Here is a 115343-nt window from a genome sequence, read left to right as displayed (position 1 = left end):
ATAATCCGTACACGAACTGTTCCGGGTCGAACGCCTGTAAATCATCAACTTTCTCACCGAGGCCGACATATTTGACCGGGATATCGAGCTCGTTTCGAATCGCAAGCACGATCCCTCCTTTAGCCGTCCCGTCGAGCTTCGTGAGGACGATCCCGCTCACGTTCGTCGCTTCTTTGAACGCTTTCGCTTGAACCATCGCGTTTTGTCCCGTTGTGGCATCTAACGCGAGCAATACCTCGTGCGGCCCGTTCGGTACTTCACGTTCGATGACGCGCTTCACTTTCTCGAGCTCTTTCATCAAGTTGACCTTGTTTTGCAAACGTCCGGCCGTGTCACAGATCAATACGTCGACGCCGCGTGATTTCGCTGCCTGCACAGCGTCGAACACGACCGCAGCCGGGTCCGACCCTTCGGCTTGACGGATGACCGGGACTCCGACCCGTTCACCCCAGACTTGGAGCTGATCGATGGCACCGGCCCGGAACGTGTCGCCTGCCGCGAGCATGACCGAACGTCCTTCCGACTTCAATTGATGGGCGAGTTTGCCGATCGTCGTCGTTTTGCCGACACCATTGACGCCGACGAACAAGATGACCGTCAATCCGTCCTGCATGTTCAACTCACGATCCGCCTCGTCTTCTTGGAGACGGTTCGCCACGACTTCGACGAGGGCGTCACGGACAGCGACCGGGTCTTTCAAATTGCGACGTTTCACCTCCTCTTTCAAATCTTCGACGAGGTCCATCGTCGTCGTCACGCCGACATCCGCCTGGATGAGCAAATCCTCGAGTTCATCGAAGAAATCCTCATCGACTTCGCGGAACCGATAGACGAGGTCGTTGACGGCACTGGCAAATCCGTCTCGTGTCTTCGTCAATCCGTCGGTAAACTTTTGCGACACCTCTTGTGTCGAGGTCGTCAATTTATCTTTTAACTTCTTAAAAAAACTCAACTTAATTCCTCCATCTCTTGTTCCGTCTCGACGACGCGCTTCGCTTCGGATAGTTCGACCGAAAGCACCTCGGAGACACCGTTTTGTTGCATCGTCACGCCGTAGAGCGTGTCCGCCGCCTCCATCGTCCCTTTACGGTGGGTGATGATGACGAATTGTGTATCGATTGAGAGCGTCCGGATATATTCCCCGAACCGATGGACGTTCGCCTCGTCGAGAGCCGCCTCGACTTCATCGAGCACACAGAACGGGACGGGTCTCGTTTTCAGGATGGCGAACAGAAGCGCGATCGCCGTCAAGGCCCGCTCTCCGCCGGATAACAGACTGAGCGTCTGCAACTTCTTCCCGGGCGGTTTGGCGACGATCTCGATGCCCGTGTTGAGCAGGTCGGACTCGTCGACGAGTTTCAAATCGGCCTCCCCCCCGCCAAACAGCTCGTTGAACGTCTGTTTAAAGTGACCACGAACGAGCGTGTACGTCTCTTTGAACAAGCGCGTCACTTCACGGTCCATCTCGGTGATGATGTCGTATAAATCCTCTTTGGCGCTGACGAGGTCGTCCCGTTGCTCGGACAAGAACATGAAGCGTTCATTGACGAGGTCGAACTCCTCGATCGCGTTCAAGTTGACCGGCCCGATTTCTTCGATTTGACGAACGAGCAGTTTGAACTCTTCTTTCGCCTCATCGAGCGGAATCGTGAGGGTCGGAAGCAAATCGAGGACGAGCCCTCGTTCCTCGAGTGCGTCGAGTTTCCACTTCCGCTTCAACTCGAGCTCGTTCGCCTCGGTCTCGAGCTTGCGGACATCCGCCTCGACCCGACGACGCACGTCCGACGCCTGTTGTTCACGCTGTCTGAGGATGCGATACGACTCTTCTTCGGCGTGAAGCTGTTTCGTATGCAACGCCATCCGCTCTTTCAATCCGTCCATCTGTTTGACCGCCTCGACGTGCTCGAGCTCGAGCTCGGCAGACGAGACGACCCGGCCGCTTGCCACATGTTCGAGCTCACGCTCGATCTGACCGAGACGGGACGTCTGTTTAGCGACCTCGGTCTCGAGCCGCTCGACTTCTGCGCGGACGCGGTCGAGGTCGAGCATATTGCGTTGACGATCGAGTTCATTTTGACGAATGGCTGCCTGAAGTTGCCCCGTCGTCTCGGCGCCTTTGGCTTGCTCGCCGCGGAGCGCCTCGAGTTCGGTCCGAATCGAGGCTTGCAATGCATCCGTCGCCTCAAGTTCTTCGGCGAGCCTTGTCAACTCATTCGTGGCGGATGTGATTGTTTGGGCGTAACGCTCCATCTCATGGTCGAACAGTTCGAGTTGCGCTTTGGCGTCTTGCGACACCCGTTCCAAGTTTCTAAACGCCTGTTCCGTCGAACGGAGCGTCTCTTCGGCCTCGCGCTTCTTGAGCCTGAGCGTCTGGAGCGACGCACGCAGTCGGGACATCTCATCGGTGTACGTCGACACCCGCAACTGTTGCTCGTGAAGCATGGCCAACCCTTGCGTCAATCCTTGCTTTAAATCATCGAGTTCACGGGACTGGGTGAACAAGGCGACACCTTGCTTCCGACTACCCCCGGTCATCGAACCGCCAACGTTGACGATATCCCCTTCGAGCGTGACGATGCGATAGCGATACCCCGTCGTCTTGGCGATCCGGTTGGCCACCTCGAGGGAATTGGCCACGATCACGGCGCCGAGGAGCGACCGTTTCAACTTCTCGTAGGCCGGGTCCGTCTCGACGAGGTCGGCGGCGATGCCGACGAATCCGTCGACTGATTCGAGACGGTGTGCGACTTCACCCGGGACGTAACGTTCCTTCACGCTCGTCATCGGTACGAACGTGGCTCGTCCGGCACTTGCTTTCCGCAATCGTTCAATCTCTCGGCGTCCGACTTCTTCCGTCTCGACGACGATATGTTGTTGCGTCTGACCGAGCGCCGTCTCGATGGCGGCCTCATACGACGGGAGAACGCGAATCAATTCTGCGACGGCACCGAGCACGCCCGGTCCCCGTTCTTTCAAGACAAATTTGACCGCATGGAAATAGCCTTCGTACGACTGTTTCATCCGTTCGAGCAACTCGATCCGGTCCTCGGTCTTCTGACGCCGGCGGTCAAGGTCGTGGTACGACTGCTCGGCCCGCGACAATTTGTCTCGAAGCGTCGCTTCCCGTTCGGTCAAATCAGCTTCTTCCGCCATGAGCGTCTCCCACGTGTCCCGAGCCTCGTCGAGACGAGCTTGTTCGGCCTCGAGTGATGCCGTCTGTTCGGTCCGCACGTCAAGGCGATCCTTGTTTTCGCGAAGCAGACGAGCTTTCGCTTCTTCCGCTTGTTCGATATCGCGCCGTTCCCGCTTCTGTTGGTTGCTCAGCGTGGCCCGTGTCGTCGCCAACTCGAACGCCTCTCCTTGAAGCTGTTCGATTTCTGCGTTAAAGTCACGCGTCGCCGCCGTCAATTGCGCGTCAAGTTCGGCGCGTGCCGCTTCCACGGTATGTAACGCCTCAGCTTTTGACGCCATATCCGCGTTTGCCACGTTCAACTTCTGCGTCAACTGTTCGGTCTCTTCGGCCAATTCGACCCGTTGGCGCTCGAGGCGTTCTTTCGTCTCCGCCCCGTGCTCTTCACGGGCTTTCGCGAGCTTGATCTCACCTGTCAACCGTTCCAGCTCGGTCGCTCGAGACCGTTCTTCTTGATGGAGCGTGTCGAGCGATTCTCGATCTTTGGCGAGCGTCGCCTCAAGCGTCGTCCGCTCTTCTGAAATCGCGGTCAACGCGCCATCTTGCTCGGCGAGATTCGTCTCGGCCGTCCGCAGTTGCTCAGACACACGAGCGATGCCCGTACCAAGTTCTGTGATCTCGGCGCCGAGAATACCCGTCTCGAGCTCATCGTGGCGCGCTTTGGCGACTTGATACTCGCGTGCGAGCGCGGCCTGCTCTCGGAGCGGCTCGACCCGATCGGCGAGTTCATACAAGATGTCATCGACCCGAGACAAGTTCAACTCGGTGTCTTGGAGCTTCCGTTCGGCTTGTTTTTTACGCTGCCGGTACTTCAACACCCCGGCCGCTTCTTCGATGACAGCCCGACGATCTTCCGGTTTTCCGGAGATGACTTGCTCGACCCGTCCTTGCCCGATGATGGCGAACGCATCGCGTGATAGGCCCGTATCCATGAACAGGTCGATCACATCTTTAAGCCGGCACGGCTTCTTGTTCATGAAGTAGTCGCTGTCGCCGCTCCGCGTGACACGGCGCGTCACACTGACTTCTTCATACGGCAACCGCAAATGGGCGTCCGTGTTGTCTAGGACGAGCGTCACTTCGGCGACGTTGCGATGGTTCTCACCTTCACTGCCGGCAAAGATGACGTCTTCCATTTTCGCTCCGCGGAGCGATTTGGCCGACTGCTCACCGAGTACCCAGCGAACAGCGTCCGATATATTTGATTTCCCGCTTCCGTTCGGCCCAACCACGGCTGTGACGCCGGGACGAAAATCCAGTTCAATCCGCTTGGCAAACGATTTAAAGCCAGCGAGTTCGATTCGTTTTAAGTGCATCGTGACCATCCTATCCTCAGTAAGCATTCATTTGTTTATTTTACCACAGTTGCCAGTTCGTCAAAATGCTAGAATCATGCTATTCTAAAAAGAACTGTAGAAAGGGGTACGACCGATGACTAACGAACAAATGATTGAGGAAATTCTCGACAAAATGAACATCATCAACCGCGGCGCTATCAAAGCGGAAGAATATAACCGTGCCGACGCCTCGGCCGTCAAAGAGATTTACGACTACGTGATGAACCGCTCATCGCTGTCGATCTCTGAAGTGGATGGGATTGTCGAAGAACTCGGACAATTGACGTGATGAGATGACAGAAAAGGAGTGGACCCATTGAGGTCCACTCCTTTTTTTATAGGCCGGCGTACTGCCGGTTGAATTCAATCAACGCTTCCTTCGCCGCGAGTTGCTCGGCTTCTTTCTTCGATCGGCCGATGCCTTCGCCGACGATATCGTCTGACAGACGGGCATGGGCGACGAACTCCCGGCTATGGGCCGGACCACGCTCTTCGATAATCGTGTACGAGACAGGCCCGAGACCTTCTCGCTGGACGCTTTCTTGGAGCTGACTCTTATAATCGGTCTGTTCTTCAAACACACCGGCCAAGACTTTCGGAAAAACCGCTTCGGCGAGGAACTGTTCGACTGGTTCAATCCCTTGGTCCAGATAGAGCGCGCCGATGTATGACTCGAACACGTCCGCGAGTAGCGCCGGACGCTTGCGTCCGCCGGTCAACTCTTCGCCTTTCCCAAGCAAGATAAAATCAGAGAAAGCATAGGCTTCCGCAAAGTTAACGAGTGATGGCTCACAGACGATGGCCGCCCGCAACTTCGTTAATTCCCCCTCGGAGCGCTCCGGATACGTCTCATACAAAAACCGAGACACCGTCAACTCGAGCACCGCGTCGCCTAAAAACTCTAAGCGCTCATTGTCTTTTTTCAGACCGCGTTGTTCGTTGACGTATGAGGAGTGGGTGAACGCTTGCATCAATAGGTCTTGGTTCGTGAATCGAACCGACAGCCGTTCTTCAAGTACTTTAAACTGCTCGAGAATCCGTGACCGCTCGAGCTCATTTCGCCGACGCCGTTGCGCCGACCCTTGACGGTCAAACCGTCGCTTGTCCTTTGTCATAATTCCCTCCGTGTATAAGCACAAGCCCACCGCTCATGACGAGCGGTGGGAGGCTTGATTACAATTTAGTTTCGATGTAAGCGACGACGTCGCCAACAGTCGCGAGCTTCTCAGCATCTTCGTCTTCGATTGTGATATCGAACTTGTCTTCAAGGTCCATGACCATTTCCATTACTTCGAGCGAATCCGCACCGAGGTCATCCTTGAATGATTTGTCGGCTGTGATCTCAGATACATCTTTCCCGAGTTTCTCTGCCACTGCTGCTTGTACGTCTACTAAGATTTGTTCTGTTGTCATGATAAAATCCCTCCAAATTAAAGTATATAAAATGTGTTTCGATTGGTAAAGTTCTGATTTTAAGCCATCGTCATGCCGCCATCAACGGCGATCGTCTGACCCGTCACGTAAGCCGCTTGGTGAGAGGCGAGGAATGAGACGAGGTTCGCCACATCTTCGACCTGACCGAAGCGATTGAACGGGATTTGACCGAGCGTCGCCTCGCGTTGCGCATCTGTCAACGCGTCGGTCATGTCCGTCTGGATGAAACCAGGACAGACGGCGTTCACCGTCACGTGACGTCCGGCGAGTTCACGCGCGACCGACTTCGTCAGCCCGATGAGCCCCGCTTTCGCCGCCGCGTAGTTCGCCTGACCGGCATTCCCCGTGATCCCGACGACCGAAGCGATATTGATGATGCGGCCCGCCTTCGATTTCAAGAGCGTCCGCGTCGCGGCTTGCGACGTCAAGAACGCACCTTTCAAGTTTGTCGACAGGACATCGTCAAAGTCAGCTTCCTTCATGCGCATAAGCAGACCGTCCCGCGTGATGCCTGCATTGTTGACGAGACAATCGATGCGGCCGTACGTGTCGACCGCCGTCTTGATGAGTGTTTTCACATCATCACTGCTCGAGACGTCGGCTTTGACGGCGATGGCCTCGCCACCGTTCGCTTCGATCTCGCTGACGACGGCGTTCGCTTTCTCAACACTACCCGAGTAATTCACGACGACCCGAAAGCCGTCCTCCCCTAAACGCTTCGCGATGGCGGCCCCGATTCCTCGAGATGCGCCTGTCACGATTGCTACTTGGTCATGCACGTACTTCTCCTCCTAACGCGGCCACCTCTTCGAGCGTCGTCGCCTGTTTGATCGTCACTTTCGAATCGATCCGTTTGATAAGACCTGACAGCGGTGACGTCGGACCGAACTCGATGAACGTGTCGACACCAGCGTCGATCGCTTTACGAACACACGCTTCGAATCGGACCGAGGCGTACAATTGCTCAGTGAGAAGTGCTTTCAATTTTTCCGGGTCGGTATGGACATCCGCATCGACGTTGGAAATGATCCCAATCGCCGCCGGTTTGAACGGCGAAGAAGCGAGCACATCTTTGAACCGCGTCGCGGCCGGCATCATGTAGGAGCTGTGGAACGCCCCTGAGACGTTCAGCGGCAAGACGCGTTTCGCACCCGCTTCTTTCAAGTCTGTTTCGGCCTGTTTGACCGCATCGACATGCCCCGAGATGACGAACTGACCCGGACAGTTGTAGTTGGCGATTTGTACAAGGTTCCCGCTAGCACTGATTTTCTCCGTCACATGGAACGCTTCGTCGACATCGGTCATACCGATGACGGCTGCCATCGTCCCATCCTTCACTTCTGACATGAGCTTGCCGCGTTCGTGGACGAGCACGCTCGCTTCTTCCAAGTCGATGACGCCGGCGACGACGAGTGCCGCATATTCTCCAACGCTGTGACCGATCACCAAGTCTGGAGTGGCCCCCGTTTTGGCGTGAGCTTGTGCGAGTGATGCCGCATGCGCCACGATGGCCGGTTGGGCCACTTCTGTCCGTTGAAGCTCTTCTTTTGATCCTGCCGCCATGGCGTCGAGTAAATCAAATCCGAGGCGACGGTTGATCGCTTGCAGTTGTTCAGGATTGTCGAGGAACGTTTGGCCCATGCCGACGGCTTGTGACCCTTGTCCCGGAAATACCCATGCTGTTTTCCCCATGTACTCACCTTCTTTGAATTAGTTTGTAGCTTTTGCTTGTTTGATTTTCGCGACGACGTCGTGATCGACCATGATTTTCGCCTGTTTGAGCGCGCTCATGATGGCGAGCGCGTCGCTCGAACCGTGTGCTTTAATGACCGGGGCGTTGATTCCGAACAAGCCGGCCCCACCGTGTTCCCGATAATCTAATGTTTGTTTCAATCGCTTCAACTTCGGTTTTAAGACGAGAGCGGCGAGCTTCGAGACGAGATCGCTCGTGAACTGCTCTTTCATCATCTTCATGAGCATCGACGACGAACCTTCGACACCTTTGAGCAAGATGTTTCCGGCGAACCCTTCCGTGACGATGACATCGACATCACCGGACATCGCCTCGCGCGCTTCCACGTTGCCGACAAAGTGGACCGGGGCTTGTTCAAGGAGGGGGTACGCCTCTTTCGTGAGGGCGTTTCCTTTCCCAGCCTCGGTCCCGATGTTCAGTAGCGCGACCCGCGGACGTTTGACGCCGCGAACGTGCTCGGCATAGAGCGAGCCCATGATCGCATAGTCGACCAAGTGCTCGGCCTTCGCGTCCGGGTTGGCCCCGACGTCTAAAATGACGACACCGCTACCCGTATATGTAGGGAACGTAGGTGACAACGCGGGGCGCTCGATTCCTGGGATCCGTCCGATGACGAATAGTGACGCCGCCATGAGAGCACCGGTATTCCCAGCCGAGACGAGTGCGTCGGCCTCTCCGTCTTTGACGAGTTTGGCCGCCACGACGAGTGAGCTGTCCTTTTTGCGACGGACGGCTCGGACCGGTTCGTCGTCCCCGGTGATGACTTCGCTCGCTGAAACGATTTTGATTCGCGGGTCGGTCAACCCGTACGAAGCGAGTTTGACCTCATCTCCGACTAAAAACAGTTCCATCGATTCGTTCGGGAATGCGTCGGCAAACTGCTTGACGCCTTCCACGATCGCTTTCGGGGCGTGATCCCCGCCCATTGCATCAATTGCTAATTTCATGCCTGTTCCTCCTCACCGCGACGATAAATCGTGAAGTCTCCGCTAAAGACACACTCTTCGCCGACATAACTATCCACTGTGACGTCCGTTCTTCCGTCCCGACGCAGTTTGATCACACGAGCCTTGGCAACGACTCGCTCTCCAAGATGGACCTGGCGACTGAAGCGGATGTCCGCTTTAGTGGTCAACGCCAATTCATCATTGATGAGCGCCACCGCTAACGAGTTGGCCTGGGCGAACAATACGTGTCCCCGGGCGATCTCGTTGCGGCTAAAGACGTGTTCTCTCTCAATGTCGAGAACCGAGATGGCCGATTCATCGAGCTTCAAGTCAATCATATCACCGATGACCTCGCTCATGGCGAGCGACTTCACTTCATCGAGGTGTTCTGAGGCTACATGCTTAATCCGTTCTCTCACTTCCGGAATTTTCAACTCCATCCGATCGAGACGAATCGTTTGAATACTGACGGCGAACTGCTTCGACAGCTCTTCGTCTTTGATGAACGGGTTACGATCAATCGTTTCTTGCAATAAGCGTTGCCGCTCTTTCTTAGGTACCCGCATTCAGTTCCCTCCTAAACTCTATGCTAAAGAACTTAATACCTGGTACTAATAGCAGTATATATTCTTTAGATTGTATTTTCAAGTGTTGTTTCTCATTCCAAGCGGCTACCGACGAGTAAGTCGAGTCGCTTCAAGTATTGACGGAGCGGCGCATACGTCGCTTCATTCCAAAACGCCTCGCTGCCGAGCAGACGAACCGCGTCTTGCATCGCTACCTCCATCACTTTTAAATCAAGTACGGGATCGGCGACGCGGAAGCTCGGAAGACCGCTTTGGGCCGTCCCAAAGAAATCACCGGCCCCGCGCAATTCCAAGTCTTTCTCGGCCAAGACGAATCCATCGTTCGTCTCCGTCATCGTCTTCAAACGAAGTTTGCCGACATCGGACTTCGGGTCTCCTACCAATATACAATAAGATTGGGCGGCGCCTCGACCGACGCGTCCGCGCAACTGGTGTAGTTGCGCCAAGCCGAACCGCTCCGCATCATGGATGATGATCAGCGAGGCGTTCGGGACGTTCACGCCGACCTCGACAACCGTCGTCGAGACGAGGATTTGAAGGGCATTGCTGGCGAACGCCTTCATCACGTCATCTTTCTCGGTGCTCGACAGTTTTCCGTGCATGAGACCGACCGCGTAATTTGGGAAGCGTTCTCGCAACACTTCGTAGAGTGCGGTCGCACTCTCGACCTCGAGCGTGTCCGATTCCTCGATGAGCGGCGCGATGACGTACGCTTGGCGTCCAAGCGTCAGTTCACGGTCGACCATCGCGTGGACCCGGTCTATTTGGTCGGTCTTGGCCCAATACGTCTCGATCGGTTTCCGGCCGGCCGGCATCTCATCGATCGTCGAAACGTCCATCTCGCCGAAAGCACTGATGGCGAGCGTCCGTGGAATCGGTGTCGCCGTCATATAGAGCACGTCGGCGAGCTCCGCCTTGTCACGGAGCATCTTGCGCTGTTCGACTCCGAACCGGTGTTGCTCGTCGGTGATGGCTAAATGTAGGCGCGAGAACTCGACCGGCCCTTGGATCAAGGCGTGCGTCCCGACGATGATATCGACGTCCCCCGCTTTGATGGCCTGAAGCAACTCAGTACGGGCCTTGCCTTTGACCGAACTCGTCAATAAACCGACTCGAATCCCGTACGGCTCAAACAGCGCTTGAAGCGAGGCGAGATGCTGTTCAGCCAAAATTTCGGTCGGGACCATAAGCGCCCCTTGATAGCCGGCGCTCACCGTCGCATACAAGGCGATCGCGGCAACGACTGTCTTTCCGCTCCCGACATCCCCTTGTAGCAACCGATTCATTCGTTCTGGCACTTCTAAATCCCCGACGATTTCCCGGATGACACGCGTCTGCGCCCCGGTCAACGGAAACGCAAGTTGTTTGACGAATTCGTTCAATTGAGGCTTATCGAGCGTGAGGGCACGGCCTTTACCCGACCGTTCCATCTTCCGGAACGCCTGAAGCTTCAATTGATAGAGCAGACATTCTTCATAGACGTAACTGCGGCGTGCCTGTTTGTACGTCTCGACCGAATCAGGGAAATGCATCCCTTTTAACATCGCCTCCCGATCCTCGAGACGATAGCGTTGCCGAATCAATTCCGGCAGGCGGTCCTCGAACGAGGTCGTCTGTTCAAACGCAAGCTTGACGATCCGGCTGAAGTTCTTCTGGGTCAACCCGGCCCGAAGCGAATAAATCGGTTGCAGCCCGTCCGACAGTTCACCGAACTCGAGGTCGGTCGCGCTGATTGTCATCCGGTTCATGTCCCATTTCCCTTTGACCGTCACGGTGGCGCCGAGCGTGAGCTTGTCTTTATAGAACGCCCGGTTGAACATCGTCACGTGGACGACGTAGCGTTCCTCGAGCAATAGCCGAAATTGGAGCCGGTTCTTGCCTTTACTGTAATAACGGACGAGCGGTTCCGCTTGGACGGTACCGCTCCATTTGACGAGGTCGCCGTGGATGGCCGTCGTTACCGTGCCGCTATTATAATTTTCATAACGAAACGGAACGTGCTCCAGCACGTCCTCGATTCGTTCGAGACCCATCGTCTCTAATTTTTTGGCCATCTCTGGCCCGACCCCTTTGAGCGTCGTCAGCGCCTCACTTCTCGACATTTTCTTTCTCTCCAAAGATGTTTCGTTCGAGACGGCGGGCCGTCGGCGTATTGGCAAGTCCACCGCGGGCTGTCTCTTTCAAAGCGGTCGGCATCATCTGGCCGATCTCATGCATCGCCGAGATGACCTCGTCACAAGGGATGCGAGACGTGATACCAGCGAGGGCCATATCGGCCGCGACAATCGCGTTCGCTCCACCCATGGCGTTCCGTTTGACACACGGCACTTCGACGAGACCCGCCACCGGGTCACAGACGAGACCGAGCATGTTTTTCAAGGCGATCGCAAACGCCGTCGCCGATTGTTCCGGCGTCCCACCGGCTGCTTCGACGATGGCCGCCGCGGCCATTCCGGTCGCCGAACCGACTTCCGCCTGACAACCACCGGCCGCCCCTGAAATCGAGGCGTTGTTGGCTACGACGAACCCGAACGCACCAGACGTGAACAAGTAGCGGACCATCGCGTCACGGTCCATTTCCAGACGCTCTTTGACCGCAAACAACGTACCCGGTACGACACCGGCGCTGCCGGCCGTCGGGGTCGCACAGATGCGTCCCATCGCCGCGTTGACTTCATTCGTCCCGATCGCTTTGGCGACCGCGTCTAAAATCAAATCCCCAGCGAGCGACTTGCCCGAGCGGATATAGTCGGTCATGAGCACGGCGTCATTCCCCGTCAACCCCGTCACAGACGTCACGCCTTCGAGTGCCCGCGCAACCGCTTCTTCCATCACCTCGAGGTTGCGTTCCATCATGCCGACGACGTCTTCACGCGTCGAGCGTCTGACGTGCACTTCTTGCTCAATCATCACTTCTGAGATCGGAATCCCTCGTTCCGTTGCCGTTCTGACTAATTCTTCTACTGATTTAAACATATTGGTGTCTCCTTATTCCCCAAAGATGGCTACCCGCTCGATTTGAGGTAACCGCTCGATTTCCGCTAACACGTCTTTTGACAAATGATCATCAATCTCGATCGCCATGAGCGCTTGCTTGCCTTTCTCATGACGGCTCACTTCCATGTGCCCAATATTCAACTCATGCCGGGCCAAAATACCCGTCACGGCCGCGATCGCCCCGAAGCGATCGTGGTGCAAGACGACGAGTGCCGGCCCGCCGCCCGACAATTTGAGCGGGAATCCGTTCAACTCGGTGATCTCGATCGTCCCGCCGCCGATTGAAATCCCGACGATTTCAAACGTACCGTCCTCGTCTTCTAGCCGGACGCGGGCCGTGTTCGGATGGTCCGTCAGCGCATCGCTCGTCTCAAAGACGACCTCGATGCCGCGCTCTTTCGCGATATCGAGCGCTTGCGGGATTCGCAAATCAAACGTATCGAAGCCCATGATCCCACCGACGATGGCCACATCGGTACCGTGCCCCCGATACGTATCGGCGAACGACCCATAAAACGTGATGTGTGCGAGTCGTGGCGTTCGCCCGAACAACTTCCCAGCCATGAGGCCGATGCGCGCGGCTCCGGCCGTATGCGAACTCGATGGACCGACCATGACCGGTCCGATGATATCAAACACACTGCGATATTTCATCGCATTTCCCCCTTTCAAAAAAACCCTACCTTCATTATACAGAAGGTAGGGCTGAGTTACAGCTTATTCCACACTAAAAATGTAGGAGTAGAGCGGTTGTTTCCCGTCATGAACCTCGATTTCAATCTCGTCGTTCTTCGACTCGATGTACGCCGAGAGTGCCTCCACGTCTTCTGCTGACGAACCTTCGCCCGTCAAGATCGTGATGATCTCATCGTCGGCATCCACGAGGGCGTCGACTAATTTCTTCGCCGCTTCGAGGCTCGAGGCCGATGAGGCGACGATTTTCTTCTCGGCGATCGCCATGTGGTCGTCTTTACGAATCTCGACGCCGTCGATACTCGTATCACGAACCGCATACGTCACTTGACCAGACTTGACGGTACTAGCCGCCGTCTTCATGACGCTTTCGTTCGTCTCGACATCGGCTTCCGGGTTGAACGCGATCGCTGCCGCAAGTCCTTGTGGCACCGTCTTCGTCGGAATGACCGAGACGCCGCAAGGTGCGACCGAAGCCGCTTGTTCGGCAGCCATGATGATGTTCGAGTTGTTCGGGAAGATGAAGACATGATCCGCGTTGGCCGCTTCAATCGCCTTGACGATATCTTCCGTCGACGGGTTCATCGTCTGACCGCCTTCGATGACGTGAGCCGCACCGAGTGAACGGAACAAGTCGCTGACACCTTCACCCATCGCGACCGTGACAATCGCATATGGCGCTTTCGCCTTCGGAGCCGTCGGTTGGACGCCATGTTGGTTCGCGCCGTGTTCTTCTTCTAAAATGGTCGAGTGCTGTTGACGCATGTTCTCGATTTTGACAGCGACGAGTTCACCGTAACGCTGTCCTTTCGTGATGACGTCGCCTGGCGTCTCGACGTGAACGTGAACTTTAAGCAACTCTTCATCTGCGACGACGAGGAGTGAGTCCCCGAGTTCAGACAGTTCGTTGCGGAACGCATCCTCGTTGAACGGGGCATCCTTCAACTTCGCGTCTTGGAAACGAACCATGATTTCCGTGCAATAACCAAACTCGATGTCTTCGGTCGACATGAATCCTTGCGCGGCGTGGGCATGATGTTCGGCTTCGATGAGCGCATCCATGACCGGTGCATGTGGCTTCTCGAGCTCTTTTCCTTCAAGGCTCGCAAGGAACCCTTCATAAATAACGAGCAAGCCTTGGCCGCCCGAATCGACGACGCCAACTTCTTTCAAGACCGGCAATAAGTCCGGCGTCCGCTCGAGTGAAGCTTTCGCTTCCACGATCACACGTTCCATGAACTCGTTGAAGTCGCTCGTCGACTCTGAAGCACGGAGCGCTTCGTCGGCCGCTTCACGAGCAACCGTCAAAATCGTTCCTTCAACCGGTTTCATAACCGCCTTGTATGCCGTGTCGACACCACGTTTCAATGCCTCAGCGAAATCGACTGTCGACACTTCGGTCTTTCCTTCGATTGCTTTACCGAAGCCACGGAACAATTGGCTTAAAATAACACCGGAGTTCCCGCGTGCCCCCATCAAGAGACCACGTGCAAACTTCGATGAGACGTCAGCGATATTTGCCGTGTTGAGTGCGGCCACTTCCTTCGCACCCGATGTCATCGTCAAATTCATGTTCGTCCCCGTGTCGCCATCCGGCACCGGGAAGACGTTAAGCGAATCTACATAATCCGCATTCTGGCTCAAGTTGGCTGCACCGTTCGCGACCATGTTCGCGAACACCAATCCATCTAAACGTTTTAAACCCACACCAAATCCTCCTTCGTTCTCGTCAGTCATTCGTCAGACGAACGCCTTGTACGAATATGTTTACCGACGAAACGTTTAATCCTAAAGTTTCACCGAGCGTGTATTTTACACGGCTTTGCACGTTGTATGCGACTTCCGACACTTTCGTCCCGTAGCTCACAATGATGTGCATGTCGATATGTACGTCTTCTCCATCTTGACGTACGACCACGCCTCGGGCGTAGTTTTCACGCTTCAATAGTTCTGCAATCCCGTCTTTCAATTGAGCTTGAGACGCCATTCCCACAACGCCGAAACATTCCATCGCCGCACCGCCTGCGAGTGTTGCGACCACGTCGTTCGTGATGTCAATATTGCCATATGTTGTCTTCATTTCAATTGCCATATGGAGTAGCCTCCTTCATTCGGAATGATTCCTTCACTACATTCTACAATAAGTACCTAGTTATTAAAAGAACCTGCTCCATAAACTCGGTCAATTGTAGCCGTAACCCTCATTCATTATTAAAATCCTTTCCAGTAATGTCAAGTTTTTTTCTTGTCATCCTATGATTTTCTAGTTGCATCGTGAAAAAACCCGTGCTAATATAAACGAGTGTCTATTAGGACGAACCCACATAAAAAAGGAGGGGAAACGCATGGCACGTAAATGCTACGTAACAGGTAAATCACCTAAATCAGGTAACAACCGTTCGCACGCACTCAACAAGACAAAACGCACTTGGGGTGTAAACGTACAAAAAGTTCGTATTCTCGTTGACGGTAAACCTAAACGAGTTTGGGTTTCAGCTCGCGCTCTTAAATCAGGTCTCGTTGAACGCGTATAATTTTTATACACGAACGAAATAAATCCCAGCGGCATTCGCCGATGGGATTTTTTTGTGTTCATTTTTTGATATACAGCACGAGCACCGTGCCTTCATGCACAATCAAATCCGCTGATTCGCCGGCCCACTCGTTCGAGATCGTGAGCGCCTCATGGCTGACGACATCGTGGTGGTCGAGCGGATATTTGACGCCACGGATTGACACGTTCGCCCGTTTCCACGGGACGAGCGACAAATAGTGATCGTCTTGACGTGGGAGCTCGTGACGCCCGGTTCCGACAAGACGAACGGTTTGCCCGGCCGTGAACAAACACATCTCTGGATACGCCTCGAGCAGCCCAATATTACCGAGCGTCATGTCGAGGCGTCCACCGAGAGCGCCGTACACGAGCATCTCCGTCGCCCCGTGTCCACGGGCCGCCTCGAGCGCGATCTCAAGGTCGGTCACATCTTTTTCAGATGGGTAACGGACGGCGTCGATCGGCACTTCGCCCGTGAAAGAGTCGAAATCGCCGACGACGAGATCCGGGTTCAGCCCTTGGTTCAACAGTGTCTCGTACCCCCCGTCGACGCCGATGATGTAATCGACGTCACGAGGGAGTCCCGAGATTGGTTCCGGGCTGGCCGCCACGATCAGCACCCGCATTAGCGGACGTCCCGGGTCGCGAGCGTGGCGAAACGTGGTGCCGAGACGAACAAGAGAACGAGGACGACGGCCGACACGAGGAAGGACGGCAACATATACGTCATGTTATAAGCAAACGAATAGGCAACGACCGGCCCTTCCGCATACTCGGCGAAGAAAACGATCCCTGATAAAACGTGGGCGCCGTAGCGAAGCAAAGAACCGAGGAGCGCCCCGAGCACCAAGTAGACGACGAGCGTCTTTTTCGCCTCGTCCTTGGCGGCTCGTTTCACTTGTCCGGCGAACAGTCCGGCCATACCGACGACACCATAAGCGAACGTGTAGTCGAGCAGGAACTGGACCGGCGTGAAGATGTAAGCCCCGAACAGCAGTTGCAACGTTCCGACGAGCGCTCCTGTCGCCAGTCCTCCTTTTAATCCATGGCGGTACGCCATCACGAAGATTGGCAACATCGCCAGGCTGATCGATCCACCCTGCGGCATCCGGAACGGGATGAGCAAATCAAAGATCAAGCCGAGTGCGGCGAACAATGAGATTTCAATGAGCGCCTGTAGTTTTAAACGTTGTTTCATCTTATTCCCTCCTAATTATATGAGCGAACGACAAAAAGCAGCATGACGTAAACGCCATGCTGCTATCGAGTAGCAACGTGCATTTTCGCCACATCCCTACGTCCGTGTGAACGGAACAGGTTCAAAGGGTTAGCAAATGCCTCTCAGCCACAGAATGTGACACCCCTTGCGACAATATTTGTTGTTCTATTGACGATTATACACGAGATGCGTGACGAATGCTATCGATTGCGTCTTTATAGCTCGGCTCGTTATAGATGGCTGAGCCAGCCACGAGCACATCAGCTCCAGCGTCGATGCATAATTTCGCCGTCTCTGCGTTGACACCGCCGTCGATCTCGATTTCAAAGTCGAGACGACGCGCTTGGCGCATCTCGCTCAGCGCTGCAATTTTCGGGACGACCGATTCGATGAATGCCTGGCCCCCAAAGCCAGGGTTTACCGTCATAAGGAGCACCATGTCGACGTCACCGAGCACATGTTCAATCGACGACAGCGGCGTATGCGGATTCAAGACGACACCACACTTGGCGCCAGCCGCTTTGATTTGTTGCAACACGCGATGCAAATGATTCGTCGCTTCAACGTGGACGGTGACGATGTCTGCCCCGGCCTTGATAAAATCTTCGACGAACCGTTCGGGCTGGTCGATCATCAAATGGACGTCTAACACCATGTCCGACTTCTTCCGTAAGCTCGCTAACACCGGTAGGCCGATTGAGATGTTCGGGACGAATTGACCGTCCATGACGTCAAAATGGATGTAATCCGCTCCAGCCTCTTGGACCGCCTTCACTTCTGCCTCTAAATTGGCGAAGTCCGCCGCTAAAATCGATGGTGCAATTTTAATCATGTCAGTACCTCCGTTGTCTATCGTTTAACTCTGCCATAAACGTAACATAATTCTCATAGCGGGTGGAAGCGATTTCTCCAGCTTCGACGGCCGCTTTGACGGCACAACCTGGTTCGTTCAAATGGGCACAACCGCGGAATTTACAGTCATCGTGCCGCTCGACGAACTCAGGGAAACACCAGCGCATCTCTTCGACTTCGAGTTCTTCTGGGAACTCGAGGCTCGAGAAACCAGGCGTATCGGCCACGAGCCCGTCGGCAAGCGTGATCAGCGTGACGTGACGCGTCGTATGCTTACCGCGCCCGAGTGATTTCGAGATTTTCCCGGTCGCAAGTTCAAGCTCAGGTGCGACCGCGTTCAAGAGCGAGCTCTTGCCGACCCCGGTCTGTCCGGCGAATACGCTCGTCTTCTCCTTAAACGACCCACGAATTTGTTCGATTCCCGATCCGTCCTCGGTCGAAGTCTCGATGACCTCATAGCCGATCGAACGGTATAAGGCCGCTGCTTCATGAATCTTCTCCCGTTCCGACTCCGTCAACAAGTCCATTTTCGTCAAAACGATAATCGGATGGACTTGCTTCGATTCAATCAAGACGAGGAAACGGTCGAGCAGATGGAACGAGAACGCCGGCTCTTTTACCGAGAATAACAAGAACGCTTGATCGATATTGGCGATTGGCGGACGGACGAGATGGTTCGACCGCTCGTCAACAGCCAATATATAACCGGTACCATCCCCTTGGTCTTGGATGTCGACATCGTCGCCGACGACAGGTGAGATGTTCCGGTTTCGGAAATTGCCGCGGGCGCGACAACGGATCTCTTGTTTCTCTTCCGTCATGACGTCATAAAACCCGCCTTGTAATCGAATAATCGTACCTTTCATTCCATTACCTCCTTAGAAAAAGAGGCGACGCGCACGCCACCTCTTCATTGTGATTCTTTTGCTTGTGCGTAAGTCACCGTATCCGTGCGAACAACTTCGCCATCGACTTCAATCGTCGCGGTTCCGACTTCGTCCGGTGCGATGACGAGCGTATACGAGTAAGTCGTCGTCTCCGTTATCTTATCACGCAACACCTCGACTTCGCCACGGGCATCGACCGTCCGAATGACGACTTCGAGCGCTTCAGCCTCTTCCCCTTCGGGCGGCGGCTCGATTTCGACGTTGACTTCCCGTTCGATTGAGACGTCGGTCGGTTCGACCCCTTGTGACACGATGACGGTCAGTTCCGTCCCCGGGTCGACTGCCGTTCCTGCCGTCGGGAGTTGGCGGATGATTTGATTTGCAGGAACACTCGTTGAATACTCATCACGTTTGACGATTTTCAAGCTATTCTGTTCCGCATACGTCGTCGCTTCCTCGAACGTATAGCCCGCCAAGTTGGCGAGTTCGATTTTATTACTGCCGGTCGAGACGACAAGCGTCACCGTCTCTTCAGATGGGACGACCTCGTTGCCTGGGGCGATCGATTGGGAGATGACATCCCCGCTATCGACCGTCTCGGATGCCTCCGACTGAATCTCGATATCCGTGAACTCAAGATCTTTGAGCGTCCGTTCGGCCGACGACTGGGACAGTCCTTCAACATCCGGCATCTCGACCGTCTCTTTTCCGGCCGAGACGACGATTGTCACGGTCGTCCCACGTTTCGGCTTCCGTCCGGCTTGCGGTGTCTGCGAGATGACGTCGCCAGCGGCAATGTTGTCACTTGCCCGTTCAGTTGCCTCGACGACAAAACCGGCCGTTTCGAGCTCGGTCGTCGCCTCGTCGCTCGTCATGCCGACGACGTCCGGGACGACGGCACGGGACATCTCGTCAGCAATGACGTAAGCCCCGATCCCGCCACCAATCAACAGGAGCGCAAGCAAGAGCCAAAGCCACCACTTCTTCTTCCGTTTCGGTTTGTCTTTCACAGGTTCACTTACTGCGACCGGTTGCTCGGGCGCCTCTTTGACGTTTGGCTCATCCGGTACGACTGGCGCCATGACGAGCGTCTGATCAAACGCATCTTGCTCAGCGTTCGACCGCTTCGGTTCATTCGCACGTTCTGAATCAAGTGACGTCATGCAATCTTTTTTGAACGCGGCGACCGAGGCATGACGTGCGCCCGGTGACTTCGCGAGCGCCTGCATAATACAGTTCTCGAGCGCTTGCGGGATGTTCGGGTTCAAATCCATCGGTCGAATTGGGTCGTCTTGCAGATGCTGCAGCGCGACGGCGACCGGCGTCTCGCCGATGAACGGCACCCGGCCGGTCACGAGTTCATAGAGCACGGCGCCGAGCGAATAAATATCTGACTTCTCATCGGCGAACTTTCCGCGCGCTTGCTCCGGGGAAAAGTAGTGGACCGACCCCAGGACCGACATCGTATGGGTCAGCGTCGCGTTCGACATGGCCACCGCAATCCCAAAGTCCGTCACTTTGACGTTGCCGCTCTGATTGATCATCATGTTTTGCGGTTTGATGTCCCGATGAATGATTCGATTCGCATGGGCATGGTCAATCGCATCACAAATCTGTCCCATGATGCGAAGCGCCTCGTCGACAGATATGTACTCTTCTTGCAAATATTGTTTCAGCGTCATCCCGTCGACATGTTCCATGACGATGTAATAGATGTCGCGTTCGTCTCCGACGTCGTAAATGGCGACGATATTCGGATGGTTCAGACTCGTCGCCGCATGGGCTTCTCGTTCAAACCGGCGTATAAATTGTTCATTATGCGAGAATTCAGATCGCAACACCTTGATGGCGACGGTTCGGTTTAAAATCTCATCGTGAGCCCGGTAGACATTTGCCATGCCGCCGCTGCCGATTTGCTGTTCGATCCGATAACGATCGTTGATTCGTTCTCCACTTCGCATCGGATTCATCCTCTCTTTCTATCTGTGAACTGGACGAGGGCAACAGTGATGTTGTCACTCCCACCCAAACGGTTGGCTCGATCGATCAATTGATCCGCCTTGACGTCCGCCGAGACGGGACGTTCCAAGACTTGCTTGATCTCGTCATCGGTCAAATGCGTCGTCAAGCCGTCCGTACAGATTAAAATCGTGTCAAACTCGGGTTCGGCAAACACTTGCAGATCAGGTTCGACATGCTCTTTCGAGCCGATCGCACGGGTGATGATATTACGTTTCGGGTGGACGCGCATTTCTTCCTCGGTCAACTCCCCGAGTTGCTTCAACACGTTCACGTAGGAATGGTCTTCTGTCAACTGCTGAAGTTTATCGTCACGCAAGGCATAGACACGACTATCCCCGACGTGGACGATGACGATCGTCTCGTCGTGCCAGCAAACACCGGCAATCGTCGTCCCCATCATGAGCAGGTTCGCTTGTTTCGAGAAGTCGAGCACTTGCTCATTGGCCAGTTCCACGTTGTGGCGAAACCAATTCTCCATCTCCATCGGTGAGGCCGGAAGCGTCGGGAAGGCACGACGAAACTGCTCGATGACGAGCTGACTCGCGACCTCCCCGGCTTCATGCCCTCCCATACCGTCGGCCACGAGTGCGATCCCGGCGTGCTCGTCCCCTAAAATCAAGACGGCATCCTCGTTTTGCGCTCTCACTTGCCCCCGGTCGGTTCGGTATGCTAATTCCATCTTCCTGATTACCTCGTTTCTTGTTCGCGCTCCTTCGCTCGAAGCTGCCCACAAGCCGCATCGATATCCGAACCTTGTTCGCGACGAATCGTCACGTTCACTTTTCGGTCTTTGAGCACTTTTTCAAAGGCAAAAATTTGTTTACGTGGTGTGCGGACGTAGTCGCGCTCGAGCACGTGGTTGACTGGAATCAAGTTGACGTGACATTTGACGCCTTTCAACAAGTCCGCCAACTGATGGGCGTGTTCTTCCGTGTCGTTGACACCACCGAATAAACCGTATTCGAACGTGATACGGCGACCACTCTTCTCTGTATAGTAGTTGACGGCTTCCATCAACTTATCCAAGTTGTAGGCACGGTTGATCGGCATGAGACGAGTCCGAATCTCTGTCGTCGGCGCGTGAAGCGAAATGGCGAAGTTGATGCGCATCCCTTCATCGGCGAACTTGTAAATCTTCGGTACGATCCCACTTGTCGACACCGTAATATGGCGTGAACCGATGTTCAAGCCGTCATCGTGGTTGACCGTGCGCAAGAAGCGCATCAATTCGTCGTAGTTATCGAACGGTTCGCCGATACCCATGACGACGATTGAGTCGACTCGCTCTCCACTTGCGTCGAGTGCGCGTTGGACGTCGAGGACTTGCGCCGTGATTTCACCGGCTTCTAAGTTACGTTTCAAACCGCCGAGTGTCGAGGCACAGAACGTACAGCCAATCCGGCAGCCGACTTGTGTCGTGACACAGACCGAGTTGCCGTACTCGTGACGCATGAGCACCGTCTCGATCGAATAACCGTCTTGAAGCTCGAACAAGAACTTGATCGTGCCGTCCTGTGATTCTTGACGGACGAGTTCTTTCAACGTCGTCAATTGGAACGCCGCGTCTAATTTCTCGCGGAGCGGTTTAGAGACGTTCGTCATATCGTCGAACGATGTCACACGCTTGACGTACATCCAGTCATATAACTGTTTCGCGCGGAACGATTTTTCTCCTGCTTCGATGAGCCACTGTTCGAGTTCTGAATACGTGAGGGAATAGAGTGACGGCTTGGCACCGACCAATGGATTTTTTTCAACTGCTTTTGGATTCATGTTTATACCTCTTTCTTGAATGCGGCGATATAGAAACCGTCCGTCCCGAACGTCGTCGGGAGTAATTTGAGTTCAGCGCGGTCCGATGACACCATCGGGCGCAATACTTGTGGAAGACGGTCCTGGAGTGTCTCATCCCACGTCAATCCGTTCGACAAAATGTAATCGGCCTGTTGCTCATTCTCAGACGGGTCGATCGTACATGTCGAGTACACTAGCGTACCACCTCGTTTGAGGAGTGGCAAGACGGCGTCGATGATTTCACGCTGGACTTTCGGCAGTCCGGCGAGAGCAGATTTGTCTTTTGTCCATTTGATATCGGGCTTGCGGCGGATGACGCCGAGTCCTGAACATGGGACATCGAGCAAAATCCGATCGAAGCTCTCCGGTTCAAACTTGTCACCGGCCTGACGGGCATCGAGGGCAAGTGCGGTCACTCCATCGATATGCAGACGCTTCGCTTGTCGTTCAATCAACTTCGCTTTATGCGGATGCAAGTCGAGCGCGACGAGCGTTCCGCCGTCCATGCGTTCGGCCGTATGCATCGCTTTCCCGCCCGGGGCGGCACAAGCATCGAGCACGCGTTCTGTCTTCGCGGCTTGAAGCGCATCGGCGACAATCATCGAGCTCTCATCTTGAATCGACAACAAGCCCATGTCGATGAACGCCGTCGCGTGAACGTTTCCGGACTCGATGACGAGCCCGTCCGCGGATAGTTCCGACCGTGTGGCGACGACATCGACTTCAGCGAGCCGTTCAATCATCTCGTCAACGGTGACACGTTGGCGGTTGACCCGGACTGTGACCGGCGCCGGTTCGTTATTCAATTTGCACATCGCCTCGGTCGCTTCGACACCATACGTCTCCACCCATTCGGCGACGAGCCAATCAGGATGGCTATGTTCGATGGCAATCCGTTCAGCGTCTGGCAGCGTGCTCAAATCCGGGAACCCATCCCGGACGACGTTGCGCAAAACGCCATTGACGAACTTGCCGGTTCCCGAATGGCCCCGTTTTTTCGCGATTTCAACCGCTTCATGCAACACGGCCCGATCCGGGATCTTGTCGAGATAAAACAGTTGATAGACGCTCATCCGCAAGAGCGGCAAGACAAATTTGTCCAATTTTTTCGGGTTTTGGACCCGCTTCTCTAAAATATAATCGAGCGTCCGTTTCCGACCGAGCGTCCCGTAGACGAGCTCCGTGTAGAGGCCGACGTCTTTCGTCGCTAATTTTTTTTGTTTCAATAGGTCGTTGACCGCAATCGTCGAATAGGCGCCGCCTTGTTCGATTTTGATTAGCGTATCAAGCGCTGCAACTCGTACGTTCATATTATCCTCCTAGTCGATCGCCGACTTGTAACTTTTGGCCGGCCCCACGCATAAATGTGGCCCCGTCCATTCGTTTTTTACCAGATGGTTGCAAATCGATCACTTTAATAGCGACCGCGTCACCTGTCGCGACGACAAACCCATCCTCTTCAAGCCGTACAATCGTTCCCGGTTCACCCGTCCCTGACGTCTTCGACCCGAAGAACAGTTTGACCCGTTCACCCGCAATTGTCGTATACGCCGTCGGGAACGGATTCATCCCTCTGATATGGTTATAAATGTCTGTGCCGGAACGGGTCCAGTCAATCTGTTCCCGCTCCCGGCTGATGTTCGGTGCGAACGTGACGTCACGCTCGTCCTGCGGCACGGCTTCAATCCAACCAGCAAGGAAAGCAGGAAGCGTCTTGATTAACAAGTCAGACCCTGCGACCGCGAGCTTGTCGAACAACGTACCGACCGTGTCCAATTCTTCGATTGGTACGACCGTGTTGGCAATCATATCGCCGGCATCGAGCTTATCGACCATGTACATGATCGTGACGCCCGTCTCTTTGTCTCCGTCGAGGATGGCTTGATGGATTGGAGCACCACCCCGATGTTTCGGCAAGAGCGAGGCATGGACGTTGATGGCTCCATGTTTCGGCGCTTCTAACAGTTCGGTCGGAACAATTTGACCGTACGCCGCCGTCACGATCAAATCCGGTTCAAGTGCCAAGATGTCCGCATAATCGGTGCGCACCTTTTCAGGCTGTAACACCGGGATGTTGTGGCGCAGGGCACACTCTTTCACCGGCGTCGGTTTCAGTTCGCGTTTTCGTCCGACCGGCTTGTCCGGTTGCGAGACGACACCTACGACATTGTATCCTTCTTCGAGCAAGCGCTCAAGTACGGATACGGCAAACGTCGGAGTGCCCATGAAGACGATGCGTTGATCCGTCCCTTTTTCCGGCACGGCGAGTTTGTCCGTGAACAACACCCCGTCGAGATGATCGATCTCATGTTGAATCGCCCGGGCGAAGAAACCGCTCGCCTTCACTTGTTGGGTGCGGCCCTTCAAATCTTGCGTCTTGACGACGATCGTCTCATGCCGTTCGACGAATCCGAACTCTCCCGGGATGCTCAAGCACCCTTCAAGGCCGACCTCGCTTCCCGACGTCTCGATGATCTCTGGATTGATCAACACGAGCGGTCCCGTCTCATCATCCGTATGGACGACGGCGAGCCGTTGATTCAAGTTGACCTGCGGGGCGGCAACGCCGACGCCGTCATATTCGTACATCGTGTCGAACAGTCGATCGACCGTCTGACGCAACTTTTTATCAAATTTCGTCACCGGATCACACGTGACCCGTAAAATCTCATTTGGAATCTCTACTACTTTATACATCTGGTTCCACCTCACATGAATACGTATGGGTTTACGTCGATACTCAATTGATACTCTTTTTTACTGATCGCCTTCGCGCGTGCCTGTTGCAACGCGGCGAGGACCGGATATAGCGCCTCAGGATGTTTCGTTTTGATGAACAACTGATAGCGGAACAAGTTCTTTAGTTTAGACAACGGTGCCGGCATCGGTCCATTCAGCCGTGACTGGGCCACATGCGCCTCGACGAAATCAGAGGCGAACAGCTCGGCCTCGGCTTGGGCGACGAGCGGACTTTCGGCCGCGAACGTGACGAGCGTGACGTACCAATACGGTGGATGGTTGCCGACTTGGCGCAACTGCATCTCACGAGCGAAAAAGGATTCATAGTCGTGCTCGCTCGCCGTCTCGATGACGTAATGGTCGGGATTGTACGTCTGCACGTATGCCTCACCTGGTAGACTTCCTCGACCGGCCCGGCCCGCGACTTGGGTGACGAGCTGGAACGTGCGCTCGGTCGCCCGGAAATCGGGCATGCCGAGTGTCGCATCCGCCGCGAGCACCCCGACGAGCGTGACGTTCGGGAAGTCGAGTCCTTTGGCGATCATTTGAGTGCCGAGCAAAATGTCGGCCTCTCCATCCTCGAAGCGTTTCAACAGTTGCTCGTGCGACCCTTTTCGGGACGTCGTGTCTTGGTCCATCCGGATGATCCGCGCCTCGGGGATGCGGTTCAACAGCTCGGTCTCGATCTTTTGCGTGCCGGTGCCGAACTGTTTGATTTTCTTGCTGTCACATGTCGGACATTTTGATGGCATCCCAATCTCATAGCCGCAGTAGTGGCATTTGAGCCGGTCACCATGTTGGTGATACGTCAAGTTGACGGCGCAGTGCGGACAAGTGAGTCCTTCCCCGCAGTCGCGGCACATGACGAACGTCGTGAAGCCACGACGGTTGAGCAAGATGACACACTGTTCTTTTTTGGCGATGCGGTCGTTGATGGCGACAAATAAATCTTCTGAGAACATCGTCGTGTTGCCTTTGGCGAGTTCACGTCGCATGTCGATAATATGGACCGGCGGCATCTCGCCCCCGTATCGCTCACTCAATTGCAGATAGCGATAGACACCTTTTTGAGCGCGGGCGTAAGACTCGAGTGACGGGGTCGCACTACCAAGGACGACCGGGCAACCGTGGTAACGGGCCCGCCAAATCGCAACGTCACGCGCATGATAGCGCGGGTTCTCTTCTTGCTTGTACGTCGTCTCATGCTCTTCATCTAAGATGAGCAGGCCGATGTTCTCAAGCGGGGCGAAGATGGCCGAGCGTGCCCCGACGACAACATCGACTTCACGCCGCTTGATCTTCCGCCATTCATCATATTTTTCCCCTTGCGACAAGGCGCTATGAAGCACAGCGACCCGGTCGCCGAAACGGCGCTTGAACCGTTTCACCATCATCGGCGTGAGCGAAATCTCCGGTACGAGCAAAATCGCCTGTTTGCCTTCATCGACGACTTGACCGATCGCTTCGAGATAGACTTCTGTCTTCCCGCTGCCGGTGACCCCATGCAGGAGCAACGTCTCCCCGGCCTCCGCGTCACGGATGGCATGAACGGCCGTCGCTTGACTCTCGTTCAATTGGACCGTCTCAACGACCTGTTCGATCGTGGCATACGGGTCGCGATTCAGTTCGACCTCGGTCACTTTGACGGCACCGAGCGACTCCATTTTTTGCAGTTGGGCGCGCGATAGCCCGATTTGGCGTAACGACGACCAATACATGCGCGGTACGTCCTTTAGCAACTCAATCGCTTCTTGTTGTTTCTTCGCACGGCCCGGGATGACAGTCGCATCAATCAGTTCGATGACGAGGTCCGTCTTGACCGTCCGTTTCTCTTTTAACACCGGCGCGAGCAAGATGTCCCCTTTTTTGGCGAGCGCCAAGATGATGGACTGCGTCTCTTTCGGATACTCCGAAAGATGGGTACCGGCTCGAACGCCGTCTGGGAGCGTCTCGCCTTTGATTTCTTTGTCGTAACTCACTTTCAGCGCCGCCGGTAGCATCGCGAGAAGCGCCGACGACCGGAAACAGAGCGTCGTCTCTTTCACATGGGTCGATAAGTCGAGCAACTCGTCCGTCAGTGATGATTCTTCATCTAATAGGGCTTCGAGCGGTTTCAAGCCTTCACGCGTCCCTTCTGAGACACCGGTGACGATTCCAAGCAGGCGTCGTGAGCCGAACGGGACCGAGACACGCATGCCCGGTTCGATCAATGTCTCGAACTGGGATGGGACCTCATAATCGAACGGACGGTCGATTGTGATGACGGGCGCATCGACATGGACGTGGGCGATCATCGCAAATCTTCCTTAAAGTGGGTGAGCAACTCGACGGCGAGCTCGCGTTTGCTTTGACGAGGCAAGCGGACATGAGCCCCGTCCGCGCGGAACAACATGACCTCGTTGTCGTCAGAGCGGAAGCCGATATCTGGCTTCGACACATCATTCGCGACGAGGTAGTCGACCCGCTTACGGGCGATTTTATCGCGGGCGTGTTGCTCGAGATTCTCCGTCTCTGCCGCAAAACCGACGAGGAGCTGATGCGTCTTCTTCTCCCCGAGCGTCTTCAAGATATCGGTCGTCTCTTCGAGTTCGATCGTCAACGGGCCGTGCACTTTTTTATGTTTCTCGCTATGGACCGTCTTCGGGCGATAGTCGGCGACGGCGGCCGATTTGATGACGAGGTCTTGGTCATCGAAACGCGCGAGCACCGTCTCGAGCATATCCGTGCCTGATTCGACGGCGATGGCGGTCACGCCGTCCGGTACGGGTACTTGCAGCGGTCCGTGGACGAGCGTGACGTGTGCGCCCATATCGCGGGCAGCCGCGGCGAGCGCGACGCCCATCTTGCCTGATGAGTCATTCGATAAAAAGCGGACCGGGTCGATGCGTTCGACCGTCGGCCCTGCCGTAATCAATACTTGCTTCCCGAGCAGATGTTTCGGGACAAACTGGCTCTCGATAATCCGGACGAGGTCTTCCGGTTCCGGTAGACGTCCCCCCCCAATCCAGCCGCAGGCGAGGTTGCCGACACCGGGCTCGATGATTTGATAACCGAACGTTTTGAGCGTTTCGATATTGCGACGTGTGGCCGGATGTTCAAGCATATTGACGTTCATCGCCGGTGAGACGATGACCGGGCATTTCGCCGCTAAGATTGAGGTCGTGATGAAGTCATCGGCAATACCGGCCGCGAGTTTCGCGATCATGTTCGCCGTGGCAGGTGCGACGACGATCAAGTCACTCGTATCGACAACGTCGATGTGGGCGATTTTGGTCGGGTCATGTTCCTCGAACACGTCGGTGTATACCGGGTTTCGACTGAGCGCCTGAAACGTCGCTTTCCCGACAAATTCTTCGGCTGACGCGGTCATTGCCACCCGAACGTTCGCACCAGCCTGGACAAGTTTCGACGTGAGCGCGCACGCCTTATACGCCGCAATCCCACCGCTCACACAAAGCAAGATATTCCGATCGTTCAACATTCACAATTCTCCCCCTTATAGACAATGAGACCCAAGTCGTATCCGACTTGGGTCACACTTCATCCGTTGTTTTTTTCGTTCGTGATGATTGTCGTGTCACCCGAATACAATTCTTCTAGCGCTTGACCGACCGGCTTATACGATTTTGGCGCGGCGACTTTCGGTGCTTTTCCGTCCTGGATTTGGCGGGCCCGCTTCGCGGCCACCGTCACGATCGTGTATTTCGACGGGATGATACGTTGTAAGGCATCAATCGAAGGGTATAACATTAAATGACCTCCATCATGGCTTTTTTATAGAGAGATGCGACACGTTCACGTTTACAATGTTCGGCCGTCACGATCGCTTTGATACGATCAATCGCTTTGTCCACTTCATCATTCGTAACGACGTAATCGTATGCATCCATCAATTCAATTTCTTCCCGGGCGACGAGCAAGCGTTGCTTGATCACATCTTCCGATTCCGTACCTCGACCGACTAAGCGGTTGCGTAATTCTTGCAAGCTTGGCGGAGCCAAGAATAAAAAGACCGCTTCCGGGAAACGCTCTTTCACTTGGAAAGCACCTTGGACTTCAATCTCAAGGATGACGTCTCTTCCGCTCTCGAGTGTCTCACGAACCCATTCGACCGGTGTCCCATAATAGTTGCCGACAAATTCAGCGTGTTCGAGCAATTGATCGTGCTCGATCATGTCTTCAAATTGTTCTCTCGTCTTAAAGAAGTAATGCACGCCTTCCACTTCCCCTTCACGCGGTTTCCGGGTCGTCGCCGAGACCGAATATTGAAGGTTGTTGTCCTCTTCCTCACGGAGCACGCGGCACACTGTCCCTTTACCGACGCCACTCGGGCCAGACAAGACGATTAATAATCCTCGTTCTTTAAAATTCACTGCAAGACCTCCATCTTCTAACATCACATTTAATTATAATAGCAGTCAATCAATTGTTCCGGCAAGAAGAAGTTCGGATTTCCTACTTCATCGTACCATATTTTCCATGAATCTGATAACGTAGAGACAGAAAAAGAACAAAGGTGATGAGACTAGTGGCATATGATGGATTAATGACATATCGTGTTGTAACAGAATTACAAGCTCTTGTCGGAGGGCGAATCAATCGCGTGCACCAACCGTATTCCCTCGACTTGATGATTCAAGTCCGATCGAACCGCCAAAGCGTCCAATTGCTCGTTTCGGCGAACGCGATGTACGCGCGGCTCCAATTAACGGATAATCCGACCAAGAACCCGCAAGAACCCCCGATGTTTTGCATGATGCTCCGCAAACATATCGAAGGTGGCTTCATCACGGCGGTCGAACAAATCGGACGCGACCGTGTCATCGTCTTGTCGATTCGTTCACGAAACGAGCTCGGCGACGAAGAGAACAAGAAAGTGTATATCGAATTGATGGGACGGCACTCGAACGTCGTGTTAACGAACGAGGACGGCAAAATTTTGGACGCGATCAAGCACTTGCCACCGTCACAGAACACGTACCGGACAATCATGCCGGGCAGCGATTACTTATTGCCGCCGGCCCAAGACAAGTGCGACCCGTTGACAGAACGTGAAGCGGGCTTGAAGCGAATCGATTGGAACGCCGGAAAACTTGATAAACAACTTGTCGCCAGTTTCGCAGGCCTGAGCCCGCAGATTGCACAAGAAATCGTCCATCGGGCCAAACTCCCGAACAGGGCGAGCATCGAAGAGGCGTTCATCGGTGTGATGGCCGACCTCGAAGGACCGTTCGTTTTCCAACAGCTCGCTTCCGGAAAAGAACGTTTCAGTCCGATCGTGCTCACGTCAGGAGAGATTGCCGCCGAAGAACGCTACGAGACGAGCAAAGACGTCCTCGACCGCTTCTTCTATGAAAAAGCGAACCGGGACCGCGTCAAACAACAGGCGCATGATGTCGAACGTTTGCTCAAGTCCGAGCTCGAGAAGAACATCTTGAAGCGGAAGCGTCTGCTCGACGACTTGAAGGCGACGGAACGGTCCGATGAGCTCCAAAAATACGGTGAACTGTTGACGACGTACTTGTTCCAACTCGAGAAAGGTATGACCGTCGCTCACGTCGTCGACTACTACGACGAAGAAGGCGGTATGATCGACATCCCGCTCAATCCGCTCAAGACGCCAAACGAAAACGCACAAGCTTACTATAAGAAATACAACAAGTTGAAAGTCGCCAAAATCGAAGTGCAAAAGCAAATCGAATTGAACGACGCCGAGATTCAGTATTTAGAGACGCTCGTCGCCCAACTCGATGTCGCCTCACCTGCCGATATCGTCGAGATTCGAGAAGAATTGGCTGAAGGCGGCTATATGAAACAACGGAATCAAAAGAAGAAACAGACGAAGAAAATTTCGCTCGAAGCGTATACGTCGTCGACGGGGACAGAGTTCTTCGTCGGGAAGAACAATACGCAAAACGATCATTTGACGTTCAAGTTCGCACGTCGCGACGAGATTTGGCTCCACGTGAAAGATATTCCCGGCTCACACGTCATTATCCGTTCGAGCGAACCCGACGAGACGACGCTGCTCGAAGCCGCGACAGTCGCCGCCTACTTCTCGAAGGCCCGTGCCTCGAGCGGTGTGCCGGTCGATTACACGAAAGCGCGCTATGTGAAAAAGCCGAGCGGCGCCAAGCCTGGATTCGTCATCTATACGGATCAGCAGACGGTGTACGTCACGCCGGATGAGCGGCTCGTCAAATCACTCCAGCAATGAGTTCAGACCACGTCACATGACGTGGTCTTGTTTGTGACTTGCATAGAAATCGATGCTTACTATCGCCTTCGCCGGCACCCTCCGTTCCTGGGGCGATGCGGATGCCTCCACAGTGCGTACCGCACTTTACGGGGTCATCCTTGCATCGCTCTCCCCTAGGAGTTCGGGTGCCGGCCCGGACATAGGTTGGTCCTGCTTCTTTTTGGTTTTCCTCTAATACGTAAAGATGAAAGATTGCTTGTCCGTGGCGCCGGAGACTCCTACAGGATAGCAATCCGACGGAGACCCAGCAGCGACGCTAGTCGCGATGCGGCTCCGGGATTGCCTGTGGAAAGCGAAGGCGCCTAAAGGACGGGCTCTCAATCAATCATAAAGCAAGGCCCCGTCGCTAAAACGGGGCCTTGCTTCATTTCGGATTATGTTTGAACGCTTCGAGCTGTTCATGATAGTCGAGCAAATGCCCGTGTAAGATTTCAGAAACGGATAGATCCTCATGCGGCAACGTGAACAGCGAATACGGTTTGTCACACGTGTAGAGGATGTCGTGATGATGCGCAAGGAGATATAAAAATTCGGATTCGAACGCCCGGCGTTCTTCCTCACCAATCAATAATAGTGCCTCGCGGTGTTCGGCGAGACTCTCGAGCAGCAAGACGAGCTTGTCCTCAAGGTGAATCAATAGACGATACTGTTTGATCGTCAAATGCTTCAATGTCACGTTCGTCACTTTCATGTCTTCTTGGAGCATCATGTGCAGCTCCTGATGCCCGAGGATGCGGGCCCGCGTCTCAAGCAATTCTGATGGGGATCCGACAAGTTCGCGCCAATGGTGGAACATGTAGGCCGATGTCTTTCGAATCTCACTGAGCAACCGATCTTCATAACGAGGCGGCAGGAACGCATAGTTCACTCCGAGTGAGACGAAAACACCGACGGCCGTCAAAAGCGAACGGGTCCACGCATAATGGAAGAAGTCGGTCGTCGGGTTCTCGAGCATGAGCACGATTGCGAACGCCGCGTACGTCGACATGTGTGTCTTATCGAACGTCGTGTTGAGCGTGAGCGCCACGATGACGGCGAGCCCGATCGAGATCGGGTTGACTCCGAACGCGTAGACGATCAAGAGACCGCACATGAGCCCGACAATCGTCCCGAAGATTCGACTGAAGACGATATTTGATGACCGTTTCACGGTCGGTTGCATCGCGACGACGGCCGCGATGGCCCCCATGCCTGAATAGATGCCAAACACGTACCACGACAAGGCGATCGTGATGGCGACGGCAATCCCCGTCTTTAATGTCCGGAGTCCGACTTTAGGGATGTAACGTTTGTTGATCATTTAAGTTCGACCTTTCCTGTCTCGGAAATGAGTTCGATATTCGGTCGGTTCGAGTTCGACAGATGATACACGCCGCCCCCGATTTCCTTGAACCGCTCGGATGCTGTCACGTTGCCGGACGTGGTGACGTTCACTTGTCCGGTCGCATTGCGCGGCTCGTAGGCGAGCGTCCCAGCCTCGGTCTGAACCGTCAAGCTTTGATTGACGACGATGTCACCCACGGTCGCATTCCGATAGGAGCGGATATTTCCCGTGACGACCCGGACGGTCTCTAATGTCGCATCACTCCGCGTCTCGACACGAAGTCGATCACTTTCGAGTTTCTTTACATTGACTGCGTTCGCCTCCAAGACAATCGTCTTAGCGATCAATCCTTGTCCCGTCACTTGCTCGGCCTCGACATCAATCGACGTCATCGAGCTCGGCAAGGCGACGCGAATCTTATAACGGGACGGCTCATCGCTCGCCCGACTGCCGAATTGACTCAGTTGGCCATACCGCTCGACGACCGAGATTGTGTCGCCGACCGATTTGACTTTGATGCGACGCTCTTTCGAGTTCGTCTGCAATACTTCAATCTGAACCTTCTCATTCGTGCTCCGAACAAATTCGACGTTACCATGCGCCGTCTCGAGCCGAAGCCTCTTCATCTGGTATCGGTCCTCGTACGTGTCCCCGAGTGCCAACACATGGCTGAATACGAATAAATTCAAGAAAAAAATGAGGGGCAAGACGGTGAAGACGAGTCCGAACGCGATTTTACGATGTTTCGGGATCGCTTGAAAGCGAGCTTTCAAGGACTTTCCCTTCATTCTAGAATACGCCATACACATCTCCTTTATTAACTACTTTCCCTATTCTAACACGTTCAGTATGCCATGTTACCAATTGAAAAAGAATCCGCCCGGAGGTGGATTCTTAGAAAGGTAAATTACGATGTGACACGAGCGCTCCAACCTGTCGGATCATTTCGCCAGTCACGTAAAGTAGCAGCCTCTTCTTTACTGATGATTCGCTTCTTGACGGCGACGTCGAGCACATCCAACAGTGTAATCAGTGCATGCGCAGTGAAGCCGGAGTCCAATAGATTGATGTGAAGACGGCTCAGACTGTAGGAAAAGATCGCTTGAATCTTGATCACTTCCCCGCCGGCTTTCTGGATCGCTTTGGCGGCCTCGATGCTCGATGAACCGGTCGACAACAAATCTTCAATCACGACGACACGAGCGCCAGGCTCGAACCGACCTTCGATTTGATTCCCTTTCCCATGTCCTTTCGCACTCGAACGGACGTAGACGAGCGGCAAGCCGAGCCGGTCGGCGACAAGCGTCGCATGAGGAATTCCCGCTGTCGCTGTCCCGGCGATGACATCGGCGTTGAGCGGACGGATCGCTTCGACGAGCGCATCGATGATGAGATTGCGGACATCAGGATAGCTGAGCGTCAAACGGTTGTCACAATAAATCGGACTCTTCATCCCGCTCGACCATGTATACGGGTTCTCGGGAGAAAGGGTCACGGCCTCGATCTGTAATAAAGCTTCAGCGATTTGTCTCATACGTTCGACTCCATTCCTGTAAGTAGTATTCATATGCGGCGTTCGGGTCTTCGGCCCGGGTGATCGGCCGGCCGACGACGATGGCCGACACGCCGGCCTCACGCGCCGCTTTTGGTGTGGCGGTCCGGACTTGATCGTCTACTGTCTCGTTCATCCGGATACCCGGCGTCACGGTCAAAAACGATGAGCCGAGCGCTTGGTGAATCGCATGGGCCTCATGCACGGACGCGACGACCCCGTCGAGTCCGGCCCGATCGGCCATGGCTGCCTGGCGAAGGACGGCCTGCTCCAGACCGCCTTTGATGTTTAATTCTTCAGAAAGCATCCGTTCATCGGTCGACGTCAACTGGGTGACCCCAATCAATTTCGTCGTATCGGTCACATCACGTAAGCCGTCTAAGGCGTAGCGCATCATCGTCTCGCCGCCGAGTGTATGGACGTTCGTCAACTCGACGCCGAGGCGGCCGATTTGACGGAGCGTCCGCCGTGCCGTCTCCGGGATGTCGTGGACTTTGATGTCTAAAAAGACGGGGTATCCATTGTCGACGAGTTGCTCGACAAAACGCCCCCCTTCCCGATAGAACAGCTCCATCCCGACTTTGACGGCTGGTTTCTGATTGATTCGTTCCAATAGACGGAACGCGTCGGCGCCCGTCTCGACATCAAGCGCGAGATACAGTCTGTTCATAAGCTTTCCCCCTGATGTCTAAAATGTGATCGATGCCAAGTTCGTCAAGTCGTCCCGGCAACGCTTCGATGATTTCTTGACAGACGTACGGATTCTCAAAATTGGCCGTTCCGACCGCGACCGCTGAGGCACCTGCGTAGATAAACTCTAATACGTCGTCCACCGTCCGCACGCCGCCCATCCCGATAATCGGGATATCGACGGCCTGAGCGACTTCATACACCATCCGAATGGCGACCGGTTTGACGGCAGGGCCAGACAAGCCCCCGATTCGATTGGCGAGAATCGGTTGTCCGGTCGTGACGTCGATGCGCATCCCGACGAGCGTGTTGATCATCGTGATCCCGTCGGCACCGGCCGCTTCGACCGCCTTGGCCATCGCCGTGATCGATGTGACGTTCGGAGACAGTTTGACGTAAACCGGTTTCGTTGACGCCGCTTTGACAAGCCGGGTCAATTCGGCCGCCATCTCAGGATCGGTCCCGAACTGCATCCCGCCGCACTTCACGTTCGGACATGAAATGTTCAGCTCGAGCGCTTTAATGGTCGGGTCGGCACTCATCTGGCGGGCGACGTGAATATACTCTTCTGGCGTCGAGCCGGCCACGTTGGCGATGATCTCGGTATCAAATCCCGACAGGAACGGAAGCTTGTCTTCGATGATGGCGTCGACACCTGGATTTTGAAGGCCGATGGCGTTCAGCATTCCTTGTGCCGTCTCAGCGACACGGGGCGTGCCGTTGCCGAATCGCGACTCGCCTGTCGCCGCCTTAATCATAATACCGCCTAATATCGATAAGTCATAGAGTTTGGCGAACTCTTCACCGAATCCGAAACAGCCTGACGCCGGCATGATCGGATTTTTCAACTGTAAGCCTGGCAAATCGACGTGTAATCTCATAGCGTCACCTCTTCCGCACGAAATACCGGTCCGTCACTGCACACTTTGACGTAACCGCCTGGCGCTTCGCACACGCAAGCGAAACAAGCTCCAATGCCACACCCCATCCGATTCTCGATCGAGATATATCGCTCTTCGATATGTGATGCGGCGACTGCCTTCAACATCGGTTCCGGTCCACAGCTGAACAACACATCGGCCTCGACCCGCGCGAGCGGGCCGGTCACAAATCCCATTTCCCCATACGTTCCGTCGACCGTCGTGATGATCGTCTCCCCCAGTTCACGGAACGCGTCTTCATAAAAAATGCTCGTTTTCGTATCAAACCCGAGAATCGCCACCGTCTCAATCCCGCGTGCGGCGAGCAGACGCCGCGTGTAGTAGAGCGGTGGCACCCCGATGCCCCCACCGACGAGGACGACACGCTTGCCTGTTTGCTCGAGCGGGAAACCGTTGCCGAGCGGTCCGAGGACGTCCAAGACGTCTCCCGTCCGACGAGCGGCCAAATCTGCCGTCCCGCTACCGATGACTTTATACAGGAACGTGACGACGTTGCCTTCGACGTTCGCGACCGAGAGCGGCCGGCGCAACAGCTCTGACGTCTTCACGTGGAAGAACGTGCCCGGCGCGACTTCTTGCGGTGCGATTTCGACTTTCATCTCCATCGTCGCTGTCGCGATCAATCGGTTCGATAAAATGGTCGCGAGTTGTCTCATACGGTCACCCCGAATGTCGTGAACTCCGGCAAACTCGTTGTTTGGAACGACAGGCTCTCGATGACTTGGAGCAGCGCCTTAACCGTATCGAGCGACGTCAGACAGAGCACGCCTTGCTCGGCCGCGGCCCGACGGATGATGAACCCGTCTTTCGTCGCGAGGGCGTCACGCGTCGTCGTGTTCAAGACGATGTCGACTTCTCCTCGTTCGATGACGCTCAGCATCGTCTCACCAGACTCATTGATCTTCCCGACCGGATGGACCGGTAGGCCGTCTGCTGAGAGCGCCTGCGCCGTACCGGACGTGGCCATCAGGCGGAATCCGAGTCGATTGAAACGGCGGGCGATGTCGAGCGCCTCTTCCTTGTCTTGGTCGGCGACCGTCAATAGGACGTTCCCTTTCAAGGCGATCGTCATGCCGGCGGCGACGAGCCCTTTATACAGTGCTTTTTCGAGCGTACGGTCTGTCGCCATGACTTCACCGGTCGATTTCATTTCCGGCCCGAGCGACGGATCGACTTCTTTTAATTTCGCGAAACTGAACACTGGCACTTTGACCGAAATCGCGTCCGCTTCTGGATGCAGGCCGGTCCCTAACCCTAAATCTTTCAGACTCGTCCCGAGAATCGTCTGCGTGGCGATGCGCGCGATCGGCAGGCCCGTCACTTTCGAGATGAATGGGACGGTCCGGCTCGCCCGCGGGTTGACCTCGATGACATATAAGTCGTCCGCGTAGACGAACTGGATATTGAGCAACCCTTTGATTCGGAACGCCTTGGCGAGTTTGATCGTGTAATCGACGACTTTTTCTTTCAATGCCTCACTCAATCGTTGCGGCGGATACACGGCGATCGAGTCACCCGAGTGGACGCCGGCCCGTTCGATATGTTCCATGATGCCCGGGATATAGACGTCGGTCCCGTCACAGATGGCATCGACTTCAATCTCGATGCCCGTCAAGTAGCGGTCGATGAGGACGGGACGGTCTTTCGAGGCGACGACGGCGTGGCGCATATACCGTTCGAGCTCCGAGCGCTCATAGACGATCTCCATCGCCCGACCGCCGAGCACATATGACGGGCGGACGAGTACCGGATAACCGAGCATATCGGCGCAAGCGACGGCCTCTTCGACCGTGACCGCCGTCTTGCCCGGCGGTTGGGCGAGTCGTTCGGCCGAGAGCGTCGCTTCGAACGCTTTCCGGTCTTCGGCGCGGTCGATATCTTCAAGCGACGTCCCTAAAATTTGGACCCCTTCTGCTTCGAGCGAGGCCGCTAAGTTGATTGCCGTCTGACCGCCGAACTGGACGATGACGCCGAGCGGCTGTTCGTTGCGGATGACCTCGAGCACGTCTTCGGTCGTGAGCGGTTCGAAGTAGAGCCGGTCCGAGATCGAGAAGTCGGTCGACACCGTCTCCGGGTTATTGTTGATGATGATCGCTTCGTAGCCTGCGTCACGGATCGTCTGGATCGAGTGGACGGTCGCGTAGTCGAACTCGACACCTTGCCCGATCCGGATCGGTCCCGAACCGAGGACGAGAATCGATGGTTTGTCCGTCTTCACGGCCTCGTTCTCGACTTCGTACGTCCCGTAAAAGTATGGTGTCTCCGAAGCGAACTCGGCCGCACACGTGTCGACCATCTTATACACCGGGCGGATGCCCCAGTCGTTCCGAAGCGATGTCACCGTCTCCACAGTCTCATTCGTGATTCGGGCGATCATCTTATCGCTGAAGCCGAGACGTTTCGTCTCGATGAGGCGTTCTTTCGAAAGCGGCTCATGCTGAAGCGTCTCTTCTTGTTGCCAAATCCGAGCGAGTTTCGATAAGAAGAAACGATCGATTTTTGTCAGCTCATGCAACTGTTCTGTCGAGTAGCCGCGACGGAGCGCTTCATAGAGCATCCACAACCGCTCATCCGTCGGTGTCGTCAGTTCGCGGTCGAGCTCCGCGGTGCTTAGTTGCGCGAGTCGTGGCACGGCCAAGTCTTCTGTCCCGAGTTCGAGCGAACGGACGGCCTTCAAGAGTGCTTCTTCCAAATTACGGCCGATCGCCATCACTTCCCCGGTCGCTTTCATCTGCGTGCCGAGGCGACGATCAGCCGTCTCGAACTTATCGAAGGCGAAGCGCGGGATTTTGGCGACGACATAGTCGAGAGCCGGTTCGAATGAGGCGTAACTCGTCTCCGTCACCGGGTTCTTCAGTTCTGACAACTTGTATCCGACCGCCACTTTCGCAGCCAGCTTGGCGATCGGGTACCCCGTCGCTTTCGAGGCGAGCGCCGAACTGCGCGAGACACGCGGATTGACCTCGATGACGTAATACGTGAAGCTGTCCGGGTCGAGGGCGAATTGGATGTTACATCCGCCTTCGATGCCGAGGGCGCGGATGATGTCGAGTGAGACGCTGCGGAGCATCTGATAGTCGCGGTCAGACAGTGTTTGTGTCGGTGCGAAGACGATCGAGTCGCCCGTATGGACCCCGACCGGATCAAAGTTTTCCATCGCACAGACGATGATCGCTTGGTCGCTCGAATCGCGCATCACTTCATACTCGACTTCTTTCATGCCAGCGATCGATTTTTCGAGTAACACTTGTGTCACCGGGCTCGCTTTCAGTCCCGATTCGACGAACTGCTCAAATTCATTCCGGTCATGGGCGATCCCGCCACCGGTTCCTCCGAGTGTGTACGCCGGACGGATGATGATCGGGTAGCCGATCCGTTCCGCAAAGCCCCAAGCCGACTCGAGTGACTGCACGATCTCGCTTTCCGGGACCCCGTGCCCGAGTTTATACATGAGGTCGCGGAACTGTTCCCGGTCCTCAGCCTGTTCGATGGCCGATAATTTCGTCCCGAGCAATTCGACGCCGCAATCTTCAAGCACGCCGCGGCGATCGAGTTCCATCGCCAAGTTCAGGCCGGTCTGGCCGCCGAGTGTGGCGAGGAGCGCGTCCGGACGTTCTTGACGGATGATCCGCTCGACGAACTCCGGTTCGAGCGGTTCGATGTAGACGCGGTCCGCCGTCGTCGGGTCGGTCATGATCGTGGCCGGGTTCGAGTTGACGAGGATGACCTCGTATCCTTCTTCTTTCAAGGCAAGACACGCCTGGGTACCAGCATAGTCAAATTCTGCCGCCTGTCCGATGACGATCGGGCCGGATCCGATTACAAGGATTTTCTGAATATCTGGTCGTTTTGGCATGTCACATTCCTACTTTCTGTTTGTTTTCTTGGACGATCTGCATGAAGCGGTCAAATAAGTCGTTGGCGTCATATGGACCCGGTGCCGCTTCCGGATGGTATTGGACCGAGAACGTCGGATGATGCAAGTGCTTCACCCCTTCAACCGTGCCATCGTTGACGGCGCGATGCGTGACGACGAGTCCGGTCGTCGCGAGTGATGCCTCATCGACCGCGTAGCCGTGGTTTTGGGATGTGATCGTCACCGCGCCGGTCTCAAGTTCGAGCACCGGATGGTTGGCGCCGCGATGGCCGAACGGGAGTTTGAACGTATTGGCCCCGCTCGCGAGTGCGATCAACTGATGGCCGAGACAAATTCCGAAAATCGGCAACACCGGCATGAGGCGCTCGATGAGCGGCAACGCCGTCGGGACGTCTTTCGGGTCCCCCGGTCCGTTCGACAGCATGACGCCATCCGGTTCATAGCGCATCACTTCGTCGGCCGTCACGTCGTGCGGCAAGACGACGACTTCACAGTCGCGCTTCACGAGTTCACGCATGATGCCGAGTTTCGCACCGAAGTCGATGAGGGCGATACGCGGCCCGCGGCCCGTGCTGACATACGCCCGCTTTGTCGAGACGCGCTCGACTTGATCGGTCGGAAGAAGGACGTCAAAGCGATCCTGGACCGATGCCCACGTCGATTCCCCATCGACCATGACACCGCGCATGACGCCACGTGAGCGGAGATGACGCGTCAACATCCGCGTGTCGACCCCTGCTAGACCTGGGATATTGAAGCGGAGAAGCGTATCACTGAGCGTTGCGGTCGAGCGGAAGTTCGAAGGCAAATCGCACACTTCTTTCACGATGAGTCCTTTCGCCATCGGTACGGTCGTCTCAAAATCTTCCCGGTTGACGCCGTAGTTGCCGATCAACGGGTTTGTCAACACGATGAGCTGGTCGCAGTACGATGGGTCCGACAACATCTCCTGATACCCGGTCATCCCGGTCTGAAAGACGACTTCCCCGATCGTCTCGACGTCTGCGCCGAATGCTGTTCCTACAAATGAAGTGCCGTCCTCAAGCCATAATGTTCGTTTCATCGAATCTCCCCTTATATACGATTTTTCCAGCCGCGATCGTCATCACCGGCCAGCCTACCAGTTTCATCCCCGCGAACGGTGTGTTTTTTCCTTTCGAGCGGAATGTCGTCGGATCGACCACTTGCTCCGTCTCCGTATCGATGAGGGCAAAGTCTGCCGCCCGTCCGACTTCAATCACACCGTACGGTAACCCGAACACGTCGCTCGGACGTTTCGTCATCCAGTTGATGAGCGCCGCTTCTTCCATCTGACCCGTCTTGACGAACGTCGTGTACAAGAGCGGGAACGCTGTCTCGAATCCGGTGATGCCGAACGGGGCCCGTTCCATGCCGGCTGCTTTTTCTTCGGCCGTGTGCGGGGCGTGGTCCGTCGCGATCATATCGATCGTCCCGTCGAACAAGCCTTCAAGGAGCGCCTCACGGTCGTCACGGCTCCGGAGCGGCGGATTCATTTTAAAGTTCGGGTCGAGGCCCGGGATATCGTCTTCACAGAGGACGAGGTGATGCGGTGTCACTTCGGCCGTCACCCGGATGCCGGCTCGTTTGGCGTCGCGGATGACACGTACCGACTGTCGTGACGAGACGTGGCAGACGTGATAGTGACAGCCCGTCTCTTCGGCAATCAAGACGTCACGGGCGATATGGATGCTTTCGGCGAGGCTCGGGATGCCTTGGATGCCGTGTTCTTCACTGAACCGGCCTTCATGGACCGAACCGGCCTTGAGCGTATTGTCCTCGCAGTGGGCGACGACCGCCTTATCGAGACGTTTCGCTTCCCGCATCGCCTCACGCATCATCGCCGCCGATTGGACGCCGACGCCGTCATCGGTGAACGCGAACGCATCTGCGAGCGAAGCCATGTCGACTTGTTCGGTGCCGAGCTGTCGTTTCGTGATGGCGGCGTATGGAAGGACGCGTACGCTTGCGTCTTGCTCGATTTTAGCCAGGAGCTGGTCCATCGTCGCCCGGTCGTCCGGGACGGGACGTGTGTTCGGCATGGCGCAGATTGTGGTGAACCCGCCGGCCGCAGCCGCCTCAGTACCCGTCTTGATCGTCTCTTTCTTCTCCCCGCCCGGCTCGCGCAAATGAACGTGGACATCGACGAGCCCCGGAATGAGGAGCTTCCCTGTCGCATCGATCACTTCATGTCCTTCGGTCGTGCCGTCATAGTCGATCGAGCGGATTTCGCCGTCCTCGATCAATAGATTCGTCGTCCGTTTCGTGTTCCCGTCATACCAAGTTGCGTGTTGAAGTATCATAATTGTCCCCCTAATGCTCGATTTAAAATGGCCATCCGGGCGTAAACGCCGTTCGTCATCTGTGGAAAGATCCTCGACTTCGGATGTTCAATCAAACTGCCGGCGATCTCGACGTCACGGTTGACCGGTGCCGGATGCATGATGATCGCTCGTCCTTTCATTCGGTCGACGCGTTCGGGCGTCAACCCGTAGCGCGCATGATAATCTTCCTTCGAGAAGATGTCGCCCATGATGTGGCGTTCGTGCTGAACGCGGAGCAGCATGACGACGTCACAGTCCGCTAACACATCGTCGAGGTCCCGATGTTCGAGCCCCATCGACTCGTCCCACCAAGAGGCGGGGCTGCAGCCGACGACGTTCGCCCCCAGGCGTTTCAATACGCTTGCGTTCGAACGTGCGACGCGGCTATGGACGAGGTCGCCGCAGATGGCGATGTTCAACCCTTCGAACGTCTTGAACTCTTCAAAGATCGTGACGAGGTCTAACAGTGACTGCGAGGGGTGCTCCCCGCTCCCGTCACCGCCGTTCAACACCGGGATGTTCAACTTTTCAACGAGTTCATGGTAATAGCCCGACTCCGGATGGCGGATGACGAGGGCATCGACCCCGATTGCCTCGAGCGTCTTGCACGTGTCGTACAGCGTCTCGCCTTTCGTCACCGATGACGTCGCCACGTCGAACGGAATCTCTTGTACTTTCAAGTGCCGTTCGGCCATTTGAAACGAATTTTTCGTTCGCGTCGAGTTTTCAAAGAACAAGTTCGCGACCGTCTTGCCGTCGAACAAGGGTGGCATGTCCCCTTGTTTGTAACGTAGCGATTCCTCGATCAATCCCATGATCTCATCGAGCGAGAGCGTATCCAGACTGACAAAATGCTTCGGTTGTTGTTTGATTAAGTTCATGTTCGTCTCCTCCTTTTGTGTGAAGGCAAAGAGAAAAGGCGTCTCTTCACCTACGTGAAGGGACGCCTTCATTTGGGTAGACTACACCCAAATAAACGAGCCTTCACTTTGCCGACCTCACGGGATCGAATTAAAAGTTACTTGCTTGTCGTGTATCTTCAGTTGTTTCGGCAGCAGCTTCGTGGACCGCTTCTTCTTTCGGCAAGAAGGCGTTCAAGAGGATCCCGACGACTGTGGCGAGTGCCATCCCTTGAACCGGGAAGCTTCCGAGTTGGACCATGGCCCCACCAAGTCCGATGACGAGGATGACCGAAGCGATGATGAGATTGCGTTTCTCAGCGAGGTCGACGTTGCTTTCGACCATCGTCCGCAGACCGTTCGAAGCGATGACTCCGAACAAGAGGATCGAGATGCCGCCTTTGACCGGGTTCGGGATCGTCGAGATGAACGCTTCGACGTGACCAAGGAAACCAAAGCTGATAGCCATGAGCGCTGCTCCGGCGATGACGTAGACACTGTACACTTTCGTGATGGCCATGACCCCGTTGTTCTCACCGTAGGTCGTACACGGTGGACCACCGAGCGCCGAGGCGACCGCTTTCCCGACCCCGTCGCCGAGGAGTGTCCGATGGAGACCTGGATCTTTCATCGTTTCGCGTCCGATGATTTTTGACGTGACCATTTGGTCGCCAATATGTTCCGTCATCGTGACGAGCGCGACCGGGACGATGGCGAGCAGTGCTCCGACTTGCCACATCGGCATGTAGTCGACGAACACCATCGTGAAGTCAGGCAGTTGGAACAAGCTCGCTTGACCGAGCGCCGAGTAATCGATGATGCCGAACAGGGCGGCGATGATGTAACCACCGATGATACCGAACAAGATCGGTACGGCGCCCCATACTCCTTTGAACGTCGTCATAGCGAACATCGTGATGCCGAGCGTGAGAAGCGCGACGGTGATGAACGTTCCATTGTAGGCACCGTCTTTGTTCATCGACATGTCGATGGCGACCGGTGCGAGCGATAAGCCGATGACCATGATGACCGGACCGACGACGACTGGCGGCAAGAGGCGCAGCAACCAGTTCACACCTGTCTTATAGATGATGAGCGAGACGACACCGTAAACCGATCCGGCGATGATGCCACCGAACAAGGCGGCTTCGACACCCCATTGCTGGCTGACGGCGATAATCGGGGCGATGTAGGCGAAACTTGACCCGAGATAGGTCGGGACTTTGAAGCGGGTAATCGCTAGGAATGAGAGCGTGGCCACACCGGAGGCGACGAGGGCGACGGACGTGTTTAGGCCCGTCAAAATCGGGACTAAAATCGTCGCTCCGAACATGGCGAAGACGTGCTGCAGGCTGAAGAGCAGCCATTGCGGTAAGTGAGCGGGACGCTCGTGGATGTTGAGGATGGGTTTCATATGTGGTTCTCCTTCCTGGCCTCTCTGGACCACCTTAAAGGTTTTGGATTATTGCTGTTTGATAAACACTTCGTCTGTCGTGTCGACTTCACTGAGTCGGACGACGACTTGTTCTGACTTCGAGGTCGGGACGTTCTTGCCGACGAAGTCTGGGCGAATCGGTAGCTCGCGGTGTCCCCGGTCGATCAAGACAGCGAGCTGGATGTAATCCGGACGACCGTGGTCGACGAGTGCGTCCATGGCGGCTCGCACCGTCCGGCCCGTGTAAAGGACATCGTCAATCAAGACGACCGTCTTGCCGTTGATGTCGTGTGGCAGTTCAGTCGCTTTCACTTCCGGGTCAAGTGACTTCTTAGACAGGTCATCCCGGTACAGCGTGATATCTAAGTTACCGAGCGCGATCGGTTTGCCTTCTATTTCTTCGATGCGGCGGGCGAGTCGGTCGGCAAGCGTCTCGCCTCGGGTTTTAATCCCGACGAGCACGACGTTGTCCGTTCCTTTGTTGCGCTCGATGATCTCGTGAGCGATTCGGGTAAGTGCACGGCGGATGGCCGCTTCATCCAATATGGTAGAACGTTTCAAACGTTTCCCCCCTCTCTCAAATTATACAAAAAGAAGACTTCCTCATCCGGCTGGAAAAGGAAGTCTTCATATATGAGGGCAGACCTCTGCCTCAAATAATCGACGTGTCGTGGCCGCAGCCACAATCCTTTCACAGCCTCTCTGGACTGGGTTTAAAGGTGTTATGCTTCCTAGACTATAAATCGGAATCGGTTGAAAGTCAACGCGTTTTCTCGATTTTGTCCAATTTTGCAAGTTCTTCTTCGAAGTCGGCCGGGAGCGGCGCCTCGAATTCGAGCCATTCGTCCGTGCGTGGATGGAAGAAACCGAGCGTCGCCGCATGGAGAGCTTGTCCGTTCAATTGAATCGTGCGGCGCGGGCCATATTTCGGGTCACCAGCGAGCGGATGGCCGATATAACGCATATGAACACGGATTTGGTGCGTCCGTCCCGTCTCGAGCTTACACTCAACGAGTGTGAAGTCTTTATACCGCTCGAGCAGACGGAAGTGCGTGATCGCTTCTTTCGCGTTCTTGTCCGTCACTGTCATCCGCTGACGGTCGTTCGTGTCACGCCCGATTGGCGCCTCGATCGTCCCGAGCTCATGGGCAACTTCGCCGTGGACGAGAGCGATATATTCACGCTTGATTTTACGATCCTTCAACTGGCTCGCGAGCGATTCGTGGGCCACATCGTTTTTCGCGACCATGAGGAGACCGGTCGTGTCTTTATCGATGCGGTGGACGATGCCTGGTCGTTTGACACCGTTAATGCCTGACAAATCGTCACAGTGATAGAGGAGTGCGTTGACGAGCGTGCCTGATGTATGACCAGCCGCCGGATGGACGACCATGCCGCGTGCCTTGTTGACGACGATGACATCCTCGTCCTCATAAACGACGTCGAGCTCGATATTCTCTGGCAACACCTCGAGTTCGACGGCCTCCGGGACCGTCACGACGATTTCGTCGCCTTCTTGCAGTTTATAGTTCGGCTTGACGACCTGGCCGTTGACGAGGAGGTCCCCCGCCTTGATCCAGTCTTGGATTTGCGAACGTGACCAGTCACTTTGTTCGCTCATCCATTTGTCGATACGTGCCTTTTCTTCGGCGACAAATGTGTAAGTTTCCATTACGATTGTCCCCTTTCTTTGTTTAATTTTTCTTCGAACAAGACGCCGATGATCATGAAGATGACCCCGAACGTGAGCGCCATATCGGCGACGTTAAAGATTGGGAAGTTGTAGCCGAACGGATACGTGTCGACGAAATCGACGACTTCACCACGGAATAGACGGTCGATGAAGTTCCCAATTGCACCGGCGAGCAATAACCCGACGCTATAACCGAGCAGATCGAATCCGTTCACTTCTTTATGCAAGAAATAAATCAAGCCGACGACGACGACCGCGGTGACGATGAAGAAGAACACCATCTGCCCTTCGAGCATGCCCCAGGCCGCGCCTTTATTGCGGTAAGACGTCAAGTAGAGCAATTCAGGGATGAGCTCGATTGACTGCCCGATCGTCATCGTTTGGACGACAATCCATTTCGTTACTTGGTCGAGCAAGATGAGGAAAAGTGCTAATCCGTAATAACGTTTCATCAGATTCTCCTTTCAAGTCATAAGAAACCGGAGTGGACGATCGCCACTCCGGTCCGGCTTATGCGATGACTTCAGTACAACGCGGGCAAAGCTCTGGATGTTCAGCATTTTGACCGAGTTCGGTCGAGTATGTCCAGCAACGGGCACAAGCGGCACCGTCAGCCTTCATGACGCTGATTTCGGCCGTCGTATAATCGACATCGGCCGATTCGACGTAATCGAGTTGCGACACTTGAAGCAACTGACGAACGTTATCGATCGTCTCGAGCAACTGTTTCGTCTCACCTTTTGGCGCGACTTGTAGTTTTGCTTCGAGCGGTTTACCGATCAACTTCTCGCCACGGGCGATCTCGATCGCTTTCAACACGTCGTCACGGAACGTGAGGAACTTCGACCATTTAGCAAGCAATGCCGTCTCATCTTCTGTGAGAGGTGCCACTGCCTCAAGGTCTGTCAAGAAGACGCTATCAGCTGTCTTCGCCGGCACTTCTTGCCACACTTCGTCCGCTGTGTGCGGGAGGATTGGTGCAAGCAATTTCGTGAGCGTGACGACCGTGTCATACATGACCGTTTGAACGGCACGACGACGTGCGTCGTCTTCACGTTCAATATATAGAATATCTTTCGTGAAGTCGAGATAGAACGACGACAACTCGTTGACACAGAAGTTATGGCTCAAGTGATAGACAGCCATGAAATCGAACGTGTCGTACGCTTTGACGACTTTCGTCTGAAGTTGCTTGAGTTTTGTCGCCATGAAGCGGTCCGCTTCCGGCATGTCTTCGAAGGCGACACGCATCGATGGGTCGAACCCGTTCAAGTTACCGAGCAAGAAGCGCAACGTGTTGCGGATCTTCCGGTAGACTTCCGACACTTGTTTGAAGTTATCGTGCGATGCGCGGACATCCGACTGATAGTCGACCGACGATACCCAAAGACGGACGATTTCCGCTCCGTATTGTTTGACGAGATCGTTCGGTGCGATCGTGTTGCCGAGTGACTTCGACATCTTACGGCCGTCGCCGTCGAGGACGAAGCCGTGGCTGAGCACGTTGCGATACGGCGCTTTGCCCGTCGTCGCGACTGCCGTCGAGAGTGACGAGTTGAACCAGCCGCGGTATTGGTCCGAGCCTTCAAGGTACAAGTCGGCCGGACGGCGCAAGTTATCGCGCTGTTCGAGTACGCCCGCATGAGACGAACCTGAGTCAAACCAGACGTCCATAATGTCGAGTTCTTTCCGGAACTCGCCGTTCGGGCTGTTCGGGTGTGTGAAGCCTTCTGGCAACAAGTCTTTCGCTTCACGCTCATACCAGACGTTCGAGCCGTGCTCATGGAACAAGTTGGCGATGTGGTCGATTGTCTCGTTCGTGATGATCTCCGTGCCGTCTTCGGCGTAGAAGATCGGAATCGGAACACCCCATGCCCGTTGACGGCTGATGACCCAGTCCCCACGGTCACGGACCATGTTGTAAAGGCGCGTCATGCCCCACTCCGGTACCCAGTTCACTTCTTCGATTTCACAAAGCATGTCGGCACGGAAATCTTTGATTGACGCGAACCATTGCGGTGTGGCGCGGAAGATAACCGGTTTTTTCGTACGCCAGTCGTGCGGGTACGAGTGCTTGATGAATTTCAAGTTGAGGAGGTAGCCGTTCTCTTCAAGCTTCATGCCGATTTGTTTGTTTGCGTCTTCATAGAACAAACCTTCGAAACCTGGCGCCTCTTCTGTCATATAACCACGGTCGTCGACCGGGCAGAGGACGTCGAGTCCGTAAGCTTGTCCGACACGGTAATCGTCTTCCCCGTGACCTGGTGCCGTATGGACGAGACCTGTCGCGTCAGCCGTGACGTGATCGCCGATCATGACGAGCGATGTCCGGTCATAAAGCGGGTGCTGAGCCGTCATGTGTTCGAACTCGCGCCCGTTCCAAGAACCGCTCACTGTGTAATCCGTCCAGCCGAGTGCCGTCGTCACGTCTTCGACGAGCGTTTCGGCAACGATGTACCCTTTGCCGTCGTGCTCGATGCGCGTGTACGTCAACTCGTCGCTGACCGCGATCCCAAGGTTGGCCGGGATCGTCCATGGTGTCGTCGTCCAGATGACGAAGTGGTCCGTTGTCGCTAAGACGTCTTTGCCGTCGACGACTTGGAACGCCACGTAAATCGCCGGTGACTTCTTGTCATAGTATTCGATTTCTGCCTCGGCGAGGGCCGATTCAGAAGACGGTGACCAGTAGACCGGTTTCTTCCCTTTATAGATGTAACCCTTCTCGGCCATCGTCCCGAACAAGCGGATTTGAGCCGCCTCATATTCCGGCAATAGCGTGATATACGGGTTGTCAAAATCAGCCATCAGTCCGAGACGCTTGAACTGCTCGCGTTGCGAGTTCACTTGTTCCATCGCGTACGCCGCACACTTCTCGCGGAATTCGGCGACGGTCATCTCTTTACGATTGACGCCTGCTTTTTGAAGCGCGTTCTCGATCGGGAGACCGTGTGTGTCCCAGCCCGGGATCATCGGTGACTGGTAGCCGTTCAATGATTTGAAGCGGACGATGATGTCTTTCAATACTTTGTTGAGCGCATGGCCCATATGGATGTCGCCGTTCGCATACGGAGGTCCGTCATGCAGGATGTATTGTGGCTTTCCGGCATTTTTTTCTTGGACGCGGTTATATAGGTCCATCTGTTCCCAAGCCTCGTGCATGGCTGGCTCGCGTTTTGGCAGATTTCCGCGCATCGCGAATTCTGTTTCAGGCATCAATAGTGTGTCTTTGTAGTTCATTGAAACTCCTCCTGCATCTTTTTTTGACAACAAAAAAACCCGCCCCTAATAGGGACGAGTTAGTCGACTCGCGGTACCACCCTACTAATCTCAGGAAAAGCCCCGAGACCGCTCTTGGTAACCGATAACGAGGTCAGGCGGTCGCGCTTACTAACTTCAGCCCGACACTCATAGGGGATACCGATAAAGTCTTTCTCTTAGGCTTGCACCTTCCCTAAGTCGCTTCGTAGGTATGACTTTATCGACGTGTCCTAATCGACGTATTGTGTATTATCCGTGATGTTTGGTTGGTATGACTTCGTCGTCATTATACGCAAGTTCGGTCGTATCGTCAAGAACCGTCTGGACCGGCGGCTCCCCGACAATCGTGTCCCATTCCGTGCTGTTCAACAGCTCCATCTGAGCATCGACGAGGACGCGGAAGCGGGTCCGGTACAACTCGACTTTTTTGAGCATTTGAATGACTTCGCGCTCAGCGAGCTGTTCTTTACGTGACGCTTCTTCCTCACGGGCGAGCGCCTCGCGTTCGGCCTGCTTCAAAATGAGACTCGCTTCTTTCGCCGCGTTCGTCTTCACTTCTTCAGCTGCCTCTTGGGCGACGATAATCGATTTGTTCAATGTGTCTTCCATTGAGGAGAAGTAGTCGATACGGGCTTGCATATCGTTGACGAGTTCTTCGTACCTTCTATTCTCACGAATCAATAGCTCAAACTCTTTGATGATTTGATCTAGAAATTCATTGACCTCATCGATATCGTACCCGCGAAAACGAGTCGAGAACTCTTTATTATGAATATCAATCGGTGTCAACGCCATTCGACTTTCCTCCTAAGTTCAACGTATGATGCCATACTGGATTTTTATTTTCTCACGTTTCGTCGAGCCGAGAATCGCCGTCAATTTGACACGGCCATACCCTCGGATCGAGACCAAATCGTCTGGTTCAAGGATGAAGCTCGCATCGTCAATCGGTTTATGATTCACTTTGCAGTCTCCATGTTTGACGAGCGCCTGCGCTTTTTGCCTTGATAATCCGAGCACTTCGCTGACGACCGTGTCAAACCGGAGCGATGAGACGATTCCGAACTCGTCGCTCCATTTGACTTCGGGCACGACGAGCACGGACTCGGGCGGTACCTCTGAGATGCGAATCCTGGCCTTGCCGACCCGGTCGACGTTCATCTCGATGAACCCGACCGCCTCACGCGTCGTCGCGAATTGGGCGACGCCGTCGTCGAGGACGACATCTCCGAATTTTTGACGCTTCAACCCAGCGTTCAAGAGCGTACCCGTCACTTGACGATGCGTCAATTCGACAAATTTGGTTGGATAGTCGATTTGACGAATCGCGATATCAAAATCGTTCGGGTCGAGCTCGTAATAGTCCGGAGCGAGGATGAGTCGACGCCGTTCCGCGCCTTCAAATCCGCCGTCCTCATAAATCGCGAGCTGCTTCCCGACGAGTTGCCGGACGATTTGTTGCTCGCGTGGATCTAAAAAGTCCGTCACTTTAAACACATAGTTGTCCTCGACTTGTTGAACCCAATCGAGCACTTGCTCGACAAACGGGCGCTCATTCGGACGATAATGATCGAAGACGCTCATTTAAATACCGAAAATCGCTCGCACTCCAAATTGTGCCATCCGTAGCACAAATAAAGCGACGATTGGGGAGATATCGAGCATCCCGCCAATTGGTGGGATGATTCGACGAAACGGGTTTAAAAACGGCTCGCATAGATACGATAAAATTTGACCAAATTTAGATTCGCGCGCATTTGGGAACCACGATAATAAAATATAGGCAATCAAGACCCAACTATAATACCCAAGTAATGTAACGATCGTGTTGCCTAACGCAGGTATAGCATTTTCCATTCAGTTACCACCCTTTACTATTGAGTTCGTCCTCCGAAATCAAATTCGAGATCGATCCCGTCAACTCGATGTTGTTTGGAGTACATAAAATCGTGTTATGTCCAATCGACGTCATCGTCCCTTCTAACGCATAGACGACACCTGACAAGAAGTTGACGACTTGACGAGACTGCTCTTTCGACATCCGTTGGAGGTTGACGATGACGGCCCGGTTCTCTTTCAATTGGTCGCTGATGTCTTGGGCTTCGGCGAATACACGCGGTTCGGCCAAGACGACTTTTGAACGTTCTTTCTTCTTCGTGTTCAACGCGACGATATTGTTTGATGTTTTCGGACGGTCCTCAGTTTTGACGATTGCCTCCGTCATCGGTTGTGTCTTCGTTTCGGCGACAGCATACTCGTCTCCTTCGAACTGGTTGTTCGGATCTTCCTCGAGTCCAAAGAAGTCCTTCATTTTGTTTTTGATTGACATAACGGATTCCTCCTTAAAATATATTATTGCACAAGTACGGTTCCAATACGAACAAACGATGCGCCTTCTTCGATCGCCAACGTGTAGTCGTTCGACATCCCCATTGACAGTTCGGTACACGGTGCATGCGGATAGGCAAGACCTGCGACGTCATCGCGCAATTGTCTCAAGTTTCGGAACGTCTCCCGAATCACCGTCTCATCCTCTGTGAACGGTGCCATCGTCATCAATCCGATGATCCGCACGTGAGGATACTGTTTACAGTTCTCGATGAACGGGATGACTTCCTCTTTTTCGAGACCATGTTTTGATGCTTCGCCCGATATGTTCACTTGCACGAAACAATCGATCACGCCTTGGGCGCGCTTATCGATCTCTTCGGCGAGCGAGAGACGGTCGAGCGAATGGATCGCTGCCACATGGTCGATAATTTGTCTCACTTTACGTGTCTGCAGGCTGCCGATGAAATGAAACTTGGCATCAGGCGGCAACTGCTCGACTTTTTCAAGTAATCCTTCGGGACGATTTTCGCCGAAGTCGCGGATGCCTTCCGCATAAAGGGCGTTCGCCACGTCGGGACCGACCGATTTCGTGACCGCGATGAGCGTCACCGCTTGATCGGTCCGATGCGCGTCGATCGTCTGTCTGACTTGATTCACATTATTCGCTATACTCACGATTTCTTCTCCTTGACGAGGACAGCCGCAAATCGACGTTTGGCATCTCCGTTCCGATATGAGAAAAAGCTTCGATCGGCTACGGTCGACAAGTTCGATTGGGTCACCTCGATATTTCGTTCAGCGGCGAGCGTCTCGTTCACTCGTTGCAGGGATAGATGGGCATGGCCTGCCTGTTCGTCCGAGACTGATGCTTCATAAGCTGCCGGCGAGACAGCTTCGACCGCATCAAGGACACGGCGGTCGACCTCGTAATGGTCGGCCGTGATGGCTGGTCCGACAAACATATCAATATCTTGTTCCGGTACGCCCAATGTTGCAAATGCATCGGTCATCGAGGCCACGATGTTACCGACTGTCCCTTTCCAGCCTGCGTGTGCGACACCGATGACGCCATGGTCTTTGGCGCAAAAGAACAGCGGGACACAATCAGCGAACACGAGGGCGAGCGGTAACGAGTCAACCGTCGTGACGAGACCGTCCGTCGCCGGAATCGTCTCATCGTAACGGTACGCCCCTCTGCCTCGGTCAGCGTCTCCGACGACTTCGACGTTTGTTTGATGCACTTGGTCGGCCCATACCGAATCAGCGAGGTCGAGACCGGCCGCTTCGAAAAATTGCTTCCGATTGGCGACGACTCGATCCGGGTCATCTCCGACGTGGAGTCCGACGTTGCCTTCGTTATGCCCATCGGTCCGGGTCGTGACGTAGGCGCGGTAGCGATCCGTCTCGGTTTCCCATGTATGTAACAGTCGCATATGATTCTCCTTTTTTAGAAAAAAGGGATGCCGAGAACCGGCACCCCCCTGTTGTTTAGTTACGGCGTTGTCTTACGAACGCTGGGATGTTGATCGTCTCGTCTGGGACGTCCCCGCCATAGACCGGTCTATGGAAGTTCCCTTCATCTTGTGGCGCAGCTTCTTGCGTTTTCGGTTGAGCCTCACGGTTCACTTCAGCTTCCGGTTTTTTCTTCGGTTGCTGGAGGAACGGGTTCGTCCCTTGCGCTTCTTCTGCGAATTCAGTTGCGATCACGGTTACGATGATCTCGTCGTTCAAGTTTTCGTTGATGACCGAACCGAAAATCAAGTTCACTTCTTCATCAGCGGCACTTTGTACGATTTGAGCAGCTTCCGTGACTTCGAACAAGCTGAGGCTAAGTCCGCCTGTGATGTTCATCAAGACACCTTTCGCGCCTTCGATTGAAGACTCGAGAAGTGGAGATGAGATGGCTTTCTTCGCTGCCTCGACGGCACGGTTCTCGCCTGTCGCGACACCGACACCCATGAGGGCCGAGCCTTTTTCTGTCATGATCGTCTTCACGTCAGCGAAGTCGAGGTTGATGAGTCCAGGGATGGCGATCAAGTCTGTGATCCCTTGGACACCTTGACGAAGGACATTATCCGCTTCACGGAACGCTTCGATCATCGGCGTATTGCGCTCGACGATTTCAAGCAACTTATCGTTCGGAATAACGATGAGTGTATCCACTTTTTCTTTGAACGCTTGAATCCCGTGTTGGGCGTGTTGCATCCGTTTGCGTCCTTCGAACATGAACGGTTTTGTGACGACACCGACCGTGAGCGCTCCGATTTCTTTCGAAATCTCAGCGATGACAGGTGCAGCCCCAGTCCCGGTTCCTCCGCCCATACCTGCTGTGACGAAGACCATGTCGGCGCCATCAAGCGCTTCAATCAACTGTTCACGGCTCTCTTCTGCCGCTTTTTTCCCGATATCAGGATTTGCGCCGGCACCGAGGCCACGCGTCAATTTCGCGCCAAGTTGAAGCTTCACGTCTGCTTTTGACATGTTGAGTGCTTGCGCGTCTGTGTTGACGGCGATGAACTCGACACCTTGCACTCCGTGCTCGATCATACGGTTGACGGCGTTTGAACCGCCACCACCGACTCCAATTACTTTAATTTTTGCTACGGCGTCAATCGCCTCATCAAAGTACATCATTTCAGGTATCCCCCTACGTAATTTCCAATTGTTAACACAACGTCAAGTTTACACGCCAAATAGTTTTTCCATTAAGCGGCCAAATCCATTTTTCGTTTCGCGATCGTCCCGCTCCACATCCACGTCGTGGTCGTGGTCGTTTGGCATCGTGCCGTCCGGTTTCGTGACGGTCACGCGCTCTTCCGGCTTTTCAAGTCGTGACTTCGAGACGTGATGATCGCTCATAAGCACGTACTTGAGGACGCCGACCGCGGTCGCGTATTTCGGGTGTCTGACGCCAATCGACGAAGGCTGATACAGTCTCGTCGTTTGACCCATAACACGAGTCGCCAATTCTTGGATGCCAGGTAAAGCAGCGGCCCCACCGCAGAGGAGATATCCTCCACTGAGCGTCGGGACGCCTACCTTTTGCACTCTATTCAACACAAGTGTAAACATTTCCTCTATTCTTGCCTCTAAAACATAACTAATTTCTGCTTGCGGTTCGAACGTGACTTCTCCGTTAATGTTCGTGAACGAGAAGCCCTCGGATGCGTCGGCCATTTCTTCAAGGGCGAGTCCGTATTCTTCTTTCGCCACTTTGGCGTCCTGGTATTTACAGTTGAGCTTGTAAACCAAGTCGCGTGTCATATGATCGCCTCCGACAGGAAGGATATATGAGTAGACAAGGTCGCCCCGATAGAAGACAGAGACGGTTGTCTTTTCATGTCCGATATCGATCAATCCGATACCAAGATCGATTTCGTCGACAGATGCCGCGCTCATACCGAGTGCCAAGTTGCCGAGGACGAACCCTTCGAGTTTCAGACCCGCTCGTTCGATGGAGCGACGAATGCTATGTAAAATCGTCTTCGAACCAGTTACCATCTTCCCGTGCATCTCTAAACGATAGCCGAGCATTCCCCGAGGATCGACGACACCTGTCTGTTGATCGACCGTGAATGACGACGGGATCACATCGATGACGCTCATCTCGTCCGGCAAGCGCATGACTTGCGCCGAGTTGATGACTTCGATGACGTCTGTATCCGTGATTTCTTGGTCTTCTCGTTTGACCGACGCGATTCCGTGACATGGGGCGATTTGGATATGTTCCCCTTCGATGGCAACATATACCGACCGAATTTGATCACCGAGTGCCGCTTCGGCATGTTCGACGGCTTGTTTGATGGCTTGAACCGTCTTATCGATGTCGACGACGGCGCCACGTTTTACTCCTGCAGACGGGGCACACCCCTCCGCCAAAATGTTAAGCGTTCCCCCGAGTAATTCACCCACGACGAGCTTAATTTCTGACGTTCCTATATCCAATGCGGCCACATAACCATTCGCTTCCAAAAGGGAAACACCTCCGCGCTTTAATTTCTATACTTGAATTCCGTTAGATTGTTACAGATATCCAAAAATATTGTTAGGTCCGGCAAGATATCTCACGTCTAAGTTTACAACAAATAAGATAGTGAGAAAAGGTAGAATCCTACAAATTAAGCGGTTTTGGGGTGTCAATTCGATTACAATCGATAAAAAAACAGCCCTTATGTGTCTAAGGACTGTAAAATATCAGATTATTCTTTCGGTTTTTCATACGGGACGAAATAATATCCGCCATCCATGACGACAGTTCCTCGTTGTCCTTTTGGAATGTTTTCATAGATTTCACCGTATTTGGACACGGTTTGACTGAGCTTGAACGTCGGCGTTTGAATCGTGTTGCCGTCGTTCATATAAATCTCATATCGGGTCGATTCCCCGTCTTGTTTCGAGAACACGATCTCCGACATCCGGGCCCGCATCGCGTCATCGACTTGTTCAAGCTCAGTCGCGATTTTTTCGAGTTCCGTTTTATCCGTGAATTCACGCAAGAGTGGACCGTCCTTTAACTTCTCAGGGTCGGTGATACCGCCAGTCGGATGAAGCGAGCCATCGGCAAGTACCACGACTTCTTCTTGATCCGTCCGCGAGTACGCGATCATCTTTTCTTCTTCGACATCGATTGTCACGATGTTATACCATGAGCGGTCGACGTCGACATCTTTCACGCCAGGCACGGCGCGGAGTTCTCGTTCAATCTCCTTCGGTGACACTTGAACGATTTTTGTGGACGTATCGATGTCCGTCCCGGCGAGCACGTACGCTTCTGTCAGCCAGGACAGACCGTTCACGTTCACCGCCTTCACGTCAGAGACCGACGTCTGCATATATACGACGAGTGCGATCAGCACCGCGAATAAGATCAAGATGGTCGACAAGCGTCGGTTCGCTTTTTTACGACGCTGATCTTTCATATACGGGATACGGTCTTCTAAACTACGAACGGTGTTCTGACGTGTCTCCATGTCTATTCTCCTTTATCGGCGGACTTCTTCGACGAGGTCGGCGAGTGATTCCGCAGCTTGCGGGAATCCTAGCCGTTTCGATGCTTCTGCCATCTCAGTATGATGTGCCAATACGTGACGGATCGACTTGACGAGTGTCTCGCCCGTCAAGTCTCCTTCTTTGATCAATTCGGCCGCGCCGCTCTCAACGAGGGCTGACGCATTTTTCGTCTGATGATCGGCCGTCACATACGGGCTCGGGATCAAGATGCTCGGTAGACCGAGCGCGGTCAACTCCGAGATCGTCGACGCGCCGGCCCGTGACACGACGAGGCTCGCGCAAGCGAGAAGCTCAGGCATATCGTAGACGTATGGCAAGACATGGACGTTTTCAGCTGTTGGCGCGGTGGCCACGACGTTGTCGTAGTGCACGTTCCCGGTCACGTAGAGGACGTTCACCGGTTCAGCCGCGAGCTCGGGAATAGCTTCGATGACAGCGCGATTGATCGCTTCTGCCCCGCGGCTTCCGCCGTAAATCAAGACGATCGGCCGCTCATCAATCCCGTACTCGGCACGGACGGCCGCCTCATCTACGGTCGTCTTCAACACTTCGCTCCCACGCGGGTTTCCGATGACGCGAACGTTGGCTCCGGGAAACTGCGACTCAGAACCAGCGAACGACAAGGCGACGCGGTCGGCTTTCTTCGAGAGGAACTTGTTCGTCAAGCCCGGGATGCTGTTCTGTTCATGCAAGATGGTCGGAATTCCGAGCTGCTGTGCCGTAAAGACGACCGGTCCTGAGACGAAGCCGCCCGTTCCGATGACGACATCCGGACGAAACGTCTTCATCTCTTTACGTAACGTGAGGACGGATTGAATGAACCAATACGCCGTCTTGATGTTGTCTAGCGATAGAGAACGTTTTAGTCCGGCAATCCGGATCGATTTGAACGGGACGCCCGCCCGTGGAACGAGGTCAGCCTCGAGACCGTTCTCAGTCCCGATATAAAGCACCTCGAGGTTCGGGTGCCTCGCTTTGAGTGTGTCGAGAAGAGCGAGTGCCGGGTAGATATGTCCACCCGTCCCTCCACCAGAAATCATAACTTTCATCGATTGGCCTCCTCATATGAATTCACGAGTCGGACGAAATGTTCGCCGCGCTCTTCGAACGTCTTATATTGATCCCAACTTGCACAAGCCGGCGATAATAAGATCACGTCATCAGTCGCCGACTGTTCGAACGCGAGCGGTACCGCCGCCTCGAGCGTAGCGACCGCGAACGACGGAATCAGCTCGGCCTCACCTAACGACTTGAACCGCTCTGCTGTCTCGCCATAAGCGACAATCGCTTTGACCCGGCCGAGCGCCGGAACGAGAGAAGTGAGGTCGGCGCCACGTTCGAGTCCTCCGCACACCCAGACGATCGGGGCCTCGAAACCGTTCAATGCGGCTTCGGCGGCCACGTTGTTCGTCGCTTTCGAGTCGTTATACACCCGGCGGCCGAGCACTCGCCCGAGGCTCTCTGTACGGTGAGCCACTCCGCCGAACGTCTGAAGGACGCGTTCGATGTGTGCTCGCGGAATGTCGAACGGTTCGACGAGCAACAAGGCTGCCAACACGTTCTCGACGTTATGGGCCCCACCAAGGGCAAGGTCCTCGACGCGGATGACCGGTTCTCCATGAAGCGTGATCCAACCGTCCACTACGTGTGCGTCTCCACTGTCGTAACCGAACATTGAGACGGGAAGACCGGACGGGACACGTTTCATCACTTCCGTGTCGCTGCCTTTGACGACGACACGGTCTGCGGCCGTCATGTTCCGGAACAAGTTTCCTTTGGCATCGGCATACGAGTCAAAGTCGCCGTGGTAATCCAAATGCGCCGGTGACAAGTTCAACAGTGCCGCCGCTTGCGGATGGAACTGTTCGACGCCCATCAGTTGAAAGCTCGACAGCTCGATGACGATGACGTCACCCTGCTTCGCTTTCGATGCCACTTCGATGGCCGGGAAACCGATATTCCCTGCCACATGCACCGGACGACTTCCCCCTTTAAGCAATTCGTGGACGAGCGTCGTCGTCGTCGTCTTCCCGTTCGAACCAGTGATGGCGACGAACGTGGCATCGGTCGCCAAGTAGGCGAGCTCCACTTCTGTATAGATCGGGATGTTCCGCTCAAGCGCTGCTTGAAGGAGCGGGATGTGATACGGGATGCCCGGGTTTTTGACGATCATATCCGTCGTGTCGAGCAATTCGAGCGGATGGGAACCGAAGACGCCGTTGATGCCGAGCGCTTCGATTTTCATCCGTTCTTCCGTTGACGGTTCGCTCCCGGTATTGATGGTCACGTTCGCGCCGACATTTCTTAAGTAAGCGGCAGCGGCGATGCCGCTCCGTGCCGCGCCGAGTACGAGGACTCGTTTATCGTTCCACTGTTGTTGCATGTCTTCCACCATCCATTACATGAGTAGTAACGACAAGACTGCCGTGATCAAACTAATTCCACCGAACGTCAAGACGATGCGCCATTCTGACCAACCGACCATTTCGAAATGGTGATGGATCGGGCTCATCTTAAAGATTCGTTTGCCCGTCGTCTTGAACGAGAGCACTTGCAAAATGACGCTGAGCGTCTCGATGACAAAGATGATACCGACAAAGACGAGCAACAACTCGAGCTTGAGCATAAGGGCGAGACCCGCGACCGCACCACCGAGGGCGAGCGACCCCGTGTCGCCCATGAAGATTTTTGCCGGGTATTTATTGAAGACGAGGAAACCGAGCAAGGCGCCGACGGCACTGAAGGCGAACCAAGCGATTCCGGCTTCATCTTGCCCGAGGGCATAGATGCCGAAGAAGGCGAACGTCGGGATGGCCGAGAACGAGACGAGACCGTCGAGACCGTCCGTCAAGTTGACCGCGTTCGAGAAACCGACAAGCCAGAAGATGACGATGGCCACATAGAACCAACCCGTTTCAAACGCGATCGAGGTGAACGGGATTTGAATCGTCGTGTCGAGCTCCCCACCGAGTGAGAGGAACCAGACGAACAGGACGGAGACGACGATTTGGCCGATCAATTTCTGGAGCGATGTCAAACCGAGGTTACGTTTGTTGACGACTTTGATGTAGTCGTCAAGGAAGCCGATCACACCGAAGGCGAGTGTCACGAACAAGAGCGTCCCGAATCCGGCGACGGCTTCTCCGAAGACGACCGAGACGAGGAATCCGATGATGAGGGCGAGCAAAATGACGATGCCTCCCATCGTCGGAGTGCCTGATTTCTTTTGATGCCAACCCGGACCTTCGTCACGGATTTCTTGGCCAAACTTTAAGTTACGCAGTGCCGGGATGGCCCGCGGCATGACGACCAATACGGTCAATAATGAACTGATTAAGACGATTAAACTGATTAGCATGTTCGTACCTCACTACTCTCTTTATTGAACTAAGCGCTCAAGCGCCAGTCCTCGCGATGCTTTTAACAATATCACAGTCTGGGGGCGTTGATAACTGCCGAGAAGCACTTTCGCTTCCTCGACGGTCGGCACCGTTGTCACGTTCACACGCGGGTCGGTAATGCCGTTCGCAATCCATTTCGCCTTCTCTCCGATGAGCACGCAATCTGTGACCGGGGCCGTGATGACACGGCCGACACTTTCGTGTTGCGTGACTTCATCTGCGCCAAGTTCATACATGTCTCCGAGGACGAGGACACGTCGCGTGAACCCTTCAAGTGTTTTCATCGTCTCGATGGCGGCGATCATCGAAGTCGGGCTGGCGTTATAGGCATCATTGATCAAGTGCGCATCACCGAACATCCGCTTCTCCATCCGCATCGATGTCAACTGGACCCGATCGAGTCCGCGTTGGATCGTATCGTGTCCCAATCCGAACTTGAGTCCGCAAGCGATCGCATAGGCAGCGTTGCGAATTTGGTGGGCGCCGAGCACTTTCAATTCATACAACTCGTTGTTGTATCGGAAAATCGAAGCGTCAAACGTCGCCTCCACGACCTCGAGCTTGCCGTCAGCGGTCGCCTCATAACCGACGCGGTACCCGCCAGCTTCACTGAGGAGCGGCTCGTCGGCATCGACGATCAAGACGCCACCCGGTTTCAGACCGGCTTTGATCTCGAGTTTCGCCTTGGCGATGCCCTCGCGCCCCCCGACTTGTTCTCCGTGCGACTCTCCGATATTCGTGACGAAAGCGATATCCGGTTTAGCGAGCTTCGACAACAATTCAATTTGACCGAATCCGTTCATCCCCATCTCGAGGACGGCGACTTCCGTATCGCGTGGCATCCGTAACACGGTGAGCGGCAAGCCGACATCCGAGTTGAAATTGCCTGCCGTCTTGTGTGTCTTAAACGTCTCGCCGAGCACGACGGCGATCATATCTTTCGTCGAGGTCTTTCCGTTCGATCCGGTGATGGCTACGACTTTTGGATCAATCTCTGCCAAGTAGCGGGCCGCCGCCTCTTGAAGCGCCTGAAGCGGCGATGCGACCGGAATGGCGACAATCCCTTCCGGCAACGGCCGGTCTTGCTCCCAAAACGTCACGATCGCACCTTGTTTGACGGCAGCCTCGATATAATCGTGTCCATCGACACGCGCCCCGATGATTGGGACGAACAAGCCGTCGGCGTTATCGTCTCGCGAGTCGGTTGCGACGTGGCGCACCTCACGCGTATCATCTGTCTTCATGCCGAACCAAGATGCGAGTGTTTGTATCGTCAACTGTTCCATAACCATTTCCTCCTGTGACAAAGGAAAAGAGAGCCGAGGCCCTCTTCATCCCTTTGCGTTAGTTCGACGGTGACTGGAGCTTCACTTTTAACGTTGCCCCGGTCTTGACAGGCTTGCCTTTCCCAATCGACTGGGACGTGACGAAGCCGGTACCGTCTATTTCTAAATTCAATTGGTAAAGTGTCGCCAACCGTTTCACATCACGGAGCGACCAACCTTTCAAGACCGGCATCGTGAACGACTCATCCGTCTTCAATAGCAAGCGCTCGCCGACGACGTACGGTTGACCCTCGACCGGACTTTGCGCGATGACCGTTTCGCCACTGCCGAGTGACACCGGTGTGAATGCCGCCGCCTTGGCCGCCTTCACCGCCTCGTCACGGCCTTGCCCGACGAATGACTCTGTCGTCTTCGTCGACGCATCGATCGTCTTCGCCTGTTTGTCTGGCTCGACACTCCGGTAACGGAGCGCGACGTCCATCACGTCTTTGAACAGCGGTGCCATGATGCGTGGTCCCGTCGTCGACGAGTCGCTGTTCGGACGGTCGACGGCGATATACATGACGAGTTCTGGATCGTCCTCCGGCGCCATGCCGACGAACGAATGGATATATTGTCCACTCAAATACTTCCCGTTCTCCGCGATTTGCGCGGTCCCGGTTTTCCCGATGACGCGGTAGTTGTCAAGGGCGTACAATTGCCCCGTCCCGACGTCACTATTGACGACGCCGTCAAGTGCTTCCCGCGTCTGTTTTGCCGCTTCGGCCGTGATCGGTTGCCCGACGACTTTCGGATTCGTCGTCCGAATCGTCTCGCCCGTCTCACGGTTCACGACTTTTTTAATGACATGAGGTTGCTTCATCGTCCCATCGGTCGCGATGGCCGACGTCGCTTGCAAGATTTGCATTGGCGTGACGGCCGTCGATTGACCCCATGCTGTGATCAAGACGTTGAGCGGGCTCTCGAAATCGAACTGGCTGTTGACCTCGCCCGGTAAATCGACGCCCGTGCGTTGGTCGAACTTGAACGCTTTGAAATAATCCTCGTAGCGACTGAGTCCGAGCCGTTCGTTCGCCAATATCGAAAAGGCGACGTTCGACGAGTGCCAGACGCCTTCTACCATAGGAATCGTACCCCATCCGGTAATGTTGTAATCATTGAATACGGTCTTGCCATACTTATATGAACCCGACTTGTACAGTTCGTTCGGGTTGTAGACACCTTCGTTGATGGCAGCGGCCAACGTGAAGATCTTCATCGTCGACCCCGGCTCGAAGCGGGACGATACCGAGAAGTTGCTGTATGAGCTGATTTCACGCGTGTTCGGATCGAATGATGGGCGGTCCGACAAGGCGATGATTTCGCCGGTCTTCGGGTCCATAATGATCGCCGTCGCATTCTTCGGCTTGTACTCTTTATACAGCTCTTCCATCTTCGTATCGAGCAGCTGTTGAATGCGGTGATCGATCGTCAGTTGGACGTCCGCCCCATCTTCCGGGTCAACCTTCAATTGCTCGTCACTCGAGACGAGTTGACGGCCGGCCAAATCTTTCTCGAACCGATACAGCCCATACGACTCGCTCAAGACGTCATTGAGTGACTTTTCAATCCCGAGTTCTCCAACGAGTTCGATCCGCCCATTCTGGTCAATCTTTTGGGCGTATCCGACGACGCTTGATGCGAACACTTTGTTCGGATAATAGCGTTTCGGTTCTTCGACGAACGTGATCCCGGGAATCTTGAACGTTTCAATCTCTTCTTTTTGTTCGACCGTTAAATCACGACCCGGCACGCCGAACTCGATTTGCCCACGGTCTTTGTTTTGCTCGAGCCGTTTCAAGATGTCACCTTCCGTCATCGGAAGCACGGTCGCAAGTTGCTTCGCGGCCTCAGGAAACGCTTCGGGCATGAGCGTCTTGTTTTCTACCCGCTCGCCGCCGAGCTTCAACACGGCCACGACTCGGTACGACGGGATGTTGATGGCGATTGGTTGTCCAAACCGATCAAAAATCTCGCCCCGCTCCGCTTTTAACGTACTGACCGCTTTCCAGCGTTCTTCCTCGGCGAAGGCGAGCATGTTTTCCCCTTTGTACGTCTGGAAGACGGACAAATAAAGGAACCAACCGACAAAAAATAAAAAGAGTGGTGTGAAGCAAACAATCGCCACCCACGCCACTCTTTTTTTACTCTGTTGTAGAGAATTCATCAGTCAATCACCTTGACGTTGTTCTCATTGAATTGCATTCCGAGCTTTTCAGCAATCGCATAGATTCTCTCAGGTGAGCTTAGTTGGGCGATCTCATACTTCAATTCTTCATTCTCTTTCGCGATCGTGTTCGTCTCTTGTGTGATCAGAGCCGTGTCGCGCATGATGTTGTACGCTTCGTTATGTTTCGATACCGTGATGCCACCGAACAAGACAACTGAACAGATCATGGTCGGGTACAGGATGGATTCGAACAAAGTCAACGTACGTCGTTTTGGAGCTGGTATTGGTCGTTCTTGCGGAATCGGATTGCGATTCGGCGAAACTTGAGGCTGCAAAGCCTTGCGAGCAGCTTCTGGCATCAGGTATCCCTCCTACGTACAGTCTATTTTTGTTTTTCTGCGACCCGAAGCTTGGCTGAACGGGCCCGGCGGTTGTCTTCAAGTTCAACGTCCCCGGCCGTGATCGGCTTGCGCGTGATCAACTTCAACTCGGGTTCAAACTCTTTCGGGATGACCGGCAATCCTGGTGGTAACGGCGGATGCTGGCTTCTCTCTTTGAAGACTTGCTTACAAATCCGATCTTCTAACGAGTGGAACGTGATGACACAAATCCGTCCACCGATGGCGAGTAGATCGATCGCGTCTTGGACGGCGCGGTCGAACACGTTCAATTCATCGTTGACGGCGATGCGGATCGCCTGGAACGTTCGTTTCGCAGGGTGTCCGCCTTTTCGTCGTGCCGGCGCCGGAATCGCGTCTTTAATCAACTCGACGAGTTCAAACGTCGTCTCGATCGGCTTGACGGCACGGGCTTGCTCGATCTTGCGGGCGATCTGTTTCGAGAATTTCTCTTCCCCGTATGTAAAGAAGATGCGGGCAAGGTCCCCGAACGGCCATTCGTTGACGACATGGTAAGCCGATAGCTCACGCGAACGGTCCATGCGCATATCTAACGGCGCGTCGTAATTGTAGCTAAAGCCACGTTCGGCCTCATCGAGCTGCGGCGAAGACACGCCAAGGTCAAACAATACCCCATCGACCTGGGTGATTCCCCGTGCCAGCAGTTCATCTTTCAAATGGACGAAGTTGCTTTTAATGAACGTAACCCGGTCCTCATATGGAGCCAACCGCTCACTCGCGTGCTTGAGCGCGACGTCGTCTTGGTCAAAGGCGTACAGATGGCCTGTCGTCAAACGCTTGACTATCTCTTCGCTGTGACCGGCTCCTCCTAACGTACAATCGACATAAATCCCGTCTGGCTTAATATTCAATCCCTCAATGGACTCCATTTTTAAAACCGTTTCATGCTCAAACATACAAAAACCCTCTCAACCTACATTTTTCAACTATTTTATTACGTTTACTTTATCATAAAAATGTCAAGCGCCGCATAGGTTTTTAGCGAAAAGAGGAAACAAAAAGGTAACAAACAAAAAAGATTCCCTGATTGCTCAGGGAACCATCAAAAACATTGGTATTTATTTTACAGTTTAACGAGACATCGCTCCGATTCAGACTGTTCGTAGGCGGCAAATAGCCGTTTGAACACATCGAGGCCATGACGATTCAAGAGCGGTACCATCGACCAGATCCGTTCTTGCGGCGCATCCATCGGTAAGAGCCTTGTCGACAGATGAATCCGCCGACTGTTCAACCGATATTGGTCACGTTTCGCCTCGGCCCGCATCTCGTCAGCGAGCCGATCAAGTACGTGTCGCGCCTTGGCGTCAAATCGATGGCCCCGCTTCCCGGCTTCGCGACCGAGCGCTTCCGTGAGCGTTCGGTAGGCGTAAAGACTCTGGTCGAACGCCTCGTCATCGAACGTATGGTCCGGCAACGGGTTCGTCAAGTAATCGACGAGCGTCACGCCTTCTTGGGCAAGCTTCTTCTCATCGTTCGTCGAAACGAGGACGGCCCCGAGCCGTGGGATGAGGAGCGGCATGTTCCAACCAAAGAGATGGAACAGCGGGCGCAACTGAAGCCAGTAGGCGATTTCCCCCGGGCCGGCGATATAAGCGAGCGTCGGGAACAAGAAGTCTTGCATGAGCGGACGTGACACGACGTTGTTCGAGAACCGCTCCGGGTGCTCCTCGACTTGTTGCAGCAACTCGGCCTCGGTGAATCGATGGCCTCGTTTCGTCGTGAACACCCCGTCTTGTTTCGTCAACAACTCGCGTGTGCCGTCGTGATAGAACAGATGGGCCGCATCCCGGTTCAAGTCGACGTGTGGCATGCCATCCTCGAACGCCTCTCGTAGCGCCGTGTTCAGACGATCTTGTTCACGAATCAACCGCTTGAATGCATCGCGTTCGAGCGCCCGGACTTCCGGTTGGTGCGGGTCGAACAGGATGAAGTCTTCTCCGACGAACCGGCGCATCATCCGCCCAAAAAATTCGGCGAACGAATGGCTCGCTTGGAGCACGGCGACGAGCTCTTGATAAAGTGTCGTCGTGTATGGCGTCTCCGTCTCTGATAACAGCACACGCTGTAGCATTTGAACGAGCTCAATTTTCAGTCGATCGAATTCTAACTCCCCGATCGATGCCTTGCCGGCGAGCGGGACCGTCGATAGCGCCTCTTTACGCAATTGACGCGACAACGGTTGGCTCACGAACACGTGGTTGATTTCCGCATAGTCGTGATCCTCGGTCGCCATCCAAAAAATCGGGATGACCGGTTTGTTCAGTTTCGCTTCTGCCTGTTTGGCTTTTTTGATCACGGTCAACAGTTTATACACCGCGAACAACGGACCACCGAATACCCCGACTTGCTGTCCGGTCACCATCGTCAACGCCTCGCCACGAGCCAACGCGTCGAGCTTTGATTCGAGCGCGGGAGACATCGGACCGTGGACGGTTTGTTGGTCTCGCAATATAGTTACAAGCGCGGGCAAATGCGTGAACGAACGTCCGGTCAGTTCGTCAGCCCTCGCCTCGAGTTCGTCCATCCCTTTATAGTCCAGCCATTTCGAATAGCCTGTCTCCACCTGCATCATCGGAGACGACGGGGCGTACATGGCATCTAGCGACTCTATCCTCACGTATAACGACTTCCTTTCAAACAATTAATACATCATCTCGCGTGCGATGCCGATCGTGAACAAGACGAAGTGGGCCGGGACGAGCAACAAAAACAATAGGCGCCACCCGTGCACGAACATCTTCGAATAGACGACATCCTCATGGCGAACCCGCTGCCAAATGGCGTTGGCAGGGAAGATGGCGGCACAGACGGCGAGCAGCAGCCAGAACACATCGACCCCGACAATCGCCTCGAGCAAAATCCCACACGCATAGAACCATAGGACCACGCCGGCATCACAGACGAGTTTGAACGTATTAACCGATTTCGGCATAATTTTTCTAAGTATCATATACACCATAAACCAAATGACGAGTGGAAATGAAACGATATACACTAGCACGATACGCTCGCTCCTAAAATTAATTTTTGTAGGACGGGAATGACGGTCAATGTGATGCCTCGCTCGTCGGCCCGTTTCAACAGCGGTGTCAAGATGGCGTCGACCTCGGTCTGGCGCCCTGCTTCGATGTCACGTAACATGGAAGACCGGTTATGGGCCGTTTTTTCAATGATGGTCTCGATATATGTATACGGCACGTGAAGATCAAACAATGTGGACAATTCCGTATAGACGGCATCGGCGATGTCACGGCAAGGCGGCGAAGCGACCGCACCATTTTCGACACGACAGAGCGCTGTGATCGGATTGATGATCGCGTTCGCGAATAGCTTCTCGGTGACGACTTGCTCGATGTCTGCTTCCCAGACGACATCGAGTGGAGATGCGTTGAACGACATCTCTTCGAGCGAGCCGAGGCTGCCAATCCGGATGCGCCCGAGCCCGGTATGCTGGAGCCGGGCGCCGTCGCGGCTCACGCCATGTTCGACCACGCCGAGATGAAACCCTCGTTTCCGTGCGTAGTCGAGATGGGCGATCCCGTTCGAACAGATGAAGACGGGCACATCCCCTGATAATCGTTCCGTCGCCGCCTCGACCTGATGTGCTTTCGTCGTCACAAAAAAAACGTCCTGCTCCGACTCGGCGAGTGACGTCACCGGACAAAGGCTTACATGAGCCTTTCCGTTCGTGACGCCGATTCGTTCGATCGTCACGGTCGTCGCCTCGTTGACACGGCCATAGAGCGTCACCGTATAATCCGGTTCGAACAGCGAAGCCATCAGCATGCCGACGGCGCCGTTCCCGATAATCCCAATTCGTTTAATCGGCTTCATTGCCATCCCTCCACGTCTAGTCTGCACTCAAAAGTTTACCACAATCTATTTCCACGACCCAAAAAGAAAAAAGAAGCGATCTCCGAGGAGACCGCTTCTTTTCGCATTATTTGCTTGTTACTTCTTTACCGTTGTAGTGTCCGCAAGATTTGCATACACGGTGAGAAAGCTTCATTTCGCCACAGTTCGGGCACTCGTTCATACCAGGTACGTTGAGTTTGAAGTGAGTACGACGAAGACGTTTGCGAGTTTTCGACGTTCTACGGAATGGTACTGCCATCGTTGTCCACCTCCTTGAAAAGTTAGCCGTTCTCGTCCTCTTTTTTAGAGAACAAGTCGGCGAGGCCCGCGAGGCGCGGGTCAATTTTTGGTTGGTCGTCCGGCTGCTCGTCAATGACGGACCAGCCTTCCCCTTCAACCTGAGTTTTGTCTGTTTCGTTCCCGAAAACTTGCATCGGGACGTCTAACATGATGAGCTCTCTTACGATTGGTCGCAGATCAATCGTATTTCCTTCTGGCAAATTGACATCATCGAATTGCTCCGTATAACGCCCATTCTCCAAAAAGAAAGGCTCGAGCGATTCAATATCAAATTCATAGATGACATCGTCCAACGTACGCGCATCTGGCAACGTCAGGTCACCTTGAACCTTCAAATTGAATGTAACTTGATTAGATGTGAACGACGCATCCCCGTGCACATGCACCGGGCGAATCGAGCGGATATCCGGATGGAGCTGAGTAAGCTCTGGTAGTTCGACCATCTCGTCGATGGCAAAACTGTCACCCTGGTTTCGTAGCTTAAGTAGCTGTGCAATAGACCACTTCATCCGAATCACCTCAATTGCAACAATATGAATTATAGATAGGCCAACTTGTTTTGTCAATGTTTTTTCTTTACACTAAAATCAGTTGACGACGGCGCTTTGCCAAAGCGTACTTATCCATCTTACACCAATCCAATCGACAATGCAAAGGAGTAATTTTATGCGAAAAACGGCCATCATCGCTGAGTACAACCCGTTCCATAACGGGCATCTCCATCAAGCTGAACGAGCACGGATCGAAACGGGCGCCGATGCCGTCATCGCCGTCATGAGCGCCCAGTTCACCCAACGCGGGGAACCGGCGGCGTTCGACAAATGGAGCCGCGCGAAAACGGCCGTCCAGACGGGCGCGATTGACCTCGTCGTGGAACTGCCGACCCGTTACGGGGTACAACGTGCCGACCGGTTCGCAAGCGCCGCCGTCGCCATCGCCGAACGCATGCAGTGCCAAACGCTGTCGTTCGGAAGCGAGAGCGGAGACATCACAGCCGTGAAACGGGCCGCGACCGCAAACATCGAGGCGACGCCAGCTTATCAGACGGCACTAAAAGAAGCGCTTGACCAAGGACGATCCTCGGCCAAAGCGTCGAGTGAGGCGTTCGGTGCGCTCTATCCCGATTTCGACTTGACGCTCCCGAACAATATCCTCGCCTATCACTACGCGAAAGCGGCGACGACGATCGAGCTCCATACGATTCGTCGCCTCGGTGCGGGATACCATGACCCAAGCGTCTCAGACGTCATGTCGGCCACGGGGGTGCGCGGCCACTACTTGGAGACAGGCATGGTCCGGGCCGTCCCTGACGCCACGAGAGCCCTGTTTGCGGACGTGTCGATGGCACACTGGTCACTCTATTGGCCTGTCTTGCAGTACAAGTTACGGACCACCCCGAAAGACGTGCTCGACCAACTTGTCGGCATCGACAGTTCGTTATCACCGCGTTTGATTCAAGCCGGTCTCGAGCCGACGTTCGAGCAGGCGCTCGCTCGACTGTTGACGAGACGCTACACTCGGACCGCCATTCAACGTGCTCTCGTCTCTGTGCTCGTCCATTGGCGCCGCGATGAGCTGCCAGAGCGTTTCGATGAGGTGCCTTACGTCCGCCCGCTCGCGTTCAACGCGATTGGACGAATCGTGTTGAAAGGCATAAAAAAAGACGTACCGCTCATGAGCAAGTACCATCCTGACCTTGCGTTCGAGGCTCGAGTGACCGAGGCGTATCGCCTTCCTCTCGGAAATCGGTCACTCGTCGAACACGTACAAACCCCTCAATTCATTGACTCCAAATAATCGATGGCCTCATCGACCGTCTTGACCGGAACGACTTTGATGTCACTGTCTAGGCGATCGAGCGATTCCATCGCTTCATCGTAATTTGATCCGTCCGGCACGAAGAAAACCGACGCACCGGCCCGGTCGGCGGCGACGATTTTTTGCCACGCCCCGCCGATTGGTCCCACGGTCCCGGTCTCATCGACCGTGCCGGTACCGGCGATCACAGCCCCGTCCGTCAAATCACCCGGTGTCAACTGATCAAAGATTTCAAGCGTGAACATAAGACCGGCCGAAGGTCCTCCGACGTTCGTCAGTTCGAACGAGACTTCTTGGACTGTGCGCACGTCTTGAATCGGTAACGGTTCATAAATCCCGAGACCGACCCGGTCGCCGGTCCGGTCGAGCGGCTGGATAAGCGTATCGACCTCCAGCTCCCGTTCATCCCGTTCGAGCGTAACGGACACTTCATCGCCGGCTTCGAACGAAGCGACACGTTCGATGAAGTCGAGACGCGACGCGAACGACTGGCCGTCGATGGCGGTGATCACGTCACCCGGTTTCAAGACGTTCGCCGCGAGCGACCCGCTGATCGGGGCGGAGACATACATCCCTTCGAACGAAACCGTCACGTCGGCGTCCGCCAACTCATAGGCGTATTGAATCGCCGCCTGCTGGGACGATGCCATCAACAGTTCTTGTCTTCGCTCGTAGTCTGCTTCCCCTTCTCCCTCATACAAGTATCGACTGGCCGGGCTGGCATCGGTGAACGGCGTGAACCAACTGCCGACGAGCCAAAGCGGAGTCGCCCGACGTTGCGAGATGGTCACCATCTGTAGCTCGCCGGGTTCTTTGTCCCCGCCTTCGACCGTCATGAATTCTTCAATCGTCGTTGCTTCCCCCGGGTAGGTGATGTAATACGGGAGCGGCACAAACAAGAAAATCAAGACGGCCAGGAGCAACCCGAAGCCGATTTTGAGCGACTTCATTGCCCTTGGCTCACTTTATACTTTTGACGCAAGGCGTACTCGACTTGTTCAGGGACGAGTTCAGCGACGGACGCCCCGTATTTGGCGACTTCTTTCACGATTGACGAGCTTAGGAACGAATATTGGCTGTTTGTCATCATAAAGAGCGTCTCCACGTTCTCATTCAACTTTTTATTGATGGATGCGATTTGAAGTTCATATTCAAAATCAGAGACGGCCCGCAGCCCACGGACGATCGTTGCCGCCTCACGCTTCGCTGCATATTCGACGAGCAATCCCCCAAACGCGTCGGCGGTAACGTTCGGCAAATGGGTCGTCACTTCACGGATGAGCGACAAACGCTCTTCTACATTAAACAATGGTGCCTTGCTCGAATTTTCGAGCACGGCGACGATGACTTCGTCGAAGATGGCTGCTGCCCGCTCGATGATATCTAAATGACCGTTCGTAATCGGGTCAAAGCTCCCCGGGCAAATCGCGATACGTTTTGACATGTTCTCACTCCTCGGTCGCCGCATACTCATAGAAGCTGATCGTGATCACGTCCGAGTAGCGCTGCACCTTGATTTTTTCCAACTGCCCGACCTGATCCGGTAACGTCACATCGCTGCCATGTTCGCAGACGACGACCCCGTTGTCCGTCAATAGTCGGTTCGACTCAATGATGTGTAAAAACGGCACATGTTCTTCCGCATGATATGGGGGATCCATGAAAATCAATTTAAACGGCTGTCCTTTTAAAACGAGTTGGTCGAGGACCGACCGGGCGTCTTGTTGCAACACCGTCGCTTTGGACTCATAGTGTGTCGTCTTCAAATTGTCTGTGACCGTCTGGATCGCCTTTCGTTGCTTGTCGACGAACACGGCATGGTCACATCCCCGTGACAACGCCTCAATCCCTAACCCACCGCTCCCGGCGTATAGGTCAAGCGCAGCTCCCCCGGCGAAATAAGGGCCGATGATGTTGAATAATGATTCTTTCACTTTATCTGTCGTCGGTCGTGTCGCCGACCCCGGGACCGCCTTGAGTCGGGTCCCTTTTCGTTCTCCTGAAATCACTCGCATCTCCGTTCTCCTTCACCACAAAAGATGAAGGCGGTGCCGCCTTCATCTTTTGTGTTATTTCTGCTTCGATTCGTACGTCTCCGCGACGAACGGCCGCTCACTGCGGACGACCGCTTCGACGAACGGCAACGCGCTCACTTGTTCGAGAATCGCCTCATGTCCATCGAGGTCGGTATACAAGAAGGCGTACTTCTCCCGCTTTGACACGTAATACAGGTTCGCATAGCGACGCAACGCCTTCACTTGCTTCAATGATTGGACGTAGACGACGAACCCGATTCGACCATTCAACTCAAACGTCTCAGATGGCACATCCACAGCTTCCGCCTCCACAACTTCCTCCGCCTGAACATCCGCCTTCGTCGAAGAACGGGTTTCCGGTCGGGACTTTGATTTTTGGAGAAACCGAGAAGGCCAACAGCTCACTCACTTCCCCGAGCAGTTTATCTAAACTGCGTTCCGCTTTTTTAAATGCGGCCACTTCTGGCTGGACATCGAGACGCCGTTTGACGAGATGCATCTCTTTTTTAATGCGATCGTGGTCCGGATGATGTTTCCCGAACCGCTGTACGTACTCGTAATCTTCTTTCATCCGCAAGAACTCACGTTCCACGAGGCGCGCTTCCTCCGATTGGGCTCGCGCTTGTTTCGTGGCGATATATGTTTGGAACGACTCGCTCGCTTCAATCAAATCGGCTAACGATTCCGTTTGATCGAGCAGGGCGATCGTCTGTTCAGTAATAATCATGGCTTTCACCCTTTCTGCCATGATTTTAACACATTTGATTCCCTCTGTAAGCAATCGGCTTTATAATTGAACGTGACTGTCAAGCGTCCAACCAGAAAGGAAGTGAACAGGTGCATCCGTGCACCTCGCTATGAAAAAAGTCTCATTTAACATGATTCGTTCGGCCGGCATCAAGACCGACTATGCGAAACCTGAATATTATTACGACCAGCTCGATAAAGTAAGAGCAGCCGACCTCGTCTTGTTCCCTGAATATTGGATGGTCAACTCGATCATCTACGGACTGAATAAACCGATTTTCCCGTCGCCGGCCACGTATCACCTCGGGCACGATAAGATTGAGATGACGCGCGCCTTCAAGGCGACGTTCCCGCACCGCATCCCGAAGACGCTCATCTACGGGAAAAACCCTTACACGATTGAGCGTGTCTTGGAAGAGTTCGAGTACCCGTTCGTCGCCAAGACGGCCAAGTCGTCGATGGGACAAGGCGTCTGGCTCATCAAGCATGAACAGGACTGGCTCGAATACGTCGACAAGCACGAGACGTTCTACGTCCAGCAATATATCCCGAATGACCGCGACTTACGGATCATCGTCATCGGTGAAGAAGTCGTCGGTTCGTACTGGCGCGTCAGCGAAGCGTTCTTGAACAACGTCGCCCAAGGTGCCCACTTCTCGTATGACGACATCCCGGAAGACGTCGTCGCGGAAGTGCTCGATATCGCCAAGACGCTTCACATCAATCACGCTGCCTTCGACGTCATCGTCGCAGACGGTGAATTTTACATTTTAGAGTTCAACGTCTTCTTCGGTTCGGAAGGGCTCCTGCCGCTCGGTGTGAGGCTTACAGACAAGATTGCCCACTACCTCGACACCCAGGCTTGAGGCGTTCATCTTTTTTTCACAATTTGAACACACGTTATTCCAAGAACGTTTTCGAATATGATATGATGACATATGAGGTTTATTAGGGAAAAGGGGGATTATGATGAAATTTGAGCAGTTCCACATCGAGGGAAAAGAGATCCGCTTCGGTTTGCTCGAGACGATCATGGATCATCATCATTTCATCCGTGAAGGCGCTTGGGACTATGAGCGTGCAACGTATGACATGAAATACGAGAAACAATCGACAGGCGAGACGTTCTACCTTCGCTTACCGGTATATGCGATTGAAGGACAAATCGAGGACCGTCATGCGGTCGTTAAAATGTTGACACCGATTCTCGGAAAACATTACTACCCGCACGGCGTCGAGTACGACGAAGAGTTCCCAGAAGAAATCGTCCGTGATTGCGAGCGTCGTCTTGCCGCACTCGCTGAGACACTCGAAGTAAAACCCCTTGCATAAGCGAAGGGGTTTTTCTTTTGACCACATATGACAAGCCGACGTCGGCAAAACAAGTTATGCCGACAAGTCTCCAGATTGAATAATGGTGCAGCCTTTGCCCTCATAGTACGCGATCATGTCGTCGATTTTCTTCAAGTCATAGCTCGTGATGCAATCCGACAGGACGCTTACCGCATAGTCTGCTTTCCGCAGATTGTAGCACGTCGACTTCACACAGGCGGTCGCGTCGGCCCCAGTGATATAGAACGTGTCGATGCCATGTTGTTGAATGAACTCCGCGAACGCTTCACTCGTCAAGGCGTTGCCCTTATATTTGGTGAATACGTGATCGGACACGATTTTCAACTCTGGCGCTAATTCCGCTCCGCGTGTTCCCGTTTTGAACGTTCTCGTCCCCGCTGATAAGTTCTCATGCCGGATATAGACGACATGAATCCCCTTCTCGACCGCCCAATCGATTGATGTGTTGATGTTGTCGATGACTGCTTTGTAATGTTTCGTGATGTCATTTTGAATATCAATGACGATCAATGCCTCATGTTGCATCTGATTTCCCCCTCGATGAGTCGCGTACCGTGACTACTCATTCCATCATACCAGATACCCGAGTTCACTTTTAGGAAAAATAAACAAAGACGACATCTTCTTCCATAGAAAAAGGGAGGCCCTCAGCGGGTCCTCCCTTCTCTCATTTAGCGATCACATTAAGCGTCACATCGACCTGTCCGAGCAACAAGTCGAACTGATCACGCACATACCGATACAAGCGTTCAGCCTCGACGAGCGAGACGGGTGCGATGATTTGATAATCGTATTGCTCTTTCGACAGAGACACGACTTTCACTTCACGCAATCCGAATTCGATCGCGCTGCAAGCGATCAAATCCTCGATCGCCCGTTCGGCAATCGTCACATCTCCGTAGGAATAATCATTTCCGATGACAGCCATCGTATCATTCATCTTCTTCACTCCTTTTCTGCCGCGAGTACTAACACGTCCTCCATAATGGTTTCGATGTCGACAGGTTTTTCTCCTGCCGTCGCCATTTGGGCGACCGCGCGCACGTCATGCTTGCGATCGATGATATACATCGTCGTCGCATGCGTGACGAGGCCACTGTTCGCTTTCGAATAGTAGAACTGAAGCTGACGCGTGATACGGTCGATATCGGCTTTGTCTCCGGTCAACATCTTCCAGCCCGTCGGTTCGGCTTGAAACGCCGCCCCGTAGTTCTCTAAGACGGGGACCGTATCGACTTCCGGGTCGACCGTGATGGCGACGAGCTCAACGTCCGTCCCGTATAGATCGTTCGCTTTCAGCTCTTGCTCGAGCTTCATGAAGTCGCGCAACGTGAGCGGACAGATGTCCGGGCAGTTCGTGTAAAAGAACGTGACGATTTTAACTTTACCGTTGTCCGAATTGTACGACTGACCGTCGAGCGCGTTCGTCAACGTGAACGGGGTCGGCTCTTGGATGACGGGCAAGTCCTCTTCTTTAAAGAATAAGAAGTACGAGGCCACGCCGATTGCCACCAAAATGGCGACCGTCAAACCGACCGTCATATAGCTATTCCGTTTCATCCTCTTCCCCCTCTCTCGATTCACCCACCGATAATGGCACGGAAGACGTTCGTCGTCTCACCTGGGTCATAGGCGACGTAGAGGAGGACGTATACCGTCACCCCTGTGATCGCCGTGAAGAACCAGACGACCGAAGCTTTCGGTCCGATTTTCCGGTGTTTCTCGACTTTGTTTTTATAGCCGAGGTAAAGCGTGATCAAGCCGAGGACTCCGCCTGTCGTCGCGAGTAAGATATGGAAGATCATGAACGCCAAATAGTATGGCTTCACTGAATCAGGTCCGCCGAAAGCGGTATTGCCGACAAAAATCGTACGCGAAACGTAAAGAATGAAGAATGTTGTCGCGGCAATCGCGGCAGCCGTCATGACTTTTTTATGTTTGTCGACGTTGCGACGATCACGCGCGATGATCGTCCAGCCGATTGCGACTAAAATAGCACTGATGACAATGAATGTCACACTGATCAAGGCAAGATAATTCATCGTAGTTTCCCCTTTGACTTAGTTCATTTTTTCTCTTTTGGTTCTTGCGGTGTGAACGACATGCCTTCATCGAGCGCAAGCGATTTTGTCCGGCGCACCCAGCCGAAGAACGTCCAGCCGAAGAAGAAACCGTAGACAACTTCTTGACCGAGCTTCATCAATACCCCACCGAAGCGTTGGTCTTCAAGGGCGCTGTTCGTCGCGCCCATGAGCGCGTTCAAATCAAGGCCGGATACGTCCCCGTTCGGCATACAGTAGCCGAGCACGGTCGCAAACGTTTCTGCGTCTGTATAGGCGTCATACAAAATGCCTTGGCTGAAGATGATGAACGCACACGCCGGTGTCAACAACACCCCGTTCGCGATGATGTATACCATCCGCTTCAAATCAGACATGCCTTCCTCTTCTTCCGAGAGGAATGGTGCAATGACCGGATACCACATCGTCAAACTGAAGACGACGAGAGCGCCGTGGAAGATGCGGTGCACACCATAGTTCGTCAACACGTAGTCAAAAATGAATGGCATATGGTAGAACGTGAATAATGCATTGAACAAAACGAGTGCGATCAAAGGTTTTGTCATAAATTTGAGCGTCGGCCCAATCACCTTATAGCTAAATAATTTTTCAAACACCCAATATGGCATCCCGTACACGACGAGCGCCGGTGCGAGCACATAGACGAGCACCATCTGTAACATATGCACCGAGAAGATGATATGCGCGAGCACATCGACCGGGCTACCGAAACCGATGTAATACAATAAAATAGCGGATAACATGCTGAACTTTTGTAGCAACGTGGTCGACTCGTACCCTCGCTTCGCCATGCTCTCTGTGACGACCGCATAGAGGACGTACAACCCTACCATCAACAATCCGAACCATGGACTCCAAAGCGTCGTCCAATCGAACTGTTTGAGTAGCTCTGATGTATTCCAGAGCATCCCTTCACCCCTTTTCTTTCTCTCCCAAACCGATGAAACCGTTCACTTCAAGATTACTATTCCTTTATTTTTGAAGTAAAGCAAAAAGGACTGAATCATCTATGTTTCCACAGATGTTCAATCCTTTGTCACATTTACCAAATGAGCAAGCGAAGGGCCGCGACCGTGATGATGGCGACAAAGATGCCGAGCCACATCATTCCGACGATCCACGTGTTGCCACGGTTGTTCATATGCATGAAGATATAAAGCTGCAAGAACACTTGGATGATGGCGAGGATGATCAAGAAGCCACCTGCCGCCCACACCGGCATGAGTTCAGCGTATACGGCACCGAACGCGACGAATGTGAGCAAAATCATCATCGCGAAGCTAATCAACTGAAGTTGATACTCGCGTCTTGATTCGGCTTTTACTTCAAGCTCTAACTGTTTGTGCGTTTCGTTCATTGGTTGTTTTTCCATATTAGCTCACCATCCCTAAGAGGTAGACGATTGAGAAGATGAAAACCCATACGACGTCGATGAAGTGCCAGTACAGGCTCGACACGTAGAACTTCGGTGCGTTGTACACATCGATTGGACGGTTCCAGTTGCGAATCAACAGCGTCGTGATCCAAAGGAGACCGAACGTGACGTGTGCGCCGTGGAATCCGACGAGCGTATAGAACGCAGATCCGAACGCGCTCGATGTGAACGTGTGACCGATGTGGTAGTAGTGGATGAACTCATAAATCTCTGCTCCAAGGAATCCAGCCCCGAGGAGAAGCGTGACGACCAACCAAAACTTCATGCGGCCTGGATTGTTCGCTTTCATGTTCATCATGGCGAGAACACTTGTGAGCGAACTTGTGAGGAGGAGCATCGTCATTAAGAAGACGAGCCCCATCTCAAAGATATTGTACGAACGAAGTTCCTCTGGCGCACCAGAGTTCAGTAGACCGACGTACGTTCCGAATAGCGAGGCAAAGAGAACAGTCTCTCCACCGAGGAAGAACCAGAAGGCCACATATTTATTTTTCCCTTCCAGCGTGGCTTTCTCTGGATTGGCCGGAATACCGGTCACCGGGTGTTTTTCGACTGCATGTGCCATTTATTGGTCTCCTTTCTCACGAATCGCTTTCAAATCCGCTTCAATCTGTGATTTTGGAATATAGAAGCCATGGTCGTCGATCCATGAACGGAGGAACATCGACACGAATGTGATGAGTAATCCGATCACGATGAGTGACCAACCGACAACCGCGTTATCCATTTGGAAGATCGCTCCAAGTCCGGCGATGAAAAGACCGAGTGACATGAAGAATGGAATCAACGAGTTGTTCGGCATGTGGATGTCTGCTACTGGTTCAGCAACAGAGACCCGTTTGTTGCCCGCCATTTTCTCGAGCCAGAACGTATCGAGACCTTTGACGAGCGGTGTTTGTGCAAAGTTGTACTCTGGTGTCGGTACAGGAAGCGTCCACTCAAGTGTACGTCCATCTTCCCAGTGGTCTGGCTTGACGCGTTGCTTCGACAAGAATGCCTTGACAACAGCGACGAGCAAGATGATTGTCGATACACCCATGAAGAAGGCACCGATCGTCGACAGTAAGTTCATCGTCTCAAACCCTTGGTTAGGAAGGTATGTGAAGACGCGGCGTGGCATCCCGAACAATCCGAGGAAGTGTTGCGGGAAGAACGTCAAGTGGAACCCGATGAAGAACAACCAGAACTGCCAGTAGCCAAGCTTCTCAGAGAGCGCTTTGCCGAACATGAGCGGGAACCAGTAGTAAAGTCCTGCGAATAGACCATAGACAACCCCACCTACGATAACGTAGTGGAAGTGAGCGACAACAAAGTAACTATCGTGATACTGATAGTCGGCCGGTGCGACCGAAAGCATGACCCCTGTCATCCCCCCGACGAGGAACGATGGAATGAATGCGACCGAGTAGAGCATCGCGACGTTGAACTTGATTTGTCCGCCCCATAGCGTGAACAACCAGTTGAAGATCTTGACCCCTGTCGGAACGGCGATGGCCATTGTCGCGACAGCGAAGATTGAGTTGGCGACCGGTCCGAGACCGACCGTGAACATGTGGTGGACCCAAACCATGAATCCGAGGAAACCGATGAGCATCGTTGCGAAGACCATCGTTGTGTAACCGAACAGACGTTTACGAGCGAATGTCGGAATGATTTCCGAGAAAATACCGAACGCAGGGAGTATCAAGATGTATACTTCCGGGTGTCCGAAGATCCAGAAAAGGTGTTCCCAGATGACGACGTTACCGCCGGCTGCCGGATCAAAGTAGACGGCACCGAACAAGCGCTCGAACATCAACATGAACAAGCCGACTGTGAGCGGCGGGAACGCGAAGACGATCAACGCCGAAGCGACGAACGTCGTCCACGTGAAGAGCGGCATCCGCATGAGTTTCATGCCTGGTGCACGCATGTTCAAAATCGTGACGAGGAAGTTAATCCCGGCCATGAGTGAACCGAAACCTGAGATTTGAAGACCTAGGGCGTAGAAGTCGACCCCTGATGCTTCAGGTTGTGTCGAGAGCGGCGCGTACGCCGTCCACCCTGCGTTCGGTGCAGCGCCGAAGAACCAGCTAAGGTTCAGCATGACACCACCGAAGAAGAACAACCAGAAACCAAGTGAGTTAATGAACGGGAACGCGACGTCGCGTGCCCCGATTTGTAGCGGAACGACGGCGTTCATAAATCCGAATAGCATCGGCATGGCCGCTAGGAAGATCATCGTCGTCCCGTGCATCGTGATCAATTGGTTGAACGTTTCGCCGCTGACGAAGTCGTTCATCGGACGAACGAGTTGCCAACGAATAAGTAAAGCTTCAATTCCACCGAGAAGGAGGAAGAAGATTCCTGAGAACAAATACAAAATACCGATTTTTTTGTGGTCAACCGTCGTAACCCAATCCATGATGCCATTGTATTTACGCGGTTGCTGCATAGCAGTGGTCTGTGCCACGTGAAATCCCCCTTTTCCCGTTAGTCAATCTTCTGATCGTACAAGAAGTCAACGAGTGCATCTAACTCTTCATCACTGATTTGGCCTTCACCGAAGCCAGGCATGAGCGCGCCTTGTTTCAATTCTTGTGGGTCGCGAATCCATTCTTTCAACTTCTCTTCGTTGTTTTCGAGGTAGCCCGCCAACCATTCGCGATCACCAAAGTTCGTCAAGCTCGGCGCGACTTTCCCGCCACCGTGACAGCTCAAGCAGCTCTCGACGTACACGGCTTCGCCTGTCGTCAAGTTTTGGTTATCTGCAACGAGGTTTTCTGTGTTTGCGTCCTGCTGTGCTTTCATGTCTTCGAGCCATTGGTCGTACTCTTCTTGCTCGAGTGCGATGACTTTGAAGTCCATGAGTGCGTGTGAAGGTCCGCAAAGCTCGGCACATTTCCCGTAGAACGTACCTGGTTCATTTGCATGCAACCACATTTCGTTATCAAGGCCTGGGTTCGTATCCGTCTTACCTGACAAGGCCGGTACCCAGAACGAGTGAATGACGTCTTTCGATGTCAAGTTGATGCCGACACGCTTACCGACTGGGATGACGAGTTCTTGACCCGTGACCACGCCTGCGTTCGGATATTCAAATTCCCACCAGTAAAGGTTGGCCGTGACATTGATTTCTTCTTCTTTTTTCGCTTCTTTCGCTTTCGCGAGCTCGACTGTCGTCGTGATCGTCGGAACAGCGAGAATGATCAATAAAATGATTGGAACGACTGTCCAAATCATCTCAAGCGTGCTGCTTCCTTCGACTTGCTTCGGAATCGATTCATCTTTCCGACGGAATTTCATGAGCACGTACACGTAAATAATCGTTACGATGACAAGTACAAAGAGCATGATTGCCAAACTGATGAGAATGATGCGAAGCTGAATCTCAGCTCCTTCTCCCATCGGCTTCAATGCAGACAATCCCTCTACGCCGCACCCTGATAACAGTAGTGCGAACATCATCATCGGGACGATGCCAAACAGAAGCTTCTTAAATGATTTCACAACAATCCCCACTTTCTCCCAAAATGATGTGCAATGGTTTCTATATAGTGAGTGCGACTATCAAAGTGCCGTCAATACCAGCGTGACAATCCACACGACTAAATAAATCAATGAATAAAAGAACATTTTGTTTGCCCACTTGATCTCATCTTCGGCCTTGAAACCTTTCAAGCCGAGATATAACCAGTAGCCCCCAAGACCGGCCGCGACGATCACGTAGATCAAACCGTAATGCAAGAACAAGAGCGACGCTGGAATGAGTGTCGCGATCCACCAAATGATTTGTCGCTTGGTGATCGCAAAGCCGTTGACGACCGGTAGCATCGGAATGCCGGCCGCTCGATACTCCTCGACACGCCGCATGGCGAGCGCGAGGAAGTGTGGCGGTTGCCACAAGAACATGACGAGGAACATGAGCCACGCATCGATATGAAGCGCGGGATCGATGGCTGCCCAACCGATGAGCGGCGGTACCGCTCCAGAGATGCTGCCGACGACCGTGTTCAACGTGTGCGTTCGTTTAAGCCACATCGTATAAATGACGACATAAAAAAATGCCCCGATTAAACCGAAGACTGCTGCCACATACGACACGATCAATAAGAGCAATGTCCCGATCGCGAGTTGCGTTAATCCAAGGAGCAAAATCCGTTCTCCCGAAATTTTCCCGGTGACACTTGGTCGGTTGTCTGTACGTCCCATCAAGTAATCGATATCACGGTCCACGAAGTTGTTTAGGTAACAACTCCCGGAGATGACGAGCGCGCTTCCTAACATCGTTAATAAGAGTTGTGGCCAAACTTCAAACAAATAAAGTACTGGCGTATCACTCTGATATGTTGCTGCTACAAAGAAACCGGCGAACACCAACAATAGATTGGCGCGGACGATTCCCATTTTTGCCAGAGCAACATAGTCGCGGAACGAGGCGGATTCTGTATATTCTACTTCTGCCATTGTCCCTGGGTTGACTTTTGTCATACTGACCCCCCCTACTAATCACGAAATCCTCGTATTCTTTTCACAGAAAAAACACAATATGAACAAAGTTCACCTAACTCATAACAAAGATACCATATTTTCAAAAAGAATACGTCGTTTATGCTTGTAAAATAGCTAGTTTTTTGTGACAGACGTGTGATAATTGTCACAGTAAAAACGCTACGCTAATACTAGAATAACGATTTTGATAGCGATTGCAAGCTTTTCCGTTTCGTTTTTACGACGTAAAGCCGTATAATAAGTATGGCGAAAAAAATATAAACTGACAAGGCACAATTCTAGTGATTTTTCTCAAAAGCAGGTGGAAACGAATGCATAAAAAACTCGCACTATTTTCAGCACTCGTCACGCTCGGGATGATGCTCGTTCTCATCATGGGTGGAACCGTGACGAAAACCGACTCCGGCGACGGGTGCGGTACAGACTGGCCGCTCTGCCACGGGAAACTGATTCCGACGAATCCGAGCGTCGAGACGATGATCGAGTACAGTCACCGTGTCGTCTCCGGCATCGAAGGACTCCTCATCATCGCATTGACGGTTTGGACGTTCGCGGTCGTCAAGAACCGCTATGACGTCAAAGTGTTCGCGTTCCTCGCGTTCATCTTTATGCTCATCCAGTCCATCATCGGCGCCGGTGCGGTCATCTGGCAACAGTCGGACGCGATTCTCGCGCTCCACTTCGGCATCTCGCTCGTCTCGTTCGCGTCGCTTCTCATTTTGACGATTCTCTTGTTCGAAGGAGAACGCGTACATCGGGCCGTCTCCGAACGATTGAAGATTCACCTTTACGGCTTGACGATCTATACGATGGTCGTCGTCTACACGGGTGCTTATGTCCGTCACCTCGGCGCGACGTATGCGTGCGTGGGCTGGCCGGTATGTAGCCAAGACGTCTGGACGTTCGAGTCGTACGTCCAAATGGGACACCGGATCATGGCGGGATTGCTCGTCTTCTATACGCTGTACGTGTTGTACTTGGCGCGACGGGAGACGAATCGACTCGTCGAGACCGGGATGTGGGCGTCCTTGTTCTTCATCTTGCTCCAAGTCGGCACGGGGGCGTGGATTGTCCTTGGGGGACATGCCACATACGTGCCGCTCCTCCATGCGTTCTTGATTACCTGCTATTTCGGGATTGTCTCGTACTTGGCATATCATGCGTATCGGAGTCAGAAGCAGACGACCGCGTCCGCTCGACAAAAATCAGTTTAATCGAACATACGAAAAGGAGCGACGTTCATCGCTCCTTTTTTCTATGCCTATTTACTGTGCATCCTTGAACCGTTCGAGCGCTCGGGCCCGCGCTTCCTTATGGTCGACGATTGGGTCGATGTATCCGTTCCGCTCGCTGAGGTCAGGAAAGTGAATCGACTTTTTGTCGAGGTCGGCGAGTTCAGGCACATACTTCCGAATGAACGTCCCTTCGGTATCAAACTTCTCGGATTGCGTCGTCGGATTGAAGATGCGGAAGTACGGAACCGCATCCGTCCCGACCGAGGCGGCCCATTGCCAGCCGCCAATATTCGAGGCCGCCTCGTAGTCGATCAGTTTTTGTTCGAAATAGCGTTCCCCTTTTCGCCAGTCGATCAGTAAATGTTTCGATAAGAACGAGGCAACGATCATCCGAAGCCGGTTGTGCATCCAACCTGTCTCGTTCAGTTGCCGCATCGCCGCGTCGACGATCGGGTAACCCGTCTTCCCATCACACCACGCCTGAAAGTTCTCGGCATCGTCTTCCCAGTCGAGGCGCTTATACTTGTCGTTGAACGGACGGTCTTTCAGTCCCGGGAATTGAACCATGATCATATAATAAAATTCGCGCCATAACAGCTCATCGTAATACGTGTCGCGTCCGCTCGATTTCGGCGCCGACAGCACCGCTTCCGCCACGGTGCGGATCGACAACACCCCGGTCCGTAGATATGGAGAGAGCCGGCTCGTGCCGGCGATCGCCGGGATATCGCGGTCCTCATCGTAGGCGTCGATCCGGTTGGCGACAAAGTCATGCAAGCGTCGTTTCGCGGCCGCTTCTCCGAGCGCTTTCCACGAACGCTCGCACCGGTCGAACTGACGCCGTAACTCAGCAGGCACGACATGTTCGGTCGCGACGAGTTGCTTCAGCGCTGTCACATCGACATCATACGGTGCGGGCGGCGTTTCGGCGTAGGCCGCCTTTTTGAACGGCGTATACACTTTGTACGGGTCGCCGTCTTTTTTCGTGAACGCGTTCGGGGCAAACAAATGCCGATCGAGCAGACGGATGACTTTGACGTCTTGCCCGAGCGCCTCGATGACGGCATCGTCGCGCTGCTTGAACGGTTCAACATACTCGGCGTTGAAGTACAGCGTGTCAAACTGACCGAGCGCTTCGACGAACGCTTCGGCCGTGTCGGCGACGATGACACGCAGGCCGAGGCCGTTCTCCTTGAGCTCACCCATAAATTGTCGCATCGTCGCGAAAAAGTAATCGTGCCGCGTCTCGAACGGCTCGCAATAGTTCGGATTGAGCCAAAAGACGAACTCCAATTCATCGCCTGAAGCAGCGTCTTTCAATACCCGGTGTAACATATGATTATCAGTCAATCGAAAATCCGATCGAAACCAACAGACTCGTCTCATCTCTCCCACTCCTATCTAAAAAAGAAGCATAGCCGCGCTATGCTTCTTTCCATTATACAAACTCAATCAATAAGTCGTCACTTTGGATTGTGTCGCCTTCTTTAATATGGACCGCTTTGACTTCACCGTCTTGAGCGGCTTGGACCGTCGTCTCCATCTTCATCGCTTCCGTGACGAGGAGCTGTTCCCCGCGATGGACACGGCTACCAGGTTCGACGAGCACTTTCAACACCGATCCCGGCATCGAAGCACCAACTTGTTTCGGGTTCGTCCGATCAACTTTCGGTCGGCTCGTCGTCGCCGACTTCACGTTCACGTCTTTGATTTCGATTTCACGCGGTACCCCGTTCATCTCATACGAGACAATACGGATACCGTCCTCGTTCGCCGCACTGATTTGAACGAGTTTGATGATGAGCGTCTTCCCGGTCTCGATCTCGACTTGAATCGTCTCTCCGACGTTCAAGCCGTAGAAGAACGTTAACGTGTCGAGGACGGATACATCGCCATACGTCGTCGAATGGGTGACGTAATCCTCGAACACTTTCGGATACAACGCGTTCGAGAGCAGTTCGAAGTCCGTCACCGGGCGCTCGAGCTTCTCGAACAACTTCGTCTGCGCCGCCTTGAAATCATACGGTTCGATCAGTTTACCCGGACGTACGTCGAGCGGTTTTTCGCCTTTCAAGATGGCTTGTTGCACGTCTGTCGGGAATCCGCCTGGAGGCGTTCCGAGCTCACCGCGCATCATTTCGACGACCGAGTCTGGGAAGTCGAGTTGGTGACCCCGCTCGACCACATCTTGTTCGTTCAAGTTATGTTGGACCATGAACAGTGCCATGTCCCCGACAACTTTTGACGATGGCGTCACTTTGACGATATCGCCGAACAACATGTTGACGCGGGCGTACATCGCTTTCACTTCACTCCAACGGTCGCCTAAACCGACCGCTTTCGCTTGTTGTTGCAAGTTTGAATACTGACCGCCTGGCATCTCATGCTCATACACGGACGGATGCGGAGCGCGCATGTCGCTTTCGAACGGCTCATAGTTATGACGCACGTCCTGCCAGTAGTCGCTGATGACCTCGTACTGTTTCGCATCGATTTTTGGTTGACGCGTGTGATGGTCGAGCGCATAAATCAAGCTGCCGCCTGAAGGTTGTGACGTCATGCCTGACATCGAGCTCGCGGCCACGTCGACGATGTCGACGCCCGCATCCGTCGCCCGGGCATACGTGAAGATTCCGTTGCCGGAAGCGTCATGCGTGTGCAAGTGGATCGGCAAGTCGACGGCATCTTTCAAGGCTGAGACGAGCGCGTACGCCGACTCTGGCTTGAGCAGACCGGCCATGTCTTTAATCGCAAGAATATGAGCCCCGCTCGCTTCGAGTTTCTTCGCCAAATCGACATAGTACGGCAAGTGGTACTTCGGACGGTTGCCATCGTACAGGTCGCCTGTATAACAAACGGCCGCTTCCGCGACTTTTCCTGTCGGTAACGTCGCGTCGATCGCAAGTTGAATCGACTCGAGGTTGTTCAAGCTGTCGAAGATCCGGAACACGTCGACACCCGCATAGGCCGCCTCATGGACGAACTGTTCGATGACGTTGTCGGCATAGTTTTTATACCCGACCGCGTTGGCGCCGCGAAGCAACATTTGAATCAAGACGTTCGGCATTTTCTCGCGGAGCCGCATGAGGCGAACCCATGGGTCTTCCGAGAGGAAACGATAGGCGACGTCGAACGTGGCCCCGCCCCATGCCTCGACCGAGAATAACTCTGGCATGAGTTTACTCGTCGGTTCGGCGATATTGACGATGTCTTGTGTCCGCATCCGCGTCGCAAGAAGCGACTGGTGCGCGTCTCGCATCGTCGTATCCGTCAACAACAGTTCAGGTTGACGTTTGATCCAATCGGCAAGGCCGTCCGGACCGAGCTCCGTCAAAATCTGTTTCGTACCTGGTTTGGCTTCAGCCGGAAGGTCTTGCGGAATCCGGACCGAGCGGCTAATCGGCTTATCTTTCAATCCGACACCCGGGAATCCATTCACGGTGACGTCGCCGATATAGTTGAGCAACTTCGTTCCGCGGTCTTTCCGTTTCGGGAAGACGAACAATTCTGGCGTCTCGTCGATGAACGACGTGTTGTAGTCACCGCTGATGAAGTTCTGGTGCTTCATCACGTTAATCAAGAACGGAATGTTCGTCTTGATGCCGCGAATCCGGAACTCGTTCAAGTTACGGACCATTTTCGAAGCCGCCTGTTCGAACGTCATGCCGTGTGTCGACAGCTTCACGAGAAGCGAGTCATAATACGGCGAGATCTCGGCTCCGACGTAAGCGTTCCCGCCGTCGAGTCGGACCCCGAAGCCGCCCGGAGAGCGGTACGCCATAATTTTGCCCGTGTCCGGCATAAAGTTGTTGCCCGGGTCTTCTGACGTGACACGTGACTGGATCGCGTAACCGAGCAATTTGATGTCTTCTTGTTTCGGCATATGGATGACGTCGCCGTGAAGTGACTCGCCTTGCGCAATCATAAGCTGCGTTTGCACAATATCAAAGCCGGTCACCATCTCTGTGATCGTGTGCTCGACTTGGATACGTGGGTTGACCTCGATGAAGTAGAACGACTCGTCTTCCGTGACGAGGAACTCGACCGTCCCGGCGTTGATGTAGCCCACGTGACGCATGAGCTTAACCGCCGCGTCACAAATCGCTTGGCGCGATTCCTCAGACAACGTCACACACGGTGCGACCTCGACGACTTTTTGATGTCGACGTTGGACCGAACAGTCACGTTCGAACAAATGAATGATGTTACCGTGATCGTCCCCGAGAATCTGAACCTCGATGTGTTTCGGACGCTCCACTAATTTTTCTATGTACACTTCGTCTGAACCGAACGCTTGCTTCGCCTCTGACTTGGCACGTTCAATCAAATCTTTCATCTCGGCTTCCGTACGGATGACACGCATCCCGCGGCCGCCTCCGCCCATCGCCGCTTTGACCATGAGTGGGAACCCGTGCTCGTTCGCAAACTCGAGCGCGTCTTCGTATGATGTGAGCGGTCCGTTTGAACCTGGAATGACCGGGAGTCCGGCCGCGATCGCACTTTGACGGGCCCGAACTTTATCCCCGAACGCATGAAGATGCGATTCATTCGGACCGACGAAGATGATACCTTCTTCGCGGCAACGACGTGCGAGCTCGATGTTCTCAGATAAGAAACCGTATCCTGGGTGAATCGCGTCAGCCCCCGACTGTTTCGCGATTCGAATCACGTCCTCGATATCGAGATAGGCGTCGATCGGCTTTTTATCGAGACCGATCAAATATGCCTCGTCCGCTTTAAAGCGGTGTAACGAGCCGCTGTCTTCTTGTGAATAGACGGCGACTGTGCGCATTCCTAGTTCGGTGGCTGCCCTAAATACCCGAATGGCGATCTCTCCACGGTTGGCTACAAGTAATTTGCTAATTGGTTTCAACATAAATCCCCCCATTTAAGTAGTTCGAACCTTCTTACCTGACAACATGTAACGATGAACCTTGCACGTTTTCGGCTGACTTCTCACGAATCTCAGCCCGTCTTGTCGCTTCCCGGTGCCGGTTTCGCATCGAGATGCTGCTGAGCACTCCGAGAATGCCCATCGTCATAATGAGTGACGTCCCGCCGTAACTGACGAGCGGAAGCGTGACCCCCGTCCCCGGGAACCAGCCCGACATCGCCCCGATATTGATCCCGGTTTGGACCATGATTTGGGCAGCGATGCCGAATGAGACGAACATCGCGAAGTGACTATCGCTATGGTTAGCGATATTGACGGCGCGGAACGCGATGAAAAAGAGCAGGACGAGGACGACGACGACACCGACAAAACCGAGCTCTTCCGCGATGATGGACATGATGTAGTCCGTCTCCGGTTCGGGCAGATACCCATACTTCTGATAACTGTTGCCGAGACCGACACCGGTCAACCCACCATGTACAATCGAGATGATCGACATGAGCAATTGATGGCCATAGCCTTCAGGATCCATGAACGGATTGAAGACGACCTCAATCCGACTGCGCTGGTTTTCCGAGAAGATTGTCGTGAACATCAAATAGACGGCCCCGATCCCAGCGATCACCGATGGGATGATGATTCGGAGCGGCGCCCCAACGGCGAGCCACATGAGGAACATGATGGCGCCAAGGACGAACAGCCCTCCCATATCCGGTTGCCCGTTGATGGCGATCGCATACGGGAGAAAGAAATAGATGACGGGAATCACGAAGAAGGCACCGGCTTGGGCCCGTAATCTTTTTTTCGTGATCGCAGCTCGCCCGAGTCGTCCCGGCAACCCTTTCAGTTCATTGTTCCACAGTTGGTGATAATAGTTCGCGAGCAATAAAATCAACACGAACTTGGCAATCTCGACCGGTTGCACCGTGAATCCGCCGATGATGAGCCACGCTCGTGCCCCGTTGAGTGGTGGCATCGCCCACGTGACGAACAAGAGGACGACCGACACGAGGTAGAGACCGTACAAAATATTTGGTTTTCTAAAGTTCTCATAGCGGAACATCGTCGCAATCAAGTAGACGACAATCCCGAGTCCGGCGTAGAAGAGTTGCCGATAGAACAAACCGCTGTTCGCGTAATCCCCGCGATTCCATACGCTCGCACTGTAAATCATGATCGAGCTGATTCCGACAAGCATGAGCACCGCAATGAACAGTGAGAAATCAAAGTACCGAAACCGAGTTTTCATGTTTTCACTTCCTTATGTACAACAATCCTTGACCCATTATAAAAAAATACTCAAACAGCGCCGCTTGCACAGTTTGAGTATAAGGTTCATAAATCTGAAGCTTCCGCGAGGGCGGACAGCTTTTGTTCCAATGAATCGAGCAGTCCTTTACCTTCAATGTCTGAAATGAGTCCAAGACGGACCGCAAAATCAATTTGGCGTGATAGACCGAACATATGTGTATCAAGCACCTCTTCATAAAGCGGGCACTTCGGCATTTTTAGGTTTTCTAACTGCACTTCAATCAAACAACGGATTTTTTCAGCGTCTGCCTCTAATAGTTGAAGCGCTTGCTCCCGTTGGACTGCAGCCAAATTTGTCGCCACTACGACCCCTCCTCCGTACAATGACAGACTGTTTGTCATAACTCAACTGTACATTATATTTCATCATAATTCAATGAACAGTCTGGATTCACTACGAGTTTCTCGCAGTTTCCCTTTTTCCCCGGAAGAGCTGTATAATGTACAGTGTATCGTGAATAAAGGGGGCGTATCAATGATTTTTCCACTAGACGGAGCGGTTCGTCACGCGTTGACGATCGACCCGACCGTATGGATTTTCGACGACCGCAAGCGGAACATCGAGGAACTCGACCGCGCGGTTGAGAACGATAATGAAGCGTATTATGCCAAGATGGGGAAGGCATGGGACGACGGCTTGACACAAGGGACACGTGTCGACCACAATAAACCGATGACTCGGGCCGATAAAGACGCGGCGCTTCGCGACTCGTTCGCGATGCCGTTCGCTCCGTTCCTGCAAAACGCTGAACCAATCGCTACGGCGACACACGTCCGCTTTTATGGGGAATCGGTGCTCACGCTACCAATCGATGAGGCGCGCACCGTCTATCTACAGTTCTCGAAGGACGGGAAAGTGCTCACGGACGGCCCGGTATACGTCTTGCATCATCAGCAAGTTTTGCGCGGCGTCCACCATATCGCAGTGCGAACAGAAGCTTGATCGAGAAGGCCATAGCGCCTTCTCATTTTTTTGGACTTTTTACTTCACAAAGTGTAACATATAGGTTATGGAAAAACTTCATGTTTGAAAGGTCGTGACGCTTACGTATCCTTTATGGAAGAAAAACTTAATCATCGTTTGGATCGGTAGCTTTTTGACGGCGGCCTCGATGAGCCTCGTCTTACCGTTCCTCCCCTTATTTATCGAAGAGCTCGGGGTCACGAATCCCGATCACGTCGTCACCTGGTCAGCCGTCGCTTTCGGGGCCACGTTCCTCGTGGCCGCCATCGTCTCCCCGCTCTGGGGAAGGCTCGCCGACCAAAAAGGCCGCAAGCTGATGCTCATTCGGGCAAGTCTCGGCATGGCTGTCGTGATGACGCTCATCAGTTTCGTCCAAGACGTGTATCAACTCGTCGGACTTCGGCTCCTCATGGGTGCCGTCTCCGGATTCATCTCGGCGGGGATCACTCTCGTCGCTTCACAAACCCCAAAAGAGAAAAGTGGCTGGGCGCTCGGTACCTTGTCGACCGGTGGCATCACCGGCGGACTCCTCGGTCCATTGATTGGAGGACTCCTCGCCGACTGGATTGGGCTTCGACCCGTTTTTCTCTTGACCGGCAGTGCTCTATTTATCACGTTCATCATCACACTCGTGTTCGTCAAAGAGGACTTCGTCCCGGTGGCGCGCGAACGGCTAGACTCGACCAAATCGATCATTGCCTCGCTCCGCCATCCGCAACTGATCTTAAGTCTCTTTTTAACGACTTTTTTAATCACTTTCTCGACGCAGTCGGTCGGTCCGTTACTGACACTGTATGTCCGGGAATTGAACCCGTATACGACATCGCTCGCCTTTATCGCAGGCATCGTCGCCTCGGCACCGGGCGTGGCCGCGCTCATTTCCGCACAGCGGCTCGGGCGGCTATCGGACCGGTACGGGGCTGAACGCATCTTGTTTTGGGCGCTCATCGTCTATAGTGCCTTCTTGATTCCACAGGCGTTCGTGACGTCGACGACGCAACTCGTCGTGTTGCGATTCGGCCTCGGTTTCGCCACCGCGGCGCTCATGCCGTCCGTGCAGTCGCTTTTGCGACAACACACGCCGAGCCGAGCGGCCGGGCGCATCTTCTCTTATAATCAGTCGGCCCAGTTCATGGGTAACCTGCTCGGACCGTTGTTCGGGTCTCAAGTCGTCGCGCATTTCGGGTTCTCCGCCCTCTTCATCGTGACCGGTTTGATTATGTTGACGAACGCCTTGCTCGAAAAATCGAACGTGCAAGTGGCACTTCATCCGAATACGAAATAAACGCCGAGCAGCCGCTCGGCGTTTTTCATTATAGTAAATCGGCTGCCAACCGGGCGAGCGACGAGCGCTCCCCTTTGATGAGTTGGACGTGGCCGAATACGTTTTGCCCTTTGAACCGTTCGACGGCGTACGTGAGACCGTTCGAATATTCATCCAAATATGGGTGATCGATTTGATACGGGTCGCCGACGAGGACGATTTTCGAATTCTCCCCGACGCGGGTCAGAATCGTCTTGATCTCGTGTTTCGTCAAGTTCTGGGCCTCATCGATGATGATGAACTGGTCCGGCATGCTGCGGCCACGGATATACGTGAGCGCCTCGAGCTGAATCGATTTGATGCCGGCCAAGATGTTCCCGAGCTCGTCTTTCGAATTGGCATTAAACAAAAACTCTAAGTTATCGTAAATCGGTTGCATCCAAGGCCGCAGTTTTTCTTCCATCTCCCCCGGCAAGTAGCCGATATCGTTCCCCATTGGGACGACCGGACGGGCGACGACGAGCTTATTGAAACGACGCTCGTCTTCCACGAGCGACAACCCGGCCGCGAGCGCGAGAAGTGTCTTCCCGGTTCCGGCTTTCCCGAGCAACGTCACGAACGGGATATCGTCGCGAAGCAACAAGTCGAGTGCCATCCGCTGCTGGACGTTGCGCGGATGGATGCCCCAGACGTGTTCGACGTCTAGGGAGAGCGGACGAAGGGTCGGTTGCAGCGCATCGACGACCGCGACTGCGCTCGCTTTCGAGACGTTGCTTTTTAAAACGACGAATGAATTCGGGTACAGTTGATTTTTCGTCAACGCAGACAGCGGCAGCTGACGGACTTTGTAAAATTCATCGATGACGGCTTGATCGACCTCGATCTCCCGGTAGCCGGCATATAGGTTCGTCGTATCGACGATATGGTCGGTCAAATAGTCTTCGGCTTCAATACCGATCGCGTCCGCCTTGACGCGGACAAGTATATCTTTCGAGACGACGACGACTTTACGGGTCCGGTCGTGCTCGTATTGTTTCATCAGGCCGAGTGCCACGGTCAAAATGCGGTTATCGTTCGTCATGACGTCGAACGGGAAATCGACGGTATGTTCATGGCCGATCTCGACGAACAATCGTCCGCCATTCTCGAGCGGCACCCCGTCATGCAGTTTCCCGGTCGTGCGGAGTTGGTCGAGTACACGCGCCGTCTCACGGGCGTTACGTCCGACCTCGTCCATATTGCGTTTTTTGCCGTCAAGCTCTTCTAATACGATGGCGGGGATGACGACATCGTGCTCATCGAATTGGAACAAGGATAGTGGATCGTGTAAGAGTACGTTCGTATCGAGCACATACGTTTTTTTCATAGACTTTGCCGCCCCTCGAAAATAGGATGGTGATCAAGAATTCAAACTCTCCTTGACTTCACGGTCCAGCTTTTCTGCTGCTTCGACATCGTACGTCTTGACGATGTCCGGTTGTCCATATGTCGCCCCGTAAAAGGAGACGTTACGGACTTCTTCAACGTGCCCTTCAAAAAAGCGAAGGTGCAATCCCGGCTTCACGCTTGGCTCGAACTCGGCCACATGCGACAAGGCCACACTGTAAGCCAGGCCTCCTTCTATAAAGATGAGACTCGCTGTCTTTTCCTGCGAGAGCAACGTGATCACATGCGAATTCTTCGTCAACGCCAAGCGAATCGTCCTCTCGTTCGGCGCTTGCACCCAGCTGATGGCATGGGTGATCGGCCACCGTTTCGGTTCGTCAAATGTGATTAAAAATGTCAATGGCATATCATTCAACGTACCTTGTTGTGCCTTTGAGAGTTCGAACGCGGCTTTGCTCGCCATATACTCCCCTCCTCCCGAACGGGTATACGAAATGGATTCGCCCTTACAAACCTCTTTCCCTGCTTTTCTCTCCTGAAATCATGCTATAATCAACGAAGAGGAAGGTGAGACCATGCGCGTAAAGTGCTCTCTTTGTGACAAAATCGATACGATTGATTCGTGGTCGTTCGAAGCGAAACGACTTCGTAATAAACCTGCTAAAACGTATATGTGCCAGACGTGTCAAGAACGCATCACCGCGCGAACCGCGGAACGTGTCGCGACCGGCCAATTCCACCTATATCCATCGTTCCGGCAAAAACGGAGATGGTAATCAAAAATGGACGTATCGCCCGAGGGCGTTACGTCCATTTTTTAATGTGATTCGATGCCTTGTCGACGGTTCCACCAGAGGCGACCCCGGTAGATTGCCAAGACGACAGCCATGACAAGGAGAACTTCTGGAATCGGCCATGTGAAGAAGACGAGCGCCATCGTGCCTGCACCGAGTGCGAGCAACATATAGACGACGAGTGACTTCCACCACGTCAATTGTTTCGCAAAACCTAATTTAAACACGAGTATTGTCAATAAGATGACCGTGATGATTAACGCGTTGAACCCGACCGAGAAGTCGTTCGCGTCACTGCCGACGCCAAGTAGCGAGGCAATCCACGGCACATCGATTTGTGTGATGTCCATCGTTTGAGAAGCTTTCAAGCTGATAATCCCCCTTTATTTCCTACACAACCATTCTACACTATCCAAAACAAAAGGGAACGCCTAGGCGCTCCCTTTTTTCCGACTTATTCTTTACCAAGTTTACGACGCTTGTCAGCTTTCTCGCGCTCGTTCTTGTTCAAGACTTTTTTACGGAGACGGATCGACTCCGGCGTGATTTCACAGTACTCGTCATCGTTCAAGAACGTGAGCGACTCTTCGAGTGAGAAGACGCGTGGACGTTTCAAGACTTGTGTCGAGTCTTTTGATGAAGCACGCATGTTCGTCAACTGTTTCCCTTTGACGGCGTTGATGGCGAGGTCGACGTCACGGTTACATTCACCGATGATCATGCCCTCGTATACATCTGTACCTGGCTCGATGAAGATCGTTCCACGGTCTTCAAGGGCACCGATCGAGTAAGCCGTCGACTTACCAGGTTCGATACAAACCATGACACCGCTGCGGCGGCCGCCGATGTCAGCAGAGATGAACGGACGGTACTCTTCGAACGTGTGGTTCAAGATTCCGTATCCGCGTGTCGCTGACAAGAACTCGTTACGATATCCGATGAGGCCACGTGAAGGAACGATGAATTCCATACGTGTTTGACCGTTGTCGTTCGTGTTCATGTTGGCAAGTTCACCTTTACGGAGACCGATTGATTCCATGACTGAACCCGTGTACTCTTCTGGGACGTCAACGATAACGCGCTCGAACGGTTCGATCTTCGTACCATCTTCGTCTTCACGGATGATAACTTGTGGTTTCGAAACTTGAAGTTCGTAGCCCTCACGACGCATGTTCTCGATCAAGATCCCGAGGTGAAGCTCACCACGTCCTGATACGATCCATTGGTCAGGAGAATCTGTGTTCTCGACACGGAGTGAAACGTCCGTCTCAAGTTGTTTCATCAAACGCTCTTCGATTTTACGTGCCGTCACGAAATCGCCTTCGCGCCCTGCGAATGGAGAGTTGTTCGTCATGAAACGCATTTGAAGTGTTGGCTCATCGATGCGAAGGAGCGGAAGTGGCTCTTCTTTACCGACTGGCGTGACCGTCTCACCGACGTTGATATCTTCCATCCCGGCGATGGCGATCAAGTCACCAGCTTTGGCTTCTTCGATTTCAACACGTTTGAGGCCGAAGTAACCGAACAATTTAGTGACGCGCAATTGTTTGATTGATCCGTCTGTTTTGCAAAGTGAGACTGACTCGCCAACTTTGATTTTCCCACGGAAGACGCGACCGACACCGATCCGGCCAAGGTAGTTGTCATAGTCGAGCATCGTGACTTGGAACTGAAGCGGCTCATCCGAGTTATCGATTGGTGCCGGTGTGTTCTCAAGAATCGTGTCGAGCACGTACGTGATTGTATCTTCTTGCTTCTCTGGATCAGGATCGAACGAACTTGAACCGCTGACAGCAGACGTATAGACGACAGGGAATTCAAGTTGATCTTCATCTGCTCCAAGGTCGATCAACAAATCGACAACTTCATCGACAACGTCGAGTGGGCGTACCATCGGCTTGTCGATTTTGTTAACGACAACGATTGGACGGAGACCTTGGTCGAGTGCTTTCTTCAATACGAAACGCGTTTGTGGCATGCAGCCTTCACGTGCATCGACGACGAGGATAACGCCGTCAACCATACGCATGATCCGCTCAACTTCACCACCGAAGTCGGCGTGACCTGGTGTATCAACGATGTTGATGCGTGTATCTTTATAATCGATTGCCGTGTTTTTCGCGAGAATCGTGATTCCGCGCTCACGTTCGATGTCGTTCGAGTCCATGGCGCGTTCTGCGACCATTTCGTTTGTCCGGAAAGTACCAGACTGTTTCAATAATTCATCGACAAGCGTTGTTTTACCGTGGTCAACGTGGGCGATGATGGCTACGTTCCGAAGGTTAGTTCTTACATTCATGTAGTTAGTCCTCTCTTATTTAAAAAAGTTTCATCTTTTATTCAACTTTAAGAGTATAGCACACGTCCTACCACCTTTGTCGAGTGTTATCAACTGTTAACGTTTCCAAACGCATCATTTTTGACTACAATAAAGAAGACTAGAGAAAAAAGGGGGAATCTCCATGCAACTCATGTTCGTTTTAATCGCGACCGCAGTCGTCGCCGGTTTCGTCGGCATCGGAATTGGGGTGGCCGAAGGAAGTGCCGCCATCATCATCGGCAGTCTCGCCTTGAGCGGCATCGCCACGTTCTTCGGTATCAACTTACGCCGTCGCGTCCTCTCTGACCGACGTCCATAACAGAAGGCCCGGGCGCAGCGCCCGGGCCTTGTTTATGAGCTTGTTCTTTTGTCTGACACGCTTATAAGTCGCGTGTCAGACAGATACGGTCACGCAAGGCGAGCCCGTCCTCTTCGATTGGCGGATAACCATGGCTCGGGAAGTAGTCGCGCTCGACCGAGTCGAAGCGGAAGCCAGCTTGTTGATAAAATCGCAACTGGACGATGCTCGAGTTGCCCGTACAGACGAGCATCTGCTTCGCACCGCTTTGCTCGGCCCGACGAATTGCGTCTTGGAGCAGCCGTTGTCCGATCGTCTGGTTTTGCCGCTCCGGCTTGACGGCGATATTGACGAGCTCGAGCAGCGTTTCACTGCGCCGCACCAACATGTACGCTCCGACGCGTTCTCCGCCGAGCGTCGCTTCATATGTCTCCCCCGCTTCATACTGCTCACGCACCATCGCCTCGTTCGGATTGGCCAAGACGAGCAAGTCCCGGACACGGTCGTAGGAGCCGTTAATCTCAATCTGAAGATCAGGTCTCACTTCCGGCGCCGCCCCTTTGGCGATGACATAGTGTTTGACGACATCTTTGACGAACGTCTCGCTACCGGCAAGGACCGACGTCTTCCCGTCATAACGGACCGGCTCCCCGTAAATTGAGACGACTCTGCCTCCGACTTCCTCGACGAGCAGTTTTCCAGCCGCATAATCCCACGGCATATTCCGCATCGTGATGTACCCGTCGACCCGACCCGCGGCGAGCCACGCGAGTTCGAGCGACGCGGCGCCATGGGCCCGCGTGCCGACCGAGTCGCGCACGATTGGAGCGAGTACTTCCGGAGCGATCTGCTGATTCGGCGTGACCCAAGTCGCGTTCATACTCAGGAAGGCGTCACGGACATGATGTTCTTGGATGGCCGGAAGCTTACGACCGTTCAGCGTCGTCCCAACGCCGCGACGCGCCACGAACAGCTCATCCGCCATCACATCATAGACGAAGCCGTATTCGACGACCCCATCGATCATGACGGCCACTGAGATGGCGAACATGCGCTTCTGATGGATGAAGTTCAACGTCCCATCGATCGGATCGACAAACCAGACCGTTCCGGACAAGTCGTCCGGCCCTGTCGAGATCCCTTCTTCCCCGATAATGTGATGCTCGGGGTACGTTTCACGGATACGGTCGACAATCAACTGTTCGACGGCTCGATCGATTTCTGTGACCAAATCCCCTTTACCTGTCTTTCGTTCGATGCGATAGCTCTCATCGATTTTTTGCCGAATATATTCCCCTGCTTGTTTAATCAAGTCAATCGCGAACCATTCCAACATGTTTATCACCTCTACTATGTATTGTACCAAACAAAAACCAGTATCCGCATGGAATACTGGTTGAATGAGTGGTTGTGGGTCAGGCTTCGAGACGCAAAAGTTCTTGGCGATATTTCTCTAACCGATGCTTGCTAGCCTGGACAGTGGCATCGTCTTGTGACGCCATCGCATCGAAGAGAGTTGCCAATTCATAATCAATCTCTAAGCGCAGCACCGGAATCCGTTTTTCTGCGTCTTTTCTTTTGAATGCCTCGATCACTTGTTTCATGAGATGCCACACTCCTTTAGTTGGGCTACAAGTTACGGTTTAGTGAGTTGAATTGAGTATATCAGATGAGATTCAAAAAGGAAAGATAATTGTCTGACTATTTTGAATTTTTTATCTTAGTGAGTATATTCCCATTTCAACTGACGCTAAACCTGAAATAACTGTTAATAATATGTACCCTATTTAAAAGACAAATAACAAAAAAGCATGAGAAAACTGTTCTGTTCTCCCATGCTTTCCAGCAGTTACAATTTTATAATCTTTGCATTTGATTTTAGGGCCGCTTGGACCGTACGATAGGTAGAGTATCCGGTCTGTTCGTCGTGCACGGCGCTCAGTTGTTTTTCTTCTGATTTCGATGTCACGATTTGTTTGAACGACCGATACGCATCCAAAAACGTTTCGCGGTCGACACCGCCTTCATTGGCAAGGGCGACTTGATTATAGAACTCGACGACTTCTATGAGCTCATCAGTCGTCCAGTCCGGATTAATCGGATAGTTGATTTGCATATTCTTCACCTCGACAACCATTGTATCAACAAAAAAAACTATTGCAAGTTGGGATAGAAATCACTATAGTTTTTTTGTTGCATTGTTTTTTAAAACGAAACGTCTAAAATGACATGAGATTGAACCTAAACCGACAACCCATATACACACTGCTATCAAGGAGGACTTACTATTGAAACTTAAAGGTGCTACACAGCTCGAGACACCGCTCTTTGACACGTTGCTCACGCACGTGGACACGAATCCGATCGCATTCCACATCCCAGGCCATAAAGGCGGGAAAGGAATGGACCCTGAGTTCCGCGACTTCATCGGCGAGAACGCTTTGAAGATCGACCTGATCAACATCGCCCCGCTCGATGACCTTCATCATCCGAAAGCGGCGATTGCCGAGGCCGAGCGCCTCGCAGCCGAAGCGTTCCGTGCCGACGAGACGTTCTTCTCAGTTCAAGGGACATCAAGTGCCATCATGGCAATGATCATGGGCGTCGTCGGACCGAACGAGAAGATCATTGTGCCGCGCAACGTCCATAAATCTGTTATGTCCGCGCTCGTCTTGACCGGGGCCCACCCTGTCTTCATTCACCCTGAATATGATGAGACATACGGAATCGCCCACGGAATCACGGCAAGTGCCGTCGAACGCGCCCTCGAGATGCACCCTGACACGAAAGCCGTCCTCGTCATCAACCCGACTTACTTCGGGATCGCTGGTGATTTAGAACGGATCGTCGCCGTCGCCCATGCCCAAGACGTACCTGTCCTCGTCGATGAGGCACACGGTGTCCACTTGCCGTTCCACGACGAACTCCCGCTCTCGGCGATGCAGGCCGGCGCGGACGTCGCGGCAACGAGTGTGCACAAACTCGGCGGCTCGATGACCGGGAGTTCCATTTTGAACGTCCGCCGCGGACTCGTCTCACCAGAACGGATTCACGCGATGCTCTCGATGATCACGACGACATCGACGTCTTATCTTCTCCTCGCGTCGCTCGATGCGGCCCGTCGCCAATTGGCGACGAAAGGAGAGTCGATGAACGAACGTGCCCTCACGCTCGCACGTACGGCTCGTACGACCATCGACAACATGCCGCACTTGTCGGTCTACGGTCACGCCGAACTTCATTCAGAGTCGACGTACGCGCTCGACGAGACGAAAATCCTCGTCTCGGTCCGCGAGCTCGGGATCACTGGCTTTGAAGTCGAGAAGTACTTGCGCGAGACGCACCGCATCGAAGTCGAGATGTCAGATCTGTTGAACGTCTTGTTCATCGTTACGAGCGCCGACGACGAGTCGACGATTCAAGCGTTGATTGACGGGATGCGTGACGTCGTATCGGTCTACGACCAGTCTGGAAACGATTCGTTGTCGATCATGCTCCCTGAGATCCCGCCACTCGCGCTCAGCCCGCGTGACGCCTTCTACGAGGAAACGGAGACGATACCACTCGAGAACGCCGTCGGACGCATCTCGGCCGAGTTCATCATGGTATATCCACCAGGAATCCCAATCATTATTCCGGGAGAGCTCATCACGACATCGACGCTCGAATATATTATGGCCAACATCGAGGCCGGTCTACCGGTCCAAGGTCTAGAAGACGAGTCGCTCCAAATGATTAAAGTCATCCAACAAACAAAAGCTATCCGCTAAGACGAAAGCGAGCCGGTCCAATGGACCGGCTCGCTTTGTGTCATCAGAAGAAAAGGTGGCTTATGATGATTGAATTGCTTCCCCTACGTTCCATTATAAGAAAACGCTTACATTTTTTCAAGGGGTGAATTTTCAGTTTGGTTGGATTCAGTCTCATTTTCAGTTAGACAAAGGCGTAAAAACTCGGCGACGTGTCCGGTGTCTCGCAAGGCGATGCCGAGCATCGGATAGAGCTGTCTCGGTTCTTCGAGCGCATGGACGTCAAGAAGGGCAGACTGTCCGGTCTGCATGCAGACGACGAGCACTTTCCCCATAAATTGATGTGTGTACACAAAACCGAAATCATAACGTGACGTCTCTGTCTCGATCCCCGTGAATCGGACGCGGCTCGTCTCAGAGACGGTGTATAACAATTCTTCATCGAACGCCATCATCGTTCCCTCCTTTCTCACTTCATTTGTTATTTTCCTTTATACTGAACGTACGAAACATAAGGAGGACGACTGATGAAGATTCGAAAAGCGAATGAACAAGATTGCCTTGTCCTGGTAGCTCTCATGCGACAACTATGGCCAGACGCACCCGTCGCTGAACTGACCCCTGAGGTCCGGCTCGGGATCTGCTCCGGCAAGATGCACTATTTTATCGTGGAAACGGATGAACCGGTCGGATTTTGTCAGCTCAGCTTCCGTCATGACTATGTCCCTGGCACCTCCACCTCCCCGACCGCGTTTATAGAAGGGATTTACGTCGTCGAAGCCGCGCGGCAGCAGGACGTGGCGACACGCCTCGTCGAAGCGGCCTCCGCGTTCGCCCGGTCGAACGGATGCGACGAGCTCGCTTCGGATACGGAAATCGAAAACGTCGGCAGCCAACAATTCCATGAACGGATCGGCTTTCAAGAAGTCGAACGGACCGTTCATTACGTGAAAAAGCTCTCTCGCGAGTAAGCGAGAGAGCTTTTGACTTATTTAACGACGTGGATTGGCATACCCATTGCGATTTCTGCCGCTTCCATTGCCATCTCACCGAGTGATGGGTGAGCGTGGATTGTAAGCGCGATATCTTCTGCAGTCATGCCTGCTTCGATGGCGAGACCAAGCTCGGCAATCATATCTGAAGCGCCTGTACCCGCGATTTGAGCACCGATCAAGAGACCGTCCTCTTTACGCGTGATGAGCTTCATGAAGCCGTCTGGCTCGTCGAGAGCGAGGGCACGGCCGTTCGCTGCGAATGGGAATTTCGATACAGTGATCTCAAGTCCTTCTTCTTTTGCGAGTGGCTCTGTGTAACCGACTGTTGCAAGTTCAGGGTCAGTGAAGACGACCGCTGGGATTGCTGAGTAGTCGAGGTATGCTGGCTTACCGGCAGCTGCCTCCGCCGCAATTTTCGCTTCGTAAGAAGCTTTGTGCGCGAGCGGTGGTCCTGGTACGATGTCGCCGATTGCGTAGATGTTTTCGTTCGACGTCTTGCACTGGTCGTCGATTTCGATGATGCCGCGGTCGCTGACTTTAACTTCCGCGTTTTCGAGACCGATGTCGCCAGTGTTTGGACGACGGCCGACTGTGACGAGGACGTAGTCCGCTTCAACAGACTGCTCTTCACCGTTCACTTCAAACTTAACTGTTACGCCGTCTTCTGTTTCCTCGACGCCTTTTGCAAGAGCGTTCGTGTGAATCGTGACGTTACCTTTTTGTTTGAGTTTCTTCTTGACGATTTGCGTCATTTGCGGCTCGAAGCCAGACAAGATGTCGCTTGCGCCTTCAACGACAACGACTTCTGTATCGAAGTTCGCGTACGCTGTGCCAAGCTCCATACCGATGTAACCGCCGCCGATGACGACAAGTTTCTTCGGTACTTCAGGAAGAGCCAATGCGCCAGTTGAAGAAAGGACGCGTTTTGACCATTTGAACGATGGGATCTCGATTGGTGTCGAACCAGTCGCGATGATCGCTTTTTTGAACTTGTAAGGAGTCGAGCTGTCTTCTGTGATAACACGAACTGTGTCTTCAGATGCGAAGAAAGCCTCACCTTGAACGATGTCAATCTTGTTACCTTTCAAAAGGCCTTTGACGCCGCCAGTCAATTTGTTGACGACCGACTGTTTCCAGTCTTGGACTTTTGTGAAGTCGACTGATACGTTGTCAGACGTGATACCCATTGACGAGTGACCTTTTGCGTGCTGGAAGTTGTGACCAGCCGTGATCAACGCTTTTGATGGGATGCAACCGACGTTCAAGCAAACGCCACCAAAGTTACCTTTTTCGACGATTGTGACTTTGAGGCCAAGTTGTGCGCCACGAATGGCTGCGACGTATCCACCAGGACCGGCGCCGATGACAAGCAAATCAGTTTCTTGTGCGAATTCTCCTACTACCATGTTCTTATCCCTCCATCATTAGAAGTGCTGGATCTTGAAGCAAGCGTTTCACCATGTTGAGTGCGTTTTGAGCAGTCGCACCGTCGATGAGGCGGTGGTCAAAGCTGAATGAGAGGGCGAGGACTGGTGCCGCGACGATCTCACCGTCTTTAACGACAGCTTTTTCAGCGATACGGCCGATACCGAGAATCGCAACTTCTGGGTGGTTGATGACAGGTGTGAACCATTGTCCGCCAGCAGAACCGATGTTCGTGATTGTGATCGATCCGCCTTTCATGTCGTCCCCAGCAAGTTTGCCTTCACGTGCTTTACCGGCAAGCTCATTGATGTTTGTAGCGAGTGCGTAGATTGACTTACGGTCCGCTTCTTTGACGACAGGAACAACGAGACCGTTGTCCGTATCGGCAGCGATACCGATGTTGTAGTAGTTTTTGTAGACGATCTCTTCGTTGACATCATCGATTGATGCGTTGATGGCTGGGTAAGCTTTCGCTGCTGCTGTCAATGCTTTAACGACGAATGGCAAGTACGTGAGTTTCACGCCTTGGTCAGCAGCCACTTGTTTGAACTCTTTACGGAGTGCGACGAGTTTCGTGACGTCGACTTCGTCCATGAGTGTAACGTGTGGAGCTGTATGCTTCGAGTTGACCATTGCTTTCGAGATCGCTTTACGGATTCCACGGATTTTCTCACGCGTTTCGAGTTCAGGCGTCGCTGACTCGTAAGGCTTGATTTCCGTTTTAGCAGCTGCTGCTGGAGCAACAGATTCTGTTTTCTCTGTTGTAGCTTCGGCTGTTGGTGCTTCACCGTTTGCGAATGCATCGATGTCTTCTTTCAAGATGCGGCCGTTGTCGCCAGAACCTTTGACTTCACGGATGTCGACGCCTTTTTCACGAGCGTACTTGCGGATTGAAGGCATAGCGATGACGCGCTCCGATTTGTGAAGTTGTACTTCACGCGGGCCGTCTTCTTTTACGTCTTCTTTCACGTCTTCCGTCTTCTCTTCAGCTTTTGGCTGTTCAGGAGCTGCTTCCTCTTCGCCTGCTGGCGCGTCACCTTCGATATCGAACGTGATGAGGACGTCACCGACGACCGCAACTGTACCTTCAGAGACTTTAACGTCTTTAACTGTTCCATCAACTGGAGCAGGGATTTCAACGACGGCTTTGTCGTTTTGAACTTCAAGAAGAATGTCATCTTCTTTTACTGTGTCCCCTGCTTTTACGAACCACTTGACGATTTCACCTTCGTGAATTCCTTCACCGATGTCTGGTAATTTAAATTCAAATACTGCCACTGGTTTTTCCTCCCATCAATTCATCATGTAAACACAACGAGGGAGACAATTCTCCCTCATCGTTACTTGAACACGATCAGAAGTTGATAACTTCCTTAACTTTTGCAACGACATCTTTATGGTCAGGTAACCATGCGTCTTCCCCTTGTGCGAAAGCGAAGACCGTGTCTGGTGCAGTTACACGAAGCACTGGTGCCTCGAGGTGAAGAATTGCGCGTTCTTGAATTTCAGTTACGACGTTTGCCGCAATACCTGCTTGACGTTGTGCTTCTTGAACGACGATGGCGCGACCAGTCTTTTTGACTGATTCTACGATTGTGTCGATATCAAGCGGGCTAACTGTCATAAGGTCGATGACTTCGACGTTGATGTCTTCTTTCTCAAGCTCTTCTGCCGCTTTGAGTGACGTGTGGACCATTGCACCGTAAGTGATGATCGAAACGTCAGTTCCTTCGCGCTTCACGTCTGCTTTTCCAAGCTCGATCGTGTAGTCGCCTTCAGGAACTTCGCCACGGAATGAACGGTAAAGTTTCATGTGCTCGAGGAATACGACTGGGTCGTTGTCACGGATCGATGCGATCAAAAGACCTTTAGCATCGTAAGGCGTTGACGGGATGACGACTTTAAGACCAGGTGTCTGAGCCATCAAGCCTTCAAGGCTGTCCGCGTGAAGTTCTGGTGTTTTAACACCGCCACCGAATGGTGAACGGATTGTGATTGGCTGGCTGTAAGCGCCGCCTGAACGGTAACGCATACGTGCCATTTGAGCAGCAACCGAGTCGAAGACTTCGAAAACGAATCCGAAGAACTGAACTTCCATGATTGGACGGAAGCCTGTGAGACCAAGACCGATTGCAAGACCACCGATACCCGACTCAGCGAGTGGCGTATCGAAGACACGGTCTTCGCCGAACTCATCTTGAAGTCCTTCCGTCGCACGGAAAACCCCACCGTTTTTACCAACGTCTTCTCCGAAAAGAAGTACTTTCTCGTCGCGCTTCATTTCTACGCGCATCGCATCAGTAATCGCTTGGATCATTGTCATTTGAGCCATAACTTACTTCGACTCCTTTGCTGTATATTCTTCAAGCTGCTCTTTCAAGTTTGAAGGAAGTGTTTCGTACATGTTGTTGATGAAGTCCGAAACTTTTTGTTTTGGTTCTTTGTCGGCGAGGCTGATCGCTTCTTTCACGTCTGCTTTCGCTTGCTCGATGACTTCGTTTTCCATGTCTTCGTTCCAAAGCTTCTTGCCTTCGAGGAAGAGGCGGAAACGTACGAGCGGATCTTTCTCTTGGTACTCTGTATCGAGTTCTTTCGTACGGTAACGTGTTGGGTCATCCCCAGCGAGCGTATGTGGTCCGTAACGGTATGTGAGTGCTTCGATAAGCGTCGGAGTTCCATCAAGTGCGTCTTTACGCGCTTGTTGTGTTGCGGCGAGGACAGCAAGAACGTCCATTCCGTCAACTTGAATTCCGTTGATTCCCGCTGCGACAGCTTTTTGCGCGATCGTTTTAGCTGCAGTTTGCTTCTCAACAGGTGTCGAGATAGCGAAGCGGTTGTTTTGAACGACGAAGATGGCTGGTGATTTGAATGCACCTGCGAAGTTCAATCCTTCGTAGAAGTCACCTTGTGATGAACCACCGTCACCCGTGTAAGTAATGGCGACGTTTGTGTTGCCGTTGCGTTTGAGGCCCATCGCCACACCCGCAGTTTGGATGATTTGTGCCCCGATGATGATTTGTGGCATCAAGACGTTGACGTCTTCAGGGATACGGTTACCTGCGACGTGACCACGTGAGAACAAGAACGCTTGATAAAGCGGAAGTCCGTGGAATACGAGTTGCGGGATATCACGGTAGCCTGGAAGAATCCAGTCTTGTTTGTCGAGCGCATATTGCGTCCCGATCATCGTTGCTTCTTGACCAGCCACTGGCGCGTAGAAACCTAGGCGTCCTTGACGGTTGAGCGAGATGGCACGTTGGTCCCAGATTCGTGTATAAACCATGCGGCGCATAAGCTCCTGAAGTTGCTCGTCCGTTACATCTGGCATTGCGTCTTGGTTGACGACCTCGCCCTTCTCGTCGAGAATACGGAACGTTTGGAAGTTTTCTTCCACGTTTTGAAGTACCTGAACGTTGTTCATTCGTTTCACCTCATCCTTTCAACTATGAGACAATTGTCTTTTTTGTGATCAAACACTACCTCAAATCTTAAGTGTATCTGTCCAAAAAAGCAATCTGTATTAACGTGATTCAGGAAAGTTACACTTATCCTGCCGTTTCCTAGTCAGTATAAAACGGGTTGTTATAATAACGCAAAAAATATGCTCACTCTATAAAAACGCTTACATCAACACATCTTTTCCCTTATTTCGCCTCTGTATCATTTTCATTTCACCTTCTGTACCATCTAAGCGAAATGACTAATAAATATGATATAATTGGTCATATCGCAATGGGAAAGGAAGTTTTGCATGTTAACGATGAAAGATGTGATTCGTGAAGGAGACGAGCGGCTCCGCGCCCGCTCAATCGAAGTGCCGGTCCCACCGACGGCAGAAGACCTCGCGCTACTCGACGAGATGGAGACGTTCCTCGTCAATAGCCAGGATCCAGAGATGAGCGCGAAGTATGAACTTCGGGGCGGTGTCGGCATCGCCGCACCACAACTCGGCGTCAATCGCCGCTTTTTCACGGTCCTGCTCCACGAAGAAGAAGAGACGTTCAAACTATCCATCTTCAATCCGAAGATTACGAGCCACTCGGTCGAACAGACGTACTTGAATGGCGGTGAAGGCTGTCTATCTGTCGACCGTGTCGTCAAAGGCAACGTGCCCCGATACCGACGCATCACGATTGAAGGGTTCGACCGTGACGGCGCCCCGATTAAATTGCGGCTCCGCGGTATGCGCGCCATCGTCTGTCAACATGAGCTCGACCATTTAGATGGGGTGCTCTTTTACGACCGCATCAACACGACCAACCCGTTAGAGACCTACGGTGAGCCGATTTGAGGTGACGAGCTTGAAGAAAAAGGCACTGTTGTTAGTATTCCCATTTCTGTTTCTTTTAATCGGGGGATGTGTCCGAATCGAATATGATGCGACCGTCCACTACGACCAATCGGTCACGTTAGAGACGACGTATGCTTTCCGCGACCATCCGGTCATGAAGCTGCTCAATTTGCGGCTCGATTGGGATACATGGAAACAACAGGCGAATGAGAACGGATATGCGACACGTGACTACTCGAGTGAGGACGATTACGAGGGCATGGTGCTGAAGAAGACGTTCGATCATGTCGATGACCTTCAAAACATCAAAGAAGAATGGAAAACCGGTCCGGCCGGTATCCTTGTCCCTCCCGATGTGAAATTCGATGTCGCAAAAGAGGACGGGATATGGTTTGACTCGTATGTGCTCAATACGAATCTCGACCTTCGGCTCGACCGTGTCGACCTACCCGGCGTGAATTTGAGCGGCTCGCCGAAGCAATTAGCAGAGCGGTACGTTCGTCAAGCCGATATTCGGTTCAATTTGACGGTGCCGACCGGCGTGTTCGTCGAAGACGGAACCGGACTCGATTTGCGTTCCATGAAACATGTCGAATGGCAAGTGTACGGCGGCCGTCAAAACAACATGACACTCGTCGCCCACGTGCCGAACGTCAAAGCATGGATCGTCACGATCGTCGTCGGCCTCACCCTCGCCCTGATCGGTTTTTTCGTCTGGCGGAAGTACCGCAAAAACGTCGGCAATCCAGACAAGACATCGATTCGGTCCCGTATTTTCGGTGGATTGATTCTCGTCTTGACACTCGCCTTGATCATCGTGACGATCCGCGAAGAATTGACGACCGAACGGAAGACCGAAGCAATTCGCCAAGCGGCCCAAACGGACGAGTTCATCCCGACGTTCGCCGTGCACGGGTTGCTCGGGACCGACCGCACATTCCTCCGCTTCTCGCAGTATATGGAACAGCGTGGATTGGCCAAAGATGGGGCGCTCTGTACCGTGACGGCGAAAGGTGCGGTCGACTGCGTCATCAACGACTATAATTCGATGCGACCGATTGTCCGGATTGAATATGAGGATGCCGAGGCATCGCTCAACAACCAGACGAAGTGGTTGAATGCGGCGATCGAACGCTATAAACAGGAACGAAACCGTTCGTTCGACCGGATGTATTTGATCGGCCACAGCATGGGCGGCGTCGCGGCAGCGAACTATATCTTGAATCAAGAAGACTACATCATCGACAAGTTCGTGACGTATGATAGTCCGTTCGCCGGGACACGCCTCGCCAACTTCGGTCTGTCCGCCAGTAATTTCGGGATCAATACCGGCAGTCCGGCCATCCGGGATTTGTCCCCGAGTTCTGACGGGCTGCAGGCGTTCCAAGAAAAACTGGAGACGTGGCCACGCTCTGTCCAAGTGTTCTCCTTCTCGGGACGCGGCGGCGAGTTCAACTTGATCGAACCATCCAGCTCGCTCCTACTCGAAGAATACACGAACAATATCGACACGGAGACCGTGCCGTACGATCACTTCTCGCTCCACCGGAAGACAGACGTCCTCCGGGAGACAGGACGCTTCTTGTACGAGTATTCGAACGAGTTTAACCCTGTCGAAACGAATTGACGAAAACCCGCCTTCTCATGAGGGCGGGTTTTGTTCGGTATCATGGTTATAGGTACTCGTCCGGTCATCATCCTCGCATTACGTGGCAAGTTATTTGGATTGACCGGCGTCTGTCGACCGAAGCAAACGCCGGTGAAAGCCAAAATGACGTTCACCAACATCCACCATCCACAAACAAAAACCCGCCTTCCTGCGAAGGCGGGTTCGACTTAATAGGTCATCGTCCACGTCAACTTCTGCAACCAATAAATCAAATACTTCCCGATTGGTAAATCGGTCTGAATCTCATCATAGGCGAGCGTGTACGTGCCTTGTTCGTTGTTCCATAGCTGTTTGAAGTAGCCGTCGACTTCGCGAATGAATTCCGTCTCCGTCGTCGTCACGACTTCAACGTCCGCTTCGAGGTTATAGTCGTTCATGTTGCGGGTCGTGTAGTTGCTTGACCCGATGACGACGACGCGACGGTCCCCTTCCACGTACAGCATCTTCGGGTGGTACTGCTCTTCGCCGACTTCGTACCACCGAATCTCGATTTGCTCCGGGTTCACCGTGTTCAATTCCGCGGCGACCGGCAAGTTCGGCAATCCTGACTTGTCGCGCCCGAACGCGTTCGTATTCGGGTCAAGAATCAGTTTGACGAAGACTCCGCGCTCGGCGGCCTCATGAATGGCTTGAATGATGTTTCGGTCGGCCAAGTAGAACATGCCGATCCAAATCGTCTCACCTGATTCCGCTTCTTCCATCGCCTTGATGACGGCGTCCTGAATCTTGGATTCTGTGACGTAGCGGATTTGCATCGGGCCTTCCGACGGCTCGTCGCGCAGATTCGCGAGTTTCTCCTCGCTCGGGAAACGTTCGGCATCCCCTTTCGAGAACGTCGCGATCGCTTCCTCCCCTTCGAGGATGTCCGCTAAAATCGGGCCATCGAGCCGCACCCCGACGTTTGAATGATACCCGCTCGCATCGTGTGGGTTGGCCGATAAGACGAAGCCGTCATTCTCGGTCACCATCACTTTGCGGTGGTTCGCTTTCACGTTCAACAGCCGTAAATACGACCGGATCGTGATGTCCGGTGCCGATTTGGCCATCGGGTTCGGCAACCAGCCGTTCTGGCTGTCCCCGAACCATTGGAACCCGATCCGATACAGCGTCGAGTATAAGATGTTCGGGTCGCGGAGCGCATCGAGGTTCGTGTAAACGATCTCGGCGCCCGCTTCCTTCAAGACGTCGAGATGATCGGACGCGTGTCCGTTATACGTCGTATTGATCTCATCGGTGATCAAGACGACGTTCATGTCCGGATAGGCTTTCATCTGTTCGAGCAATGCCGATGATAGACTGGCCGTGATATCTGGATATTGTCGGTCTTCATTCGAATATGGGTTGAATAAGAAAAAGTCCATGACGATATATTCCCGTGCCTCGCGGATTGACCGCTCGACGTCTTGAAAGATCTCTTGCTCGTTCACTTCCGTGTCTTCCCCTTGATACGTCAAATCAAATAAAAAATCGATTTGGTCATCCGAAATCGCGACCGGTTCCGACGCACGCGACACGCCGTCCGGCAACGGTTTGACTTGATGGTATACCATCGTGATGAGGAAGAGTAAGGCGAATGCGGCCAGGCCCCATTTCAACCAACCTTTCTTCCGTTTCTTGCGTTCCATCCGGCACCATCTCCTTATATTGTAGTCCTCTAAAAAACGGGCTGTAGTCCCCTACAGCCCGCTCGGTCATACTTCCATGATGATCGGAAGAACCATTGGGTGTCTTCGTGTTTTTTGTGCCAAGTATGGCGTGAGTGTATCCGAGACGAGTTGTTTCAACTCCGACCACTTCATCTGTTTGTTCGACAACCCTTGCTCGACCGTCTTCTTGAGCAAGCGCTCGCCGTCACGAATCAAGCTGCCCGATTCGCGCATATAGACGAAGCCGCGTGAAATGATGTCTGGACCGGAGACGAGTTTACGCGTCTTGCCGTCAATGCTGATGACGACAACGACGAGCCCATCTTCTGAAAGGATGCGGCGATCGCGTAAGACGATATTGCCGATGTCCCCGATGCCGTTCCCGTCCACATAAACCGCGTTAGCCGAGATTTTACCCGTGATGGCCGCCGAGTCGGCGTCGACCGCGAGCACTTCACCGTTATCCATGATGAAGCTGTTTTCTTTCGGGATGCCGACCGACTCTGCGAGTTCAGCGTGTTTCACCAACATGCGGTACTCGCCGTGAATCGGCATAAAGAATTTCGGGTTCAGCAAACGGATCATGAGTAATTGCTCTTGTTGCGAACCGTGGCCCGACGTGTGGATGTTCGTCAACTTGCCGTAGACGACGTCCGCGCCGGCTTTATACAATTGGTCGATCGTCTTCCCGACCGAGATGGCGTTCCCCGGAATCGGTGACGACGAGAAGATGACCGTATCGCCAGGAATAACTGATACTTGCCGGTGTGTCCCGTTGGCGATGCGACTGAGCGCTGCCATCGGCTCGCCTTGCGAACCAGTACAAAGGATTGCCACTTCGTGCGGCTCATAGTTCCGTAACTGATTCGCTTCGATGATCATGCCTTTTGGCACGTTGATGAAACCGAGCTCTTGCCCAATCGTCATGACTTTGTCCATCGAGCGGCCGAAAATGGCCAAGTGGCGGCCTGTTTCGGCACACGCATCGACGACTTGTTGCAGACGATAAATGTTCGAGGCGAACGTGGCGAAGATGATGCGGCCTTCCGCTTTCCGGAACGTCTCGCTGATCGTGCCACCGACGACTTTCTCACTCATCGTGAAGCCTTCGACTTCTGCGTTCGTCGAATCAGACAAGAGACAGAGCACGCCTTCTTTCCCGATGTCTGCCATCTTCGCGATGTCAGCCGGTTCGCCGACCGGTGTGAAGTCAAATTTGAAGTCACCCGTATGGACGATATTCCCTTGTGGGGTCTTCACGACGACACCGAGCGAGTTCGGAATCGAGTGAGTCGTGCGGAAGAACGAGATGCTCGTCTTACGGAATTTAACGATCGTATCCTCATCGATTTCGTGAAGTTCCGCTTCGCGGAGCAATCCATGCTCCTCTAACTTCACTTTAATCAAGCCGAGCGCGAGCTTCGTCGCGTAGATCGGCAATTTCACTTGTTTCAACAGGAACGGGATACCACCGATGTGGTCTTCGTGACCGTGGGTGATGAACACCCCTTTGACTTTATCTTTGTTTTTAATCAAGTACGAGTAATCAGGGATCACGTAATCGATTCCAAGCAAGTCATCCTCCGGGAACATGATGCCCGCATCGATGACGATAATCTCATCTTGGAATTGAACGACGTACGTGTTCTTCCCGATTTCTCCGAGTCCGCCTAAGGCAAACACAGCTGTTTGGTGGTTCTTTACAAACTTCATTTAATCTCTCCTTACTACAAGTAGTTGATGTTCATCTATGTGATACATAAGTGATTCTCGCTATAAAAATTATGCCTCCGTAAGATTCTTTCTTCATTATAGCTTATATTGTGACAATATTTCACTAATGACGTTAGATTGAGGGCGGTTTCTCAATTTCATGTTATGCTTTTTAGTATAAAACTGACTTCATAAAGACAGAGAAAGCATGGTGAAACAACATGGAAGATAAGAAAGTAGTCTTTTTTGATATCGATGGGACGTTGCTCCACGAAGGATCGTACATTCCACCTTCGACAATCAAAGCCATCGAGCAACTCCGCGCGAACGGCGTCGAGACGTTTATCGCGACCGGTCGCGGTCCAGCGATGCTGTCGGATATCCCCGCGCAAGTCGGGATTGAGAGTTTCGTCTGTTACAACGGACAAATCGTCGTCCATCAAGGTGAGGTCGTCTACCGAAATGCCTTACCGACAGATGCTCTCCACCGCCTGACAACGCATGCCGGTTCGAACGACCACACGCTCGTCTACCTCGGCCAAGATCGGGGCGGAGCGACGAAAGCAAACGACCATGTCGTCGAACAGTCACTTGGAGAACTCGATATGCCAATCCCGACTTACGAACCGAACTTCCATATCGAACAAGCCGTCTATCAGACGTTACTTTACTGTACACCAGAAGAAGAGCATCATTACTTGGACGCGTACGGCGAATTTGATTTCATCCGTTGGCACCCCCACGCCATGGACGTCATCAATCGCGGGGCGAGCAAGGCCGATGGCATTCGCCACTTCATCGAGGCGAACGGGTACAGGCTCGAAAACACGTATGCGTTCGGCGACGCCTTGAACGACTTGGCTATGCTCGAATACGTCGGGACCGGTATCGCGATGGGCAACGCCCGGACCGAGGCGAAAGAAGTTGCCGACTTCGTCACAAAGTCGATTCTCGAGGATGGCATCGAGTACGGCTTAAAACAAATGAAGCTCATCTAAAAAAACGAGAGGCGCGCGCCTCTCGTTTTTATCTAGACCGAAGGGTACGTTCGAGTCGGTCCAAGTCTGTATCTTTGCCGATAATAATCAAGATATCTTCTGGTAGAATCATCTCGTCGGCTTGCGGGGAGATGATGACGTCGTCGTCGCGGCGAACGGCGACGATGTTGACGCCGTATTTAGCACGGAGGTCCAAGTCGATGAGCGACTTGTTCGACAACTTATCCGACGCTTTGATTTCAACGATCGAGTGTTCGTTTGAGAGTTCGAGGTAGTCGAGGATGCTTTGACTCATCAACCCGTTCGCGATCCGAACACCCATGTCGCGTTCCGGGTGGACGATGTTATCGGCTCCGATGCGGCGCAACACTTTCTCGTGATAATCGTTCGTCGCCTTCACGGTAATGATTTGAACGCCGAGCTCCTTCAAAATGAGCGTCGTCAAAATCGAGGCTTGAATGTTTTCCCCGATCGCCACGATGACGTGCTCAAAGTTACGAATGCCGAGACTCTTCAATACGTTCTCGTCTGTCGTATCCGCGATGACCGCATGTGTCGCCAATCCCATAAACTCGTTGACGCGTTCTTCATCGGCATCGATGGCCAACACGTCATAACCGTTCGCCGACAATTCACGAACGATCGAGCCGCCAAACCGTCCTAATCCGATGACTGCAAATTCACCTGTCATAATTTCATACATCCCTTTCCTACGCTGTTTCTGTTCCCGATTCTTCGTACAGTGTAACCGATTCCCTCCAAAAAAACTATACAAAAAAAGACCGGAATCATCCGGTCTTATGCTTTACCACTCGAACGCTTTCCGCGTACATAGTCATTGTCGAACAAGAACAGGCGAAGTAAGAGATACAGCGCCGGTACGAGGAGGAGCAATCCGAGGATGAAGACGACGACGAGTGCGACCGCCATCGATTCGTTGACGACGCTTCCGTTGATGTCGATGTACGGATAAAGGATATATGGCAAGTGCGTATAACCATATCCGAACCAAGCCATGAAGAATTGACCCATGACCATCAAGAAAGCGAGGCCGTAGTTCCGCTTCAAGTAGACGAATGAAACCGCTACGACGAAGAAGATGAAACTTGCGGCGAACCACCACCAGTTGCCTGCCAAAATGCTCTCATAATGCCAAGCCGCCTGCGACTTCAACCCGAAGAAGACGAGGCCCGAGGCAATAATCGTCGGCACGCTCCAGAACAAGGCCCACTTCCGAACGAGCGGGACCGCTTGAACGTCACGCGCTTTGTCCGCGTAGAATAAAAGGAACATAGCACTGATGTAGAGCACCGACACGATTGCCAAGAAGACAACGGTCCATGAGTAGAAGTTGGTGAACAACTTCATGCCGTCAAAGAAGACGCCGGACTCGGTCTCATTGATGAATCCGCCTTGACTGACCGTGAGGACAGTCGACATCGAGGCTGGGATCAAGAGGCCGGTTGCCCCGTACAAGAACATGTAAAACGTGCTCTCTTTTGAACCGTAGTTGGCGAACGCATAGAAGCTCCCGCGAATCGCCAACAAAATCAAGACGACCGAAGCCGGAACGAGAAGTGCTGTCCCGTAATAGTAGGCCGTATCCGGGAAGAACCCGACGATTCCAACGAAGAAGAAGACGAAGAAGACGTTCGTCACTTCCCATGTCGGTGACAAGTACCGCTGAATCAGACGGTTGATCATGTGGTCACGCTTCGTGTACTTACTATAGAAAGCGAAGAAGCCGGCACCGAAATCAATCGATGCGACGATGAGATAGCCGTACAAAAACGTCCATAGAACGGCAATCCCTAGTTCTTGAATCTGCATGTCATACCCTCCGATCACACTTCATCCGCGAACATCGCTTCACCGCGATGCTCCGATTGTTTTAGTTCTTTCCCTACTGGGTTGTCCTTGAACAGACGAGTCAAGACGAGCACCGTGACTACGCCAAGAACTGCATACAGGATCGCAAAGGCGATAAGCATCCAACCGACGTTCGCTGATGTCGTGGCCGCTTCACTCGTGCGCATCAAATCATAAAGCGCCCAAGGTTGACGACCGAACTCGGCGAAGAACCAGCCGAACTCGATGGCCATCATCGCGAGCGGACCACCCGCTGCGATGGCGATGAGCATCGGTTTACTGAATTGCGGTAACCGCTTGATGTAGCGTCCGAGGACGAACAAGAACGAAATCAGTGCGAGGAGCATCCCGATCCCGACCATCGCATCAAACAGATAGTGGATGAATAGCGGTGGCTGGTCTTCTTTCGCGAATTCATCAAGACCTGTTACCTCGTAGTTCGGTACGCCGCCAGCTAAGATGGACAAGGCGT

At 53.4% G+C, this 115343-nt stretch carries 115 protein-coding genes, 1 pseudogene and 1 riboswitch (2 of these 117 only partly in view); of the genes and pseudogenes, 17 read left to right on the top strand and 99 right to left on the bottom strand.

What is annotated here, in order from left to right:
- Both ftsY and smc read right to left on the bottom strand, forming a co-directional pair.
- Positions 1–952 carry the 5' portion of a signal recognition particle-docking protein FtsY gene (gene ftsY / locus KNP74_RS06865; RefSeq protein ID WP_034777152.1) on the bottom strand. 50 nt of this gene lie to the left of the window's left edge, so 952 of the gene's 1002 nt are visible here — the first part of the coding sequence; it begins with the start codon at positions 950–952; the stop codon falls past the left edge of the window.
- Entirely contained in the window at positions 949–4506 is a 3558-nt protein-coding gene (gene smc / locus KNP74_RS06860; protein WP_214763879.1) for a chromosome segregation protein SMC, read from the bottom strand. The genes ftsY and smc overlap by 4 nt, the downstream gene beginning before the upstream one ends.
- A 115-nt stretch (positions 4507–4621) precedes the next feature.
- Between smc and KNP74_RS06855 the strand changes: the two genes are divergently transcribed.
- Entirely contained in the window at positions 4622–4816 is a 195-nt protein-coding gene (locus KNP74_RS06855; protein WP_021067093.1) for a DUF1128 family protein, read from the top strand.
- A 46-nt stretch (positions 4817–4862) separates the two neighbouring features.
- On the opposite strand, the gene rnc is transcribed toward KNP74_RS06855, so the two are convergent.
- The 11 genes from rnc to KNP74_RS06800 all read right to left on the bottom strand — a co-directional run bounded on the left by rnc (position 4863) and on the right by KNP74_RS06800 (position 15030).
- Positions 4863–5642, bottom strand: a complete 780-nt coding sequence (rnc, locus tag KNP74_RS06850; RefSeq protein ID WP_138859619.1) for a ribonuclease III — start codon at positions 5640–5642, stop codon at positions 4863–4865.
- A 58-nt stretch (positions 5643–5700) separates the two neighbouring features.
- Positions 5701–5940, bottom strand: a complete 240-nt coding sequence (gene acpP, locus KNP74_RS06845; protein WP_021067091.1) for an acyl carrier protein — start codon at positions 5938–5940, stop codon at positions 5701–5703.
- A gap of 59 nt (positions 5941–5999) precedes the next feature.
- Positions 6000–6740, bottom strand: coding sequence for a 3-oxoacyl-[acyl-carrier-protein] reductase (gene fabG / locus KNP74_RS06840; RefSeq protein ID WP_214763878.1), 741 nt, complete (start codon positions 6738–6740; stop codon positions 6000–6002).
- Positions 6733–7653 carry an ACP S-malonyltransferase gene (fabD, locus tag KNP74_RS06835; RefSeq protein WP_034777148.1) on the bottom strand — a complete coding sequence of 307 codons (921 nt, stop codon included), beginning with the start codon at positions 7651–7653 and terminating at the stop codon, positions 6733–6735. The genes fabG and fabD overlap by 8 nt, the downstream gene beginning before the upstream one ends.
- A gap of 18 nt (positions 7654–7671) precedes the next feature.
- Positions 7672–8661: a phosphate acyltransferase PlsX gene (plsX, locus tag KNP74_RS06830; protein WP_214763877.1), complete on the bottom strand. Its 990-nt coding sequence runs from the start codon at positions 8659–8661 to the stop codon at positions 7672–7674.
- Entirely contained in the window at positions 8658–9227 is a 570-nt protein-coding gene (gene fapR, locus KNP74_RS06825; RefSeq protein ID WP_021067087.1) for a transcription factor FapR, read from the bottom strand. Before fapR ends, plsX begins: the two co-directional genes overlap by 4 nt.
- Positions 9228–9319: 92 nt before the next feature.
- Positions 9320–11350: an ATP-dependent DNA helicase RecG gene (gene recG / locus KNP74_RS06820; protein WP_214763876.1), complete on the bottom strand. Its 2031-nt coding sequence runs from the start codon at positions 11348–11350 to the stop codon at positions 9320–9322.
- Positions 11337–12224, bottom strand: a complete 888-nt coding sequence (gene sdaAA / locus KNP74_RS06815; protein WP_214763875.1) for an L-serine ammonia-lyase, iron-sulfur-dependent, subunit alpha — start codon at positions 12222–12224, stop codon at positions 11337–11339. Before sdaAA ends, recG begins: the two co-directional genes overlap by 14 nt.
- A gap of 12 nt (positions 12225–12236) precedes the next feature.
- Entirely contained in the window at positions 12237–12899 is a 663-nt protein-coding gene (gene sdaAB / locus KNP74_RS06810) for an L-serine ammonia-lyase, iron-sulfur-dependent subunit beta (RefSeq protein WP_214763874.1), read from the bottom strand.
- Between the two features lie 63 nt (positions 12900–12962).
- Positions 12963–14645 (bottom strand): DAK2 domain-containing protein, encoded by a 1683-nt coding sequence (locus KNP74_RS06805; protein ID WP_034777143.1) that lies wholly within the window; start codon positions 14643–14645, stop codon positions 12963–12965.
- A gap of 22 nt (positions 14646–14667) precedes the next feature.
- Positions 14668–15030 carry an Asp23/Gls24 family envelope stress response protein gene (locus KNP74_RS06800; RefSeq protein WP_016509701.1) on the bottom strand — a complete coding sequence of 121 codons (363 nt, stop codon included), beginning with the start codon at positions 15028–15030 and terminating at the stop codon, positions 14668–14670.
- A gap of 253 nt (positions 15031–15283) precedes the next feature.
- On the opposite strand from KNP74_RS06800, the gene rpmB reads away from it, so the two are divergent.
- Positions 15284–15472, top strand: coding sequence for a 50S ribosomal protein L28 (gene rpmB, locus KNP74_RS06795; protein WP_015881349.1), 189 nt, complete (start codon positions 15284–15286; stop codon positions 15470–15472).
- A gap of 58 nt (positions 15473–15530) precedes the next feature.
- Here the strand turns inward: rpmB and KNP74_RS06790 are convergent, their stop codons facing one another.
- The 14 genes and pseudogenes from KNP74_RS06790 to gmk all read right to left on the bottom strand — a co-directional run bounded on the left by KNP74_RS06790 (position 15531) and on the right by gmk (position 29402).
- Positions 15531–16118, bottom strand: a complete 588-nt coding sequence (locus KNP74_RS06790) for a thiamine diphosphokinase (protein WP_214763873.1) — start codon at positions 16116–16118, stop codon at positions 15531–15533.
- Entirely contained in the window at positions 16118–16690 is a 573-nt protein-coding gene (gene thiT, locus KNP74_RS06785; RefSeq protein WP_021067081.1) for an energy-coupled thiamine transporter ThiT, read from the bottom strand. Before thiT ends, KNP74_RS06790 begins: the two co-directional genes overlap by 1 nt.
- A 76-nt stretch (positions 16691–16766) precedes the next feature.
- A riboswitch (TPP riboswitch) is annotated at positions 16767–16867 on the bottom strand.
- A 19-nt stretch (positions 16868–16886) separates the two neighbouring features.
- Complete coding sequence (gene rpe, locus KNP74_RS06780; protein WP_034777139.1) at positions 16887–17543, bottom strand: ribulose-phosphate 3-epimerase; 657 nt, start codon at positions 17541–17543, stop codon at positions 16887–16889.
- 1 nt (position 17544) lies between these two features.
- Positions 17545–18429 carry a ribosome small subunit-dependent GTPase A gene (gene rsgA / locus KNP74_RS06775; protein ID WP_214710585.1) on the bottom strand — a complete coding sequence of 295 codons (885 nt, stop codon included), beginning with the start codon at positions 18427–18429 and terminating at the stop codon, positions 17545–17547.
- Positions 18430–18473: 44 nt separating this feature from the next.
- A complete protein-coding gene (gene pknB / locus KNP74_RS06770; protein ID WP_214763872.1) occupies positions 18474–20411 on the bottom strand; it encodes a Stk1 family PASTA domain-containing Ser/Thr kinase in 1938 nt (645 codons plus the stop codon).
- 5 nt (positions 20412–20416) lie between these two features.
- Positions 20417–21151: a Stp1/IreP family PP2C-type Ser/Thr phosphatase gene (locus KNP74_RS06765; RefSeq protein ID WP_034777132.1), complete on the bottom strand. Its 735-nt coding sequence runs from the start codon at positions 21149–21151 to the stop codon at positions 20417–20419.
- A gap of 8 nt (positions 21152–21159) precedes the next feature.
- Positions 21160–22245, bottom strand: a complete 1086-nt coding sequence (gene rlmN / locus KNP74_RS06760) for a dual-specificity RNA methyltransferase RlmN (RefSeq protein WP_034777130.1) — start codon at positions 22243–22245, stop codon at positions 21160–21162.
- A gap of 2 nt (positions 22246–22247) precedes the next feature.
- On the bottom strand, positions 22248–23576 hold the full coding sequence (gene rsmB, locus KNP74_RS06755) for a 16S rRNA (cytosine(967)-C(5))-methyltransferase RsmB (RefSeq protein WP_034777128.1): 1329 nt from the start codon (positions 23574–23576) through the stop codon (positions 22248–22250).
- A 1-nt stretch (position 23577) separates the two neighbouring features.
- Positions 23578–24492 carry a methionyl-tRNA formyltransferase gene (fmt, locus tag KNP74_RS06750; protein ID WP_308162237.1) on the bottom strand — a complete coding sequence of 305 codons (915 nt, stop codon included), beginning with the start codon at positions 24490–24492 and terminating at the stop codon, positions 23578–23580.
- A 39-nt stretch (positions 24493–24531) separates the two neighbouring features.
- Positions 24532–24963, bottom strand: a pseudogene (gene def, locus KNP74_RS15095) (peptide deformylase); the annotation flags it as partial.
- An 11-nt stretch (positions 24964–24974) separates the two neighbouring features.
- The gene (gene priA / locus KNP74_RS06745; RefSeq protein ID WP_214710581.1) at positions 24975–27299 is read right to left on the bottom strand and encodes a primosomal protein N'; all 2325 of its coding nucleotides are present in this window, start codon (positions 27297–27299) and stop codon (positions 24975–24977) included.
- A complete protein-coding gene (gene coaBC / locus KNP74_RS06740; RefSeq protein ID WP_214763870.1) occupies positions 27296–28486 on the bottom strand; it encodes a bifunctional phosphopantothenoylcysteine decarboxylase/phosphopantothenate--cysteine ligase CoaBC in 1191 nt (396 codons plus the stop codon). Before coaBC ends, priA begins: the two co-directional genes overlap by 4 nt.
- A gap of 59 nt (positions 28487–28545) precedes the next feature.
- The gene (gene rpoZ / locus KNP74_RS06735) at positions 28546–28755 is read right to left on the bottom strand and encodes a DNA-directed RNA polymerase subunit omega (RefSeq protein WP_214710579.1); all 210 of its coding nucleotides are present in this window, start codon (positions 28753–28755) and stop codon (positions 28546–28548) included.
- On the bottom strand, positions 28755–29402 hold the full coding sequence (gene gmk / locus KNP74_RS06730; RefSeq protein ID WP_052090097.1) for a guanylate kinase: 648 nt from the start codon (positions 29400–29402) through the stop codon (positions 28755–28757). Before gmk ends, rpoZ begins: the two co-directional genes overlap by 1 nt.
- A 131-nt stretch (positions 29403–29533) precedes the next feature.
- On the opposite strand from gmk, the gene KNP74_RS06725 reads away from it, so the two are divergent.
- Complete coding sequence (locus KNP74_RS06725) at positions 29534–31222, top strand: Rqc2 family fibronectin-binding protein (RefSeq protein ID WP_214710578.1); 1689 nt, start codon at positions 29534–29536, stop codon at positions 31220–31222.
- Between the two features lie 406 nt (positions 31223–31628).
- On the opposite strand, the gene KNP74_RS06720 is transcribed toward KNP74_RS06725, so the two are convergent.
- The 36 genes from KNP74_RS06720 to KNP74_RS06545 all read right to left on the bottom strand — a co-directional run bounded on the left by KNP74_RS06720 (position 31629) and on the right by KNP74_RS06545 (position 68598).
- On the bottom strand, positions 31629–32564 hold the full coding sequence (locus tag KNP74_RS06720) for an FUSC family protein (protein ID WP_214710577.1): 936 nt from the start codon (positions 32562–32564) through the stop codon (positions 31629–31631).
- Positions 32561–33361, bottom strand: a complete 801-nt coding sequence (locus KNP74_RS06715) for a hypothetical protein (protein WP_251126246.1) — start codon at positions 33359–33361, stop codon at positions 32561–32563. The genes KNP74_RS06720 and KNP74_RS06715 overlap by 4 nt, the downstream gene beginning before the upstream one ends.
- Before the next feature lie 134 nt (positions 33362–33495).
- Positions 33496–34122, bottom strand: coding sequence for an orotate phosphoribosyltransferase (pyrE, locus tag KNP74_RS06710; RefSeq protein ID WP_034777114.1), 627 nt, complete (start codon positions 34120–34122; stop codon positions 33496–33498).
- On the bottom strand, positions 34106–34810 hold the full coding sequence (gene pyrF / locus KNP74_RS06705; protein ID WP_214763869.1) for an orotidine-5'-phosphate decarboxylase: 705 nt from the start codon (positions 34808–34810) through the stop codon (positions 34106–34108). Before pyrF ends, pyrE begins: the two co-directional genes overlap by 17 nt.
- Positions 34785–35711, bottom strand: coding sequence for a dihydroorotate dehydrogenase (locus KNP74_RS06700; RefSeq protein ID WP_034777110.1), 927 nt, complete (start codon positions 35709–35711; stop codon positions 34785–34787). Before KNP74_RS06700 ends, pyrF begins: the two co-directional genes overlap by 26 nt.
- Positions 35708–36427 carry a dihydroorotate dehydrogenase electron transfer subunit gene (locus KNP74_RS06695; protein WP_034777108.1) on the bottom strand — a complete coding sequence of 240 codons (720 nt, stop codon included), beginning with the start codon at positions 36425–36427 and terminating at the stop codon, positions 35708–35710. The genes KNP74_RS06700 and KNP74_RS06695 overlap by 4 nt, the downstream gene beginning before the upstream one ends.
- Positions 36424–39627: a carbamoyl-phosphate synthase large subunit gene (gene carB, locus KNP74_RS06690; RefSeq protein WP_214763868.1), complete on the bottom strand. Its 3204-nt coding sequence runs from the start codon at positions 39625–39627 to the stop codon at positions 36424–36426. Before carB ends, KNP74_RS06695 begins: the two co-directional genes overlap by 4 nt.
- 1 nt (position 39628) lies before the next feature.
- Complete coding sequence (locus KNP74_RS06685; RefSeq protein ID WP_128122749.1) at positions 39629–40711, bottom strand: carbamoyl phosphate synthase small subunit; 1083 nt, start codon at positions 40709–40711, stop codon at positions 39629–39631.
- Positions 40689–41969, bottom strand: a complete 1281-nt coding sequence (locus tag KNP74_RS06680; RefSeq protein WP_214763867.1) for a dihydroorotase — start codon at positions 41967–41969, stop codon at positions 40689–40691. The genes KNP74_RS06685 and KNP74_RS06680 overlap by 23 nt, the downstream gene beginning before the upstream one ends.
- Positions 41966–42871, bottom strand: a complete 906-nt coding sequence (locus KNP74_RS06675) for an aspartate carbamoyltransferase catalytic subunit (protein ID WP_214710570.1) — start codon at positions 42869–42871, stop codon at positions 41966–41968. The genes KNP74_RS06680 and KNP74_RS06675 overlap by 4 nt, the downstream gene beginning before the upstream one ends.
- A 130-nt stretch (positions 42872–43001) precedes the next feature.
- Positions 43002–44303 carry a solute carrier family 23 protein gene (locus KNP74_RS06670; RefSeq protein ID WP_214710569.1) on the bottom strand — a complete coding sequence of 434 codons (1302 nt, stop codon included), beginning with the start codon at positions 44301–44303 and terminating at the stop codon, positions 43002–43004.
- 48 nt (positions 44304–44351) lie between these two features.
- On the bottom strand, positions 44352–44885 hold the full coding sequence (gene pyrR, locus KNP74_RS06665; RefSeq protein WP_034777096.1) for a bifunctional pyr operon transcriptional regulator/uracil phosphoribosyltransferase PyrR: 534 nt from the start codon (positions 44883–44885) through the stop codon (positions 44352–44354).
- 199 nt (positions 44886–45084) lie between these two features.
- Positions 45085–45996 carry an RluA family pseudouridine synthase gene (locus KNP74_RS06660; RefSeq protein WP_214763866.1) on the bottom strand — a complete coding sequence of 304 codons (912 nt, stop codon included), beginning with the start codon at positions 45994–45996 and terminating at the stop codon, positions 45085–45087.
- The gene (gene lspA / locus KNP74_RS06655; protein WP_034777092.1) at positions 45996–46469 is read right to left on the bottom strand and encodes a signal peptidase II; all 474 of its coding nucleotides are present in this window, start codon (positions 46467–46469) and stop codon (positions 45996–45998) included. Before lspA ends, KNP74_RS06660 begins: the two co-directional genes overlap by 1 nt.
- Before the next feature lie 58 nt (positions 46470–46527).
- A complete protein-coding gene (gene ileS, locus KNP74_RS06650) occupies positions 46528–49254 on the bottom strand; it encodes an isoleucine--tRNA ligase (RefSeq protein ID WP_214763865.1) in 2727 nt (908 codons plus the stop codon).
- A 270-nt stretch (positions 49255–49524) separates the two neighbouring features.
- Positions 49525–50070, bottom strand: coding sequence for a DivIVA domain-containing protein (locus KNP74_RS06645; protein WP_021067053.1), 546 nt, complete (start codon positions 50068–50070; stop codon positions 49525–49527).
- 18 nt (positions 50071–50088) lie between these two features.
- Positions 50089–50859, bottom strand: coding sequence for a YlmH family RNA-binding protein (locus KNP74_RS06640; protein WP_034777088.1), 771 nt, complete (start codon positions 50857–50859; stop codon positions 50089–50091).
- On the bottom strand, positions 50860–51132 hold the full coding sequence (locus KNP74_RS06635; protein ID WP_021067051.1) for a YggT family protein: 273 nt from the start codon (positions 51130–51132) through the stop codon (positions 50860–50862).
- 4 nt (positions 51133–51136) lie between these two features.
- Positions 51137–51604 carry a cell division protein SepF gene (locus KNP74_RS06630; RefSeq protein ID WP_029595732.1) on the bottom strand — a complete coding sequence of 156 codons (468 nt, stop codon included), beginning with the start codon at positions 51602–51604 and terminating at the stop codon, positions 51137–51139.
- 23 nt (positions 51605–51627) lie between these two features.
- Complete coding sequence (locus KNP74_RS06625; RefSeq protein ID WP_214763863.1) at positions 51628–52281, bottom strand: YggS family pyridoxal phosphate-dependent enzyme; 654 nt, start codon at positions 52279–52281, stop codon at positions 51628–51630.
- Positions 52278–53039 carry a peptidoglycan editing factor PgeF gene (gene pgeF, locus KNP74_RS06620; protein WP_138859650.1) on the bottom strand — a complete coding sequence of 254 codons (762 nt, stop codon included), beginning with the start codon at positions 53037–53039 and terminating at the stop codon, positions 52278–52280. The genes KNP74_RS06625 and pgeF overlap by 4 nt, the downstream gene beginning before the upstream one ends.
- Before the next feature lie 55 nt (positions 53040–53094).
- The gene (gene ftsZ / locus KNP74_RS06615; RefSeq protein ID WP_034777081.1) at positions 53095–54240 is read right to left on the bottom strand and encodes a cell division protein FtsZ; all 1146 of its coding nucleotides are present in this window, start codon (positions 54238–54240) and stop codon (positions 53095–53097) included.
- Positions 54241–54288: 48 nt separating this feature from the next.
- The gene (gene ftsA / locus KNP74_RS06610) at positions 54289–55578 is read right to left on the bottom strand and encodes a cell division protein FtsA (protein ID WP_034777079.1); all 1290 of its coding nucleotides are present in this window, start codon (positions 55576–55578) and stop codon (positions 54289–54291) included.
- A 227-nt stretch (positions 55579–55805) separates the two neighbouring features.
- On the bottom strand, positions 55806–56576 hold the full coding sequence (locus tag KNP74_RS06605; protein WP_138859652.1) for a cell division protein FtsQ/DivIB: 771 nt from the start codon (positions 56574–56576) through the stop codon (positions 55806–55808).
- 12 nt (positions 56577–56588) lie between these two features.
- A complete protein-coding gene (gene murG / locus KNP74_RS06600; RefSeq protein WP_214763862.1) occupies positions 56589–57665 on the bottom strand; it encodes an undecaprenyldiphospho-muramoylpentapeptide beta-N-acetylglucosaminyltransferase in 1077 nt (358 codons plus the stop codon).
- On the bottom strand, positions 57662–58999 hold the full coding sequence (murD, locus tag KNP74_RS06595; protein WP_251126245.1) for a UDP-N-acetylmuramoyl-L-alanine--D-glutamate ligase: 1338 nt from the start codon (positions 58997–58999) through the stop codon (positions 57662–57664). The genes murG and murD overlap by 4 nt, the downstream gene beginning before the upstream one ends.
- A 15-nt stretch (positions 59000–59014) precedes the next feature.
- Positions 59015–59974, bottom strand: coding sequence for a phospho-N-acetylmuramoyl-pentapeptide-transferase (gene mraY / locus KNP74_RS06590; RefSeq protein ID WP_034777072.1), 960 nt, complete (start codon positions 59972–59974; stop codon positions 59015–59017).
- Positions 59975–59995: 21 nt separating this feature from the next.
- Positions 59996–61303, bottom strand: a complete 1308-nt coding sequence (locus KNP74_RS06585) for a UDP-N-acetylmuramoyl-tripeptide--D-alanyl-D-alanine ligase (RefSeq protein WP_251126244.1) — start codon at positions 61301–61303, stop codon at positions 59996–59998.
- Between the two features lie 58 nt (positions 61304–61361).
- Entirely contained in the window at positions 61362–63470 is a 2109-nt protein-coding gene (locus KNP74_RS06580) for a penicillin-binding transpeptidase domain-containing protein (RefSeq protein WP_353048144.1), read from the bottom strand.
- A gap of 38 nt (positions 63471–63508) precedes the next feature.
- Positions 63509–63871: a cell division protein FtsL gene (gene ftsL, locus KNP74_RS06575; protein WP_251126243.1), complete on the bottom strand. Its 363-nt coding sequence runs from the start codon at positions 63869–63871 to the stop codon at positions 63509–63511.
- A 23-nt stretch (positions 63872–63894) separates the two neighbouring features.
- Entirely contained in the window at positions 63895–64827 is a 933-nt protein-coding gene (rsmH, locus tag KNP74_RS06570) for a 16S rRNA (cytosine(1402)-N(4))-methyltransferase RsmH (protein ID WP_034777067.1), read from the bottom strand.
- A 167-nt stretch (positions 64828–64994) separates the two neighbouring features.
- Positions 64995–66551, bottom strand: coding sequence for a bacillithiol biosynthesis cysteine-adding enzyme BshC (gene bshC / locus KNP74_RS06565; protein ID WP_371816321.1), 1557 nt, complete (start codon positions 66549–66551; stop codon positions 64995–64997).
- Between the two features lie 24 nt (positions 66552–66575).
- Positions 66576–66929: a DUF3397 domain-containing protein gene (locus tag KNP74_RS06560; protein WP_332908955.1), complete on the bottom strand. Its 354-nt coding sequence runs from the start codon at positions 66927–66929 to the stop codon at positions 66576–66578.
- Complete coding sequence (locus KNP74_RS06555) at positions 66929–67768, bottom strand: 2-dehydropantoate 2-reductase (protein WP_214763860.1); 840 nt, start codon at positions 67766–67768, stop codon at positions 66929–66931. The genes KNP74_RS06560 and KNP74_RS06555 overlap by 1 nt, the downstream gene beginning before the upstream one ends.
- A gap of 106 nt (positions 67769–67874) precedes the next feature.
- A complete protein-coding gene (gene rpmF / locus KNP74_RS06550) occupies positions 67875–68048 on the bottom strand; it encodes a 50S ribosomal protein L32 (RefSeq protein ID WP_015881300.1) in 174 nt (57 codons plus the stop codon).
- Between the two features lie 22 nt (positions 68049–68070).
- On the bottom strand, positions 68071–68598 hold the full coding sequence (locus tag KNP74_RS06545) for a YceD family protein (protein ID WP_034777064.1): 528 nt from the start codon (positions 68596–68598) through the stop codon (positions 68071–68073).
- A 157-nt stretch (positions 68599–68755) separates the two neighbouring features.
- Between KNP74_RS06545 and KNP74_RS06540 the strand changes: the two genes are divergently transcribed.
- Entirely contained in the window at positions 68756–69886 is a 1131-nt protein-coding gene (locus KNP74_RS06540) for a tRNA(Met) cytidine acetate ligase (RefSeq protein WP_214763859.1), read from the top strand.
- Here the strand turns inward: KNP74_RS06540 and KNP74_RS06535 are convergent.
- From KNP74_RS06535 to KNP74_RS06515, 5 genes are read right to left on the bottom strand one after another with little or no spacing between them, the layout of a single operon-like run.
- A complete protein-coding gene (locus KNP74_RS06535) occupies positions 69865–70857 on the bottom strand; it encodes a SepM family pheromone-processing serine protease (protein WP_214763858.1) in 993 nt (330 codons plus the stop codon). The genes KNP74_RS06540 and KNP74_RS06535 overlap by 22 nt on opposite strands.
- Positions 70854–71351, bottom strand: a complete 498-nt coding sequence (gene coaD, locus KNP74_RS06530; RefSeq protein ID WP_128122770.1) for a pantetheine-phosphate adenylyltransferase — start codon at positions 71349–71351, stop codon at positions 70854–70856. Before coaD ends, KNP74_RS06535 begins: the two co-directional genes overlap by 4 nt.
- Positions 71352–71355: 4 nt before the next feature.
- A complete protein-coding gene (rsmD, locus tag KNP74_RS06525) occupies positions 71356–71922 on the bottom strand; it encodes a 16S rRNA (guanine(966)-N(2))-methyltransferase RsmD (RefSeq protein WP_214710556.1) in 567 nt (188 codons plus the stop codon).
- A 54-nt stretch (positions 71923–71976) separates the two neighbouring features.
- Positions 71977–72240 (bottom strand): DUF2129 domain-containing protein, encoded by a 264-nt coding sequence (locus KNP74_RS06520; RefSeq protein ID WP_021067029.1) that lies wholly within the window; start codon positions 72238–72240, stop codon positions 71977–71979.
- Positions 72224–72691 carry a YlbF/YmcA family competence regulator gene (locus KNP74_RS06515; protein WP_232819480.1) on the bottom strand — a complete coding sequence of 156 codons (468 nt, stop codon included), beginning with the start codon at positions 72689–72691 and terminating at the stop codon, positions 72224–72226. Before KNP74_RS06515 ends, KNP74_RS06520 begins: the two co-directional genes overlap by 17 nt.
- A gap of 109 nt (positions 72692–72800) precedes the next feature.
- Here KNP74_RS06515 and KNP74_RS06510 point away from each other — a divergent pair, with 109 nt between their 5' ends.
- Together KNP74_RS06510 and KNP74_RS06505 are read left to right on the top strand one after the other, a co-directional pair.
- Entirely contained in the window at positions 72801–73556 is a 756-nt protein-coding gene (locus tag KNP74_RS06510; RefSeq protein WP_128122771.1) for an ATP-grasp domain-containing protein, read from the top strand.
- Positions 73557–73659: 103 nt separating this feature from the next.
- Positions 73660–74022 (top strand): YugN family protein, encoded by a 363-nt coding sequence (locus KNP74_RS06505; protein ID WP_021067026.1) that lies wholly within the window; start codon positions 73660–73662, stop codon positions 74020–74022.
- Between the two features lie 54 nt (positions 74023–74076).
- Here the strand turns inward: KNP74_RS06505 and KNP74_RS06500 are convergent, their stop codons facing one another.
- From KNP74_RS06500 to cyoE, 10 genes are all read right to left on the bottom strand, one after another.
- Positions 74077–74568 carry a cysteine hydrolase family protein gene (locus tag KNP74_RS06500; protein ID WP_034777055.1) on the bottom strand — a complete coding sequence of 164 codons (492 nt, stop codon included), beginning with the start codon at positions 74566–74568 and terminating at the stop codon, positions 74077–74079.
- Between the two features lie 142 nt (positions 74569–74710).
- Positions 74711–74983: a hypothetical protein gene (locus KNP74_RS06495; protein ID WP_214763857.1), complete on the bottom strand. Its 273-nt coding sequence runs from the start codon at positions 74981–74983 to the stop codon at positions 74711–74713.
- A 5-nt stretch (positions 74984–74988) separates the two neighbouring features.
- Positions 74989–75603, bottom strand: a complete 615-nt coding sequence (locus KNP74_RS06490; RefSeq protein ID WP_034777051.1) for an SCO family protein — start codon at positions 75601–75603, stop codon at positions 74989–74991.
- Positions 75604–75623: 20 nt separating this feature from the next.
- Entirely contained in the window at positions 75624–76085 is a 462-nt protein-coding gene (locus tag KNP74_RS06485) for a DUF420 domain-containing protein (RefSeq protein ID WP_034777049.1), read from the bottom strand.
- 23 nt (positions 76086–76108) lie between these two features.
- Positions 76109–77032, bottom strand: a complete 924-nt coding sequence (locus tag KNP74_RS06480) for a cytochrome c oxidase assembly protein (protein WP_034777047.1) — start codon at positions 77030–77032, stop codon at positions 76109–76111.
- A 134-nt stretch (positions 77033–77166) separates the two neighbouring features.
- Complete coding sequence (locus tag KNP74_RS06475) at positions 77167–77496, bottom strand: cytochrome C oxidase subunit IV family protein (protein WP_034777045.1); 330 nt, start codon at positions 77494–77496, stop codon at positions 77167–77169.
- 1 nt (position 77497) lies between these two features.
- Positions 77498–78124, bottom strand: a complete 627-nt coding sequence (locus KNP74_RS06470; protein WP_034777044.1) for a cytochrome (ubi)quinol oxidase subunit III — start codon at positions 78122–78124, stop codon at positions 77498–77500.
- Positions 78125–79993, bottom strand: a complete 1869-nt coding sequence (gene ctaD, locus KNP74_RS06465) for a cytochrome c oxidase subunit I (RefSeq protein WP_034777043.1) — start codon at positions 79991–79993, stop codon at positions 78125–78127.
- 38 nt (positions 79994–80031) lie between these two features.
- Entirely contained in the window at positions 80032–81048 is a 1017-nt protein-coding gene (gene coxB / locus KNP74_RS06460) for a cytochrome c oxidase subunit II (RefSeq protein ID WP_214791563.1), read from the bottom strand.
- A gap of 60 nt (positions 81049–81108) precedes the next feature.
- Entirely contained in the window at positions 81109–82029 is a 921-nt protein-coding gene (gene cyoE / locus KNP74_RS06455) for a heme o synthase (protein WP_034777042.1), read from the bottom strand.
- A gap of 332 nt (positions 82030–82361) precedes the next feature.
- Here cyoE and KNP74_RS06450 point away from each other — a divergent pair, with 332 nt between their 5' ends.
- Positions 82362–83264, top strand: coding sequence for a COX15/CtaA family protein (locus KNP74_RS06450; protein ID WP_128122990.1), 903 nt, complete (start codon positions 82362–82364; stop codon positions 83262–83264).
- 51 nt (positions 83265–83315) lie between these two features.
- Here the strand turns inward: KNP74_RS06450 and KNP74_RS06445 are convergent, their stop codons facing one another.
- The 4 genes from KNP74_RS06445 to KNP74_RS06430 form a co-directional block, all read right to left on the bottom strand.
- On the bottom strand, positions 83316–84671 hold the full coding sequence (locus tag KNP74_RS06445; protein ID WP_214710554.1) for a cryptochrome/photolyase family protein: 1356 nt from the start codon (positions 84669–84671) through the stop codon (positions 83316–83318).
- A 52-nt stretch (positions 84672–84723) separates the two neighbouring features.
- Positions 84724–88161 carry a pyruvate carboxylase gene (locus KNP74_RS06440; RefSeq protein ID WP_128122988.1) on the bottom strand — a complete coding sequence of 1146 codons (3438 nt, stop codon included), beginning with the start codon at positions 88159–88161 and terminating at the stop codon, positions 84724–84726.
- Between the two features lie 31 nt (positions 88162–88192).
- Positions 88193–89428 (bottom strand): FtsW/RodA/SpoVE family cell cycle protein, encoded by a 1236-nt coding sequence (locus tag KNP74_RS06435; protein WP_214710553.1) that lies wholly within the window; start codon positions 89426–89428, stop codon positions 88193–88195.
- Positions 89429–89514: 86 nt separating this feature from the next.
- Complete coding sequence (locus KNP74_RS06430; protein ID WP_021067011.1) at positions 89515–89793, bottom strand: Fpa/YlaN family protein; 279 nt, start codon at positions 89791–89793, stop codon at positions 89515–89517.
- A gap of 172 nt (positions 89794–89965) precedes the next feature.
- Between KNP74_RS06430 and KNP74_RS06425 the strand changes: the two genes are divergently transcribed.
- Positions 89966–90433 (top strand): hypothetical protein, encoded by a 468-nt coding sequence (locus tag KNP74_RS06425; protein WP_214763856.1) that lies wholly within the window; start codon positions 89966–89968, stop codon positions 90431–90433.
- Between the two features lie 94 nt (positions 90434–90527).
- Positions 90528–91739 carry a multidrug efflux MFS transporter gene (locus KNP74_RS06420; protein WP_034777035.1) on the top strand — a complete coding sequence of 404 codons (1212 nt, stop codon included), beginning with the start codon at positions 90528–90530 and terminating at the stop codon, positions 91737–91739.
- Positions 91740–91767: 28 nt separating this feature from the next.
- On the opposite strand, the gene KNP74_RS06415 is transcribed toward KNP74_RS06420, so the two are convergent.
- Both KNP74_RS06415 and KNP74_RS06410 read right to left on the bottom strand, forming a co-directional pair.
- On the bottom strand, positions 91768–93084 hold the full coding sequence (locus KNP74_RS06415; RefSeq protein WP_214763854.1) for a PhoH family protein: 1317 nt from the start codon (positions 93082–93084) through the stop codon (positions 91768–91770).
- Between the two features lie 33 nt (positions 93085–93117).
- Entirely contained in the window at positions 93118–93567 is a 450-nt protein-coding gene (locus KNP74_RS06410) for a PNPOx family protein (protein WP_214763853.1), read from the bottom strand.
- A 112-nt stretch (positions 93568–93679) separates the two neighbouring features.
- Here KNP74_RS06410 and KNP74_RS06405 point away from each other — a divergent pair, with 112 nt between their 5' ends.
- Positions 93680–93880: a YlaI family protein gene (locus KNP74_RS06405; RefSeq protein WP_128122984.1), complete on the top strand. Its 201-nt coding sequence runs from the start codon at positions 93680–93682 to the stop codon at positions 93878–93880.
- Positions 93881–93921: 41 nt separating this feature from the next.
- Here KNP74_RS06405 and KNP74_RS06400 read toward each other — a convergent pair whose 3' ends face one another.
- Both KNP74_RS06400 and typA read right to left on the bottom strand, forming a co-directional pair.
- Positions 93922–94248 (bottom strand): YlaH-like family protein, encoded by a 327-nt coding sequence (locus KNP74_RS06400; RefSeq protein ID WP_021067005.1) that lies wholly within the window; start codon positions 94246–94248, stop codon positions 93922–93924.
- A 104-nt stretch (positions 94249–94352) separates the two neighbouring features.
- Positions 94353–96197: a translational GTPase TypA gene (typA, locus tag KNP74_RS06395; RefSeq protein ID WP_214710549.1), complete on the bottom strand. Its 1845-nt coding sequence runs from the start codon at positions 96195–96197 to the stop codon at positions 94353–94355.
- A gap of 163 nt (positions 96198–96360) precedes the next feature.
- Here typA and KNP74_RS06390 point away from each other — a divergent pair, with 163 nt between their 5' ends.
- Positions 96361–96537: a hypothetical protein gene (locus tag KNP74_RS06390; RefSeq protein ID WP_034777025.1), complete on the top strand. Its 177-nt coding sequence runs from the start codon at positions 96361–96363 to the stop codon at positions 96535–96537.
- A 61-nt stretch (positions 96538–96598) separates the two neighbouring features.
- Here KNP74_RS06390 and KNP74_RS06385 read toward each other — a convergent pair whose 3' ends face one another.
- The 3 genes from KNP74_RS06385 to KNP74_RS06375 form a co-directional block, all read right to left on the bottom strand.
- Positions 96599–97852, bottom strand: a complete 1254-nt coding sequence (locus tag KNP74_RS06385) for an inositol monophosphatase family protein (RefSeq protein WP_214763852.1) — start codon at positions 97850–97852, stop codon at positions 96599–96601.
- A 79-nt stretch (positions 97853–97931) separates the two neighbouring features.
- Positions 97932–98120, bottom strand: a complete 189-nt coding sequence (locus KNP74_RS06380; protein WP_015881266.1) for a hypothetical protein — start codon at positions 98118–98120, stop codon at positions 97932–97934.
- Between the two features lie 245 nt (positions 98121–98365).
- Positions 98366–98632: a UPF0223 family protein gene (locus tag KNP74_RS06375; protein WP_034777021.1), complete on the bottom strand. Its 267-nt coding sequence runs from the start codon at positions 98630–98632 to the stop codon at positions 98366–98368.
- Between the two features lie 172 nt (positions 98633–98804).
- On the opposite strand from KNP74_RS06375, the gene KNP74_RS06370 reads away from it, so the two are divergent.
- Complete coding sequence (locus KNP74_RS06370; RefSeq protein WP_214763851.1) at positions 98805–100286, top strand: aminotransferase class I/II-fold pyridoxal phosphate-dependent enzyme; 1482 nt, start codon at positions 98805–98807, stop codon at positions 100284–100286.
- Positions 100287–100393: 107 nt separating this feature from the next.
- Here the strand turns inward: KNP74_RS06370 and KNP74_RS06365 are convergent, their stop codons facing one another.
- On the bottom strand, positions 100394–100717 hold the full coding sequence (locus tag KNP74_RS06365; RefSeq protein WP_052090094.1) for a DUF3055 domain-containing protein: 324 nt from the start codon (positions 100715–100717) through the stop codon (positions 100394–100396).
- Between the two features lie 75 nt (positions 100718–100792).
- Here KNP74_RS06365 and aac(6') point away from each other — a divergent pair, with 75 nt between their 5' ends.
- Complete coding sequence (gene aac(6') / locus KNP74_RS06360; protein WP_214763850.1) at positions 100793–101236, top strand: aminoglycoside 6'-N-acetyltransferase; 444 nt, start codon at positions 100793–100795, stop codon at positions 101234–101236.
- 17 nt (positions 101237–101253) lie between these two features.
- On the opposite strand, the gene lpdA is transcribed toward aac(6'), so the two are convergent.
- The 4 genes from lpdA to pdhA all read right to left on the bottom strand — a co-directional run bounded on the left by lpdA (position 101254) and on the right by pdhA (position 106106).
- On the bottom strand, positions 101254–102666 hold the full coding sequence (gene lpdA, locus KNP74_RS06355; RefSeq protein ID WP_214710545.1) for a dihydrolipoyl dehydrogenase: 1413 nt from the start codon (positions 102664–102666) through the stop codon (positions 101254–101256).
- A gap of 4 nt (positions 102667–102670) precedes the next feature.
- Positions 102671–103963, bottom strand: a complete 1293-nt coding sequence (locus tag KNP74_RS06350; protein WP_214763849.1) for a dihydrolipoamide acetyltransferase family protein — start codon at positions 103961–103963, stop codon at positions 102671–102673.
- A gap of 76 nt (positions 103964–104039) precedes the next feature.
- Positions 104040–105017, bottom strand: a complete 978-nt coding sequence (locus tag KNP74_RS06345; protein ID WP_214763848.1) for an alpha-ketoacid dehydrogenase subunit beta — start codon at positions 105015–105017, stop codon at positions 104040–104042.
- Positions 105018–105020: 3 nt separating this feature from the next.
- Positions 105021–106106 (bottom strand): pyruvate dehydrogenase (acetyl-transferring) E1 component subunit alpha, encoded by a 1086-nt coding sequence (gene pdhA / locus KNP74_RS06340; protein ID WP_034777009.1) that lies wholly within the window; start codon positions 106104–106106, stop codon positions 105021–105023.
- Between the two features lie 330 nt (positions 106107–106436).
- On the opposite strand from pdhA, the gene def (KNP74_RS06335) reads away from it, so the two are divergent.
- The 3 genes from def (KNP74_RS06335) to KNP74_RS06325 are packed head-to-tail and all read left to right on the top strand — an operon-like array spanning position 106437 to position 108816.
- Complete coding sequence (gene def, locus KNP74_RS06335; protein ID WP_021066993.1) at positions 106437–106976, top strand: peptide deformylase; 540 nt, start codon at positions 106437–106439, stop codon at positions 106974–106976.
- A 1-nt stretch (position 106977) separates the two neighbouring features.
- Positions 106978–108603 (top strand): alpha/beta hydrolase, encoded by a 1626-nt coding sequence (locus tag KNP74_RS06330; RefSeq protein ID WP_214764022.1) that lies wholly within the window; start codon positions 106978–106980, stop codon positions 108601–108603.
- 30 nt (positions 108604–108633) lie between these two features.
- Entirely contained in the window at positions 108634–108816 is a 183-nt protein-coding gene (locus KNP74_RS06325) for a hypothetical protein (RefSeq protein WP_214763847.1), read from the top strand.
- Here the strand turns inward: KNP74_RS06325 and KNP74_RS06320 are convergent.
- Together KNP74_RS06320 and rnjA are read right to left on the bottom strand one after the other, a co-directional pair.
- Positions 108813–110270: a phospholipase D family protein gene (locus KNP74_RS06320; protein ID WP_138859673.1), complete on the bottom strand. Its 1458-nt coding sequence runs from the start codon at positions 110268–110270 to the stop codon at positions 108813–108815. The two genes, KNP74_RS06325 and KNP74_RS06320, sit on opposite strands and share 4 nt — an antisense overlap.
- A 66-nt stretch (positions 110271–110336) precedes the next feature.
- Entirely contained in the window at positions 110337–112004 is a 1668-nt protein-coding gene (gene rnjA / locus KNP74_RS06315) for a ribonuclease J1 (RefSeq protein ID WP_214763845.1), read from the bottom strand.
- Between the two features lie 221 nt (positions 112005–112225).
- On the opposite strand from rnjA, the gene KNP74_RS06310 reads away from it, so the two are divergent.
- A complete protein-coding gene (locus KNP74_RS06310) occupies positions 112226–113002 on the top strand; it encodes a Cof-type HAD-IIB family hydrolase (RefSeq protein ID WP_034777002.1) in 777 nt (258 codons plus the stop codon).
- 28 nt (positions 113003–113030) lie between these two features.
- Here the strand turns inward: KNP74_RS06310 and KNP74_RS06305 are convergent, their stop codons facing one another.
- The 3 genes from KNP74_RS06305 to KNP74_RS06295 form a co-directional block, all read right to left on the bottom strand.
- On the bottom strand, positions 113031–113693 hold the full coding sequence (locus tag KNP74_RS06305; RefSeq protein WP_034779811.1) for a potassium channel family protein: 663 nt from the start codon (positions 113691–113693) through the stop codon (positions 113031–113033).
- Positions 113694–113800: 107 nt separating this feature from the next.
- Complete coding sequence (locus KNP74_RS06300) at positions 113801–114832, bottom strand: cytochrome d ubiquinol oxidase subunit II (protein WP_034777001.1); 1032 nt, start codon at positions 114830–114832, stop codon at positions 113801–113803.
- A gap of 14 nt (positions 114833–114846) precedes the next feature.
- Positions 114847–115343, bottom strand: the 3' portion of a protein-coding gene (locus KNP74_RS06295; protein WP_034777000.1) for a cytochrome ubiquinol oxidase subunit I. Its footprint extends 892 nt past the window's final position; 497 of the gene's 1389 nt are visible here — the last part of the coding sequence; its start codon lies beyond the right edge, outside the window; it ends in the stop codon at positions 114847–114849.

The sequence above is a fragment of the Exiguobacterium sp. s141 genome, assembly GCF_018618085.1.
Taxonomy (GTDB): domain Bacteria; phylum Bacillota; class Bacilli; order Exiguobacteriales; family Exiguobacteriaceae; genus Exiguobacterium; species Exiguobacterium mexicanum_A.
The sequence above is the reverse complement of the archived record's forward strand: the minus strand, read 5'-3'. Positions and strand labels throughout refer to the sequence as shown.

Excerpts from the sequence above, each read along its gene's own strand:
- smc (WP_214763879.1), bottom strand. The coding sequence starts at position 4,506 with ATGCACTTAAAACGAATCGAACTCGCTGGCTTTAAATCGTTTGCCAAG.
- KNP74_RS06855 (WP_021067093.1), top strand. The coding sequence starts at position 4,622 with ATGACTAACGAACAAATGATTGAGGAAATTCTCGACAAAATGAACATC.
- rnc (WP_138859619.1), bottom strand. The coding sequence starts at position 5,642 with ATGACAAAGGACAAGCGACGGTTTGACCGTCAAGGGTCGGCGCAACGG.
- acpP (WP_021067091.1), bottom strand. The coding sequence starts at position 5,940 with ATGACAACAGAACAAATCTTAGTAGACGTACAAGCAGCAGTGGCAGAG.
- fabD (WP_034777148.1), bottom strand. The coding sequence starts at position 7,653 with ATGGGGAAAACAGCATGGGTATTTCCGGGACAAGGGTCACAAGCCGTC.
- plsX (WP_214763877.1), bottom strand. The coding sequence starts at position 8,661 with ATGAAATTAGCAATTGATGCAATGGGCGGGGATCACGCCCCGAAAGCG.
- fapR (WP_021067087.1), bottom strand. The coding sequence starts at position 9,227 with ATGCGGGTACCTAAGAAAGAGCGGCAACGCTTATTGCAAGAAACGATT.
- recG (WP_214763876.1), bottom strand. The coding sequence starts at position 11,350 with ATGTCGAGAAGTGAGGCGCTGACGACGCTCAAAGGGGTCGGGCCAGAG.
- sdaAA (WP_214763875.1), bottom strand. The coding sequence starts at position 12,224 with ATGTTTAAATCAGTAGAAGAATTAGTCAGAACGGCAACGGAACGAGGG.
- sdaAB (WP_214763874.1), bottom strand. The coding sequence starts at position 12,899 with ATGAAATATCGCAGTGTGTTTGATATCATCGGACCGGTCATGGTCGGT.
- KNP74_RS06800 (WP_016509701.1), bottom strand. The coding sequence starts at position 15,030 with ATGGCAATTGAAATGAAGACAACATATGGCAATATTGACATCACGAAC.
- rpmB (WP_015881349.1), top strand. The coding sequence starts at position 15,284 with ATGGCACGTAAATGCTACGTAACAGGTAAATCACCTAAATCAGGTAAC.
- KNP74_RS06790 (WP_214763873.1), bottom strand. The coding sequence starts at position 16,118 with ATGCGGGTGCTGATCGTGGCGGCCAGCCCGGAACCAATCTCGGGACTC.
- thiT (WP_021067081.1), bottom strand. The coding sequence starts at position 16,690 with ATGAAACAACGTTTAAAACTACAGGCGCTCATTGAAATCTCATTGTTC.
- rpe (WP_034777139.1), bottom strand. The coding sequence starts at position 17,543 with ATGATTAAAATTGCACCATCGATTTTAGCGGCGGACTTCGCCAATTTA.
- rsgA (WP_214710585.1), bottom strand. The coding sequence starts at position 18,429 with ATGAAAGGTACGATTATTCGATTACAAGGCGGGTTTTATGACGTCATG.
- pknB (WP_214763872.1), bottom strand. The coding sequence starts at position 20,411 with ATGCGAAGTGGAGAACGAATCAACGATCGTTATCGGATCGAACAGCAA.
- KNP74_RS06765 (WP_034777132.1), bottom strand. The coding sequence starts at position 21,151 with ATGGAATTAGCATACCGAACCGACCGGGGGCAAGTGAGAGCGCAAAAC.
- rlmN (WP_034777130.1), bottom strand. The coding sequence starts at position 22,245 with ATGAATCCAAAAGCAGTTGAAAAAAATCCATTGGTCGGTGCCAAGCCG.
- rsmB (WP_034777128.1), bottom strand. The coding sequence starts at position 23,576 with ATGAACGTACGAGTTGCAGCGCTTGATACGCTAATCAAAATCGAACAA.
- fmt (WP_308162237.1), bottom strand. The coding sequence starts at position 24,492 with ATGGGCACTCCGACGTTTGCCGTATCCGTACTTGAGCGCTTGCTCGAA.
- priA (WP_214710581.1), bottom strand. The coding sequence starts at position 27,299 with ATGATCGCCCACGTCCATGTCGATGCGCCCGTCATCACAATCGACCGT.
- coaBC (WP_214763870.1), bottom strand. The coding sequence starts at position 28,486 with ATGTTGAACGATCGGAATATCTTGCTTTGTGTGAGCGGTGGGATTGCG.
- rpoZ (WP_214710579.1), bottom strand. The coding sequence starts at position 28,755 with ATGTTATACCCTTCGATTGATGCCTTACAACGTATCATCCCGTCGAAA.
- gmk (WP_052090097.1), bottom strand. The coding sequence starts at position 29,402 with ATGTTAGAAGATGGAGGTCTTGCAGTGAATTTTAAAGAACGAGGATTA.
- KNP74_RS06720 (WP_214710577.1), bottom strand. The coding sequence starts at position 32,564 with ATGATCAACAAACGTTACATCCCTAAAGTCGGACTCCGGACATTAAAG.
- pyrE (WP_034777114.1), bottom strand. The coding sequence starts at position 34,122 with ATGAGACAAATCGCTGAAGCTTTATTACAGATCGAGGCCGTGACCCTT.
- pyrF (WP_214763869.1), bottom strand. The coding sequence starts at position 34,810 with ATGAACAGACTGTATCTCGCGCTTGATGTCGAGACGGGCGCCGACGCG.
- KNP74_RS06700 (WP_034777110.1), bottom strand. The coding sequence starts at position 35,711 with ATGAGATTACACGTCGATTTGCCAGGCTTACAGTTGAAAAATCCGATC.
- KNP74_RS06695 (WP_034777108.1), bottom strand. The coding sequence starts at position 36,427 with ATGAGACAACTCGCGACCATTTTATCGAACCGATTGATCGCGACAGCG.
- carB (WP_214763868.1), bottom strand. The coding sequence starts at position 39,627 with ATGCCAAAACGACCAGATATTCAGAAAATCCTTGTAATCGGATCCGGC.
- KNP74_RS06685 (WP_128122749.1), bottom strand. The coding sequence starts at position 40,711 with ATGAAACGAACATTATGGCTTGAGGACGGCACTTCATTTGTAGGAACA.
- KNP74_RS06680 (WP_214763867.1), bottom strand. The coding sequence starts at position 41,969 with ATGATACTTCAACACGCAACTTGGTATGACGGGAACACGAAACGGACG.
- KNP74_RS06675 (WP_214710570.1), bottom strand. The coding sequence starts at position 42,871 with ATGAACTTAATCAAACAACAACCGAAGCATTTTGTCAGTCTGGATACG.
- KNP74_RS06670 (WP_214710569.1), bottom strand. The coding sequence starts at position 44,303 with ATGAAACCCATCCTCAACATCCACGAGCGTCCCGCTCACTTACCGCAA.
- KNP74_RS06660 (WP_214763866.1), bottom strand. The coding sequence starts at position 45,996 with ATGGAAACTTACACATTTGTCGCCGAAGAAAAGGCACGTATCGACAAA.
- lspA (WP_034777092.1), bottom strand. The coding sequence starts at position 46,469 with ATGAAACGTTATTACGGATTAGCACTTTTCCTCATCTTGCTCGACCAA.
- ileS (WP_214763865.1), bottom strand. The coding sequence starts at position 49,254 with ATGAACTACAAAGACACACTATTGATGCCTGAAACAGAATTCGCGATG.
- KNP74_RS06645 (WP_021067053.1), bottom strand. The coding sequence starts at position 50,070 with ATGGCGTTGACACCGATTGATATTCATAATAAAGAGTTCTCGACTCGT.
- KNP74_RS06640 (WP_034777088.1), bottom strand. The coding sequence starts at position 50,859 with ATGAGCGTCTTCGATCATTATCGTCCGAATGAGCGCCCGTTTGTCGAG.
- KNP74_RS06635 (WP_021067051.1), bottom strand. The coding sequence starts at position 51,132 with ATGGAAAATGCTATACCTGCGTTAGGCAACACGATCGTTACATTACTT.
- KNP74_RS06630 (WP_029595732.1), bottom strand. The coding sequence starts at position 51,604 with ATGTCAATCAAAAACAAAATGAAGGACTTCTTTGGACTCGAGGAAGAT.
- pgeF (WP_138859650.1), bottom strand. The coding sequence starts at position 53,039 with ATGCGACTGTTACATACATGGGAAACCGAGACGGATCGCTACCGCGCC.
- ftsZ (WP_034777081.1), bottom strand. The coding sequence starts at position 54,240 with ATGATGTACTTTGATGAGGCGATTGACGCCGTAGCAAAAATTAAAGTA.
- KNP74_RS06605 (WP_138859652.1), bottom strand. The coding sequence starts at position 56,576 with ATGGAGACACGTCAGAACACCGTTCGTAGTTTAGAAGACCGTATCCCG.
- murG (WP_214763862.1), bottom strand. The coding sequence starts at position 57,665 with ATGAAAGTTATGATTTCTGGTGGAGGGACGGGTGGACATATCTACCCG.
- murD (WP_251126245.1), bottom strand. The coding sequence starts at position 58,999 with ATGCAACAACAGTGGAACGATAAACGAGTCCTCGTACTCGGCGCGGCA.
- mraY (WP_034777072.1), bottom strand. The coding sequence starts at position 59,974 with ATGCTAATCAGTTTAATCGTCTTAATCAGTTCATTATTGACCGTATTG.
- KNP74_RS06585 (WP_251126244.1), bottom strand. The coding sequence starts at position 61,303 with ATGGAACAGTTGACGATACAAACACTCGCATCTTGGTTCGGCATGAAG.
- ftsL (WP_251126243.1), bottom strand. The coding sequence starts at position 63,871 with ATGCCAGAAGCTGCTCGCAAGGCTTTGCAGCCTCAAGTTTCGCCGAAT.
- rsmH (WP_034777067.1), bottom strand. The coding sequence starts at position 64,827 with ATGTTTGAGCATGAAACGGTTTTAAAAATGGAGTCCATTGAGGGATTG.
- KNP74_RS06555 (WP_214763860.1), bottom strand. The coding sequence starts at position 67,768 with ATGAAGCCGATTAAACGAATTGGGATTATCGGGAACGGCGCCGTCGGC.
- rpmF (WP_015881300.1), bottom strand. The coding sequence starts at position 68,048 with ATGGCAGTACCATTCCGTAGAACGTCGAAAACTCGCAAACGTCTTCGT.
- KNP74_RS06545 (WP_034777064.1), bottom strand. The coding sequence starts at position 68,598 with ATGAAGTGGTCTATTGCACAGCTACTTAAGCTACGAAACCAGGGTGAC.
- KNP74_RS06540 (WP_214763859.1), top strand. The coding sequence starts at position 68,756 with ATGCGAAAAACGGCCATCATCGCTGAGTACAACCCGTTCCATAACGGG.
- KNP74_RS06535 (WP_214763858.1), bottom strand. The coding sequence starts at position 70,857 with ATGAAGTCGCTCAAAATCGGCTTCGGGTTGCTCCTGGCCGTCTTGATT.
- coaD (WP_128122770.1), bottom strand. The coding sequence starts at position 71,351 with ATGTCAAAACGTATCGCGATTTGCCCGGGGAGCTTTGACCCGATTACG.
- rsmD (WP_214710556.1), bottom strand. The coding sequence starts at position 71,922 with ATGCGAGTGATTTCAGGAGAACGAAAAGGGACCCGACTCAAGGCGGTC.
- KNP74_RS06515 (WP_232819480.1), bottom strand. The coding sequence starts at position 72,691 with ATGGCAGAAAGGGTGAAAGCCATGATTATTACTGAACAGACGATCGCC.
- KNP74_RS06510 (WP_128122771.1), top strand. The coding sequence starts at position 72,801 with ATGAAAAAAGTCTCATTTAACATGATTCGTTCGGCCGGCATCAAGACC.
- KNP74_RS06505 (WP_021067026.1), top strand. The coding sequence starts at position 73,660 with ATGAAATTTGAGCAGTTCCACATCGAGGGAAAAGAGATCCGCTTCGGT.
- KNP74_RS06500 (WP_034777055.1), bottom strand. The coding sequence starts at position 74,568 with ATGCAACATGAGGCATTGATCGTCATTGATATTCAAAATGACATCACG.
- KNP74_RS06495 (WP_214763857.1), bottom strand. The coding sequence starts at position 74,983 with ATGAATGATACGATGGCTGTCATCGGAAATGATTATTCCTACGGAGAT.
- KNP74_RS06490 (WP_034777051.1), bottom strand. The coding sequence starts at position 75,603 with ATGAAACGGAATAGCTATATGACGGTCGGTTTGACGGTCGCCATTTTG.
- KNP74_RS06485 (WP_034777049.1), bottom strand. The coding sequence starts at position 76,085 with ATGAATTATCTTGCCTTGATCAGTGTGACATTCATTGTCATCAGTGCT.
- KNP74_RS06480 (WP_034777047.1), bottom strand. The coding sequence starts at position 77,032 with ATGCTCTGGAATACATCAGAGCTACTCAAACAGTTCGATTGGACGACG.
- KNP74_RS06475 (WP_034777045.1), bottom strand. The coding sequence starts at position 77,496 with ATGGAAAAACAACCAATGAACGAAACGCACAAACAGTTAGAGCTTGAA.
- KNP74_RS06470 (WP_034777044.1), bottom strand. The coding sequence starts at position 78,124 with ATGGCACATGCAGTCGAAAAACACCCGGTGACCGGTATTCCGGCCAAT.
- ctaD (WP_034777043.1), bottom strand. The coding sequence starts at position 79,993 with ATGCAGCAACCGCGTAAATACAATGGCATCATGGATTGGGTTACGACG.
- cyoE (WP_034777042.1), bottom strand. The coding sequence starts at position 82,029 with ATGACAAAAGTCAACCCAGGGACAATGGCAGAAGTAGAATATACAGAA.
- KNP74_RS06450 (WP_128122990.1), top strand. The coding sequence starts at position 82,362 with ATGCATAAAAAACTCGCACTATTTTCAGCACTCGTCACGCTCGGGATG.
- KNP74_RS06445 (WP_214710554.1), bottom strand. The coding sequence starts at position 84,671 with ATGAGACGAGTCTGTTGGTTTCGATCGGATTTTCGATTGACTGATAAT.
- KNP74_RS06440 (WP_128122988.1), bottom strand. The coding sequence starts at position 88,161 with ATGTTGAAACCAATTAGCAAATTACTTGTAGCCAACCGTGGAGAGATC.
- KNP74_RS06435 (WP_214710553.1), bottom strand. The coding sequence starts at position 89,428 with ATGAAAACTCGGTTTCGGTACTTTGATTTCTCACTGTTCATTGCGGTG.
- KNP74_RS06425 (WP_214763856.1), top strand. The coding sequence starts at position 89,966 with ATGATTTTTCCACTAGACGGAGCGGTTCGTCACGCGTTGACGATCGAC.
- KNP74_RS06415 (WP_214763854.1), bottom strand. The coding sequence starts at position 93,084 with ATGAAAAAAACGTATGTGCTCGATACGAACGTACTCTTACACGATCCA.
- KNP74_RS06410 (WP_214763853.1), bottom strand. The coding sequence starts at position 93,567 with ATGGCGAGCAAAGCCGCGTTCGAACTCTCAAAGGCACAACAAGGTACG.
- KNP74_RS06405 (WP_128122984.1), top strand. The coding sequence starts at position 93,680 with ATGCGCGTAAAGTGCTCTCTTTGTGACAAAATCGATACGATTGATTCG.
- KNP74_RS06400 (WP_021067005.1), bottom strand. The coding sequence starts at position 94,248 with ATGGACATCACACAAATCGATGTGCCGTGGATTGCCTCGCTACTTGGC.
- typA (WP_214710549.1), bottom strand. The coding sequence starts at position 96,197 with ATGAATGTAAGAACTAACCTTCGGAACGTAGCCATCATCGCCCACGTT.
- KNP74_RS06390 (WP_034777025.1), top strand. The coding sequence starts at position 96,361 with ATGCAACTCATGTTCGTTTTAATCGCGACCGCAGTCGTCGCCGGTTTC.
- KNP74_RS06385 (WP_214763852.1), bottom strand. The coding sequence starts at position 97,852 with ATGTTGGAATGGTTCGCGATTGACTTGATTAAACAAGCAGGGGAATAT.
- KNP74_RS06380 (WP_015881266.1), bottom strand. The coding sequence starts at position 98,120 with ATGAAACAAGTGATCGAGGCATTCAAAAGAAAAGACGCAGAAAAACGG.
- KNP74_RS06375 (WP_034777021.1), bottom strand. The coding sequence starts at position 98,632 with ATGCAAATCAACTATCCGATTAATCCGGACTGGACGACTGATGAGCTC.
- KNP74_RS06365 (WP_052090094.1), bottom strand. The coding sequence starts at position 100,717 with ATGGCGTTCGATGAAGAATTGTTATACACCGTCTCTGAGACGAGCCGC.
- lpdA (WP_214710545.1), bottom strand. The coding sequence starts at position 102,666 with ATGGTAGTAGGAGAATTCGCACAAGAAACTGATTTGCTTGTCATCGGC.
- KNP74_RS06345 (WP_214763848.1), bottom strand. The coding sequence starts at position 105,017 with ATGGCTCAAATGACAATGATCCAAGCGATTACTGATGCGATGCGCGTA.
- pdhA (WP_034777009.1), bottom strand. The coding sequence starts at position 106,106 with ATGAACAACGTTCAGGTACTTCAAAACGTGGAAGAAAACTTCCAAACG.
- def (WP_021066993.1), top strand. The coding sequence starts at position 106,437 with ATGTTAACGATGAAAGATGTGATTCGTGAAGGAGACGAGCGGCTCCGC.
- KNP74_RS06320 (WP_138859673.1), bottom strand. The coding sequence starts at position 110,270 with ATGGAACGCAAGAAACGGAAGAAAGGTTGGTTGAAATGGGGCCTGGCC.
- rnjA (WP_214763845.1), bottom strand. The coding sequence starts at position 112,004 with ATGAAGTTTGTAAAGAACCACCAAACAGCTGTGTTTGCCTTAGGCGGA.
- KNP74_RS06310 (WP_034777002.1), top strand. The coding sequence starts at position 112,226 with ATGGAAGATAAGAAAGTAGTCTTTTTTGATATCGATGGGACGTTGCTC.
- KNP74_RS06305 (WP_034779811.1), bottom strand. The coding sequence starts at position 113,693 with ATGACAGGTGAATTTGCAGTCATCGGATTAGGACGGTTTGGCGGCTCG.
- KNP74_RS06300 (WP_034777001.1), bottom strand. The coding sequence starts at position 114,832 with ATGCAGATTCAAGAACTAGGGATTGCCGTTCTATGGACGTTTTTGTAC.